We start from the raw sequence: 110,018 nt of genomic DNA, 5'->3' as shown, positions 1-110,018 counted from the left end.
CCCCGCGGTATCCTGCATCGGCCGATAGTATTCGGTTTCGACGCCCATGCGCTTGAGCACGGTGTCGCAGAAATGCCGAGTTGGGCCGTAGATGTTGTCCGAGACCAGGATGTGGTCGCCGCTTTTAACCACGCTCAGGATTGCGCCGGAGCAGGCGGCGGCACCCGAGGGATACCCCATGGCGCGATAGCCGCCTTCCAGTTCGGCCACCGTATTTTCGAAGGCGTAGGTCAGCGGCGTGCCGATGCGACCATAGGAGGTAACCTGCTCGTCACGCGCGCGCGCGGCATAGACATCGGCCAGCGCCTTGAGGTTCGGCTGCAGGATGGTGGAGGCGCGATAGACGGGGATATTGACCGCGCCATGATGGCCGTCGGGATCGCGGCCGAGCGCGGAAAGCTTGGTTTCGTCTTTCATGTCGGAACTCCAGTCTGGACCCCGACTATCGCAAAGGCCGGCGCGGCTGGAAAGCCGCACCGGCCCGGATATGGACTGAGAAATCCTGATGTCTCGATTTAAAAACCGGCGAGCACCAGTTTGCCGCGGGTGCGACCGCTTTCCACCATGCCGTGAGCCTTGCGCAGGGTGGCTGCATTGATCGGGCCCAGGACCTCGGCCAGCGTGGTGCGCAGCGTGCCGGCATCGACCAGGCGGGAGACCTCGGCCAGCAGCTCATGCTGCGCCACGATGTCGGGTGTCTGGAACATCGAACGCGTGAACATGAACTCCCAGTGCACGCTGACGCTCTTGCGTTTGAACACCGAGATATCCAGTCCCTTGGGATCGTCGATCAGGCCGAATTTACCCTGCGGCGCGATCATCTCGGCGAAGGCGGCGACATGCTGCATCGTCTCGGTGGTCGAGAAGATGTAGTCGATGCCGCTGCCGAAGCCCGCGGCCTTCACCTGCTCTGGCATCGGTTTGCCATGGTCGATCACGTGATGCGCGCCGAGTTCCTTCACCCAGTTCTGGGTTTCCGGTCGCGAGGCGGTGGCCAGCACGGTCAGGCCTGTGAGCTGGCGGGCCAGCTGCACAGCGATCGAACCGACGCCACCAGCGCCGCCCAGAATGAGCAGGCTTTTGCCTTCGCCTTTGCGGATGCCGAAGCGGTCGAACAGCATCTCCCAGGCGGTGATGGCGGTCAGCGGCAGGGCGGCGGCGGCGGGGAAGTCGAGCGAGGTCGGTTTGGGCCCGACGATGCGTTCGTCGACGAGATGGAATTCCGCATTGGTGCCGCTGCGGGTCAGGTCGCCGGCATAGAAGACGGCATCGCCCGGCTTGAACAGCTTTGCCTCGGGACCGACGGCTTCCACCACGCCGGCGGCATCGAAGCCCAGCACGCGGGCGGCGCCTTCGGCCGGCGCCATGTTCCGCCGCACCTTGGTGTCGACCGGGTTCACCGATACCGCCAGCACTTTCACCAGCAGGTCGCGGCCAGCCGGCTGGGGCTTGTCGAGGGAGATATCGAGCAGGGCTTCGGCGTGGTCGGCGGGGTGAGAGGCCTTGTAGGCGACGGCTTTCATGATGGACTCCGGAAGAGGGTAAAGGCGGACAGGATGAACTATGGCGCAGTCTTATTCATATGAGAAATTGATAGTTGCTATTTTTATCATTCGTTTTAATTATTGATCCATGCGCTATCCCGATCTCGATCTCGATGCCCTGCGATCCTTCGTGGCGATTGCCGAAGCCGGCGGCTTCACGGCGGCCGGGGACCTGCTGGGCCGCAGCCAGGCCGCCATGTCGATCAAGATCAAGAAGCTGGAGGAGTCACTGGGCCGCCGGGTGTTTGAACGCACGAGCCGCTCGCTCAGCCTCACGCGCGACGGCGAGGTGCTGCTGGATTACGCCCGCCGCCTGCTGGAACTCAACGACGAGACCGTGCGCCACTTCGCCGAACCCAATGCAGCCGGTGAAATCCGCCTCGGCGTGGTCGAGTATTTCGTGCCGAACCACCTGCCCGAGGTGCTGAGCCGCTTCGCCCGCGTCTATCCGCGCATCCATATCGACGTGAAGGTCGGCATGAGCAGCAGCGTGATAGATGCGCTGGACAGCGGTCAGCTCGATATGGTGATCGCCAAGCGCGACGAGGGCGAGACGCGTGGCCGCGTCATGTGGCGCGAGAACCTGCAATGGGTCTGCGCGCCGCAGTTTCCGCTGGACCTTTCCGCACCATTGCCGTTCTGCGCGCTGCCGCCGCCCTGCATTTTCCGCAGCCGTGGGCTGGAAGCGCTCAAAGCCGCCGGTCATGCCTGGCGTGTGGTCTATACCAGCGAAAGCGGCATGGGCGTTCTCGCAGCCGCGCGCGCCGGCCTGGGGATCGCCGTGATGGGCGAGGGCAGTCTCACGCCCGAGTTGCGCCGCCTGCAACCGGAAGACGGTTTCCCGGCGCTGGGCAGCGTCGAGCATGCGGTGTTTGGCGAGGGCGGCAGCCAGCGCGAACTCAAGGCCGCTCTGGTCGGCTTCATCGAAGATAGCCTGCGGGCCTTGGCGGGGACCCGTCAGGCGGCCTAACCTGTCTCATCGTTTTTCCGATGAGAGTGCCCCATGACCCGCGCTGCAGCTATCAAGGCCGCCACTGCCTATCTGGACGAGGGCGGCTTCGCCGCCGATCTCGCCCGTCGCGTCGCCATCCCGACCGAAAGCCAGAACCCGGATCGCGCCAGCGCGCTCGGCGACTATGTTGAGAAGGAGATGCGCGCCAGTCTCGAGGCGCTCGGCTTTGAATGCAGCGTACATCCCAATCCCTCGCCGAAGGGCGGGCCATTCCTGGTGGCGATCCGCCGCGAGGCGGGCGCGACCAAGACGCTGTTCTCCTACGGCCATGGCGATGTGATCCGCGGCCAGGAAGCGCAATGGCGTGACGGCCTCAATCCCTGGGTGCTCAAACAGGAAGGCGAGCGGCTGTATGGCCGCGGCACGGCGGATAACAAGGGCCAGCACACGGTCAACATCGCGGCCATGGCGGCGGTGCTGAAGGCGCGTGGTGGCAAGCTCGGCTTCAATGTCGTCCTGCTGATCGAGACCGGCGAGGAAGTCGGTTCGCCCGGCCTCGATGCATTTTGCAAATCCCAGAAAGACGCCTGGAAGGCCAATCTGTTTCTGGCGTCCGATGGTCCGCGCCTGTCGCCGGAACGGCCGACGCTCTATTGCGGGGCGCGCGGCGCGCTGAACTTCGACCTCACCATTGACCTGCGCAAGGGCGCGCATCATTCGGGCAACTGGGGCGGTCTGCTCGCGGATCCCGGTATTATCCTGGCGCATGCCATTGCGAGTATCGCCAGCCCGACCGGCCAGATCCGCATTCCTGAATGGGTGCCGAGCGAATTGCCGGCCAATGTGAAACGCGCGCTGGCCGATTGCGAAGTCAGCGGCGGCAATGATGGCCCGCAGATCGACACCTGGTGGGGCGAGCCGGGCCTGACGCCGGCCGAGCGCGTCTATGGCTGGTGCAGCTTCGACGTGCTGGCCTTCAAGACCGGCAACCCGGAATTCCCCGTCAACGCCATTCCGGGCACGGCATCCGCGCATTGCCAGATTCGCTTTGTCGTCGGGCCGGATTCCTCGCAGTTCCTGCCGGCGCTGCGCCGTCATCTGGACCGGCACGGTTTTCCGCAGGTGCAGGTGGCGCAGGCGCGCGCCGAGATATTCCAGGCGACGCGCCTCGATCCCGACCATCCCTATGTGAATTTCGCGCTGGCTTCGGTGGAGAAGACCATGGGCAAGCGCCCGGCGCTGCTGCCCAACCTGGGCGGCTCGCTGCCCAACGAAGTCTTCGCCGAGACGCTGGGCCTGCCCACCGTGTGGATGCCGCACTCCTATGCAGCCTGCTCGCAGCATGCGCCCAACGAGCACATCCTGCTGCCCGTGATGCGGGAAGGGCTGCAGATGATGGCCGGCCTGTTGTGGGATCTGGGCGAGGCGGATGCCGCCGTTCTGCCGTCGTAACGCGTGATTCTGGAGTCCGCGCTCAGCCTTGGCGGCCTGTTCGCCTGGTCGCTGCTGGCTGCCACGCTGGTGCCGCTGTCTTCGGAGGCAGCCTTGGCGGCGGCGCATGCCGCCGCCGTCGCACCACCCTTAGTTTTGTTTGTCGTTGCGACAAGCGGGAATGTGCTGGGTGCCCTGATCAATTGGTCACTGGGTGTGTGGTGCCTGCGCTTTAAGCACAAACGCTGGTTTCCGATCAGCCCTGTGCAGTTGCAAAAGGCCCAGGCCCGGTTCCAGCGCTGGGGTGGTATAACCCTGCTTTTCTCATGGATTCCAGTGGTCGGCGATCCACTCACCTTCGCCGCTGGAGCCCTGCGATACCCTCTGGCCCGATTTTTGATAGCAGTCACTGTTGGAAAGGCAGCCCGTTACGCCATGGTTCTGTGGATAACGGATGTTGCCTTGCCGGTTTTTTTGGCGTCATGATGATCGGGACTTGGCGCTGAGTAAACCGCAGTGCCCTCGTCGTAAAACAGGGAAAAGGCTAACTTCAATGACACTTCTGAAATCGATCACGGCTGCGGCCGTTCTGGCGTTCGTCGCGCAGGGAGCGCAGGCGGGTGCCACTTTTGACGCCGTCAAGGCCAAGGGCTTCGTGCAATGCGGCATGAACGGCAGCGTCGGCGGCTTCGGCGCGCCGGACGCCAAGGGCGAAATGAAAGGCATCGACGTCGACCTCTGCAAGGCGGTTGCCGCCGCGATGTTTGGCGATGCCACCAAGGTGAAGTTCACTCCGCTGACCGCGCAGCAGCGCTTCACCGCCCTGCAGTCGGGCGAAGTCGACCTGCTCTCGCGCAACACCACGCAGACCCTGTCGCGCGATGCCTCGCTGGGCCTGATCGGCGCCGGCGTGAACTACTACGACGGCCAGGGCTTCATCGTGACGAAGAAGCTGGGCGTCAAGAGCGCCAAGGAACTGAATGGCGCCACCGTCTGCGTGCAGCCGGGCACCACCACCGAACTGAACCTGGCCGATTACTTCCGCGCCAACCGCATCACCTTCAAGCCGGTTGTGATCGAGAAGCTGGACGAAGTGGTTGCCGCCTATTCGGCCGGCCGCTGCGACTCCTACACCACGGATATCTCGGGCCTTGCCTCCACCCGTGCGACCCAGCTGCCGAACCCGGATGACCATATCATCCTGCCGGAAGTCATCTCCAAGGAGCCGCTCGGCCCGCTGGTCCGTCAGGGCGACGACACCTGGCTGGTCATGGTCCGCTGGACTCTCAATGCGATGATCGAGGCCGAGGAATATGGCATCACGTCGGCGAATGTCGATGAGATGCTGAAGAGCGACAACCCGAACATCAAGCGCATCCTCGGCGTCACCGCCGGCGGCGGCAAGGCGCTCGGCGTTGACGAGAAGTGGGCCTACAACATCATCAAGCAGGTTGGTAACTATGGTGAAAGCTTCGAGCGCAATGTCGGCAAGGGCAGCGCGCTGAAGCTCGACCGTGGCGTGAATGAACAGTGGACCAAGGGTGGCCTGCTGTACGCCTGGCCGATCCGCTAAGGGTTCAGGGGCGGGCGGAGTCGCGGGCAGTGCGCCCGGGATTCCGTCCGTCCCCTGCATAATATGTGATCTTCTACAGACGGTACGGCGAGCCGCCCTGTGGATAACTGTGGTTATGTTGCCGGTTTTTGGGGCGTCATGATATTTAGGCAGGGTGTCCGGACCCCCCATAAACGCTCTGGCCACAGGCAGTACCTAGTCAAAACGAGAAGGACTAACCCAATGAAACTTTTGCAAACAGCCGTCGCCGCGGCTGCCCTGATGTTCATCGCGCAGGGTGCCCAGGCGGGCGCCAGCTTTGACGCGGTGAAGGCCAAGGGCTTCGTGCAGTGCGGTGTCCATACCGGCCTGGGCGGTTTCTCCGCGCCTGACGCGCAGGGCAACTGGAAGGGCCTTGATGTCGACATGTGCAAGGCGGTTGCCGCCGCGATGTTCGGCGACGCCACCAAGGTGAAGTACACCCCCGTCACCACCCAGCAGCGCTTCACCGCCCTGCAGTCGGGTGAAATCGACCTGCTCGCGCGCAACACGACGCAGACCCTGAGCCGCGACGGCTCGCTGGGCCTGATCGGCGCCGGCATCAACTATTATGACGGCCAGGGCTTCATCGTGACGAAGAAGCTGGGCGTCAAGAGCGCCAAGGAACTGAACGGCGCCACCGTCTGCGTGCAGCCGGGCACCACCACTGAACTGAACCTGGCCGACTACTTCCGCGCCAACAAGATCACGTTCAAGCCGGTTGTGATCGAGAAGCTGGACGAGCTGGTGGGGGCCTATTCCTCTGGCCGTTGCGACGCCTTCACCACCGACAAGTCGCAGCTCGCCGCGATCCGCTCGACGCAGCTGCCGAACGGCGATGACCACGTCATCCTGCCCGAGACGATCTCCAAGGAGCCGCTTGGCCCGATGGTGCGTCAGGGCGACGATGCCTGGCTGGTCGTCGTGCGCTGGGCGCTGAATGCGATGATCGAGGCCGAGGAATACGGCATCACCTCGAAGAATGTCGACGAGATGCTGAAGAGCGACAACCCGAACATCAAGCGTATCCTCGGTGTGACTCCGGGTGCCGGCAAGGCGCTGGGCGTCGACGAGAAGTGGGCCTACAACATCATCAAGCAGGTAGGCAATTACGGCGAAAGCTTCGAGCGGAACGTGGGCAAGGAAAGCCCGCTGAAGCTCGATCGCGGCGTGAACGAGCAGTGGTCGAAGGGCGGCGCTTTGTACGCCTGGCCGATCCGTTAAGTCCGTGATGACGACCGGCGGCGAAACAGGGCGCCGCCGGTCACTCATCCCGGGTTGTGTTTTACAAGTCTAGCCATGGGGGGCACATGGCCAATGGTAAGCTAACCGGCGCGCAAGCCGCGCCGAAACGTCGACTGAGCTGGAACGATCCCGACGTCCGCTCCGTCGTTTATCAGGTGGTGGCGATCGGTCTGGTCGTCGCCGTCGGCTGGTTCCTGATTTCGAACACGCTGCACAACCTGGCGGTTCGCAATATCTCCACCGGCTTCCATTTCCTCCAGCGCGAGGCGGGTTTCGCCATCGGCGAATCGCCGATTGCCTACGGGCCGGAAAACACCTATGCCCGCGCCATCCTGGTCGGCCTGCTGAACACCCTGCGCATCGCGGTGGTCGGCATCATCCTGGCCACCATCATCGGCACCGTCATCGGCATTGCGCGCCTGTCGAAAAACTGGCTGATCGCCAAGCTCTCGATGATCTATGTCGAGGTGATCCGCAACGTGCCGCTGCTGCTGCAGCTGTTCTTCTGGTACGCGATCATCACGGAATCGATGCCCGGGCCGCGCGACTCGCTCAAGCCGATGCCCGGCGTCTTCATCTCCAACCGCGGCATCAAGATTCCGTCGCCGACCGACCATGTCGCCTTCGACCTGGCGGCCGGCGGCTTCTTCCTGGCGCTGATCCTGATCGGCGTCGTGGTGCATTTCGCCAAGAAGCGGCAGGACGCCACCGGCAAGGCCTTCCCGGTCTACCGCACCGCCATTGCCATGCTGATCGGCCTGCCGTTCCTGGGCTGGCTGTTCGGCGGTGCGCCGATGGAACTGGATGTGCCCAGGCTGCAGGGCTTCAACTTTGTTGGCGGCTCGACGCTGACTCCGGAATTCGCGGCCCTGTTGTTCGGCCTCGTGCTTTACACCGCCGGCTTCATCGCCGAGGTGGTGCGCGCCGGCATCCAGGCGGTGAATTACGGCCAGTGGGAGGCGGCGGGGGCACTGGGCCTGAGCCGCAGCCAGACGCTGCGGCTGATCGTGCTGCCGCAGTCGCTGCGCGTGATCATTCCGCCGATGACCAGCCAGTATCTGAATCTGACCAAGAACAGCTCGCTGGCTGTGGCGATCGGCTATCCCGATATCGTCTCAGTCGCCAACACGACGCTGAACCAGACCGGTCAGGCCATTGAAGGCATCATGATCATCATGGCCGTCTATCTCAGCATCAGCCTGTCGATCTCGGTCTTCATGAACTGGTACAACAAACACATAGCGCTGGTGGAGCGGTAAGATGAGCACAGCTTCCGAAACCATGGCGCCGCCGACCAGCACCACCGGGCCGATTGCCTGGATACGCGACCGGCTGTTCTCCTCGCCGCTGAACGCGATCCTGACTGTTCTGGCGGCGACGATCCTGATCTTCTCCTTGCCGCCCTTCGTCGAATGGGCGCTGATCAAGGCGAGCTTCACGGCCTCCACCTCGCAGGAATGCCGCGCCGGCGGCGGTGCCTGCTGGGCCTTCATCGGGCAGAAATACCGCCTGATGCTGTTCGGCCTGTATCCCTATGACGAGCAGTGGCGGCCGCTGATCGCCGCCATCATGCTGATCTGCATGATCGTCATGAGCTGCATGCAGCGCTTCTGGAATAAGAGCCTGCTGTACATCTGGATCGGTGGCCTCGTTTCCGTTGCCGTCCTGATGTGGGGCGGCATCCTGGGTCTGCGCTATGTCGAGGACACGCTTTGGGGCGGCCTGCCGCTGACCCTGATCCTGTCAACCTTCGGCATCGCCATCGCATTCCCCTTCGGCCTGATGCTGGCGCTTGGGCGTCGGTCCAAGATGCCGGCGATCAAGACCATCTGCGTGCTCTACATCGAACTGATCCGCGGCGTGCCGCTGATCTCGATGCTGTTCATGTCCTCGGTCATGCTGCCGCTGTTCCTGCCTGAGGGCTTCAGCATCGACAAGCTGCTGCGGGCTCAGATCGCCATCATCCTGTTCGCCGCCGCCTATCTGGCGGAGGTGGTGCGCGGCGGCCTGCAGGCGATCCCCAAGGGTCAGTATGAAGGGGCGGACTCGCTGGGTCTCAGCTTCTATCAGAAGTCCCGCCTTATCATCTTGCCGCAGGCGCTCAAGATCGTGATCCCGCCGCTGGTCAGCCTGTTTATCGCGGTATTCAAGGACACCTCGCTGGTGGTGATCATCGGCATCTATGACCTGATGCAGTCGACCAAGGTGTCGCTCACCGATCCCGCCTGGCGCGGCTTCTCGATCGAGGCCTACATCTTCGTCTCTCTCATCTATTTCGTCTTTTGCTACTCGATGTCCAAGTACAGCCGGAAGCTCGAAGAGCGCCTGGCCACTGGACACAAGCGCTGAAGGAACCGTTGAACATGGCTGCTCCCGTTATCGAACTGCAGAGCGTCAACAAGTGGTATGGCGAATTCCACGTGTTGCGGAACATCAACCTGAACGTCAAGAAGGGCGAGCGTATCGTCATCTGCGGGCCGTCCGGCTCCGGCAAGTCGACGATGATCCGCTGCATCAATCGCCTGGAAGAGCATCAGAAGGGCCATATCATCGTCGATGGTACCGAGCTGACCAATGACCTGAAGAACATCGACGCCATCCGCCGCGAAGTGGGCATGGTGTTCCAGCACTTCAATCTCTTCCCGCATCTCACCGTGCTTGAGAACCTGACGCTCGGCCCGATCTGGGTGTTGCGCCAGCCTAAGGCGGAAGCGGAAGCCACGGCGATGAAGTATCTCAGCCGCGTGCGCATCCCCGAACAGGCCGGTAAGTATCCGGGGCAGCTCTCCGGTGGCCAGCAGCAGCGCGTCGCCATCGCGCGCTCGCTCTGCATGAACCCCAAGATCATGCTGTTCGATGAGCCGACCTCGGCGCTCGATCCGGAAATGGTCAAGGAAGTGCTCGACGTCATGGTCGGCCTGGCCCAGGACGGCGGCATGACCATGCTCTGCGTGACCCATGAGATGGGTTTCGCGCGCAAGGTGGCCGATCGCGTCATCTTCATGGATCGTGGCGAGATCATCGAGCAGAACACGCCTGATGAATTCTTCTCCAATCCGCAGAACGAACGCACCAAGCTGTTCCTCAGTCAGATCCTGCATTGAGCGCTGGGACGTAACTGTCCCGTTTACATGAACAGGGCAGAGCGGTGTCGACGTAAGCGCGGCCCATACCCGTCTTTGACATTCGGGTGATGGCGCCGCGCTTCGTTATTTGGATCGCTGGAACCCGTGATAGGCTTCTCTCCATAATAAAAAGGGAGGAGCATCATGCGTCGTATTGCCCTTGGTCTGCTTGCCGCTCTGGCCGCCATTATCGCGGGCCCCACCATCGCCCAACTACCCACCACTCAGTTGCCCGCTGTCGATCCCGTCGATCAGTATCGCCTGATCGGCCCGTCCGGCCGCAGCGACAACCGCTGCATCGGTCAGACCGATACGCCGGTCTGCGCCGTTGAGACTCTGCTGGCCTGCTTTGCCCGCCGCGATACGGATCTGTGCCGCAAGGTCTGGTCGTTCGGTCCGGTCGGCCTGGGCTTCGAGGGCACCGAGCATCTCGGCTACTGGTGGAGCTACCGCATTACTGGCATAGAAACGCCGGGCCGGGATGAAGCCGTTATCGCCGTCGCCGGCCGCAACTGCGGCTTCCAGATGGAGCAGCCCGACTGCTTCACCACGCCGGCGCCGCCCACGCGCTATCACCTGCGCCGCACCGACGGCCAGTGGAAGGTGTTGGACTGGCAGTCGCAACCGGGCGACCCGACACCGCTGCAGCGATAGACGGAACTGCCGTTTACCACGATCCGTTATACTCTGGCCTGCCTGACCGCATCCCAGAGGACATGATGAACCGCCTGTTTGATATCCTGCGCCATATGTCGGCGGGCTGGCGCCTGCTGATCTGCCTGTGCATCGGGGCCGGCATCTTCCTCTGGCCGTTCCAGCCCGACGACCCGATGGTGCATGCCGGCGCGGCCTGGGTGGCCGGGGTGGTGCTGTTCCTCGGCTGGACCGCCTATGCGGTCAGCTGCATCTCGATCGCCCAGTTGCGCAAACGGGCGCGCGAACTCGACGACAATGCCTGGGTCATCTCCCTGCTGGTGATCATCGCCGCCGCCATCAGTCTGGCGGCGCTGGGCCTGATCATCGCGGGCAAGGATTCGGCGCAGGGGCTGATCCTGGCGCTGCGGCTGGGTTTCGGCGGCGCCAGCATGATCTGCGCCTGGTTGCTGATCCATACCGTGTTGGCGCTGCACTATGCGCATCTCTATTACGGCGATATCGAAGGCGATGGGAAAAGGGAAGACCGCAAGGGGTTGGATTTTCCCGGCAAGGGCGATCCGGACTACTGGGACTTCTTCTATTATTCCTTCGTCATCGGCATGACCTGCCAGGTCTCCGATGTGTCGATCTCGTCCCGGGGGATGCGGCGGCTGACGCTGGTGCACAGCATCGTGTCGTTCTTTTTCAACACCACGGTGATCGCGCTCACCGTCAACCTGATCGCAAGCAACTAAAGCGGCAGCCAATTATAAAAGCGGCAGGGCGTACCGCATCCCGATGGCGACCAGCATGCCGATCAGGATGGCGGTCATCGACTTGCGCAGCACCAGCATGACGACGATGGCGGTGGCGAGGCCGGCCCACATCGCCGGATCGCCACGCATGGCGGCCGCCGTGACGATGGCGACCAGCACGCCGCCGGCCATATGGCGCAGGAAACGCTCCAGCCGGGGTGAGATGGTGACGTAACTCATCATCCAGAAGCCGCCGACGCGGGTCAGCAGCGTGGCCAGCGCCATGCCGGCGATGGCGATGACGGCGGCGGTGTTGAAGGTCAGGAATTCAGTCATTGCGGCCGCTCCACAAACCGGCAAGGCCGGCGCAGGCGCCGCCGATCAGGATGTACCAGTTGCCCGGCAGCCAGAGCAGGGCGGCGACGGTGCCGGCCACGGCGGCGAGCCAGGGCAGGATGTCGCTGCGCCCACGATAGAGTCCGATCACTGATGTGGCGAAGACGCCGGCGATCAGGACGTCGAGACCCCAGCGTTTTACATCCAGGCCGCCGGAGCCGACGAAAGCTCCCAGCGCCGTGCCACTGACCCAGACCGGCCATTGCATGATCACGGTGCCGAGCAGGATGCCGAGATCGCGGCGACCGTTCATCATCGCCTGCAGCGTGATGGCCCAGCCGGCATCGGTCATGCCGGCCGAGACCGGCAGCACCCAGTGGCGCGGCAGGTTGGCGATATAGGGCTGCATCGCCGCGCCCATCACGATATGGCGCGCATTGACCAGGAAGCTGGTCAGCACGATGGCCAGCACGGGCAGCGGCGAGGCGCTCCACAGGCTCAGCACGGCGAACTGCGCGCTGCCGGCAAAGGTGGCGATGCTCATCAGGGTGGCTTCGCCCGGCGACATGGTTACGCCCAGCGCCGCTGCGCCGAAGGCGATGCCGAAGGGCAGGGCGCTGATGCTGTAGGGCGCGGTCAGCTTCATGCCGTACCACACGCCCGCGCGCGTGAAAGTGCCGCCAGCGGAAGCAGCGGCGGAATCGGAAGGCTGGATGGTCATGCGGCGAAAACTAGGAGTTGGCGCACGGGCAGTCAACCGGTATGATGGTTATATGGCGAAGACGCTGCCGATCCTCGAACTCAGTCTGCATGGCGGTCATCCGGTCCTGGATTACGTCAATACCGTGGACTGGCGCGACCGGCCGGAGAGCGAGGGCGGATCAGTGGATACGCTGACGTCCTATGACGCGCTGCTGGCCTGGTGCCGGCGTTGCGGCATCATCGGCACGGCCACCGAAACCGAGCTGGAGCGTCAGGCCGCCGCCGCACCAGCGCGTGCGACAGCGGTGCTGACCGAAGCCGTCGCGCTGCGCGAGGCGCTGCATGGTCTCGCCAAGGGTACGCGGCTGGGCAAGGCACCGCGTCCGGCCGATCTCGATATCCTCAACAAATGCCTGCTGCGCTATCCCGAAGGCCGCAGTATTGCGCCATCGGGGCAGCGTTTTGTGTGGAAATCGCATGGCGACGGCATTGCGCTCGGTTCACCGCTCGGTGCGATTGCGCGACTGGCGGCCGAGCTGCTGGTGACGGTGGAGCCGGCCAGCATCCGCTGCTGCGCGGGGCCGGGCTGTGGCTGGCTGTTCCACGACAGCAGCCCGAACAAGCGCCGTCGCTGGTGCTCGATGGAAAGCTGTGGCAACCGCGCCAAGGCACGCCGCCACTACGAGCGGGTCAAAACAACTCATTAGAGATGAATCCGGAACTTTGCCCCTGAGCTTTCATTTGGAATCATTCCAATTGAAGTGACCAGCAGCAGAGGTGGATCATGGCCAAGGCCCCGACTAAAACCGCGCCGGCAAAGGCAGCGGCTGTGAAGACCGTTGCCGGCAAGGGCGGCGAGACGCATCAGCAGGCGAGCGCCGCCGACGGCCGCGACCGGCTGACCACCAATCAGGGCACGGCGATTGCCGATAACCAGAATTCCCTGAAGATCGGCGCCCGCGGTCCGACGCTGCTGGAAGACTTCATCCTGCGCGAGAAGATCACGCATTTCGATCACGAGCGAATTCCTGAACGCATCGTGCATGCGCGCGGTTCGGGGGCGCATGGCTATTTCCAGGTCTACAAGGACCAGAGCGCCATCACCAAGGCGGCCTTCCTGAGCAATCCGCGCGAGAAGACCAAGGTTTTCGTGCGCTTCTCCACCGTGGCCGGCGGCGCGGGCTCACCGGATACGGTACGCGATGTGCGCGGCTTTGCCGTGAAGTTCTATACCTCCGAAGGCAACTTCGATCTGGTCGGAAACAACATTCCAGTTTTCTTCATCCAGGATGCGATGAAGTTCCCCGATCTGGTGCATTCGGTGAAGATGGAGCCCGACCGCGCCTTTCCGCAGGCGGCCTCGGCGCATGACACCTTCTGGGATTTCGTTTCACTGATGCCGGAAAGCACCCATATGCTGATGTGGGCGATGTCGGATCGTGGTATTCCGCGCAGCTACCGCATGATGGAAGGATTCGGCGTCCATACCTTCCGCTTCATCAATGCCAAGGGCAAATCCACCTTCGTGAAATTCCACTGGCGGCCGACCATCGGCGCGGCCTCGCTGATCTGGGATGAAGCCGTGAAGCTGGCCGGTGCGGATTACGACTTCCATCGCCGCGACTTGTGGAATGCCATCGATACCGGCGACTTCCCGGAATTCGAGTTGGGCATCCAGGCCTTTGACGAGAAGACCGCCGATGCGCTCGGCTTCGATGTGCTGGATCCGACCAAGCTGATCCCCGAAGAAATGATCCCGGTGCAAATGATCGGCAAACTGGTGCTGGACCGCAACCCGGACAACTTCTTCGCCGAAACCGAGCAGGTCGCCTTCCATCCGGGCCATGTCGTGCCCGGCATCGACTTCAGCAACGATCCGCTGCTGCAGGGGCGGCTCTTCTCGTATCTCGACACCCAGCTCAGCCGTCTCGGCGGCCCGAACTTCCACGAGCTGCCGATCAACCGGCCGGTCTGCCCGATGCGCAACTTCCAGCGCGACGGCATTCATCGCATGGACGTGCCCAAGGGCCGCGTCGCCTATGAGCCGAACAGCCTCGCGCCGGACAGCCCGCGCGAGCATCCGACTGCTGGATTTTCGTCCTTCCCCGAAAGCGTGAGCGACGACAAGCTGCGCGCCCGTCCGGAAAGCTTCGCTGACCATTACAGCCATGCCCGGCTGTTCTGGCTGTCGATGACCAAGCCCGAGCAGACCCATATCGTCAGCGCCTTTGCCTTCGAGCTGGCCAAGGTCGAGACCATCGCCATCCGCCGCCGCATGTTGGGTCGGCTGAAGCTGGTCCATGACGACCTGTGCAATGGCGTCGAGGCGGCGCTGGGCATGGAAGGGCAGGCCGAGACGCTGACGCCCGCGGTGCCGGCCAAGACCATGAAGCCCTCCAAGGCGCTCAGCCTGATCGCCAAGGCGCCGCCGACCATCAAAGGCCGCAAGATCGGCGTGCTGCTCAGCGATGGTGGCGATGCCGCCTTGCTGGCCGCCGTGCGGAAGGCGGCGCAGGCCGAGAGCGCGGTGGTCGAGATCGTGGCGCCCAAGATCGGCGGTGCCAAGCTCAGTGATGGCAGCAAGGTCCCGGCCAACCACACCATTTCGGGTGGGCCGTCGGTGCTGTTCGATGCCGTGGTCCTGCTGCTGTCTGCCGATGGCGTGAAGACGCTGGTGCGCGAGGCCGGCGCGGTGGCCTGGGTGCATGACGCCTTCAGCCATCTGAAGGTCATCGGCCATGTCGCGGCGGCGAAGCCGCTGATGGACAAGGCCGGCGTCGAGCCCGATGACGGCATCGTGGCGCTGGACGGCAAGGGTGGCACCAAGGCCTTTGTCGCCGCGGCCAGCCAGCATCGCATCTGGGCGCGCGAGCCGAAGCTGCGCTCGCCGGGCTGATCACCGGCGCGGGTCGAACAGCGCTTCGCGCGTCTGGTACGGCCGGAAGCCGGTCTTCTGGTACAGCGGCAATGCGGCCGGGTGGTCGAGGTTGCAGGTGTTCACCATCAGCCGCTGCGTGCCGTAGGAGAATGCCTGCCGCACGCCGGCGCGCAGCAGCCATGGCCCCAGGCCGCGCCCGAAGAATTCGGGCGCCAGGCCGAAATAGGCGATGTTGATCGGCTTGCGCGGATCGCTACCCTCGTCGCGGCGGTCGAGTTCGATATAACCGGCCGGCACGCCGCCGACATAGGGCACCCAGATCTCCACCAGCGGATCGGTAATGATCTGACCGAGCGCCAGATCGCTCAGGCGATGGCGGTCGAGCCAGTGCCAGGCGCGGCCGACGGTGTCATAGAGATAGCGGTAGAAGCCGACTGTGGGCTTTTCCAGCCGCAGCAGCGCCAGCTTGGGTACCAGCGGCGGGCGGTCGCTGCCCTCAGGCAGGTTCCGCAGCATTTCGAGATAGACGACGGTGACGTTGTAACGCCCATCATCCAGCAGCATGGCCGGCGGCAGCCGGAAGATCGCCGGCGCAACCGTATTCTGATCGGTATGGCGGGCTTCGGCCATGGCGCCCCGTTCAGGCCTTGTTGAGTTCCGCCGGCAGGTCGGCGCGGCCGCCCCATTCGGTCCAGGAACCATCATAGACGGCATTCTGGCGATGGCCCAGCAGATGCAGGCCCAGCATCAGGATGCAGGCCGACACGCCCGAGCCGCAGGTGGTGGTGGTCGGCTTGGCCAGGTCGACGCCGGCCTTGGTGAAGATGTCCTTCAGCGCATCGGCCGGCTGGAACAGGCCGGTCTTGGGATCGGTCATCAGTGACGAGGGCACGTTCAGCGAACCCGGGATATGGCCGCCGCGCAGGCCGACGCGCGGTTCTGGCTCGGTGCCTTCAAAGCGTCCCTTGCTGCGGGCATCCACCACCTGTTCGCGCGGGTTGGTCATGTTGGTGCGCATCTGGTCGACATCGCGCACGAGGAGGTCATTGCGGCGCGCGGTGAAATGCCGTTCACGCGGCATCGGCGGCAGGTCCTCCACCGGGCGGCCTTCCGCTTTCCATTTCTTGAAGCCGCCGTTCAGGACGGCGACATCGGTATGGCCGAAGACACGGAACATCCACCATGCGCGCGGGGCGGAGAGATGATTGTCAGAGCCGTCATAGACCACGATGCGGTTGCCGTCGCCGATGCCAAGCCGCCGCATGCGCGAGGCGAACTTCTCTGCGCTGGGCAGCATATGGGGCAGCGGCACGTCGGTGTCGGCGATCTCGTCAATGTCGAAGAACACCGCGCCGGGGATATGGGCATCGGCATATTCGGCCTTGCCGTTGCGGCTCATGGTCGGCAGGTACCAGGAGGCGTCGACGATGCGTAAATCAGGCGCTCGCAGATGCTCGGCCAGCCATTCGGTCGATACCAGCGCGTCCGGATTGACGTAGTTCATTGTGCAACTCCCTGATTGCGGTCTTCAGGCCGTGAATTCGATATTCACCCGGCGGTTCTGCCGGCCCTTGTTCTCGACCTTGCGCACCACCACCGGCCCGATCTCGCCGGTCTGCTTCACATGGGTGCCGCCGCAGGCCTGCAGGTCGAGCGGGCGGTCGACGCCCACCACCTCGATCAGGCGCACCCGACCCAGACCCATCGGCGGCTTCACCGCCATGGTCTTCACCAGGTCGGGGCTGGACAGCAGCTCCTCGTCGGTGATCCAGCGCGAGGTCACGGCATGGTCGGCGGTGATCAGTTCGTTCAGCTTCGCCGTCAGCGTGTCCTTGTCGGGAATGCTGTCGGCCATGTCGAAATCCAGCCGGCCCTTGCCGTCGCCGACCTGGCCGCCGGTCACAGGAAACGGCACCAGCGCCGACAGCAGATGCAGGCAGGTATGCATGCGCATCAGGCGATGACGGCGCGCCCAATCGAGTTCCAGCTTGCCCTTGGCGCCGACTTTGAGCGCCGCGGTGCCGCCGGCCGGCACATGGATGATGCCATCGGGGCCGTCGCCCTTGCGGGTGTCGGCGATGGCGACGATCTCGCCGCCCTCCAGCACAAAACGCCCGACATCGCCGGGCTGGCCGCCGCCAAGCGGATAGAAGATCGTGCGGTTGGTCTGGAAGCCGCGCTCGTCGATGGCGGTGATCACCGCATCGCAAGTCGTCAGATAGGCATCGTCGCGGAACAGGAAGTCGGTCATGCGATCAGGCCATCCAGGCGGGAACCGGCAGGTTCTTGCTGCGCAGGAATTCCGGATTGAACATCTTGCTCTGGTAGCGCGCACCGCCGTCGCAGAGCACGGTGACGATCGTGTGGCCCGGGCCCATCTTCTTGGCCAGCCGTATAGCGGCGGCGACGTTGATGCCGCTCGAGCCGCCCAGCACCAGGCCTTCATGCTGCACCAGGTCGAACACCACGGGCAGGGCTTCCTCGTCGGTGATCTGGAAGGCGTCGTCGGGCGTGATGCCTTCCAGGTTGGCGGTGATGCGGCCCTGGCCGATGCCCTCGGTGATCGAGCTGCCCTCGGCCTTCAGTTCGCCGTGCTTGTAATAGTGATAGAGCGCGGCGCCCATCGGATCGGCCAGCGCGACCTGCACCTTCGGATTGCGTTCCTTCAGCGCCATCAGCACGCCGGCAAAGGTGCCGCCAGACCCGACCGCGCAGGTGAAGCCATCCACCTTGCCGTCAGTCTGGTCCCAGATTTCCGGGCCGGTCGTGCGGTAATGCGCTTCGCGGTTGGCGACATTGTCGAACTGCTGCGCCCAGATCGCGCCGTTGGGTTCGGTCTTCGCCAGCTCCTCGGCCAAGCGGCCGGAATATTTCACGTAGTTATTCGGATCCTTGTAAGGCACGGCGGGCACCAGACGCAGGTCAGCGCCGCACAAGCGCAGGAAGTCCTTCTTCTCCTGGCTCTGGGTGTCCGGCATCACGATCACCGACTTGAACCCCATGGCATTGGCCACCAGCGCCAGGCCGATGCCGGTGTTGCCGGCGGTGCCTTCGACAATGGTGCCGCCGGGCTTCAACGCGCCGCGCTTGATCGCGTCCTGCACGATGAAGAGCGCAGCCCGGTCTTTCACCGAACCGCCGGGATTCATGAATTCGGCCTTGCCGTAGATGTTGCAGCCGGTGAGTTCGGAGGCTGCCTTCAGGCGGATGAGGGGCGTCTTGCCGATGCTGTCGATGAAGTCTTTACGGATGTCCATGCCGGGCTCGGTCTGTTGGGGTTGGGGCTGATATAGCGCCTCCCGAAGCCCATCCTATACCGAGGGGGGGTTAGGGTCGCAACCCGCGGGGATCGGCCCATTTTTTCCGCAACTGCTCACGGTATACCCCCAGCCACAGCAAGCCGATGGCGGCCGGCGAATTGGGGATTTTTCCAGCTTCCCACTGTGCGAAAGCCTCGGTGAAGGGCAGGGCGAAAACCCGGATATCCTCATGCTCGTCGTCCAGCCCATGCAGGCCGCCGGCCTTGGCGGCGTCGACCCGGGCGCAGAACATGTGGAACCGCTCACAACAGAAGCCCGGCGTCGAATAGGTCATGCCGATCGGCAGCAGTTCGCCGATGGCTTCCAGGCCGCTTTCCTCCTTCAGCTCGCGCCGGCCGACATCCTCGATGGTTTCGCCATCCTCGATCAGGCCGGCGACAACCTCGATCATCCAGGCGCGATCACCGTTGAACAGGGCAGATGCGCGGAACTGTTCGATCAGCACCACTTCATCACGCACAGGGTCATAGGGCATCACGCAGACGGCGTCGCCGCGATAGACGACTTCCCGGTCGATGCTCAGCGTGCCGCCGTCGAACCGGCCATGGTTGAGCCATAGTTTGTCGACCTTGAGATGGCCGCGGAAGATTGCTTCCTGCCGCACCAGCTCCACAGGCATCGGCTGGTGGCTGACATCTACCGACTTGCGCATGGCATGGGTCCCTGATGATGGAGGCTGCGGAGGAAATCGGTTTTCTGGTGGCGCTGCCATGTCGACAGCCGCCAGTCGGTCCGCGAGGCGGGCAGGGCGCCGCGTGCCGGCAGGAAGACCAGCGCGAGCTGGCTGCCGGCGGTATCGGACGGCGCAGGGCCTGGACCGGCCGGCACAGAGGCGTGATGCACGCGGGCGTGATGCACGGGCAGTTGGCGGGTCAGGTATTCTGGCCCCTCGTAGCTGGCCAGGCGGGCGGCATCCTGGGGCCGGGCCGCCTGGAACAGCAGGCCGTCGACCACGCCGCCGGGGGCCCGGATCAACACGGGGTAGCTGCGGCCCAGGGCCTGCTTGCGCCGGTAGCCATGGAGGCGGGCGGGCTGCAACTGGCGCGGGCTGGGCCTATAGCCGAGAATCAGGCTCTGCACGTCCGGGTCGCACAGGGTGCCATAAAAGAAATACTTCATCGGGGGCTGGCTTGACCTGTCTGGGGAATGATCCACATTGCGGTGACCTGCGTATATTAACCGTGTAGTTGAGAGAGCGGAAATCCTCAAAGACCATGACTGTGACCAACCTGAGCCCGACCCAAGAGACTCGCCTGCCGGAACATCATATTCCGGCCGAGTTGCTGCTGGATTACGCCAGCGGCAATTTGGCGGAATCGTGGTCGCTGGCGGTCGCCTGTCATCTGACATTCTGTCCCCATTGCCGCCGCGAGCTTGCCACGGCCGAACGGGCAGCCGGCAGCATGCTGGAGGCCACCCCTGCGGAAACCGTCAGCACCGCCGGGTTCGAGGCCATTGCGGGCCGTCTGGGCGAGCAGGACAAGGCTAAGACCAAGACGACCAAGGCTCCGGTCGAAGGCGTGCGCATGGACGGCATCCCGTCGCCGCTGAAATCCTATCTGGAGGCCGATTTCGACAACCTGCCCTGGCGCTGGAGCGGCACGGGATTCCAGTCTTATGCGCTGCCCTTGCCCAAGGTCGATGGCGGTATGATCAGCCTGCTCAAGATTGCCCCCGGCGCTGGCCTGCCCATGCATACTCATCGCGGCGACGAGCTGACGCTGGTGCTGAGCGGCGGCTTCACCGATGAAATTGGTGCCTTCCGCAAGGGCGATCTGGAAGTTGCCGACGGCAGTGTCGAGCATCGTCCTGTTGCCATGCTGGATCAGCCCTGCATCTGCCTGGTCGTGACCAATGCGTCCCTGGACTTCCGGGGTCCGCTCGGCTGGTTTTTCAATCAGTGGGCAAAGCTCTCGGCCTAGTCGCGGTTGCCTCCGCTCTGGCTCTCGTTTCTGGCGGGGCCGTGGCGGGGGAAACCGAAATCCGTGATTTCGAAGTCTGGCGCAATGGCGAGACCATTGGCCATCACCGTGTCACCATCGATCGGGACGAGGACCGGACCCGCGTCGCCGTCGATATACGGCTGCGCGTCACCTTCGGGCCGTTGACGGTGTATCGCTACATGCATGAGGCCGAGGAAATCTGGCAGGGCGACCGCCTGGTCAGCCTGGTCTCCACCACCGATAACGATGGCACCGCCGAACATCTGCGCGCTGAAACACAGGGCGAGGGCCTGGCTGTCGCGGGCTCGGGCTTCGCCGGCCACCTGCCGGCCGAGGCGATACCCACCAGTTACTGGCGCAGTGACTTCACACGCCGCAGCCCGATCATCAACAGTCAGAACGGCCGTGTGCTGGCGCTGACTGTCGAGCCGCAGAGGCTTGAGATGGCTTCTGCCAGCGGCGCGGATGTGCCAGCCTGGCGCTATCACCTGTATGGCGATATCGATCTGACGCTATGGTATGATCACGCCGGCCAATGGGTGAAAGCCGCCTTTCCTGCGAAAGACGGCTCTCTGATCGAATACCGGTTGCGGTGATCGACGGTCAGCTTTTGGTGAAGCCGTACTGCATCACGTCGATGGTGCCGGCGTTGAAGCCACCCTCGCAATAAGCCAGGTAATAGCGCCACATGCGGCGGAAGCGCTCATCAAAACCGAGCAACCGGCTTTCCAGCGCGCGGATCTGCGGCCAGGCGGCCTCGAAGCGGCGATGCCAGTCGTTCAGCGTGCGCGCATAGTCGCGGCCGAAGCTGAAGGAGTCGGCGATCTGCAGTCCGGCCGCATTGGCCTGGGAGGCGACCATCTCGGGCGAAAGCAGCATGCCGCCGGGGAAGATATGCGCCTGGATGAAATCCATCGTGCCGCGATAATCGTCGAAATACTTGTTGTCGATCACGATGGCCTGAATGCCGGCGCGGCCCTGCGGCAGCAGGCGGTCACGCAGCTGGCTGAAATAGGTCGGCCAGTATTTCTCGCCCACCGCCTCGATCATCTCGATGGATGCAATGGCGTCATACTGCCCGGTCAGGTCGCGGTAGTCGCGCAGCTCGATGTTGACCAGATCGCTTAAGCCTTCGCGCTGGACGCGGGCCTGTGCGTAATCGTGCTGTTCGCGGCTGATGGTGACGGCATGCACCTTGGCGCCGAACTCGCGCGCCGCGACGCAGGCGAAACCGCCCCAGCCGCAGCCGATCTCCAGCACGCGCTGGCCGTGCTGCAGGCGCAGTGTCTCGCCGGCCAGCCGGCGGTACTTGTTGAACTGGGCTTCCTCCAGGCTTTCGTCGCCACGATGCCACAGCGCCGAGGAATAGGTCATCGAGCGGTCGAGCCAGTGGCCGTAGAAGTCGTTGCCCAGGTCATAGTGATAAGCGATGTTGCGCTTGCTGCCGCGCTTGCTGTTGGCGGCGAAGGCAAAGCCGATGCGGCGCAGCAGCCGCAGCCATGGCTTGCCCATCAGGGTGGAATCGAGGCCGCTGTTGAGGCAGGCCCATTCGGTCAGCGCGGCGAGATCGTCGCAATCGTAATCGCCGTCGATATAGGCCTGGCCGACGGCGAGGTTGCCGCCGAGCAGCAGCCGTTTGGCCACCCGCTGGTGATTGACATGCAGCGTGGCGACAGGGCCCGGCTCGGTGCCGTGGGCCTGCAGGGCGCGGCCGTCGGGCAGGGTGATGGTGATGCTGCCATGGCTGATGCGCGCCGACAGTGACAGCATCAGCCGCATCCAGCGGGTCAGGCCAGGCAGGCGCAGCACATCCTGCGGCGAGCGGACAACCAGCGGTTCGGCTGAAGCGGACGAAGTTGCGCGGGGATGCGCAAGACGGGCATGGACGGCTTCTGCGGCGACTTCCATCGCGGCCTCGGCGGCTTCACCCAGGGTCGTCTTGCGATCGATATAAGCTTCAGTCATCCAAAATGCTCCGTCACACTTCGTCGTGTTTGGGTCGGCCGGCCGAGACAGGATCGCGCGGCGGCGCCGTCCAGCGGAAGAAGGCTGCACCCTTGCGCCAAAGCTGCAGGGCCTCCCAGTGGATACCGGCAACGATTTTTACGGTCATCAGCGGATGACGGATGAAGGCTTTCAACAGACTGTGATCGGACAGCGCTTCATGGCGGCCGCTCTGGGTGGCGATCAGCTGTAGTGCGCCGCTGGCGGCATGCTGATGGATCGCGATGCCGATTTTTTCGCCAGGTGGCAGCAGGCGGAAACGGTATTCGCCACTCAATGGCAGGAAGGGCGAGACATGGAAGCGCTTGGCCACGCTGTGCTCGAGAGGGGCACTGTTCTGCTGCGCCGGAATCTCGATCAGGTAGGTGTGCTGGTCGCCGAAAGTGTTCTTCACTTCATAGAGCACGGCGCGCAGGCGGTCGGCCGCGTCGTAGCAGAAGAAGACGCTGAGCGGATTGAAGACATGACCGAAGAAGCGCGGAAAGCAGAAGATGCGGATGCGGGCTGCAGCCTCGCTCAGGTCCTCGCGCGCCAGCGCCGCTTCCACCCAGGGCCGTAGCGGCGAGCCGTCGCGCGGGCCGTGGTCGCGGTCATGGAAGCCGAGCAGGCCAAAGCTGTTGTAGCTGAGCAGGCGCGACCGCGCGGCGATCTGCGGTAGCCGGTCGATATCCAGCAGCAGCGAGAAGACGCGATAGTTGAACTTGTGCCGGAACGGCAGCAGTCGTTCGTGCATCACTCGGCAGCGGTACAGGCTGGCATCGGGCAGGGAAAGCATTGCTGTCATGCTCAGCCCGCCGCCGCCAGATCGGATAACGGCGCCGGCGCCGCGAAAGGATCGGCGATACCAAGGCCTGCGGCAACGTTCAGCCCGGCGGTGAAGCCATCTTCATGGAAACCGTATTTGCACCAGGCACCGCAGAACCACAGCCGGTCGCGGCCCTGGATCTCGCCCAGGCGCTTCTGCGCATTGACCGCACGCTGGTCGAACAGCGGATGCTCGTAGTGGAATTCGGCGAACACCTTGTCCTTCGCCGGCTCCTGCAGCGGATTGAGCGTGACAAACAGCGGATGGCGTTCGTCGATCGATTGCAGCCGGTTCATCCAGTAGGTGAGGCCGACACGGCGCTGCAGGTCACGGCGCGGCTCGGTCAGGTAGTTCCAGCTCGACCACACGCTTTTGCGCACCGGCATCAGGGCGGGATCGCGATGCAGCACCGCGCGGTTGGGCTGGAAGCGGAAGCAGGACAGGATGTCGCGTTCGGTGGCGGTTGCCTGGTCGCCGAGCAGGCGCAGAGCCTGGTCGCCATGGCAGGCCATCACCACCTTGTCGAAACTCTGGCTGACGCCATTGACGATCACTGTGGCGCTGTCGGCCGTGCGGCGCACCGCCTGCACGGGCGTGTTCAGATGCAGCGTGAAGAGGCGGTCGGCCAGCAGGCGGCGCACATATTCGCGGCTGCCGCCCTGCACGGTGTACCATTGCGGCCGGTCGTTGACGCTGAGCAGGCCATGGTTCTTGAAGAAGCGTGCAAAGGTCTCGGCCGGGAAATCCATCATGCCGGCTAAAGGCGTCGACCAGATCGCCGCGCCCATCGGCAGCAGGTAATCCAGCATGAAGCCGTCGCCATAGCGGCCGATGCCCAGATAGTCGCCCAGCGACAGGTTGGCCATGCGGCCCTTGGCCAGATCGGTGATGGCCGAGGCATTGAAGCGCAGGATGTCGCGCCACATGCGGTGGAAGCTGGGCCGCAGCAGGTTGCGCTTCTGTGCGAACAGCGTTGCGATGCTGCTGCCGCTCCATTCGAGCTGGCCGGGATCCTGCGCATCGCCCACCGTGACGGCGAAGGACATCTCGCTCTTGATCGAGGGCACCTTGAGATGCTCGAACAGCCGCGTCAGGTTGGGGTAGTTCCAGTCATTGAAGACGATGAAGCCGGTATCAACCGCAATGGCGGTGCCGTCATAATCGACGACCGCCGTGTTGCTGTGGCCGCCGGGATAGGCGTTGGCTTCAAAGACGGTGACATCATGCTGGCGGGACAGCGCCCAGGCCGTGCCCAATCCGGAAATCCCTGCGCCGATGACGGCGATGCGTTGCCGCCGTTCGTTGTCGGTCCGACTCATTCAGCCCCCGCTGCCTCTTGAATATCATTGCGTAAAGCGGCGAAGCCCGCCAGTGCTGCTTTACGGGCCTCGTTGTGGTCGACCAGCGGCTCGGGATAGTCGCGCCCGAGTCTCAGGCCGGCGGCCGCCATCACTTTCTCGGGCGCCATCCAGGGCTGATGGATGTATTTGTCGGGCAGGGCTGCGATCTCGGGCACCCAGCGCCGCACATACTGGCCCTGGCTGTCGAACTTTTCACCCTGAAGGGTGGGGTTGAAGATGCGGAAATAGGGCGCGGCATCGGCGCCCGAACCGGCGACCCACTGCCAACTGGCCGAATTGTTGGCCAGGTCAGCATCGACCAGCGTGTCCCAGAACCAGGCCGCGCCGCGACGCCAGTCCTGCCGCAGATGCTTCACCAGGAAGGAGGCCGTGATCATGCGGACGCGATTATGCATCCAGCCGGTGTGCCAGAGCTCGCGCATGCCGGCATCGACAATGGGGTAGCCGGTGCGGCCTTCCTGCCAGGCGGCGAGCAGGCCGTTGCGATTGTCCCAGGGAAAGGCCTCGAACTCCTCGCGGAAGCTGCGGCCGGGCAGATCGGGGAAATGGAACAGCAGGTGATGCGAGAATTCGCGCCAGCCCAGTTCAGCCAGAAATTTCTCGGCGTTGCGCCCGATGCCGAAGCCGCCCTTGGCGCTCAGGTGATGGATCGCATGCCAAATCTGGCGCGGACCGATCTCGCCGAAATGCAGATACGGTGACAGGCCCGAGGTCAGTGCGCGATCGGGGCGGTCGCGGCCCTCGGCATAGCCCTGCAGCGATCCGTCGAGGAAGTCTTTCAGCTTCTCGGCGGCGGCATCTTCGCCCGGCACCCAGTGATCGCGCAGGCCATGCGCCCAGTCCGGCGTGCGCGGCAACAGCTTCCAGTCCTCGAGCGCATCGCTGTCGGGCGCCGGCAGGCAGCGTTCGACCGCGGCCGGCGCGCGCTGCGGCGGTTCAGGATCGGGCAGGTAGCGGCAGGCGCGCCAGAAAGGCGAGAAGACCTTGAACCAGCCGCCGGCCTGGGTCTTCACGGTCCAGGGCTCGAACAGCAGCGCGGCATTATGCGTCTCGACCGCGACGCCGTGATTCTTCAGTGTGGCCTTGACCGATGTGTCGCGCGCAATCGCCCCCGGTTCATAGCAGCGGTTCCAGTGCACGCTGCCGGCGCCGGTTTCGCGCGCCAGCGCATGCAGGATGGCATGCGGGTCGCCGCGCCGCAGCACCAGCCGGATGCCGTAGCGCTTGTCCAGCGCCGCGCCGAGCTTGTCCAGGCTGTGATGCAGCCACCAGCGGCTGGCGCCGCCGGGCGCCCAGGCCGTGGTGGCGGTGTCGAGGATATAGAGCGCGATGACCGGGCGCCCGCCTGCGGCAGCCTGCGCAAAGGCCGGATTGTCATGCAGGCGCAGGTCCTGGCGGAACCACACGATTGCCGGGGAGAGGGAAGAGGAAGACGCTGACATGCCCTGCCGTATCTGCTGTGCGCCGCAGCATGAAATCGCTGCGGTGTTCGCTTTTTGATACGCAGGGCCGGAAGGGGCGGATCACCGTTCTGCCGGCTCCATTGTGGTTCGCCATGGTCCGGTGACCGGCGTCACCACGTTCCCGTGAGCAGGCCCCTGAGAGGGGCTTTACCGGCCGCTGTTGCCGTCGGTATCGCGCTCGAGCAGGCGCAGCGCCAGCGAGGCGGCCTGGGTACGGTTGAACACCTGCATTTTGGTGAAGATCTGGCGCAGATGCGCCTTCACGGTCACCTCCTGCACGCCGAGCCGGATGGCGATGGCCTTGTTAGAGTCGCCCTGGCTGACCCATTTCAGCACCTCGCGTTCGCGGTCGGTCAGCGCGGCCAGGCGCGGATCGGCTTCCGACGTCGCCAGCGGGCGCGGCGGCGCATCGTCGCCGGCATCCAGCTCCTGCCGCAGGCTGCGCAGCAGCTCGCGGTCGTCGGCGCCGTTGCGGGCGCGCTCGGCCAGGTTGGCGAACTTGGCGGCGGCGATATAGCTGGGCAGGAATTCCTCATACAACCGCAGCGCCTTCACCACGGTGAGGATCATGCTCTGCTGCGTGATCTCGGTCTTTTCCTTGTAGTCGTTGATGCCGTGGTTCGACACCACGGTCAGCGGCGGCGCCTGGCCTGGCTGGCCGGTGCGGATCACGATCTGCGTCGACTTGTTGTTAAGGTCGGTACGGATGAAATCGACCAGCGCCAGACCGGCATGCTCGGTCTCCATCACCACGTCCAGCAACACCAGCGCGATATCGGGATTGTCGCGCATCACGTCGCGCGCCTCGGTGGCCGAGAAGGCGCTGAGGAAATTCAGGCTGCGCTTGCGGTAATTGAAATTGCGCAACAGCAGCTTGGTCAGGGAATGGACATCGGGCTCGTCGTCGACGATCAGCACTTTCCAGTGCCGCGCGCTGCCGGGCGGACGGGTGTCGTCGCGCCGCTCAGACTTCTCATCGACAAAGTGAAGCGAGGGTTCCAAAGCCACTACCTTTCGTGGAGTCTCATTCTAGCGAATCGCCGCATAAAAGATACGCCGCGCCAGTAAGACCTTCTGGGTAACCTTGGGTGGAGAATTGGTTCAGCCGGGGGCCAATTGGTTTAAACCCGGCGGGGCCGCAGCAGGGTATCGCCAGGCTGCAGCAGGCGGCCGTCGGCGGCGCGCAGCTCCAGGTTCCGCACGCGGGTGCCGGTCTCGCGGTCGACCAGTTCGACTGGGCAATTGCCATCGGGAAACTGGTAGGTCTCGCCCCATTCCCGCATGGCCACCAGCACGGGAAACAGGGCACGGCCCTTGTCGGTCAGCCCATAGTCGTTCCAGGCACTGCCGTCCGCAGCCGGTGCAGTCTGCAGGATGCCCTGGGCCACCAGGCCGCGCAGGCGGGTGGTGAGGATGTTTTTGGCCAGACCCAGGCTTTTCTGGAAATCCCCGAACCGGCGCGGACCACCCAAGGCATCGCGCACGATCAGCAGCGACCACCAGTCGCCCACCACGTCGAGGGTGCGGGCGATGGGGCAATCGGCGTCTTGCAGGCTGGTGCGGCGCATGGCGGCTCCTTATGGCGGCGCGGACGGGAGGCTTTGTGAGGGCCGTCACCGGGGCGACCTGTATAGTGGTTGCATTATAGGACTAGTGGGCTTATCCATCAAGTGCGGTTTCATTATTAAACCATTCAGACCTGGAGAAGACCATGAGGCTCAAGAACAAGACGGCGCTGATCACCGGCGGCAACAGCGGCATCGGCCTGGCCACGGCCAAGGCCTTCATCGCCGAAGGCGCGCGGGTCGCCATCACCGGGCGCAACAAGGCCACGCTGGATGCCGCGCTGAAGGAACTCGGCGGCATCAATGGTGAAGGGCGGGCCATCGCCATCCAGGCCGATGCCACTGATATTGCCGCGACCGAAAAGGCCGTGGGCGAGGTGGCAAAGGCTTTCGGCAAGATCGATATCGTCTTCGCCAATGCGGGCATCCCGGGCAGCACCCCGCTGGGCAGCAGCAAGCTGGAAGCCTTCGAGCAGATCCTGCGCACCAACATCACCGGCGTATTCTTCACTGTGCAGGCCGCCGCGCCGCATCTGAGCAACGGTGCCTCGGTCATCCTGAATGGTTCGGTGATGTCGCAGTTGGGCTCGCCCGGTTCCTCGGCCTATGCCGCCAGCAAGGCCGGCGTGCGCGGCATGTCGCGCGTGCTGGCCTCTGAACTGGCGCCGCGCGGCATCCGTGTGAATGTGGTGTCGCCCGGTGCGACCCGCACGCCGATATGGAACGGCGCGGCGCCCACGCCCGAAGCCATGACCCAACTCGACAAGCGCCTGAGCGGCATGATCCCGCTCGGCCGCCTGGGCGAGGCAGACGAGATCGCGAAGACCGTGCTGTTCCTGGCCTCCGACGAGGCGTCGAATGTCAACGGCGCCGAGATCTTTGTCGATGGCGGCACCAATGGCTCACCGGTCGGTGGGCCGGTCTTCCGCGGCTGATATGGACTGAAAAATACGAGGGGCCGCCACGGAAGCATGGCGGCCCCTTTGTTGAGTCCAGGCCTACTGCAGGCGCGCGGTCAGGATCTTGAAGCCGGCATAGCCAAAGGCCAGCGCGAACACGCTCTCGAACCAGCGGCGCAGGCGCAGATAGACGCGCACCGCCGGCGCGCTGGAGAACAGTATTGCATAACCGTGGAAGACCAGGGTGCTCTGCACCGCCACGGCGGCGATGATGGCGAGCAGCGTCAGCGGCGAGGCCTGCGCCGGCACGCCCACGGCATAGAGCGAGCCGAAGAACAGAATTGCCTTCGGGTTGGTCAGGTGCAGCGCCAGCCCGCTGCCATAGGCGCGCTTGAGCGAGGTGTAGGTCGCGCCCCTGATGGCGGCATCGCCAGGCTTCAATGCCGAGCGCGCCGACTTGAAGGCCAGGAAGATCAGGTAGCCGGCGCCGAAATAGCGCATCACTTCAAAGACCCAGGCATTGGCCAGCATCACGGCGCCCAGGCCGAAGGCGGCGGCCGTCGACCACATCAGCGAACCGGTGCTGACGCCTGACGCCATGGCAAAGGCATAGCGCCGGCCCGAGGTCATCGCCGTGCCGGCGATGTTGAGCGTGGCAGGGCCAGGGCTGCCGGTGGCGAGCAGTGCCGCGAGCAGGATGAGGGGGAGATTGATATCGTCGATCATGGCGCAATGCTTGCCGGATATTTGGCGTCAGGCAAGCGCGGACATGTATCGCTACAATTTCAGCGCTGGGTATACTGTGCAGGATTCCGGACTCACCCGCACAGGTTCTCATGAACTCCAGTCACCAGATTGCATCCGGCCGTGCCATGCTGGCAGCAGAGACCGCAGGTCGCGGCGATCCCGTCGTCTTCCTGCACGCCAATGTCTGCGACCGGCGCATGTGGCGCGCCCAACTGGACAGCTTGAGTGCCAGTCACATGGCGATTGCCTATGACCGGCGCGGTTTCGGCGAGACCCGCGCGGAACCGGAAGATTTTTCCGCCATCGACGACCTGATGGCGGTGATCGCAGCCACGGCGAAGGGCGCGCCGGTGATCCTGGTCGGCTGCTCACAGGGCGGACGCATCGCGGTCGACGCCACGCTGCGACATCCGTCAGCGGTGCGCGGTCTCGCTCTCATTTCCCCTACCGTGACCGGCGCACCCGATCCGGTGCTGTCGCCAGCGATCAAAGACATGATGGCGCGGCAGAAGCAGGCCGAAGCGTCCGGCGATCTCGATGCGGTGAACGCGATCAAGGCGCATCTCTGGCTCGATGGCCCGCTGCAACCGGAAGGCCGCGTCACCGGCGCGGCGCGGCAGTTGTTTCTCGACATGAACGGCATTGCGCTGCGTGCCAGCCCGGTCGGCACCGACAGCGATCTGCCGCCCGATGCTTTCCGGCGTCTGGGCGAGATTGCCGTGCCGTCGCTGGTGATCTGCGGCGACATGGACTTCCCGCATATCCAGGAGCGCTGCCATCACGTGGCGGCGCTGATGCCGAAGGCCGCGCATCATGCGCTGAGCGGCGGTGCCCATGTGCCGAGTCTGGACAGGCCGGCCGAGGTCACGCGGCTGCTGACGGATTTCATCGCGCGCTGCTGACGGCGCAGATATCGTTACATTGCGAGAGCGATGCGCCGTGCTTTCTTTCGCTGCACGGCGCGTCCCACGCGTTCGCCGGCGATACGGACCAGACGGCGGAAGGTGGGACATTCCAGATGGCTGGGCGCGCTGCATTGTGCCGCGTGTCTCAGGCCGTCGCGCATTGCCATCATGCGCCGGATCGTCAGGTCGAGGTCATCCGCTTTCGCCGCCAGTTTGTCGCGGCGGATGCGCAGCCGGCCATCAGGCGCGAACATGGCGACGATTTCATCCAGGCTGAAACCGGCCGTACGGCCGAGCGCGATGAGTGAGAGCCGCTCCAGCACATCTGGATCGAACAGCCGGCGCAGCCCGCGCCGCCCGATGGAAACGATCAGGCCTTTTTCTTCATAGAAGCGCAGCGTCGAGGCGGGCAGGCCGGCACGCGCGGCCACTTCGGCAATATCGAGGACTTTCATGCTTGACCTCAAGTGAACTTGAATTTGTAGGGTAGGGCCAGTTCCCAACTGAAACAAGCGAGGTTAAGTCATGAATGAGATTGTTTTGCGTACCATCCTGGTTGGCGTCGGAGCGACGCTGGCGATGGATGTCTGGGCCGTTCTGCTGAAGCGCGTCTATGGCGTTACCGGGCTGGATTACCGTCTGCTCGGCCGCTGGCTGGGCCATCTGGCCAAAGGCCGCGTTGCGCATGACGGGATCGGTCGCGCCTCACCGGTGCCGGCCGAGGCCGCGCTCGGCTGGATCGCGCATTACGCTATCGGGATCGTGTTTGCCAGCGGACTCGTCGCCATCTGGGGCGACGGCTGGCTGCAGGCGCCCACGATGACGCCGGCGCTATTGACCGGCCTTGCCACCATCATCGCGCCATTCCTGATCCTGCAACCGGCATTCGGTCTCGGGATTGCTGCGTCACGCACACCCAGCCCGGGCACGGCACGTCTGCGCAGCCTGGTCACGCATCTGGTGTTCGGCACCGGCCTCTATCTTGCGGCCCGTGCGGTCGCGGCGTTCTGATTGCATCACGGAGACAGCAACAATGATTCCCGCAAGATTTGCACCCGTCGTATTCGGCTTTGTTCTTTCGGCCCTGATGTCTTTCATTGTCTCGGGGATCGCCACTCTCCGCACGGCCGGGCCGGTTGAGGGTTTTGCCGGACTCTGGATTGGCGCATGGCTGCCGTCATGGCTTGTCGCATTCCCGGTCGTACTGGTGGTTGCGCCGATGGCGCGCCGGGTCGTGCAGCGTCTGGTCAGGGCCTGACCAGCGGAGAGGGACGGGCGCGCGCTAGGCGCGTCCGGTCGCCGCTACGATGCAGCGGGTGATGAAGGACTACGATGTCTGGAGAATGGCTCCGAGGGAGGGATTCGAACCCCCGACCGGGCGGTTAACAGCCGCCTGCTCTACCACTGAGCTACCTCGGATCAGTGCGGGGCGGAACCTACCCACCCAGGCCCCGCGCCGCAAGCCCCCAAGATGACAACCGGTTCAAAAATTTCGTGGCAGTGCCGATGCCCCGTCAAACCTGCTTTTCCCCTTGCGCGCCAGATGCTAAGCGGGAGGAGAGGGAGCCGCAAAACATGAAAATGACCAAGGCCGAACTGGAAGCCTTTCTCGACAGTGAATTCCCGCAGATGCGGCCGATGCGGATCCGAATCGAACACTGGGATGGCCAGACGATCCGCGTTGCCATGCCGATCGGCGAGCAGCATCTGCGCCCGGGCAACACGGTCTCCGGCCCCACCATGATGACGATGGCCGATGTCGCCGCCTATCTGCTGATCCTGGGCCTGATCGGGCCGGTGGCGCTGGCCGTCACCACCAACCTCAACATCAATTTCCTGCGCAAGCCGGGCCTGGGCGACCTGAGCGCCGAAGCCAGCATGCTCAAGCTGGGCAAGACCCTGGCGATCACCGAGATCAGCCTGACCTCGGCCGGGGTGGATGGCCCGGTGGCCCACTCGGTGCTGACCTACGCGATTCCGCCGGCGCGTTGATACGTTCGGCCCCAGGTTTGGTCCCGGGCTTGATATGAGGCAGGGCGTTCCTATATTGTTCCCTGCGGTTGTGGCAGGCGCCGGCTAAACCCGCGGAACCAGAAACGAAGCAAAACGAAGGCTTGCGAAGCATCGTGAAGCCCGGCGAAGGCGCGGGAAGCGCCGCGACGGCGGGCGAGCGCCAGCGATGCGGAAACAGCGGGTTTGGCGAAGGCTGGAAGGGGTCGGAAACGCTGGTTCAGCGGGGCAGTGTGGCCAAGTGATTGGATAATCGTGTAAGTCTTTGATTTATCTATATAGGCATGTAGGTATTATAATACCGCTGCGTAAATACATGATTTCGCGTGCTGATCCCGTTTGACAGTGCGCCAAAAATCCTCATAGTGCGCCCCGATCCGTCCGCCGGCCTGTCCGTCGGGCAACTCTACCCGTTAGGAACCGTGATGAAGACCTTCACTGCCAAAGAGTCCGAAGTGGACAAGAAGTGGCTGCTGATTGACGCGGACGGCCTGGTGCTGGGGCGGCTTGCCTCCCTGATCGCCATGCGTCTGCGCGGCAAGCACAAAGCGATTTTCACCCCGAACTGCGACACCGGTGACAACATCATCGTCATCAATGCGGAGAAGGTGCGCGTCACCGGCCGCAAGGAATCGCAGAAGGTGTTCTACTGGCACACCGGTCATCCGGGCGGCATCAAGGGCCGCACCATCGGCGAGGGCCTCAACGGCCGCTTCCCCGAGCGCGTGATCCTGAAGGCCGTTGAGCGCATGCTGCCGAAGGAGAGCCCGCTGGCTCGCCGTCAGCTCGGCAAGCTCAAGGTCTACAAGGGCACGGCCCATCCGCATGAGGCGCAGCAGCCGGTCAAGTTGGACGTCGCCGCGCTCAATCCGAAGAACAAGAGGAACGACTAATCATGGCTGAGTCCCGCACACTCGCCGATCTGAGCCTGGGCAACGCGCAGGCCGCCGTCGCCAGCAAGGCCGTCGTTGAAGAACGCAAGGTTGACAAGCTGGGCCGCGCTTATGCGACCGGCAAGCGCAAGAACGCCATCGCGCGCGTCTGGCTGAAGCCCGGCTCGGGCAAGTTCACCGTGAACGGCAAGGAGAGCAACGATTACTTCGCTCGTCCCGTGCTGCGCATGCTGCTCGCCCAGCCGCTGGTCGTCACCAACCGCACCGGTCAGTTCGACATCATGGCCACCGTGGTCGGCGGCGGTCTGTCCGGCCAGGCCGGCGCGCTGCGTCACGGCATCTCCAAGGCACTGACCTACTTCGAGCCGACACTGCGTCCGGCGCTGAAGGCTCAGGGCTTCCTGACCCGCGACAGCCGCGTCGTCGAGCGTAAGAAGTACGGCAAGCCGAAGGCCCGCCGCAGCTTCCAGTTCTCGAAGCGTTAATCGATCCGCTGCCCAGGCAGCGATACGACGAGGGCCGGAGCATTGCTCCGGCCCTTTTCTTTTGCCCGCTGTGTTGCGTTTCGTTTGCATTTGAATGTCGCGGCGTCCCGCATACACATCTGCGTGTCACCCATGAGAGTTATGGTGGTCGCCGCGACAACCTGCACACTATGCGGCCGAGACAGGAGCCCACTGCAATGAGTCCTGAAAGCGCCTTTGTGCTTGTCGTCCCGGCCATGCTGGTGCTGCTGGCCGTCGGTGCGCTCGCCGGATATATCGAGACTGCGGTCTATCAGCTCGCCGCCTCCGATCTGTCGAACGAAGCCATCGGCAATGCCCAGCTCGAAAGCAATTTTTCCAGGAGCCGCATGGAATTCGCGCGCCTGCGCGACGAGCGCGCGCGCCTGGAAGAGGAGCTGAGCCAGATGCAGAAGGAGCGCGCCAGCCTCGCCGACCAGGAGCGCCAGCTCGCCGACCGCACCAAGAATTTCGTCACCGAGGCGAATTACCCGACGCCGGGGTCGGCGGGCTATTACTTCAAGATCGAGGGCCCGGCTTCCGAAATGCCGTTCGCTGGCATCGCCTCACAGGCGACCGCGCTGGGTGGCAAGCGGCGGGTGCGCCTGATCGTCTGGGGCATGGCCCTGGCCGAGGCACAGAGCATGGCGCTGAACTGGGCCGGTAATGACGGCAAGATCATCCTGACCCGGGAATTCGCCGGCAAGCTGTTCTGGCATGAAGCCTGACCATGAATGACATCCTCACCATACTGGCGGCGGTGATCGCGCTGCTGCTGACCGGGCTGGCAGCGGTGATCGCCATCGACCGCGCCCGCATGGGGTTGCGCCGGGCCGAAAGCGAAAAGCTTGGCCGCCGGCAGCGCCAGCAGGAACTGACCCGTCGCCTGGAGCAGCTCGAAAGCGCCATCGCGGAGCAGAAGAGCGCGATCACCAATGTGGAGCGCGACCTGAACAAGGCGAGGCAGGAGAACGACGCCCTGCGCCAGCAGCTCGACAGCACCCAGCATGTGTTCAGCTACACCATCGTGCCGCTGGAAAGCCGCGACATGTATGCCCGCGTCTTCCGCTTCACCGCGCGGCATCCGGGTCTTGGCGGCGATGCGCGCGAACCCGACCCGGTGGCGCAGTGGGATCAGGGCCGGCTCTATGCCGTCGCCGCGTCGAACCTGACCGAGGCGCGCTCCACCGTCGATCGGCTGCTGCCGCGTCACCGGGGCTTCACTGTGGTTAACGCGGGCGAGGCTGCGGCCGAAAGCGAGCGCGAGCAGGTCTGAAGCGGCAGATTGCCTGCGATTCGGGCAGGTTCGCGGTCTTGCGCGGCGAACATTTCGTTGATTTGCCACTGGCTTTGCCTGACATTTGCCTGAGGGAAACTGTCAGAAAGCCGCCGGCATGGACGCCGTCGATATCGTTGCCGCCCTGCTGCCGTCGCTCGGGATGTTCTTCGCCGTTTCACTCGGCGCGAACACGCTGGAGCGCTATGTGCAGAACTATGCGCGCGGCCGGTTCGAACTTGACCGCATCGCCGGCGAGGTGGAGCAGGGCCGCGGCCGCATTTCCGAGATCCGTCTGGAATACGACCGCCTGCTGGAAGAAAAGGCCGAGGTCGAGCTGCGCCTGTCGGAAAAGCAGACGGCCTATGGCGACATGATGGCGCGCGAAGTCGAGTTCACCGACCAGCGCTACATGATGGTCTACGAGATCGGCATCCCCAGGCCGCGCCAGACCGGCTGGTATGTCAAGCTGATCGGCCCCGAGATGCACGAGATGTTCAGCGGCCCGGGTTCGCTGGTGTCGCCGTTCCCCGGCCGCCGCGCCGCCCGCCTGATCGTCTGGGGCATCGATACCGAGGATGCAGTGCGCCTGCGCACCAAGAAGTCCTTCGGCGCGCTGTCCGAGGTGCTGGTGATCCGTCCCTTCAGCGGCAAGCTGAGGCTCGGCGATGTTTGACACCTCGGTCAACCAGTTCATCGGCATCCTGGCCGCGGGCGCCAATATCGCGATCGCGGTCGCCATCATCCTGCTGCTGGGCGAGCGCAGTCATGCGGCCTGGACGCGGGTACGCCTGCGCGCGGAAGAGCTGCAGATGCTGAAGGAAGAGGTGGCGCGCAACATCGAGGAGAGCGAGCGCGTCGTCCAGAACCTGCAGGAAGAGATCGCCACGGTGAAGAACCAGGTGGTGCGCGCCGAGCAGGATATCGAAGGCCTGATGCAGCGGCATCGCGAGACTGACCTGCCGGTCGGCTATACCGCCACGCCGCTCGATGTGGTCGACCGCCGCTACCGCACCTGGCGCGTCGTGGTGCGCAATGCCGATCTGGGCGCCGATGCCGGGTCGTTCAGTCATCCGGCCCATCGCTGGATCGAAGGGCGCTTCTACGAGGTGCCGGCGCCGAACATGGATTACGCGGTGTCGACCATGCAGGCCCGTTTCCTGGCGCGCGACGGCTTCACCGTCGAGCCAGCGCCATTCCGCCAGCCGCTCGTGACCATCGAAGCCGCCGAAGTGGCTTTTTGACGCCTGGCCTTTTGACGCCCGGCTCCTGACGCCTGTCTGGCGTCCGCTTCCGACTTTCCCTACCATGGTGGCGAGCGTCCGAGAGAGGCGCCGCCTGGAGGAATGCCATGACCCGACTGCCCAGCTTCGTTCTTGCCGCCATTCTTCTTGCCGGCGCGCTGCCTGCCACGGCCCAGCAGGATTACCCCAATCGCACCATCCGCTTCGTCGTGCCGTTTGCGCCGGGCGGCTCGTCCGACATCATCTCGCGCTCGGTCGCCAGCCAACTGTCGGTCACGCTGGGCCAGCAGGTCTATGTCGAAAACAAGGGCGGTGGCGGAGGCAACATCGCCATGGAGGAGGTGAAGCGCGCGGCCCCGGATGGCTACACCCTGATCCTTGGTCATATCGGCACGCTGGCGGTCAACCCGGCGATGTATGGCGCCAAGCTGCCCTACGATCCGGTGAAGGATTTCCAGCCGATCTCGCTGCTGGCCGTGGTGCCGAATGTGATCGCGGTGAATCCCAATGTGCCGATCAAGACGTTGGCCGAATTCGTGAAGGCCGCGAAGGACAAGCCGGGCAAGATGAACTACGGCTCGGCCGGCAACGGCAGTGCCGGGCATCTCGCCATGGAATATTTCAAGCTGCAGACCGGCGTCGATCTCGTGCATATCCCGTATCGCGGCACCGGCCCGATGCTGGCCGATCTGCTGGGCGGCCAGCTGGAAGCCACCTTCAACGGCATTCCGCCGATCATCAGCCAGATCAAGGCCGGCAAGCTGCGGCCGCTCGCGGTTGGGTCTGCAGTGCGAGTACCCGCATTACCAGACGTGCCGACGATCGCCGAAAGCGGCTATCCGGGTTTCGAGACCTCGCAGTGGTACGGCCTGATGGCGCCGGCCGGCACGCCGCGCCCGATCATCGACAAGCTGCAGAAGGAAGTGGCCAAGGCGCTGGCCACCGATGAAGCGAAAAAGCGTATCAGCGACGATGGCGGCGTGGTCGCCGGTGGCACGCCGGAACAGTTCGCCACGCTGATCGCCAAGGAGAAGGAGCGCTGGACCAAGGTAGTGGTGAGCGCGAAGATCCAGCCGGACTGAGCCTAGCGGTTCAGCTCGCGCATGCCGCGCTCCAGGCCTTCGAGCGTCAGCGGGAACATGCGGTTGGTCATCAGCTGCCGCACCACCTGCACCGAGGGCGTGAAGTCCCAGTACTTCTCCTGCACCGGGTTGAGCCAGATCGCCTTCGGATAGGTGTCGAGTAGGCGCTGCAGCCACACCGCGCCGGCTTCCTCGTTCCAGTGCTCGACGCTGCCGCCGGGCTGTACGATCTCGTAGGGGCTCATCGTCGCGTCGCCGACGAAGATGATTTTATAGTCATGCTGGTAGGTGCGCAGCACCTCATGGGTCGGCAGGAATTCGCTGTGGCGGCGGCGGTTGTCCTTCCACAGCTTCTCGTAGACGCAATTATGGAAGTAGAAGAACTCCATATGCTTGAACTCGGCGCGCGCGGCCGAGAACAGCTCTTCCGTCACCCGGATATGGTCGTCCATCGAGCCGCCGATATCGAACAGCAGCAGCACCTTCACCTTGTTGTGGCGCTCGGGCACCAGCTTGATGTCGAGATAGCCGGCATTGGCCGCCGTCGACTTGATGGTGTCGGGCAGGTCGAGTTCCATCTCTGCGCCTTCGCGGGCGAACTTGCGCAGGCGGCGCATGGCGACCTTGATGTTGCGGGTACCTAATTCGACGCTGTCGTCGAGGTTCTTGTATTCGCGCTTGTCCCAGACCTTCACGGCGCGACGGTTGCGCGACTTGTCCTGGCCAATCCGCACGCCTTCGGGATTGTAGCCATAAGCGCCGAAGGGGGAGGTGCCGGCGGTGCCGATCCACTTGTTGCCGCCCTGGTGGCGGCCCTGCTGTTCCTCGAGACGCTTTTTCAGCGTCTCCATCAGCTTGTCCCAGCCGCCCAAGGCCTCGATCTGAGCTTTCTCTTCCTCGGTCAGCACCTTTTCGGCAAGACGCCGCAGCCATTCTTCCGGAATCTCGGCCGTGACTTCGCTGCCGGCATTGCCGGCCCCGACAAAGGACAGCCCGTTGAAGCACTGGCCGAAAACGCGGTCGAACTTGTCGAGATTGCGCTCGTCCTTCACCAGCGCGGTGCGCGCCAGGTAGTAGAAGTCCTCGACCTTGTATTCCGGTACGCCCTTGTCCATCGCCTCGATCAGGGTCAGGTATTCCCGCAACGAGGCGGGCACCTTGGCCTTGCGTAGTTCGAGGAAGAAGTTGATGAACATCGGGCGTCTCCCTGATGCTTATCCGCGGTCGCGCCGCGCCAGGAAGGCCAGGCGCTCGAACAGATGCACGTCCTGCTCGTTCTTCAGCAGCGCGCCGGCCAGCGGCGGAATCAGCTTGCCCTGTTCCTTGGTGCGCAGTGCATCGGCCGGCAGGTCCTCGGCCATCAGCAGCTTGAGCCAGTCGAGCAGTTCGGAGGTGGAGGGCTTCTTTTTCAGGCCCGGTGTCTCGCGGATGTCGTAGAAGACGTTGAGCGCGTCGCGCACCAGGTTCTTCTGCACGCTCGGGTAATGCACCTCGATGATCTCTTCCATGGTCTCGCGCTCGGGGAAGCGGATGTAGTGGAAGAAGCAGCGGCGCAGGAAAGCGTCGGGCAGTTCTTTTTCGTTGTTCGAGGTGATGATCATGATCGGGCGCACGACGGCCTTCACCGTCTCGCCGGTCTCGTAGACGAAGAACTCCATGCGATCCAGCTCAAGCAGCAGGTCGTTGGGGAATTCGATATCGGCTTTGTCGATCTCGTCGATCAGCAGCACGGGACGCTGCGGCGCCGTGAAGGCCTCCCACAACTTGCCCTTCTTGATGTAGTTGCGGATGTCCTTCACGCGCTCGTCGCCGAGCTGGCTGTCGCGCAGACGCGATACGGCGTCGTATTCGTACAGGCCCTGCTGCGCCTTGGTGGTCGACTTCACATGCCAGGTGAGGAGGGGGGCCTTCAGCGCCTTGGCGATCTCGATGGCCAGCACGGTCTTGCCGGTGCCCGGCTCACCTTTCACCAACAAAGGCCGCTCAAGCGTGATGGCGGCATTCACGGCCACCTTGAGATCGTTGGTGGCGACGTAAGACTCTGTACCGGTGAACTTCATTGCGACGTTTCCCACGGGCTTATCGATAGCGATGGAAGACGCTAGGTCGCAGGTCGCCGCCGCGCAAGGCGTGACGTTACGTCAACTGCAGGGAGAGGCCGGGAGGGCCTAGTTGGTGGTCTTGTAGTTGACGCAGATCTTGGTCTTCTCGACCTGGTCCACGGTGTCGCCGGTATTGCCGCAGACACCGGCGGCGGCTTCCTGCGCATTCACGCAGAACAGCGAGCAGTCCTGGCAGACGCCGAACTCGACCGTTTGATGGCGGGTCTGCAGGTCGTGCAGCAGGCGGGTCAGGCCCTTGACCATTTCCGCGCCCAGTTCATCGGCGATCTCAGTGCTGGCGCGCTCCAGCGTCTGCATCGGGTCATTGCCCAGCATGGTCTGGCCGGCTTCGGTCAGGCAGAGCTCGACCTGGCGGCGGTCGTCGGTCTTCTTGCAGCGGGTGATCAGCCCCTTGCTTTCCAGCGAGATCAGGGTCTGGGAGACGGTCCCCTTGGTGGCGCCGAGGTATTCGGCCAGTGCGGTGGGGGAGCGGGAATATTTGTTGGCCTGGGCCAGGAAGCGCAGCGCTTCCCATTGGGCGGGGTTCAGGCTATTGGCGAACTGGAGCTCGCGGGTGAGGCGCCCCAAACGGTCGAGCAATACGATAACCCGTTGAGCCAGCGCGGCTTTTCCGGTTCCGACTGCGCCATTGCCGGCCTCTTCGGGACCGGCACGGAGATGCGTGGTGATAGGCATCACAGTTTTGTTTCGACTCGCTATTACAAGCTTGCTGGGGAACAGGGCGAGGCGTATCGTGTTTTGGTATCGACCCGATACCAATAGCCATTCGCCCGGCAGCCAGCACCAGCAACCTAGTGCAGGACCCGGTGAAAGTCGATGGAGGACATACAAATGGCCATCGCATCAGCCCCCCGGACCCTGGACGGCGCCGACCGGCGCTATCTGTCCACCGTCATGACCAAGGCGCTCCTGAGCGAGGAAGAGGAACTCGACCTCGCCCGCCGCTGGCGCAACGATGGCGACCAGCGCGCCATGCAGAAGCTGGTTACGGCTTACCTGCGCCTGGTTGTCGCGACCTCGACCCGTTTCCGCAATTACGGCCTGCCGATGCCCGACCTGATCCAGGAAGGCAACATCGGCCTGATGCTGGCCGTGAACCGCTTCGACCCCGAGCGCGGCGTGCGGTTCTCGACCTATGCCGCCTGGTGGATCCGCTCGTCGATCCAGGAATACGTGCTGCGTAACTGGTCGATCGTGCGCTCGGGCACTTCGGCCGGCCAGAAGGCGCTGTTCTTCAACCTGCGCTGGCTGCGCGCCAAGCTGGAGCGGGCGGGCGGCAGCATGAGCCAGCTCGACAACGCCTCGCGTGATGAAATCGCCAAGGCGCTGAAGGTGTCGGCCAAGGACGTCACGCATATGGCGGAACGCCTGTCCGCACGCGATCACTCGCTAAATGAGACCGTGGGCGGCGAGGAGGGCGGCGACGCCTTCCAGGATTTCCTGGTTGATCCGGGTCCGACGCCCGAGGAGATCGTGACCACCAAGATGGACGGCGGCCAGCGTCATGTCTGGCTGACGGAATCGCTGAAAGAGCTGAATCCGCGTGAACAACTGATCATCGTCGAGCGCATGCTCAAGGATGATAAGGCGACGCTGGAAGAGCTCGGCGGCCGTCTTGGCGTCACCAAGGAGCGTGTGCGCCAGATCGAAACCAAGGCCTTCCGCAAGCTGCAGAGCGCAGTCCAGCGCAAGGCCAAGCAGGCCGGCGAAAAGATCGTCGGCAAGCTTGAGGATTTGAGTAATCTCATTCCGGCCTGAGCTTACCCCTAAATTCGCCCACCCCCTGCTTGACATCGGGGTGGGCGACGGGTAAACCGCCGCCTGCCGCGGGGGTGTAGCTCAGTTGGTTAGAGCGCCGGCCTGTCACGCCGGAGGTCGCGGGTTCAAGTCCCGTCACTCTCGCCATTCCCCGCCGGCACCCTTTCTCCCTAAATTCGACCATTCGACACCCTGGCAGGCATCCTGCCGGCCTATTGCCGTATGCGGATCGATTCGGCCAGCCCGTACCGCAGGTGGCTCTGCGAGCGATTCTCAGAAAGCCGAAAATCGTTTTTTAGCCGGCAACTTGCGGGGTTTTTCCCTCACGGAGGCGTGTTGCGGCGCGACACGGAACCGGCTAGAACAGCCACGAACTCGGGCGGGGTGGGACCGGTCCGGGAAGTCACTGTTTTCGGAGGGGAATGACCGTGGACGCCCTGCTGCGGGAATATCTGCCGATCCTGCTTTTTCTAGGCCTCGCCATCGTGCTGGCCGTGGTTCTGGCCCTGCTACCCTTCGTGGCCGCCAAACGCGCGCCTGACCCCGAGAAGAATTCCACCTACGAATGCGGCTTCGAGCCCTTCGGTGACTCGCGCAAGCAGTTCGACGTGCGCTTCTATCTGGTCGCCATCCTGTTCATCATCTTCGACCTTGAAGTGGCCTTCCTGTTCCCCTGGGCGATCAGCCTGGGCGAGATCGGCGTGTACGGCTTCTGGTCGATGATGGCCTTCCTGGGCGTGCTGACCATCGGCTTTGTTTACGAGTGGAAGAAGGGGGCTCTGGAATGGGAGTGAGCAACACCATGCAGGCAACCCCCAAGACGAGCACGGCGGTTCAGACCGGCGCGTCGCAGGACGAATTCTTCAAGGACATTTCCGACGAGCTGGCCGACAAGGGCGTCGTCATTTCCTCGCTCGACAAGCTCGCCAACTGGGCCCGCACCGGTTCGCTCTGGCCGATGACCTTTGGCCTGGCCTGCTGCGGCGTCGAGATGATCCATGCCTACATGGCGCGTTACGATCTTGATCGTTTCGGCTCCATGCCGCGCGCTTCGCCCCGCCAGTCCGACGTGATGATCGTCGCCGGCACGCTCACCAACAAGATGGCCCCCGCGCTGCGCAAGCTCTACGACCAGATGGCCGAGCCGCGCTATGTCATCTCGATGGGCAGCTGCGCCAACGGCGGAGGCTATTATCACTATTCCTATTCGGTGGTGCGCGGCTGCGACCGCATCGTGCCCGTCGACGTCTATGTGCCGGGCTGCCCGCCGACCGCGGAAGCGCTGATCTACGGTCTGCTGCAGTTGCAGAAGAAGATCATCCGCACCGGCACCATCGCCCGCTGAAGAGAGCCCCATGACCGACAGCAACGCTCTTCGCGATCTGGGTGACCATGTCGCCGCCCGTCTGTCCGGCGCCGTGCTGGATAGCGCGATCGCTCATGGCGAGCTGACCATCCGGGTGCCGGCCGAGCGCATCGTGGAGGTGATCACCTTCCTGCGCGATGACGCCCAGTGCCAGTTCTCCGAGCTGGTCGACATCACCGGCCTGGACTGGCCCGAGCGCGCGAAGCGCTTCGATGTCGTGTACCATCTGCTGAGCATGGTGAAGAACCTGCGCATCCGCTTGAAGGTGCAGACCGACGAAGAGACGCCGGTGCCGTCCATCGTCAGCGTTTACTCGGCGGCCAACTGGTTCGAGCGCGAGACCTGGGACATGTACGGCGTGATGTTCTCCGGCCATCCGGACCTGCGCCGCATCCTGTCGGACTATGGTTTCGAAGGTCATCCGCTGCGCAAGGATTTTCCGCTCACCGGGTATATCGAAGTCCGTTACGACGAGGCGCAGAAGCGCGTGGTCTACGAGCCCGTGCAGCTCACGCAGGAATTCCGCCGCTTCGATTTCATGAGCCCGTGGGAAGGCGCGCAATACGTGCTGCCGGGCGATGAGAAGGCGGCGGGCGAGGGGCAGAAGTAAGATGGCCGAAGTCACGATCGCCAACTACATGGTCAATTTCGGGCCGCAGCATCCCGCGGCCCATGGCGTGCTGCGCCTGGTGATGGAGCTCGATGGCGAGATCGTCGAGCGCTGCGATCCGCATATCGGCCTGCTGCATCGCGGCACCGAGAAGCTGATCGAGCACAAGACCTATCTGCAGGCTGTGCCGTATTTCGATCGCCTCGATTACGTCGCGCCGATGAACCAGGAGCATGCCTTCGCACTGGCGGTCGAGCGTCTGCTCGGCCTGGAAGTGCCGGCGCGCGGCCAGGCGGTGCGCGTGCTGTTCGCCGAGATCGGCCGCCTGCTCAATCATCTGCTGAACGTGACCACTCACGCTCTCGACTGCGGCGCAATGACGCCGGCGCTCTGGGGTTTCGAAGAGCGCGAGAAGCTGATGGAATTCTACGAGGGCGTTTCCGGCGCCCGCATGCATGCGGCCTATTTCCGTCCCGGCGGCGTGCACCAGGATCTGCCCAAGGGCATGGACGAGGCCATCGTCAATTACCTGCCGCGCATGCTGAAGGTGATCCAGGATATCGAAGGCCTGCTGACCGAGAACCGCATCTATCGCCAGCGCAACGTCGATATCGGCGTGATCAGCGCCAAGGATGCGCTGGACTGGAGCTTCTCGGGCGTCATGCTGCGTGGCTCGGGCGTCGCCTGGGATCTGCGCAAGGCGCAGCCCTATGACGGTTACGAGAAGTACGACTTCGATCTTCCCGTCGGTAAGAACGGCGACTGTTTCGACCGCTATCTCTGCCGCATCGAAGAGATGCGCCAGAGCGCGCGCATCATCGAGCAGGTCATCGCCACCATGCCGACCGGGCCGATCGCGTCCGACGACCGCAAGGTCGTGCCGCCCAAGCGCGGCGAGATGAAGCGCTCGATGGAAGCGCTGATCCACCACTTCAAGCTTTACACCGAGGGCTATCACGTGCCCGAGGGCGAGACCTATGCCGCCGTTGAAGCCCCCAAGGGCGAATTCGGCGTTTATCTGGTATCCGACGGCTCGAACAAGCCGTATCGCTGCCGCATCCGCGCTCCGGGCTTCCCGCATCTGCAGGCCACCGACTTCATGTCGAAGGGCTACATGCTGGCCGACGCGGTCTCCATCGTCGGCAACATGGATGTCGTGTTCGGAGAGATCGACCGATGAGTGGCGTTCATATCGCACCGCCTGAACTGCAGCCGGCCAGTTTCGCCTTCACGGCGGAGAGCATGGAACTGGCCAAGATGCATATCGCCAAGTATCCAGCCGGTCGCCAGCAGAGCGCCGTGATGCCGCTGCTGGATATCGCGCAGCGCCAGCATGACAACTGGGTGCCGCAGGCCGCGATCAAGTATATCGCCGAGCTGCTGGGCATGCCGTCCATTCGTGTGCTGGAAGTCGCCAGCTTCTACACGATGTACAACCTCGCGCCGGTGGGCAGGCATTTCGTGCAGGTCTGCACGACCACGCCCTGCTGGCTCGCCGGTTCCGACAAGGTGCTGAGCGCCTGCAAGAAGCATCTGGGCCTCAATCCGGGCGAAACCTCGGCCGATGGCCAGTTCACCGTGATCGAAGTCGAATGCCTGGGCGCCTGCGTGAACGCGCCGATGCTGCAATACAACGACGACTTCTTCGAGGACCTCAACGAAGAATCGACCGGCAAGATTCTGGAGGCGCTGAAGCGCGGCGAAAAGCCCAAGCCCGGCCCGCAGAACGGTCGGCTGTCGTCCGAGCCGCTGGGCGGCGCCACGACTCTCACCACTTTCAATCCCGCGGCCCAGGGATCATCCCCGGCCGGCGGGAATGACGACTGAGGCGGAGCCAGACCATGCTTCAGGATAAAGACCGCATCTTCACCAATCTCTACGGCCAGCAGTCGTGGCGGCTTGAAGCCGCGCGCAAGCGTGGCGACTGGGACAACACCAAGGCCATCCTCGACAAGGGCCAGGACTGGATCATCGACGAGATGAAGAAGTCCGGTCTGCGCGGTCGCGGCGGCGCCGGTTTTCCGACCGGCATGAAGTGGTCCTTCATGCCCAAGCAGTCCGATGGTCGTCCGTCGTATCTCGTCGTCAATGCCGACGAGGGCGAGCCGGGCACCTGCAAGGACCGCGACATGATGCGCCACGATCCGCACAAGCTGATTGAGGGCTGCCTGGTCGCCGGCTTCGCCATGCGCGCGGTCGCTGCCTATATCTATATCCGCGGTGAGTTCTATCGCGAGGCCGAGAACCTGCAGGGCGCCATAGACGAGGCCTATGCGGCCGGTCTGATCGGCAAGAATGCCTGCGGGTCGGGTTTTGACTTCGATGTCTTCGTGCATCGCGGTGCCGGCGCTTATATCTGCGGTGAAGAGACCGCGCTGATCGAAAGCCTGGAAGGCAAGAAGGGCCAGCCGCGCCTGAAGCCGCCGTTCCCGGCCAACATGGGTGTCTGGGGCTGCCCCACCACCGTGAATAACGTCGAGAGCATCGCGGTCGCGCCGACCATCCTGCGCCGCGGCGGCGACTGGTTCGCCGGCATCGGCCGCCCGAACAACACCGGCACCAAGGTCTTCTGCATTTCGGGCCATGTGAACAAGCCGTGCAATGTCGAAGAAGAGATGGGCATCCCGCTGAAGGAGCTCATCGAGAAGCATGCCGGCGGCGTGCGTGGCGGCTGGGACAACCTGCTGGCCATTATCCCGGGCGGCTCCTCCGTGCCGCTGCTGCCCAAGGCGATCTGCGACGACGTGCTGATGGATTTCGATAGCCTGCGCGCCCAGCGTTCGGGCCTCGGCACCGCGGCCGTCATCGTCATGGACAAGTCGACCGACGTGGTGCGTGCGATTGCACGCCTGTCCAAGTTCTACAAGCATGAATCCTGCGGCCAGTGCACGCCGTGCCGTGAAGGCACCGGCTGGATGTGGCGCGTGATGGAGCGGCTGGTTCAGGGTCGCGCCGAGCGGCGCGAGATCGACATGCTGCTGGAAGTCACCACGCAGGTGGAGGGCCACACGATCTGCGCACTCGGCGATGCCGCCGCGTGGCCGATCCAGGGCCTGATACGGCATTTCCGTGGCGAGATCGAACGCCGCATCGACGCGTATCATTCGGGCTCGCCGGTTCTGCCGGCGGCGGCCGAGTAGGCGGGGAACACGCAATGCCCACGTTGACCATCGACGGCATCCAGGTAACGGTCGAGCCCGGCACCACCGTGCTGCAGGCCTGCGAGCTTGCCGGCAAGGAAATCCCGCGCTTCTGCTATCACGAGCGTCTGACCATCGCCGGCAATTGCCGCATGTGCCTGGTCGAGCAGGAGAAGGCGCCGAAGCCGATCGCGTCCTGCGCGATGCCGGCCGCCGACAACATGGTGATCAAGACCGACACCCCGCTGGTCAAAAAGGCCCGCGAAGGCGTGATGGAATTCCTGCTGATCAATCATCCGCTCGATTGCCCGATCTGCGACCAGGGCGGCGAGTGCGACCTGCAGGATCAGTCGCTGGGGTACGGCAAGGGCAGCTCGCGTTACGACGAGAACAAGCGCGCCGTCAAAGACAAGTATATGGGTCCGCTGGTCGAGACTGTTATGACCCGCTGCATCCATTGCACCCGTTGCGTGCGCTTCGCCACTGAAGTGGGCGGCGTGCCGGAGCTGGGCGCGATCGGCCGCGGCGAGGACATGCAGATCACCACCTATCTGGAACAGGCGATGACGTCGGAGCTGTCCGGCAATGTCATCGATCTCTGCCCGGTCGGTGCGCTGACCTCCAAGCCTTATGCCTTCACCGCGCGCTCGTGGGAGCTGCGCAAGACCGAAAGCATCGATGCGATGGACGCCGTCGGCGCCAATATCCGCGTTGATGTGCGCGGTCGCGAAGTGATGCGCGTGTTGCCGCGCGTGAATGAGGACGTGAACGAGGAATGGCTCTCCGACAAGAGCCGCTTCGCCTATGACGGCCTGAAAGCCCGTCGTCTGGACCGTCCCTATGTGCGCAAGAATGGCAAGCTGCAGGAAGCAACCTGGCCCGAAGCCTTCGCGGCCGTTGCGGCCGGCATGAAAGGCCTTCAGGGCAGCCAGATCGCCGCCATCGCCGGCGACATCGCCTGCGCCGAAAGCATGACCGCCCTGAAGGACCTGATGGGCAAGTTCGGTTCGCCGAACCTCGACTGCCGCCAGGATGGCGCGAAGATCGATCCTTCGACACGCGCCGGCTACATCTTCAACAGCGGCATTGCCGGCATTGAAGAAGCCGACGCGATCCTGATCGTGGGCGCCAATCCGCGCCGCGAAGCCGCGCTGATCAATGCGCGCATCCGCAAGCGTTACCTCACCGGCAAGGTGAAGATCGCGCTGATCGGCAGTGACCAGCCGCAACTGACCTACAAGTACGACTATCTTGGCGCCGGCGCCGCCACGCTGAAGGACATCGCCGAAGGCAAGCATGCTTTCGCCGAAGTCCTGAAGGGCGCGCAGAAGCCGATGATCATTCTTGGCCAGGGCGCCATCGCCCGCGCTGACGGCGCTGCCGTGCTGGCGCTGGCCAAGCAGGTCGCCGACACCGCCGGCCTGGTCAAGGATGGCTGGAACGGCTTCAACATGCTGCATACCGTCGCAGCCCGCGTCGGCGCGCTCGATCTCGGCTTCGTGCCGGGGCAGGGCGGCAAGGACGTCGCCGGCATTCTGGCTGGTGCGCAGTCGGGCGAGATCAAGGCCGTCTACCTGCTGGGTGCCGACGAGATCGACACCGCCAAGCTTGGTTCGGCCTTCGTGATCTATCAGGGCAGCCATGGCGATGCCGGCGCGCGCCGCGCCGACGTGATCCTGCCGGGCTCGGCCTATGTCGAGAAGGACGCCACCTGGGTGAACACCGAGGGCCGCGTTCAGCTCGGCCGTCGCGCTGCCGCGCCTCCGGGCGATGCCCGCGAGGACTGGGCCATCATCCGCGCGCTGTCCGAGCATGTCGGCCACAAGCTGAGCTATGACAATCTCGGCATGCTGCGTCGTCGCATGCTGGAGATCGCGCCGCATTTCTCGGCCGTCGACAAGCTGACCAAAGCTGCCTGGGGCGCCTTCGGCACCGCCGGCAGCGTCACCGACGCGCCGTTTGTGTCGGCGGTTGCCGATTTCTATCTGACCAATCCGATTGCCCGCGCCTCGGCCACCATGGCCGAATGCTCTGCCATCGCGCGCGGCGTCACCATGCCGAAGACGGGTACCCATGACTGAGTCTCTCTGGCAAACGCTCTGGACTGGCTACGTCTTCCCGGGCGGGCTGATCCTTGTCCATATCCTGATGCTGACGGTGCCGCTGCTGATCGCGGTGGCCTACCTGACGCTGATGGAGCGCAAGGTGCTGGCGGCGATGTCGCTGCGCATGGGCCCCAACGTGGTCGGCCCCTTCGGCCTGCTGCAGCCGTTCGCCGATGCGGCCAAGCTGATCTTCAAGGAAACCATCATCCCCTCGGGCGCGAACAAGTTCCTGTTCATCGCCGCGCCCTGCATCACCTTCATCCTGGCGCTGATCGCCTGGGCGGTGATTCCGGTAGGTGAGGGCCTGGTGATCGCCAACATCAATGTTGGCGTGCTGTACCTCTTTGCCATCTCGTCGCTCGGCGTCTACGGCATCATCATCGCCGGCTGGTCGTCGAACTCACGCTACGCCTTCCTCGGTGCGTTGCGTTCCTCGGCGCAGATGGTGTCCTACGAAGTCTCGATGGGCTTCGTGATCATCACGGTACTGCTCTGCGTCGGCTCACTGAACCTCAGCGCCATCGTGCAGGCGCAGAAGACGGTGTGGTTCGCCATCCCGCTCTTCCCGATGTTCATCGTCTTCTTCATTTCGGCGCTGGCCGAGACCAACCGCCATCCCTTCGATCTGCCGGAAGCGGAAGCCGAGCTCGTCGCCGGTTACCAGGTCGAATATTCCTCGATGGCCTTCGCGCTGTTCTTCCTTGGCGAATACGCCAACATGATCCTGATGTCGGGCATGACGACGATTCTGTTCCTGGGCGGCTGGCTGCCTCCGATGGACATTGCGCCGCTCAACTGGATCCCGGGCATCGTCTGGTTCTGCCTCAAGATATTCGTGCTGCTGTTCGTGTTCATCTGGGTGCGCGCCACCGTGCCGCGCTACCGCTACGACCAGCTGATGCGTCTGGGCTGGAAAGTCTTCCTGCCGTTCTCGCTGTTCTGGGTGGTGGCCACCGCGGGCGTTCTTCTCGCCTTCGACCTGCTGCCGAAAGGGGTCTAGGCCATGGCTTTGCTCGATCGCGGTGCCCGCACCATCTTCCTCTGGGAAGTGGTCAAAGGCCTCGGGCTGACCTTCAGCTACATGTTCAAGCCGCGCGCCACAGTGAACTACCCTTATGAAAAGGGTCCGCTCAGCCCGCGTTTCCGCGGCGAACATGCGCTGCGCCGCTACGCCAACGGCGAAGAGCGCTGCATCGCCTGCAAGCTCTGCGAAGCGATCTGCCCGGCGCAGGCCATCACCATCGAGGCCGAGCCGCGAGATGACGGCTCGCGCCGCACCACGCGTTACGACATCGACATGACGAAGTGCATCTACTGTGGTTTCTGCCAGGAAGCCTGCCCGGTCGATGCCATCGTCGAAGGCCCGAACTTCGAGTTCGCCACCGAAAGCCGCGAGGAGCTGTTCTACGACAAGGACAAGCTGCTGGCGAATGGCGAACGCTGGGAATACGAGATTTCGCGGAACATCGCCGCGGACGCGCCGTACCGTTGAGCGCGCCGCAGGCGGGGGAGTAGAGCATGATTATCCAGGCCTTGGCCTTCTATCTGTTCGCGGCGATCACCGTGGCCTCCGGCTTCATGGTGATCTCGGCGCGCAATCCGGTGCACAGCGTGCTCTTCCTGATCCTGGCCTTCTTCAATGCGGCCGGTTTGTTCGTGCTGATGGGTGCAGAATTCCTCGGCATGATCCTGGTGATCGTCTATGTCGGCGCGGTCGCCGTGCTGTTCCTGTTCGTCGTGATGATGCTCGACATCAATTTCGTCGAGCTGCGCCAGGGCTTCCTGCAGTATCTGCCCATCGGCGGCCTCATTGGTGCCATCCTGCTGATCGAACTGGCGCTGGTGCTGGGCGGCTGGGTGCTGACCCCGGCGGCGCTGTCGGGTGGCACTGATCCGATCCCGGCGATGGACAAGGTCACCAACACCCATGCGCTGGGCGCGGTGCTCTACACGAAATACATCTACCTGTTCCAGGGTGCGGGCCTGATCCTGCTGGTCGCCATGATCGGCGCGATCGTGCTGACGCTGCGCACCCGTCCGGGTGTGCGCCGCCAGAGCATCAACACGCAGGTCAATCGCCTGCGCGAGGATGCGGTGGAGATCAAGAAGGTCGAGACGGGCCAAGGCATCAAGAGCGGGGGCATCTGATCATGACCATCGGTCTCGGACACTATCTGACGGTCGCCGCCATCCTGTTCACGCTCGGGATCATCGGCATCTTCCTGAACCGCAAGAACGTCATCGTCATCCTGATGTCGGTCGAGCTCATGCTGCTCGCCGTCAATCTGAACCTGGTGGCGTTCTCGACCCATCTGAATGACCTGGTCGGTCAGGTCTTCGCGCTGTTCGTGCTGACCGTGGCTGCCGGCGAGGCCGCCATCGGCCTGGCGATCCTGGTGGTCTACTTCCGCAACCGCGGCACCATCGCGGTTGAAGACATCAATATGATGAAGGGCTGAGACGACGATGACGATGTACCATCTGATCGTTTTCCTGCCGCTTCTGGCCGCCTTCGTCGCCGGCCTGTTCGGCCGCCGCATCGGCGACAACGCCGCCATGGCCGTCACCTGCGTGTCGGTGATCATTTCCGCCATCCTGTCCTGGGTTGCCTTCTACATGGTCATCCATGGTGGCCAGGTCGTCACCATCAAGGTGCTCGACTGGATCGATTCCGGCAGCTTCAGCGTCGACTGGGCGCTCAAGATCGACCAGCTCACGGCTGTCATGCTGGTGGTGGTCAACACCGTGTCGGCCGTCGTGCATGTCTATTCCGTCGGCTACATGAGCCACGACGAGCATCGCCCGCGCTTCTTCGCCTACCTGTCGCTGTTCACCTTCGCCATGCTCATGCTGATCACGGCGGACAACTTCGTGCAGCTCTACATGGGCTGGGAAGGCGTGGGTCTGGCCTCGTATCTGCTGATCGGCTTCTGGTTCAAGAAGCCCTCGGCCAACGCCGCCTCGATCAAGGCCTTCGTGGTCAACCGCGTCGGCGACTTCGGCTTTGCGCTCGGCATCATGGCGCTGTTCCTCGCCACCAACGCCGTCACTTTCGATGCCGTCTTTGCCGCGGCCCCCGCGCTGGCCGGTAAGACCTTCCATTTCCTGTGGAAGGACTGGGACATCCTGACCGTTGCCACCTTCCTGCTGTTCCTCGGCGCCATGGGCAAGTCGGCCCAGCTCGGCCTGCACACCTGGCTGCCCGACGCGATGGAAGGCCCGACCCCGGTGTCGGCGCTCATCCATGCCGCGACCATGGTCACCGCCGGTGTATTCATGGTCGCCCGCTGCTCACCGCTGTTCGAATACGCCCCCGACACGCTGGCCTTCGTCACCGTGATCGGCGCCTCGACGGCCTTCTTCGCCGCCACGGTCGGCCTGGCGCAGAACGACATCAAGCGCGTGATCGCCTACTCGACCTGCTCGCAGCTCGGCTACATGTTCTTTGCCTTGGGCGTCTCGGCCTATCCGGCCGCGATCTTCCATCTCTTCACCCACGCCTTCTTCAAGGCGTTGCTGTTCCTGGGCGCGGGCTCGGTGATCCACGCCGTCGACGGCGAGCAGGACATGCGCCACATGGGCGGCCTGTGGAAGCATATCAAGATCACTTACGCGATGATGTGGATCGGCAGCCTGGCGCTGGCCGGCTTCCCGATCTTCGCCGGCTACTATTCCAAGGACATGATCCTCGAAGTGGCTTACGCCGCCGGCGGGGTAGGGCAGTACGCCTACATCATGGGCATGGCCGCCGCGATCCTGACGGCCTTCTATTCCTGGCGCCTGATCTTCATGACCTTCCACGGCAAGCCACGCGCCGACCATCACGTGATGGAACATGTGCATGAAAGCCCGATGATCATGCTGGTGCCGCTGTTCGTGCTGGCCTTTGGCGCGGTCTTCGCCGGCATCGCCTTCCATGACGGCTTCATCGGCCACCACTGGAAGGAATTTTGGGGCAGCTCGATCCTGATCCTGGACAACCACAAGGCCATGGAAGAGGCGCATCACGTGCCCTTCCTGGTCAAGGTCGGCCCGATCATTGTCGGCGTCATCGGCATCTTCATCGCCTGGATCGCCTATGTCCGCGACACCACGCTGCCGCATCGCGCCGCTGCGCAGCAGCCGATGCTGTATCAGTTCCTGCTCAACAAGTGGTATTTCGACGAGCTGTACGATCGCGTCTTCGTGCGCCCGACCTTCTGGCTCGGTCGCCTGCTGTGGAAGGGCGGCGACGGCAAGATCATCGACGGTTTCGGCCCCGACGGCTTCGCCTCCACGGTCATCCGCCTGGCCAAGCGCGCCAGCGTGCTGCAGACCGGCTACGTCTACCACTATGCCTTTGCCATGCTGATCGGCGTCGCGGCGCTGGTCACCTACTTCTTCAGTTCGATGGGGCACTAAGTCATGTCCAGCATGCCCTTGCTTTCGATCGTCACCTTCCTGCCGCTGATCGGCGCGGCCTTCATCTTCCTGGTCCGTGGCCCGGAAGAGCTCGTCGCCCGCAACGCGCGTTCGGTCGCCCTGTGGACCACCGCGATCACCTTCCTGGTGTCGCTGCTGATCTGGTTCAACTTCGATAACAGCACGGCCAATTTCCAGTTCGTCGAGAAGGCGGCCTGGGTTGGCGCCGGCATCAACTACCACATGGGCGTCGACGGCATTTCCATGCTGTTTGTCATCCTGACCACTTTCCTGATGCCTTTCTGCATCCTGGCCTCCTGGGAAGCCATCGAGCACCGCGTCAAGGAATACATGATCGCCTTCCTGGTCATGGAAACCCTGATGATCGGCGTGTTCTGCGCCCTCGACCTGGTGCTGTTCTACCTGCTGTTCGAAGCCGGCCTGATCCCGATGTTCCTGATCATTGGCATCTGGGGTGGTAAGCGCCGCATCTATGCCAGCTTCAAGTTCTTCCTCTATACGCTGCTCGGCTCGGTGCTGCTGCTGCTGGCGCTGCTGTACATGTACTTCACCGCCGGCACGACTGACATCCCGAGCCTGATGAAGACCGGGCTGTTCTCGGCGCAGGCGCAGACCTGGCTCTGGCTCGCCTTCTTCGCGTCCTTTGCCGTGAAGATGCCGATGTGGCCGGTGCATACCTGGCTGCCCGATGCCCACGTCGAGGCGCCCACCGCCGGTTCGGTCATCCTGGCCGCCGTGCTGCTGAAGATGGGCGGCTACGGCTTCCTGCGCTTCTCGCTGCCGATGTTCCCGATCGCCTCGGAATACTTCGCGCCCTTCGTCTTCACGCTTTCGGTCATCGCCATCGTCTATGCCTCGGTGGTGGCGTTGGTGCAGGAAGACATGAAGAAGCTGATCGCCTATTCGTCGGTCGCCCATATGGGCTTCGTGACCATGGGCATCTTCGCGCTGAACACCCAGGGCATCGAAGGCGCGATCTTCCAGATGCTCAGCCATGGCATCATCTCGGGTGCGCTGTTCCTCTGCGTCGGCGTCGTCTATGACCGCCTGCATACCCGCGAGATCGCCCGTTACGGCGGCCTGGCCAATAACATGCCGAAATACGCCGTGGTCTTCATGCTGTTCACCATGGCCAATGTCGGCCTGCCGGGCACTGGTGGTTTCGTCGGCGAACTGCTGACGCTGGTCGGCGCCTTCCAGGCGAATACCTGGGTGGCCCTCATCGCCACCTCGGGCGTGATCTTCGCCGCCGCCTATGCGCTGTACCTGTACCGCCGCATTGCCTTCGGTGAACTGACCAAGGACGACCTCAAGGCCATGACCGACATGACCCCGCGCGAGATCGCGATCTTCGCACCACTGGTGATCATGACGCTGTGGATGGGCGTTTATCCCGCGCCGTTCTTCGATGTGATGGCTGTGTCGGTCAAGCACCTGCTTGACCAGCACCAGACCGCCATGGCCGCCGCCAAGGCGCTGGCCACCGCTGCCCGTTAGGAGTGAACCCGTGACCGCTGCCACCATGCCGCTTCTGGCGCCGGCCTATCCGGAACTCTTCCTCGCCATCGCTTCGATGGCCATGCTGATGCTCGGCGTCTTCCGGGGTGACGGGTCCAGCCGTCTGGTCTCCTGGCTCAGCGTCGCCGTGCTGCTGGTCACCATCCTGCTGGTCGTCATGCAGCCGGCCGCCACTGCGGTCACCTTCGGCGGCATGTTCATCTCCGATGCCTTCGGCCGCTTTGCAAAGGTCCTGATCCTGCTCGGTTCGGCCTTCGCCATCATCCTGTCGCTGGGGTATGTGCGCAGCGAGAAGATGGAACGCTTCGAGTATCCCGTGTTGATCCTGCTGGCCAGCACCGGCATGCTGATGATGGTTTCGGCCAATGACCTGATCGCGCTGTATCTCGGCCTCGAGCTGCAGTCGCTGTCGCTGTATGTCCTTGCCGCCTTCAAGCGCGATTCCACCCGCGCCACTGAAGCGGGCCTGAAGTATTTCGTGCTGGGTGCGCTGTCGTCGGGCATGCTGCTGTACGGCGCCTCGATGATCTACGGCTTTGCCGGCTCGACCAACTTCGCGCTCATCGCCAAGGCACTGGCTGGCAGCCACCAGGGCTCGATCGGCCTGGTGGTCGGCATCGTCTTCCTGTCGGCGGGCCTGGCCTTCAAGGTCTCGGCCGTGCCCTTCCATATGTGGACGCCCGACGTCTACGAGGGCGCGCCGACCCCGGTGACGGCCTTCTTTGCCGTCGCCCCCAAGGTCGCTGCCATGGCGCTGTTCGTGCGCGCCATCCTGACGCCGTTCAGCGCCATCGCCCATGACTGGCAGCAGATCATCATCGTCATTGCCGTGCTCAGCATGCTGCTGGGCGCCTTTGCCGCCATCACCCAGACCAACATCAAGCGCCTGATGGCCTATTCCTCCATCGGCCATGTCGGTTATGCCCTGATCGGCCTGGCGGCCGGTACGGAAGAGGGCGTGCGCGGCATCCTGATTTACCTGGCCATCTACCTGGCCATGAATGTCGGCACCTTCGCCATCATCCTGTCCATGCGCCGCGACGGCCAGATGGTCGAGGGCGTCAGCGACCTGGCCGGCCTGGCCAAGACCCATCCGGGCATGGCGCTGCTGCTGGCTGCCTTCATGTTCTCGCTGGCGGGCGTGCCGCCGCTGGCCGGCTTCTTCGGCAAGTTCTACGTCTTCATGGCTGCGATCAACGCCAAGCTCTATGTGCTCTCGGTGATCGGTGTGCTCAGCTCCGTCGTGGGCGCCTATTACTACCTGCGCATCGTCAAGCTGATGTATTTCGATGAAGCAAGCGCGCCGCTGGCCAAGCCGGTCGGTCGCGAGCTGGGTGTGGTGATGACCGTGACCGGTCTCTTCACGATCCTGTTCTTCGTCATCCCGGCGCCGATGCTCAACCTCGCCGGCGCGGCTGCGAAGTCGCTGTTCCCCTGATCAGTCTCCCGAAGGCCCGGACTCCCTCATGAAGTGGGATCTCCGGGCCTTCGATACCCTCGACAGCACCAACGAGGAAATCCGCCGCCAGGCCGAAGCCGGCGCAGGCGAGGGTCTTGCCGTAATGGCGCGACAGCAAACCGCCGGCCGTGGCCGCCGGGGCCGGGCCTGGACCTCGACCGAGGGCAATCTGTTCCTGTCCCTGCTGCTGCGTCCCCAGCTAAGCGGAAAGGGGGCGACACCGGCCCAGGCCGCGACACTGTCCTTCCTCACCTGTGTGGCCGTGGCCGATGCGGTCGAGATCGCCATGCCGGGCCTGCCGCTGGCCACCAAATGGCCGAATGACGTGTTGGTCGGCGGCGCCAAGGTGGCCGGCATCCTGCTGGAATCCCGCACCACGCCCGAGGCCGCGCTCGACTGGGTTGCGGTCGGCATCGGCGTGAACCTGAAGCACCATCCCGACGGCACGGCCTATCCGGTCACCGATCTGGGGCAGCATGGCATCGACGTTACGCCCGCGGTCTTCGCTGAATGGCTGCTGGCGCGCTACGGCTACTGGTATGGCCGCTGGCAGGCAGAGGGCTTCGCGCCGGTGCGCGCTGCCTGGCTGGCCCGGGCGCAGGGCCTGGGCAAGCCGGTGGTCGTGCGATTACCGGATGCGGAGCTGCACGGGCGATTTGCCGCGCTGGACGACAGCGGGGCGCTTTTACTGGAATTGCCTGACGGCCGCATGCAGACTGTGACCGCCGGCGACGTCTTTCCGGCCGCCTGAGACCAAGAGGGACGCATGCTGCTCGCCATCAATGCGAACAACACCAACGTCAAGTTCGGCGTCATCGACGGCGATCGTATCGTCGGCGAGTGGCGTCAGCACACTTCGGCCATGCGTACGGCGGACGAGCATGCTGTCTGGCTGCTGCAGCTCATGCAGATCGAGGGCATCGATCCGAAGACCGTCACTGGCGCGATCATCGCCAGCGTGGTGCCGCAGGCCACGTTCAACCTGCGCCGGCTCTGCACTCGGTATTTCAACACCGAGCCGCTGGTGCTGGGCGAACCCAATGTAAAATACGGCATCGAGATCAAGGGGCAGGGTGCTGGTGCCGACCGCATCTGCAACACGGTCGGCGCCCATGTGCTGTTCCCCAAGACGGCGATGATCGTGGTCGATTTCGGCACCGCGACCACCTTCGACGTGGTCGACGAAGAGGGCAGCTATTGCGGCGGCGTCATCGCGCCGGGCATCAACCTGTCCATTGAGGCGCTGGTTAGCGCCACCGCTCTGCTGCCCAGGATCGTGGTCGAGAAACCCAAGACGGTGATCGGCGTCAATACCGTGGCCTGCATGCATTCGGGCGTGTTCTGGGGCTACGTCGGCTTGATCGACGGTATCGTCGCCCGTATCCGCGAAGAATTCGGCCGCCCGATGAAGGTGATTTCCACCGGCGGCCTGGCCCCGGTCTTCGACGGCTCGACCAATGTGATCGAGCAGATCGTGCCCGATATCACCGTGCGCGGCCTGATCGAGATTTACCGCCGCAGTATGCAGTAAGCATTGAAAGTTGGAATGTCAGAACGCCTGGATAAGGACAGCCTGTATTTTCTCCCTCTCGGGGGCGTCAATGAAATTGGCATGAACCTGAACCTGTATGGTTACGGGGATCAGTGGCTGATGGTCGATCTTGGCACCAGTTTCGCTGACGACAACATGCCAGGCGTCGACATGGTGGTGCCGGATGTGGCCTGGATCGCCGACCGCGCCGAGCAATTGCTCGGTATCGTGGTCACCCATGCCCATGAGGATCACCTCGGCGCCATAAGCCATGTCTGGGACGATCTGAAATGCCCGATCTGGGCCACCGGCTTCGCCGCCTCGGTGCTGCGGCGCAAGCTGGCCGAGAAGGGCATGGAAGATGAGGTCCCGGTTCATATCTACCAGCCGGGTGACCTGATCGAGCTGGGGCCGTTCAGGATCCGCTCGATGAACATCACCCATTCGACGCCCGAGAGCCAGGCTCTGGCCATCGAGACGCCGCGTGGCACTGTCCTGCATACCGGTGACTGGAAGCTCGATCCGCGCCCCATGCTGGGGCCGCAGACCGAAATCGAGGCGTTGCGCGGTTATGGCGATCGTGGCGTGCTGGCGCTGGTCTGTGACAGCACCAATGTGTTCAGCCGTGGCACGTCCGGATCGGAAGGCGAGGTGCATGACAGCCTGATTCCGCTGTTGCGCGACAAGCCCGGGCGGATCGCCGTCACGACGTTTTCGTCCAACCTGGCGCGGCTGGAGACCCTGTTCACGGTCGCCAACGAACTGGGGCGGCATATCTGCCTGATCGGCCGCTCACTGCACCGCTTTCTGGCTGCCGCCCAGGAGAACAACTACCTCAAGCACATTCCCAATCTGGTCGATGAGCGCGAGGCCGGCTTCCTGCCGCGCGACAAGATCATGTATATCTGCACTGGCTGCCAGGGCGAGCCGCGCGGCGCCATGGCGCGCATCGCCTTCGGCAGCCATCCGCATGTCGTGCTGTCGCCGCATGACACCGTGGTCTTTTCGTCCAAGATCATCCCGGGCAACGAGCGCACGCTGTTCAAGCTGCATAACGAGCTGGTCAATCGCGGCATCGAGGTGATCACCGAGAAGGATGCCTTCGTCCATGTTTCCGGCCATCCCTCGCGCGACGAGCTGGCCGAGATGTATGCCCTCGCCCGGCCGCAGATTGCGGTGCCGGTACATGGCGAGCCGCGCCACCTGGTCGAGCATGCACGCTTCGCCCAGAGCCTGCAGGTGCCGCATGGCATCGTGCCGCGCAACGGCGACCTGATCCGCCTGGCACCCGGCGAACCCGATGTGGTGGAGCAGGTGCCTGCAGGGCGTCTGGCCATCGATGGCGACGAGCTGATCCCGTTGCAGGGCGGCACCCTGCAGGCGCGTCGCAAGCTGGCCTTCAACGGCGTCGCCTCGGTCAGCCTGGTGGTCGACAAGCGTGGCGCTCTGAAGACGCCGCCACAGGTCAGCCTGGCCGGCGTGGTGAATTTCGAAGTCGATGAGATCGAGGACGAGATCGCCGAGGAGATCGGTGAGGCGATCGACCGGATCGCGCCCGGCACCGCCCGGGACGATAGCGCCCTGGAGCAGGCCGCCCTGAAGGCGCTGCGCGGCTATATCCGGGAGTTGACCGGGCGCAAGCCGGTCATCCACGTCCATATTCTGCGCCTGGAAAAATAGCCTGCCGTAGGGAAAACCGCGTCGCCTGCGTCATTGCAGCATCTTGTCGGACGGGCTTTCCGGCCTCATATTGCATTGCAGAAAAGACCAGCAGGAAACCCGCTCATGATCGGCCGCCTCAACCACGTTGCCATTGCCGTGCCCGACCTCGCCGCCGCCGCCGCGACCTATGCCAATACGCTGGGCGCCAAGGTGTCGGCGCCGCTGGCCCAGCCCGACCACGGCGTCACCGTCGTCTTCGTTGAGCTGCCCAACACCAAGATCGAACTGCTGCATCCGCTGGGCGAGGGGTCGACCATCGCCAAGTTCCTGGCCAACAATCCCTCAGGCGGCATGCATCATGTCTGCTACGAGGTGGAAGACATCATCGCGGCGCGCGACAAGCTGAAAGAGCAGGGCGCGCGCGTGCTGGGCGACGGCGAGCCGAAGATCGGCGCGCATGGCAAACCCGTGCTGTTCCTGCACCCCAAGGATTTCGCCGGCACGCTGGTGGAAATCGAGCAGATCTGAGTTTTGGGCGGGTAGAGCGTCATGAGCTGGTACAACAACGGCATCGCCTTCGTGATCATCTACATGGTCACGCTGTTCTGCGTGCTGCCGATCGGCGTGAAGACCGCTGCTGAAGCCGGCGAGACAATGGTGGATGGGCAGGCCGATTCCGCGCCGACCAATCCGCGGCTCGGCTTCAAGTTCCTGCTGACCTTCGGGATCAGCTGGGTGATCTTCGGGATCTATTACGTGATCGGCTATTTCGATCTACTGGATGCCGGCACCCTGTTCGGTCGCGGCAGCTGATCAGCCCGTTTTAAGGTCAAAATTACTACTTAAGCGGGAATTTCGGAGGCGAGAGGCCGGCTGGTCATTGCCATGGCTCACAAAAAGAAAAGGAGCAAGGACATGCCTCGCTCCGTACCCCGTCTCGCACGGGTAAGTTTAAGCCTCCCCAGACTTGGGCCGCCTGTTACCAAGCGGTTGCGTAATTTATATACCGACTGATCAAACCATTGTCATCCAAAAAGTTATAGGTCTCTAACAAAATGGTAATAATGCCGCGCGAGGGTTGTGGGATGTGTCGGATTTCGACTGTCGTCATACTGACTGCCCTTACGGCAACCCTGCCGGGAACCGTCTTTGCCCAGCAGGGAGGGGCGCAAAAGCCCGCCGACTCGCGTTCTGCGCCAGTTGTCGTGGCCCTCGATGCCAAGGACTGCCGCCGAATTCTGGCCCAGCGCGGCATGGTGGTCCAGCACACCCCCGATCCTGGCGTCACCTATCAGCCCGGCCGCGATGTCGACAGCAAGGGCCGCCCGATTGCGCCGGCGGACCTGCCCAGTAGCACGCCGGGCTATTTCGAGGGGCCGATCGAGTTGCCTGTCGTCATCCCGCTGGAAGCGCTGCCTGGCGCGCAGCGGCCCGGCATCGGCAAGTCGGAACTGCCTGTGGGCCGGGTCACCATCGACACGCTGACCGGCAAGACCGCGCTGAACGGCCGGCCCATCGACCCGCCGGCCGAGGACGCCATTGCGGTCGCCTGCCGCGACTATCTCGCCCAGAAGCCGAGCCAGCCTCCGCTGCGCCGCTAGTCATTGCTAGTGGGGGAGCAGGGCCTTAAAAACGCCCCATTATCCCGCCATTCCCAATGCGACTGTTAAGGTTGTCCCGCCGATGCGTCTCAGCACCTACTTCCTGCCTGTCCTCAAGGAAAACCCGAGCGAAGCCCAGATCGTCAGCCACCGGCTGATGCTGCGCGCTGGCATGATCCGCCAGACCGCTGCCGGCATCTACACCTGGCTGCCGCTGGGCCATCGCGTGCTGAAGAAGATCGAGCAGATCGTGCGCGAGGAGCAGGACAATGCCGGCGCCCAGGAACTGCTCATGCCGACCATCCAGTCGGCCGAGCTGTGGCAGAAGAGCGGCCGCTACGAGGATTACGGCAAGGAGATGCTGCGCATCACCGACCGCCACGAGCGCCCGATGCTCTACGGCCCGACCAATGAAGAGATGCTGACCGATATCGTCGGCGGCGAGCTGAAGAGTTACCGCGACCTGCCGAAGATCCTCTATCACATCCAGTGGAAATTCCGCGACGAGGTGCGGCCGCGCTTTGGCGTCATGCGCGGCCGAGAGTTCCTGATGAAGGATGCCTATTCCTTCGATCTCGACCAGGCCGGCGCGCGCCGCGCCTATAACCGCATGTTCGTCGCCTACCTGCGCACCTATGCGCGCATGGGCCTGAAGGCGATCCCGATGCAGGCCGATACCGGCCCGATCGGCGGTGACCTCAGCCATGAATTCATCGTCCTGGCCGAGACCGGCGAGAGCGGCGTCTTCTGCGACAAGGCGCTGATCGACCGCAATGTGCTGGGCGAGGGCGTGGACTACAACAGCGACCTGCAGCCGATCGTCGACAGCTGGACGGCGCCCTATGCCGCCACCGAGGAAAAGCATGACGCCGGGCGCTTCGAGGCACTGCCCAAGGAGCGCCAGGTGGCCGCGCGCGGCATCGAAGTGGGCCATATCTTCTATTTCGGCACCAAGTATTCCAAGCCGATGGGCGCCGTGGTGCAAGGCCCTGGCGGTGAACCCATCACTTTGGAAATGGGCTCCTACGGCATCGGCGTGTCGCGCCTGGCCGGCGCCATCATCGAGGCGAGCCATGATGACAACGGCATCATCTGGCCGTTCGCGGTCGCGCCCTTCCATGTCGGCCTGATCAACCTCAAGGTCGGCGACGCCGATTGCGACAAGGCCTCGGAAGAACTCTACGCCAAGCTGAAGGCGGCCGGCTTCGACGTGCTATACGACGACCGGGACGAACGCGCCGGCGCCAAGTTCGCCACCATGGACCTGATCGGCCTGCCGTATCAGGTCACCATCGGTCCGCGCGGCGTCAAGGCAGGCACGGTGGAAGTGAAGAACCGCGCGACGGCCGAGAAGGAAGAGATCACCGTGGATGCAGTGTTGAACAAGCTGGCCGCCGTGCGCCAAAGTCAGCCTTAAGCTGGCCCAGCCTTAATCCCCAGAGCAGGATACCGGATGCCGTTCTTCTCGCGTTTTGAATGGATGCTGGCGCTGCGCTATCTGCGAGCCCGACGTCAGGAAGGCTTCATCTCGGTGATCGCCGTGTTCAGCTTCCTCGGCATCATGCTGGGCGTGGCGACGCTGATCATCGTCATGAGCGTGATGAACGGCTTCCGCGCCGAGTTGGTCGGCCGCATCCTCGGCCTCAACGGCCATCTGACCATCCAATCCGATTCCGCCCCAATCATCCGTGACTTCCAGTTCGTCACCGACGCAGTCAGCCAGATGCCCGGCGTGGTGATGGCCAACCCGATGATCGAGGGCCAGGTGATGGCCACCACCGATCGCGGCGCTTCGGGCGTCATGGTGCGCGGCATCCGCCCGGAAGACCTGATGAAGGAAAGCGCCATCGCGAAGGGCATCCGCGAGGGCAATATTCGCGACTTCAAGGGTGACGATGCCGCCGTGATCGGCCACCGGCTGGCCCGCAAGCTGGGCCTGCGGGTGGGCGACGAGATCACGCTGATTTCTCCGCAGAGCAACGCTACGCCCTTCGGCAGCGTGCCGCGCCTGGTGCGCTACCAGGTTGCCGCCGTCTTCGATGTCGGCATGTTCGAATACGACAGCGCCTTCGTCTATCTGCCCTTCGAGACCGCGCAGACCTATTTCCGCCTGCAGAATGCCGCCAGCGGCGTCGAGGTGCGGCTCGCCGATCCCGATCAGGCCCGGGCTTTCGGCCGGCAGGTGCTGCAACGGCTCGGTCCGCAATACCGCATCTACGACTGGCAACAGGCCAATGCCCAGTTCGTCAGTGCATTACAAGTCGAACGCAACGTGATGTTCCTGATCCTGACGCTGATCATCGTGGTGGCGGCCTTCAACATCATCTCCAGCATGATCATGCTGGTGAAGGACAAGGGCAGGGATATCGCCATCCTGCGCACCATGGGCACCTCGCGCGGCACCATCATGCGGGTCTTTGTCATCGCCGGCGCCAGCATCGGCGTGCTGGGCACTGCCAGCGGTTTCTCGCTCGGCCTGGCCTTCGCGCTGAATATCGAGCATATCCGCCAGTTCCTGCAGACACTGACCGGCTGGCAGCTTTTCCCGGCAGAGATTTATTTCCTGTCGCAACTGCCGGCCAAGGTCGACAGCACCGAGGTCGTCTATGTCGTGGTCATGGGCCTGGTGCTGACCCTGCTGGCGACGCTCTATCCGAGCTGGCGTGCCGCCCGCCTCGATCCGGTGGAGGCGCTGCGCTATGAGTGAGGCCGTCCTTCAGTTGGAGAATATCCAGCGCAGCTTCCATCAGGGCAGTGCCGAAGTCGCGGTGCTGCGCGGCGTCGATCTGGCCGTGAAACGCGGCGAGATCGTGGCGCTGCTGGGCCCGTCGGGCTCGGGCAAGTCGACCTTGCTGCATATCGCCGGCCTGCTGGAACAGCCCTCGTCAGGCCGCATCGTCATCGGCGGGCAGGACTGCAGCGCGATGAGCGAAGTGGAGCGCACGCTCACGCGCCGCCACCGTATCGGCTTCGTCTACCAGTATCATCATCTGCTGCCGGAATTCTCGGCGCTGGAAAACGCCGCCATGCCGTTGCGTGTGCGCGGGCAGGGCGCTGGCGAGGCGAAGAAGACCGCTGGCGACCTGCTGCAGCATCTGGGCCTTGGCCATCGACTGGATCATCGCCCGGCGCGGCTCTCGGGCGGCGAGCAGCAGCGCGTGGCGATCGCCCGCGCCGTGGTCGGCAAGCCCGACCTGCTGCTGGCTGACGAACCGACTGGTAACCTAGACGAGAAGACGGCCGAGGTGGTATTTGGCGAACTGACCGGTCTGGTGCGCAACACCGGCATCGGCGCGCTGATCGCCACTCATAATCTGGAGCTGGCCCAGCGCATGGACCGCGTGGTCACCCTCCATGAGGGGCTGTTGAAAGCAGCCTGACAGGCAATGAGTTCTGATCGCCCCGTATCCGATGCCGGTTTCGGCGAAGCCGGTTACCAAGATGACCTGGCGCTGCGGATCAGCGGCGACAGCACGGCGCGCGCCTTCGCCTTCAGCCTGCTGATCCTCGCCTTCAATATCTGGGACCGTTTCGTCGATGCCGATCATGCCGGCCAGGCCCTGGTTTGGCGCATCGGCACGGCGCTGGCGATCATCCTGGTGCATGGCGTCTGGGTGGCGGCGCGCAGGAAGACCTATGCGCTGTATCGCGGCCTGGTGCTGATCCATACCATCACGGTGCCCTTCGGCATGGCTGGTGCGGTGGCCTGTCTGGACAATGGCCTGCTCTACGGCCTGTCGAATTTTGTTTTCATCTATCTCTGGATCCCCAGCGTGCTGCCTGGCCGGCGCGACGCCATGCTGGGCGGCATTCTGGCGGCACTCTCCATCCTGGTCGTCGTGCTGGCGCAAGGCTACGGCGGTATCCTGGTCGGCAATATCGTCATGCTGGCGCTGCTCGGCATCGTGCTGTCGATCAGCACGGCAACCAAGTTCGAGGCCGCGCTGCGCCGCGCCTGGAGCCACGAGCAGGCGGCGGCGCTGGAAGCCCGCACCGACAGCCTGACCGGCATGGTCAACCGCCGGCGCTTTTCGGAGGCCGCGGCGGCCGAATGGGGCCGCAGCATCCGTTATGGCCGCCCGGCCAGCCTGATCCTGTTCGATCTCGACCGCTTCAAGCAGATCAATGACGAGCATGGCCATGTGGCGGGCGACCTGGTGCTGCAGCGGGTGGCCGAGGTCTGCCAGTTCGAGATTCGCGACATCGACCTGCTCGCCCGCATTGGCGGCGAGGAGTTTGCCGTGCTGCTGCCCGAGACCGGCGCCGAGGCCGCGCTCGGCCTGGCCGAACGGCTGCGCCGCTGCATCGAGCGGCTGGAGGTGCTGACGCCGAAGGGCACCCTGCGCCTGACCGCCAGCTTTGGCGTTGCGCCGCTGACGGTGGAAGGCCATGACTGGACCGAAGCGCTCGACCTGGCCGACGGCGCGCTCTACCGCGCCAAGGAAAACGGCCGCAACCGGGTGGAAACGGCCGTTCTGCCGTAACCTATCGGCGCCGCCGCGCCTTCCACTGTTCCTTCGTCTGGCCCCAGGCAACGATGTCCTTGTTGAACGGCTCCGGCAGTCGCGTATCGCGCAGGATGGTCGAGCCCAGCCGTTTGGCCACGGCCTGCGAATTGGTGTTTTCCGGCACGATGGTATGGATCACCTCGGTCCAGTCGAGCGTATCGAAAGCCCAGTCTATGGCGGCCGTCGCGCCCTCGGTGGCGTAGCCCTTGCCCCAGACATCGCGGATCAACCCCCAGCCGACCTCGGTACCGGGCCAGTCATGCGGCTGCCAGGGGCCGAGGCGGCCGACCCAGCGACCGGTCGTTTTCTCGATCACCGAGAACATGGAAAAGCCGTTGATCGTCCAGGAGCCGTTCATGATGCAGAGCGAACGCCAGACCAGCGCCGGCGGCATCACGCCACCCAGATGGCGCATGGCTTCCTCATCGGTGGCCCAGTTGCACCAGGCGTCGAAATCTTCCTTCTGCGGCATGCGCAGGATCAGGCGGTCGGTTTCAAGACGGACAGTCATCGGTTTCCCCAGGGGCTCTGCTTGGCCCGCATCCCAGTGGAAGAGGCCCGTCCGGTCAAGCCGATGAAATGACACCGATACAATAAAAGGGGAGGGCAATAAAAAAGGGGCCGGATCGCTCCGGCCCCTCATGTCGCGGTGATGACCGCTGCGGTCAGAAGCCGCCAGTTTAGAAGTCGACCGCGGCCGACAGCAGGAAGGTACGCGGTGCGCCCAGCGACAGGCTTTCGAAGCCGCGGTTGGTCGAGGCCCAGTAGTTGCTGTCGAACAGGTTCTCGATATTCGCGCGCAGCACCAGCGGCGTGTTGCTGATGGCCGTGCGGTACCGCGCGCCGATATCGAAGCGGGTCCAGGACGGGATGCTCATCGTGTTCGCCGCATCGTAATACTGCGAACTGGTATAGATCATGCGGCCGCTGAAGGTCAGGTTGCGGTCGAAGAAGGTATCCCATTCCGCGCCGAGGTTGAGTTGGGTCTCCGGCACGCCCTGCGCATCCTTGCCGTTGTTGGCGCTATTGAGCGTCCTGGTCTGCTGGCCATCGATCAGGGTGAGGCCGCCCAGCACACGCAGGCCGTCGGTCACCGTGCCGAAGGTGTTCAGCTCGACGCCCCGGTTGCGCTGCTCGCCATCGGCGCTGAACAGCGTACCGCCGCTACCGCCGACCGCATTGGGCTTGGTGATCTGGAACACGCTCAGCGTGGTGGCGAAGCGGCCATGATCCATCTTCACGCCGGCTTCGTACTGCTCGGTCTCATAGGGCGCGAGCCGCTGGAAAGCGTTGGAGGCAGTCGAGGGCGCCTGCTGGCCTGGCGTCAGGCCCTGCATGAAGTTGCCGTAGAGCGAGACATTCTCCCAGGGCTTGACCACCAGGCCGGCGGCTGGCGATAGCTTGCTTTCGTCATAGGACGTGCTGCGGGTGACGAAGGCGGTGGCCAGGTTGGTCTGCTCGATGCGCTGGTTACGCACGCCGAGGGTCAGCTGCACCTTGTCTTCGAGGAAGGACAGCGTGTCGGCGACACCGACCGAGGTGAGCAGGCTGTCATTCAGCTTCGGCGCACTGGTGGTGAAGCCGGCATGACTCGGCTCGGGGACATTGGCGGGATTGTAGATGTTGGATGCGTTAAGTGGGCCAAAGAACCGCGAGAAGTTGCCATCTTCCAGCCGGGTGGCATTGCCGGTCACAGCCAGCTCGTGCTTGACCGGACCGGTATCGAAGGTGCTGCGCACACCGGTCTCGCCGGCCAGCGTGTTGTATTCGGCCACGATGAAGCTGCCATCGAAACCGCCGTTGTTGCCGAAGTTTCCGGCATTGGTCAGGCTGATCGACTGGCCAAAGGTGATGTTGCGTGAGCGCCGGCCGCCCAGTGTCGCGTAGCCGGTCAGGTAGTCCGTGAAGTCGACCTCGGCGCGGGCCATGCCGAACAGGTCTTTGGTCTCGGCGAAGTTCCACGGCGCCAGGAAGCTCTTGCTGGCATCCGGTGCGTCGGGAATCTGGGTGCCGCTGGCGGTGATGAAGGCCAGCGGACGGGTGGTGCGCTGCTGCTGGTAGCCACCGTCGAGCGCGATGCGGATGCGCTCGCCGCGGAAATCCAGTCCCAGTGCGCCGAGGCCGAATTCCTGCTCCTGGCCATCGACAGGGGTATCGCCGTCACGCAGCACGCCGTTGAAGCGCAGGCCGTACTGCTTGCGATCGCCAGCGCGGCGGCCGATGTCCACATGGGTGCCGAAGGTGGCATCCGACATGTAATTGAAGGTCAGGCGGGTGAGGTCGGCATCCTCGGCGCGCTTGGGCACCACATTGATGGTGCCGCCGACGGTGCCGCTCGGATTGATGCCGCCCAGCATGGTGCTGGGGCCGCGCAGCAGCTCGACGCGCTCGGCCATCTCGGTGCTGGTGACCTGGCGCGGCAGGATGCCGAACAGGCCATTATAGGCGATGTCGTCATTCGAAGCCTGGAAACCGCGGATCATGAACTGGGTGTCGTAGGATCCGCGCGAGGTGGTGACGCGCACCGACGGATCGTTGTCGAACACATCGGCCAGCGTACGGGCCTGGGTGTCCTGGATGGTCTTGGCCGTATAGCTGGTGGTGTTGAGTGGAGTGTTCATGAAGTCGCGGTTGCCCAGCAGGCCGACCTGTCCACCGCGCGCCACCTGGTTGCCGGAATATTCGGCCGGCAGGTTGCCGATCATCGCTGTGGAGGCGGGCGCAGCCTGGCCCTGCACCGTCACGGGCGGCAGCAGGGTGGCGTCGCCGCTCCTGGGCGCTTCAACCACGGTCACGGTGTTGTCGGCGGCGAAGCGGTATATCAGCCCGGTACCGGTCAGCAGGCGCTGCAGCGCCTGTTCGGCGCTCATCTGGCCGTTGATGGCCGTGCTCTGGCGGCCGGCCAGCAGGTCGCTGCTCACCAGCAGGCGCAGGCCCGAAGCTTCGCCGAAGGTGGTGAGTGCCGCGCCCAGCGGGCCGGCGGGAATGTTGTAGCTGCGGATGGCCTGCGCCTGCGCAAGCTGCGTGGTGTCCTGTGCAAGAGCGGGAAGGGTGGTCAGGGTGGTGGTGGCCAACAGAAGCACGGCCAGATGACGACGCATTACGGTAATCCCCCAGGGAAGCAGGAAGTCTTACAGGGGAAGACGACGCAGCCTCCGGACACGACAGCGGTATTTTATAAAAATGCGTTCAGTGCGGATCGGCCGGCCGGATCACGGCCAGCCAGGGCAGGCGGGTGACACGCACCGGCAGGATGGCGGCGACGGCCTCGACCAGCGCCTCGCCGTCGCCGGTTTCGAACACGCCGGTCACCGGCAGGGCGCGCAGGCGCGCATCGCTGATCAGGATCAGGCCGGGGCGATAGCGCTGCATCTCGGCCACCACATCGCCCAGCGGCTTGTTGTCGAAGACCAGGCGGCCGCGTTGCCAGGCGGTCATGCCGCGCAGATCGGTGGCCGGGCCGGTCACTCCCAGGCCGCGCGATCCGTATTGCAGGCTGTGGCCGCTCTGCACCTCGCGGCTGGCCGCGCCTTGTGTCACCCGCACGGCATGTTCGGTCACCAGCACCTGCACATCGCTGCCCTGGCGCCGCACGTCGAAGGCGGTGCCGAGCGCACGGATGCGGCCATCTGCGGCCAGCACCTCGAAGGGCCGCACCGTGTCAGGCGCGACGGCGACATGCAGCGCGCCATGATGCAGTGTCAGACGGCGGTGATCGGCGGTGATGTCGATGTCGACGCTGGTGATGGCATCGAGCAGCAGCTGTGACCCATCGGCGAGCGCGATGCGGCGCTGTTCGCCGCTGCCGGTTCTGGCATCGGCGAGCCAGCCCTGTGGCGTGCTGAGACCGGCCAGGGTTGCGAGGCAGCCGGCGACCAGCAGCGCGATCATGGTGGTGCGGGTGCGCTTCGGCCGGCGCAACGCCGGGCCGACGCTTTCCCATAAGGCCTCAGCGCGGCGCGCGGCTGCCTGGCGTTCCAGCGATGCCGAGCGCCAGTGTTCGTACGCAACCCAGTCCTTGTCGCCTGCCGTGCCGTCATGCAGGCGCACCAGCCATTCCAGCGCCGCCTCGCTCAACGGGTCGAGCGGCGCGTCTGGATCGGCGGCGGCAGTGAAAGAGGCGGCAGTGGGGCTGGTCATATCAGGTAAGACGACGCGGTCGGGGCAAACCGCACAGGAAAAATTATGTCAGGCGACGGATGCAGTGGCGGAGCGCGCGCATGATGTATTTGGTCACCATGCTGCTGGAGACATCGAGCCGGGCCGCGATCTCGGCATGACCCAGGCCGTCGAGGCGATTCAGCAGCAGGGCGCGGCGGCAGTTCTCGGGCAGCTCGGAGAGGGCCGTGCGCAGGCGCTCGAGCTGCTGGCGGCCTTCCAGATGACGGTCGGCGGTCGGCGCGGGATCGACCAGATAGTCGGCGACCTGCTCCAGCCCGAGATGATCGCCGCGGCGGCGTTCCAGCCGGCGCAGGTCGATCAGCAGATTGCGCAGGATGCGCCAGAGGAAGAAGCGGGGCTGCTCGATGCCGAGGCTGCCGCCCGGCTGGCTGGCGTAGCGGACGAAGGCGTCCTGCACCAGGTCGGCGGCGCGGTCGCGGTCGCGCAGCTCGCGATAGGCAAAGCGCCGCAGCTCGACGCTATGCTCGCGGAACAGGGTATCCAGATCGGCGGCCATCGCGGGCCACCTTAGTTATTTTGCGATTAATTCGCAATAGCGCCAGGGGCAATATGCCTCAGCTGCGCCAGCGCAGCACCGTATCCTTCACCGCGTTGACGAAGGCGCGGCCCTCGTCGCGAGCGCGCTGGTATTCGTTCTTGAGCTGGTAGTACCAGCGTGCCTGGGTATCCGTGTCGCGGATCAGCATCAGCGTCGGGTCGTATTTCAGGCCGCGCTGCTGGCGGATCAGGATGTCGCGATCCTGGCCCAGGAAATGCCCCATCAGATACAGGGCGATGGGCTTGAGCAGGCCGAGCCAGGGCATGGTCCAGAAGAACAGGTTGGTCACTTCGGTGCGGCTGTCGTCGATGGGCGTGACGGCGGTGAAGTTCCAGACGCTGTTGGCGCCGATCCTGATATGCTCGACGCGCACGCCCGGCAGGCGGAAGCTGATCTCGGTTTCTGGCGCCGCGCCGAGGATGCGATAGGCCAGCGTGATCGCAGGCTTATGCCGTTTCATCACGAATCCATAAGGACTTGGGCCAAATTCCTTAGCCTTTGTCTTAAGTTTGATCGGGCCGGTGCGCCAGTACCATGAGCGATGGATGAAGGGGACATGGGCGGGGTCCATCAGGCCGACAACGGCATGGTCCATCGAGCAGGGGAATTCCATCGCCTTGTGCAGGGTCGGCATGGCGCCGGCCGGCAGGTCGGGCAGGGTCGGCGGCGCCTCGTCGGGTTCGGCGATCTTGTCGGCCATCCAGATCCAGACCAGGCCGTTCTGCTCCCGCACGGGATAGCGCTTCACCTTGATCTTGTTGATATCGAAGTCCTGGCCCTCGACCAGCGAGGGAATATGGGTGCATTGGCCGGACGCGCCGAACTTCCAGCCGTGATAGGGGCATTGGACATCCTGGCCGTCGAAGCTGCCTTCGGAGAGCGGCACGCCGCGATGCGGGCAGATGTCGCGCAGCGCGAAGACCTCGCCGGCTTTGGTCCGTCCGAACAGAATTGGCTGGTTTAGCAGCAGCTTGGCCTCGGTGGCACCGGGCTTCAGCCGGCTGCCGTCGAGAGCGAAGTACCAGATGTCCTTGAGCAGAAACATGGGGTCGGTCATGGAACGGGAGTCGCCTGCGCCGGAAAGATCATTCCCTAGCAGGTCGCGGCTTGAACGGCCAGTCGTTCGCACTATGTTCTAATAGTGGTATCGGTCCCCGGCCCAAACCCGGGGAAGGCGAAACGAAGCCAAACGAAGCATGGCGAAGCTCCGGCGATGCACAGGGGAATCGGTGCTTATCCCGAAGCCAAGCTATAGATAGGATTTCCGGTTCGTTCGCCTGTATCTGGGATTCGTCCGCGTGTGTTCCTCAAGTTGCGCCACAGGATACCCACTTATCCACAAGATATTGGGAATCAACACAATTTCGCCATACTCTCTTTGGGATTCGGATGGCATGCGTTCTGGTTTCAGGGGACTAGGTCGCGTATCGTAGAGCAGGAACGGGAATCGAAAATCGTCATATGAGCCACGCCGACTTCGTCCATCTCCGGGTCCATACCCCCTATTCGCTGACCGAAGGCGCGATGCGCCTGCCCAAGCTGGCCGAGCTCTGCGTGAAATACGCCATGCCGGCGGTGGCGATCACCGACACCAACAACCTGTTCGGGGCGCTCGAATTCTCCAAGGAGATGGCCGGCAAGGGCATCCAGCCCATCATCGGCTGCCAGCTCAGCCTAGGCAGGGCCGACCAGCAGCAGGGCGGCTTCGGCAAGCAGACCCGCAAGCCCGACCCCGACCGCATCGTCCTGCTGGCCCAGACCGAAGCTGGCTATTCCAACCTGATGAAGCTGTCGACCAAGGCCTACCTGGAGACCCCGCCGGGCGAGGTGGCCCAGATCCAGTGGGCCGACCTGGAACAGTTCAACGAAGGCCTGCTCTGCCTGACCGGCGGCCCGCAGGGCCCGATCGTGCGGCTGCTCAACGAGGGCCAGACCGACGCCGCGCGTCAGCAGCTCGAGCATTTCAACCGTATCTTCCCGGGTCGGCTCTATGTCGAGATCCAGCGGCATGGCTGGGCGCTGGAAGCCAAGACCGAACCGGCGCTGCTCGATCTGGCCTATGCGCTCGACATTCCGCTGGTCGCCACCAACGACTGCTACTTCCCCGACGAGGACATGTACGAGGCGCATGACGCGCTGCTCTGCATCGCCGAAGGCTCTTATGTCGGCGAGCAGAACCGCCGCCGGGTGACGCCGGAGCATCGCTTCAAGTCCGCGAAAGAGATGCGTGCGCTGTTCGCCGACCTCCCCGAGGCCATCGACAACACGCTGGTGATCGCCAAGCGCTGCGCCGTGAAGGCGAACGAGCGGCAGCCGATCCTGCCCAGTTTCGGCGATGGCACGGGGGAGAGCGAACCCGACATGCTGCGCCGCATGGCGCGCGAAGGCCTCGAGCTGCGCCTGCAACAGGTCGGCGTCACCGATCCTGAAAAGGCCAAGGTCTATTACGACCGTCTCGATTTCGAATGCGAGACGATCATTGGCATGAAATTCCCCGGCTACTTCCTGATCGTGGCTGACTTCATCCAGTGGGCCAAGCGCAACGGCGTCGCCGTCGGCCCGGGCCGCGGTTCCGGCGCCGGCTCGGTGGTCGCCTGGGCGCTCACCATCACCGACCTCGATCCGTTGCGATTTGGCCTGCTGTTCGAACGCTTCCTCAATCCGGAACGCGTATCGATGCCCGACTTCGATATCGACTTCTGCCAGGAACGCCGCGAAAAGGTGATCGACTACGTCCAGCAGAAATACGGCTCGGCGAACGTCGCCCAGATCATCACCTTCGGCAAGCTGCAGGCGCGCGCGGCGCTGCGCGACGTTGGTCGTGTCCTGCAGTTGCCGCTCGGTCAGGTCGATCGCATCTGCAAGCTGGTGCCCAACAACCCGGCCAATCCGGTGACCCTGGCGCAGGCGATCAAGGAAGAGGTGCGGCTCCGCGAGGAACGCGATGCCGATGAAGGCGTGGCGCGTATGATCGAGGTGGCGCTGAAACTGGAGGGCCTGTTCCGCAACGCCTCGACCCATGCCGCCGGCGTGGTGATCGGCGACCGCCCGCTGGTCGAGCTGGTGCCGCTCTACCGCGATCCGCATGCCTCGATGCCGGCGACGCAGTTCTCGATGAAATACGCCGAGGCTGCCGGCCTGGTGAAGTTCGACTTCCTCGGCCTGAAGACACTGGACGTGCTGGAGAAGGCGGTCGACCTGATCCGCGCGCATGGCACCGAGATCGACCTGGCCACCATTCCGCTGTCAGACCAGCCGACCTTCGATCTGCTCGGGCGCGGCGATGCGGTCGGCGTGTTCCAGTTTGAAGGCAGCGGCATGCGCGACATGTTGCGCAACATGAAGCCCGACGCCTTCGAGGATCTCATCGCGCTGGTGGCGTTGTATCGCCCGGGCCCGATGGAAAACATCCCGAGCTACATTGCGCGTAAGCACGGCAAGGAAAAGCCCGACTACCTGCACGACTGGCTGAAGCCGGTGCTGGAGGAAACCTACGGCGTCATCATCTATCAGGAACAGGTGATGGAAATCGCCAAGGTCCTGGCCGGCTATTCGCTCGGCGATGCCGATCTTCTGCGCCGTGCCATGGGCAAGAAGATTAAGGCCGAGATGGATGCGCAGAAGGACCGCTTCGTCAGTGGCGCCAAGGAAAAAGGCGTCGATCCCGAGCGCGCGGCCTTCATCTTCGAGCTGGTGGAAAAGTTCGCAGGCTACGGCTTCAATAAGAGCCATGCGGCCGCCTATGCGCTAGTCGCCTGGCATACTGCCTATCTGAAGGCCAACTTCCCGGTCGAGTTCATCGCTGGTTCGATGACGCTCGATATTTCCAACACCGACAAGCTGAATGTTTTCCGGCAGGAATGCGCGCGCCAGAGCATCGCGCTGCTGCCACCCGACATCAACAAGTCCGATGTCGAGTTCTCGGTCGAATACGACAAGCACGAAAAGGGCGCGATCCGCTACGCGCTCTCGGCCGTGCGTAATGTCGGCGCCGCGCCGATGGCCGTCATTGTGGCCGAGCGCAAGAAGAATGGGCCTTTCACGTCGCTGTTCGATCTGGCCGCCCGCGTCGACCCCACGGCGCTGAACAAGCGCATGCTGGAAAACCTGGCCAAGGCCGGCGCCTTCGACACGCTGGAAAAGAACCGCGCGAAGGTGCTGGCCGGTCTGGAGACGCTGGTCCGTTACGCCCAGAGCAAGGCCGAGGAGCGCGCCTCTAGTCAGGTCAGCCTGTTTGGCGGCGGTGGCAAGACGGAAGAGCGCCTGCCCAAGATGCCGGAGGGCCCGCATTGGAGCCCGATGGAGCAATTGGCCAAGGAGTTCGAGGCCATCGGCTTCTATCTCTCGGCCCATCCGCTCGATGCCTATCAGGCGACGCTCAACCGCGTGGGCGTGAAGCGCTACACCGATATGCTCAAGCAGCTCCACAGCAGCGACCAGTTGTTCAAGATCGCCGGCACGGTGATTTCGAAGCAGGAACGCACCTCGCAGAAAAGCGGCAACCGCTTTGCCTTCGTGCAGTGTTCCGATGCCTCGGGCATGTACGAGGTGATGCTGTTCTCCGAAGTGCTGGCCAAGTATCGCGACCTGCTCGAGCCGGGCACCAACGTGGTCTGGCGCATGTCGGCCAAGCTGGATGGCGAACAGCCCAAGCTGAACGGGCAGGGCATCGAGAAGCTGGACGATGTGGCGGCGCGCGCCGCCGCCGGTATCAAGATCATGGTCGACAACGCCCAGCCGATTGCCCAGATCAAGGAGCTGCTGGATAAGACCGCGCGCGGCAAGGGCCAGGTCCTGCTCGGTCTGCATCTGCCGGAACAGGGCCTGCCCAGCGGGCTGGAAGCCGACATCAAGCTGCCCGCCGCCTATGCCATCACGCCGACCGTACGACACCAGATCCGCGTGCTGCCCGGCGTGGTCGAGGTCTACGACATCTGATTTTTGTTTCCGGAGTGCACCATGTCCGCAGCCGAGCCGCAGACGATCCATCGCAAGGATTACCGCAAGCCTGATTACAGCATAGGCACAGTCGATCTGGAATTCGATCTGCAGCCCGAGGCCACGATTGTCAAATCGACGCTGACCTTGCGGGCCGAGAATATTGGCGCGCCGCTGCGGCTGGATGGCGAAGACCTGGAGCTGCTGTCCATCGCCATCGACGGCAAGCCGCTGGACAAGGCTGCCTATAATGTCGATGCCGAAAGCCTGACCATTTTTATTCCGCCGGCCAGCTTCAGGCTGGAGATCGTCACCAGGGTCAACCCGAAGGGCAACACGCAGCTTTCGGGTCTGTATCAGTCCAGCGGTAACTACTGCACGCAATGCGAGGCCGAAGGCTTCCGCCGTATCACCTATTTCCTCGACCGTCCCGATGTGATGGCGGTCTATCGCACCACCATCCGCGCCGATAAAAAGGCCTGCCCGGTGCTGCTGTCGAACGGCAATCTGGTGGAAGAGGGCGCGCTGCCTGATGGCCGACATTTCGCCGTTTGGCAGGATCCGTTCCCCAAGCCCTGCTATCTCTTTGCGCTGGTCGCCGGCGATCTGGCTGTGAATGAAGACAGCTTCGTCACCCAGTCCGGCCGCAAGGTGGCGCTGCGCATTTTTGTCGAGCATGGCAAGGAAGGCCGGACGGCCTACGCCATGGACGCACTCAAGCGCTCTATGCGCTGGGATGAGACCCGCTTCGGGCTGGAATACGATCTCGACCTGTTCAACATCGTGGCCGTCAGCGACTTCAACATGGGCGCAATGGAGAACAAGAGCCTGAATGTCTTCAACGACAAGTACATTCTAGCCGATCCGGACAGCGCCACCGATTTCGATTATGCCGGCATCGAGGCCGTGGTCGCCCATGAGTATTTCCACAACTGGACCGGCAACCGCATCACCTGCCGCGACTGGTTCCAGTTGAGCCTGAAGGAGGGCCTGACCGTCTTCCGTGACCAGGAATTCTCCTCCGACATGCGCGCCCGTCCGGTGCTGCGCATCCAGGAGGTGCGCAACCTGCGCGCCCGCCAGTTCCAGGAGGATGCCGGCCCGATGGCGCATCCGATCCGGCCCGACAGCTACATCGCCATCGACAATTTCTACACGGCGACGGTCTATGAGAAGGGCGCGGAAGTCATCCGCATGATCCATACCCTGCTGGGCGAAGAGGGCTTTCAGAAGGGCATGAAGCTCTATGTCGAGCGCCATGATGGCGAGGCCGCGACCTGCGACCAGTTCGTCGATGCCATGGCCGATGCCACGGGCGTCGATCTGGCGCAGTTCCGCCTGTGGTACAGCCAGGCCGGCACGCCGGAGCTGAAGGTCGAGGGCCGCTACGATGCCAAGGCTGGCGCCTATGAGCTGACGGTGGTGCAGACACTGGCCCCGACGCCGGGGCAGGAGACCAAGCTGCCGATGCATATCCCGGTCAAGGTCGGCCTGCTGGATGCGCAAGGGCAGGGCATTCCGCTGACGCTGGACGGCGAGGATAGGTCTGCCGGTACCAGCCGCGTGCTGTCGCTGACCAAGCCCAAGCAGACCTTCCGCTTCACCGGCGTACCTGAGCCGAAGGCGCTGTCCTTCAACCGCGGCTTCTCGGCGCCGGTCAATATTGTCTCGAATCAAAGTGGCGCCGAGCGCGCCTTCCTGATGGCGCATGACGAGGATGCCTTCGCGCGCTGGGAGGCCGGCCAGCAATATGCCACCGACCTGCTGCTGCAGCGCGTGGCCAAACCGAACCAGGCCTTCGATCCGGCCTTCATCGATGCAATCGGCCTGATCCTGAAGGACGACAAACTCGAAAAGGCCTTCATCGCCGAGGCTATCGCGCTGCCGTCGGAAGATTATATCGCCGACCGCATGACGGTGGTGGATGTGGAGGGCGTGCATGCGGCGCGCCGCAGCCTGCGCCGCCAGATCGCCGAGACCTTCCGGCCGCTGCTGACCGATCTCTACAAGGCCAACGCCGTTGCCGGGCCCTACAGCCCTGATGCCGGTCCGGCCGGGCAGCGTGCGCTGAAGAATGCGGCTCTGTCCTATCTCTCGGAACTGGCCGATCAGGATGCCGGCCTGCGGCAGACCATCTTCGATCAGTATGCCAAGGCCGACAACATGACCGATCGCATGGCGGCGTTGCGCCTGCTGATCGACATTCCGGGTGAAGAACGACAGAAAGCGCTCGACGATTTCTACAAACGCGCCGATGGCGATGCGCTGGTGATCGACAAGTGGCTCGCCCTGCAGGCGATATCGTCGCTGCCCGACACGCTGAAGATCGTGCAGGGCCTGCTCGGCCATCCGGCGTTTTCGATGCAGAAGCCCAACAAGGTGCGCGCGCTGATCGGCAGCTTCACCGCCAATGCCCTGCGCTATCATGCGGCCGATGGGTCAGGCTATGCCTTCCATGCCGACCGCATCCTGGAGCTGGAGCCGATCAATCCGCAGGTGGCGGCGCGTTTGCTGGCGCCGCTCGGTCGCTGGAAGCGCTTCGATGCCGCACGGCAAGCCAAGATGAAGGCGCAGCTCGAGCGCGTGCTGGCTAAACCAAAACTCTCGCGCGACGTCTACGAGATCGCGTCGAAGTCGCTGGTCTAGGGGGCAGGAGCGTAGGCGCGCAGGAAGGCGGTGACGGCGCTGTCGACGCGGCGCTGGATTTCGGCGGTGGGCATTTCACCGTCGATGCGCAGGGTGCGCCGCATGCTGCGATGGCCCATCAGCATGCCGAAGAACTGCTCGGCGGCCAGCACCGGGTCTTCCACCGCCAGATGCCCGGCTTCGGTCTCGCGGTCGAGATAGGCCGACAGCCGTGCCAGGCCACGGCCCGGACCGTTTGCGTAGAAGGTGGGACCGAGGGTTGGGAAGCTGGCGGCCGAGCCGATCAGCAGGCGCTGGAACTGCACCGCGCGGTCGGACAGGATCTTGGTCAGGAAGCTGTTGCCCAGCGCGCTCAGCACCTCATAGGGCGTGGCTTCCGGCGAGAGTTCGGCCAGCGCCGCGGTGATCTGACCCGAGCTCTCCTGCACGATGGCGGCGAACAGCTCGTCCTTCGAGGCGAACATGTTGTAGATGGTCTGCCGCGACACGCCGGCCTGGGCGGCGATCGCTTCCAGCCCGATGCCATAGCCATGCTCGAAGAACATGTCGCGCGCGGTCTCCAGAATCGCCGTGCGCTTGGCCGGGTCGACGGGCCGGCCACGCTTGATGGGAGCCTGCTTGTTCAATGCGCCTCTCCCGGGGCGGGGGCCTGTTTCGGTTTCTGCGCCAGGATGACAGCGCAGGCGGCGGCGGCGAACAGGATGCTCAGCAGGGTAAAGGTGTCGATGAAGCTCATGATGTAGGCCTGGCCCTGCACCTTGTTGCCCAGCATCTTCATCGCCAGCGCGGTCTGGTCGGCTGCCGTGCGGTCGCCGAACATGTTGGCGATGCTGTCGATATACTGCTGCACCTCGATGCGGCCAGGGTTGATGAAGTCGGTCATGCGGTTCCAGTGGAAATTGGTCCGCTCGGTCATCAGGGTGTTGATACCGGCCAGGCCAAACGCGCCACCCAAGTTGCGCGTCAGGTTGTAAAGCCCGCTGGCATTCTTCAGGTCCTGCGGCGGCAGGGTGCCCAGCGCGATCACGTTGATGGGCACGATGCAGAACATCAGGGCGGCACCGCGCATGATCTGCGGCAGCAGCAGCTCGTCGAACTGCCAGTCGCCGGTCAGGCCGGTCAGCGTCCAGGTAGAGGCGGCCAGCAGGGCGAAGCCGAAGGCCAGCACCGGGCGCGGATCGGCCTTGCGGGCCAGCGTGCCGGCAATGGGCGCGGTGAGGAACTGCGCCAGGCCGGTGATGAACATGATCTCGCCGATCTGCAGGCTGTTCAGTCCGCGCACCCGGCCAAGATACAGCGGCATCAGGTAGACGAGGCCGTAGAGGCCGACGCCGATGGTCAGGCTGAACAGGCAGCCGGTGGCGAAGTTGCGATTGCGGAAGGCCTTCAGGTCGACGATGGGATTGCGGTAGGTGAAGCTGCGCCAGAAGAACAGCACCGCGCCGATGCCGCAGGCCAGTGCCAGCCAGCGCATGGTCTCGTCGTTGAACCAGTCCTTGCGTGTGCCTTCTTCCAGCACGTATTCCAGGCTGCCGAGGAACACCGCCAGCGAGCCGAGACCGATATAGTCAAAGCCCTTGAACAGCGAATAGTCCGGCTTGTCGATATCCATGAAGGTCCAGACCAGCAGGCTGACGATGACGCCGGGCACGATGTTGATCAGGAACAGCCAGTGCCAGGAGAATAGCTGGGTCAGGTAGCCGCCCAGCGTCGGCCCGATGGTGGGCGCAAGCGTGGCGACCAGGCCGATGATCACGGTGGCACCGGCCATCTTGTTACGCGGGAAGATCAGGTAGGTGCTGGCAAACACCGTCGGGATCATGGCGCCGCCGAGGAATCCCTGCAGCGCGCGCAGCACGATCATGGTTTCCAGGTTGGTGGCCATGGCGCAGCCCATGCTGGCGATGGTGAAGCTGAGCGCCGAGGCGGTGAACAGCACGCGCGTCGACAGCAGGCGCGAGAGGTAGCCGCTGAACGGGATCATGATCACTTCGGCGATCAGGTAGCTGGTCTGCACCCAGCTGATCTCGTCGGCCGAAGCCGAGAGGCCTGCCTGGATTTCGCTCAGCGAGGACGAGACGATCTGGATGTCCAGGATCGCCATGAACATGCCCAGCACCATGGCGAAGTAGCCGATCATCCGGCCCTTCGGCAGTGCCCCGGCGGCAGCCGGTGGCGGACCCATGGTGGCAGCGGCGGCGGACATGACGCGGCTCAGTTCTTGGCGGCGACGGTGCGGGGCTGGTCGCCGGTGGTGCGCAGGTCGACATCGACCACCACCGACATGCCGGGCACCAGCAGCGGCTGGGCCGAGGCCTTGTCGAGCACCAGCTTGACCGGCACGCGCTGTACGATCTTGGTGAAGTTGCCAGTCGCGTTGTCTGGCGGCAGCAGGCTGAACTTGGCGCCGGACGCCGGCGCGAAGCTGTCGATGCGGGCCGGCAGCACCTGGTCGGGGAAGGCATCGACATGCAGCATGGCGGCCTGACCCGGCTTCATGGACTTCAACTGCGTTTCCTTGAAGTTGGCGACGACATAGACGGCATCGGTCGGCACGATCACCATGATCTGGGTACCGGGCTTCACATACTGGCCGGTCTGGCCGGTGCGATTGCCGATCACGCCATCGACCGGCGCGCGGATCACGGTGTTTTCCAGATCAAGCTTCGCGGCGGCAAGGTCGGCTTCGGCCTGGGCGATCTGCGCTTTGGCCTGGGCGTAGTTGGCGCGCAGCACGGCGATCTGGTTCTGCTCAAGCTCGCGGGCGGCATCGGCGCGGTCGACGGCGGCGCGCGCCTTGCGCTGGTCGGCCTGGGCCAGCTCCAGCTTCTGGTTCGAGACATAGTTGCCGGCGGCGAGCTGGCGGTAGCGCTTGAGGTCTTCTTCGGTGCGCGACTGGTCGGCCTTGGTGCTGCGCAGCTGGGCGGCGGCTTCGGCGATGGCGGCCTGCTGGCTGCCGATCTGCTTTTCGACGACGTCCAACGCGGCGCGGCGCGCCTGCACGGCGGCTTCGGCCTGCGCCACCTTGGCGCGGTAGTCGCTGGCATCGATCTCGAACAGCACGGTGCCGGCCTTGATCTGCTGATTGTCGTTCACCGCCATCGATGTGATGTAGCCGGTCACCTTGGGCGCGACGACGGTGATGTCGGCGCCGATATAGGCGTTGTCGGTGCTCTCGATGAAGCGGCTGTAGCTCCACCAGTGCCAGGCGCCATAGGCGCCACCGGCGAGGGCCACGAGGGCGAGGAGGGAGAGGATGCGTTTCTTCTTGGTCATCGGAGGATTCCAGCGAGGAGGACGTCTTGGAATGACTTTTAGGATTACTGGACGGGACTGTCTATAAATTAGGTGATAACACCCGGTGACGGAGGTCACAGGCCGGCTCATCTCATGACAGCGCAAGCTCCGGATAGAGCCAGGAGGGCGAAAACGGCTACCTCAGAGGGGCAGCCCGGAGGCCAGCATGTCCCATAATAAGTCTTTGTATTACTTGTCATTATCCAATCTGGCCGCCAACGGTGCCGAACAGTTCGCCCTGGCGGCCATCCCGCTGATGGCGGCCATGGTGCTGGGGGCCACGGCCGAGACCATGGGCGCGCTGAGCGCCGCCCAGACCCTGCCGTATCTGCTGCTGTCGCTATTCGCCGGGCTCTGGGCTGACCGGGTGTCGCGCAGTCGTCTGATGGCCGGATCGGAGGCCGCGCGGGCCCTACTGCTGGCCCTGCTGCCGCTGGTCGCCATGGCCGGCTGGCTGAACATGACCGCGCTGGCGATCTTCGGCTTCGCGCTGTCGGCGGCCACGGTGGTGTTCAATGTCGGGCTGCAGGCGTATCTGCCGGGCATCGTGGCGCGCGAGATGCTGCCGACAGCCAATACGAAGATCGAGTTCACGCGCGCCACCGCGATCTTCCTCGGGCCGGGACTGGCCGGTGCGGTCGCTGCCTGGACCTCGCCGGTGACCGCGCTGGCATTCTCGGCCATCACCTCGGCGCTCACGGCCGGCGTGCTGCTCAGCCTGCCGCGCGACAAGGCACCGACCACCGCGCGGCCGCCGATGCGCGAGGCGCTGGCGGAAGGGCTGACTCTGGTCTGGCGGCATCCGCTGCTGCGCGCCATTGCCGGCTGTGCCATGGCCTGGAACTTCAGCTGGTTCGTGCTGATGGCTGTCTTCGTGCTGTTCGCCATGAACGAGATCGGTCTCGGCCCGGCCGAGATCGGCATCGCGCTGGGTGCGCAGGGCTTGGGCATGCTGCTGGCGGCGATCGCCATGCCGGTGATTCATGCGCGCCTGCGTCTGGGGCACATGATCCTGCTCGGGCCGGCGATGTCGGTCTTCGCTGCACTGTTCATCGGCACGGCGACGATCTTCCCCGAGCGTGACACAGCCTTCATGCTGCTTTGCGCCGGCTATTTCACGTTCGGCTTCGGCCCGATGCTGTGGACCATCGGCCAGACCAGCCTGCGGCAAGCGATCGTGCCGCTGCGGCTGATCGGCCGCGTCAGCGCGATCCAGCAGGTGGCGACGCTGGGTATGCGGCCGCTCGGCGCCCTGGCCGGCGGTTTCGTCGGCGGGCAATATGGGCTGACGGCGGCGATCTGGCTGGCGGTGGCCGGCTACGGGGTGCAGTTGCTGGTCATCCTGCTGTCGCAGATGCCGGCGCTGAAGGAATTGCCGCCATCGATGGACGACGAGGAAAGCGCCGTCGCTATTCCGGCATCTTGAAGCCGATCACGCCGCGCAGATCAGCGCCTTCCAGATCGGCGCCGCGCAGATCGGCATTGGTGAGATCGGCATCGAGGAAGGAACAGCCGCGCAGGTTGGCGCTGCGCAGATCGGCCAGAGTCAGGATCGAGCGGTTGAAGCTCGCACCCTCAAGGTCGGCGCCCTGGAACTTTGCCTGTGTCAGGTTGCATTCCTGCAGGCTTGCGGCCTGACGGCGGTTCATCGCGCCGGCAATGCTGATCGGCGACAGCTTGGCGCCACGGAAATCGGCATTGGTCATGATGGCGCGGTCGAATTTCGCGCCCTGCAGATTGCTGGTGGCGAAGTTGGCATTCAGCATCATCGCGCCGCGCAGGTCGGACAGCACGAAGCGTGATCCGGAGAAATCGGTGTTGCGCAGGATGGCGTAAGAGAAATCGCCGGCCGAGAAGTTGATGTTGTTCAGCTTCAGGTCGGAGAGGTCATAGCGGCTGAAATCCACCCGCATACCCTGCTTGCCCAGAGTCTCGATCCAGGTGAGATGCTCTTTGACGATGAATTGCAGCGAGCGATCGAGACTGTCCAGGCTCTTGGGCATGATCGCCTTGGTGACGTCAGCGTCACGCAGGTCGACCGGGCGGAAATAGGCAGCCGTCAGATCGGCGCCGTCGAAGTTGGTTTCGTTCAGCACCGCGCCGGCCAGCACCGAACCATGCAGCACGCAATGCGACAGATTGGAGCCGGTGAGATCCGCGCCGGTGAACAGGCAGCCAGAGAGGTTCGAGCCTGACAGATCCGCGCCGTTCAGTTTGGCGTTGGAGAAATTGCAGTTACTCAGATCCGTGTTGCGGCCGACCACCTTGCCGAGCTTGGCGGAGGTGAGGTTGGCACCGGCCATCTTGGCGTTGTCAATGGAAGTGGCGCGCTTCAGCACCGCGATAAGGTTGCCGTCGTCATCGGGCCGCAGCAGCACGCCGTCACGGATGTCGGCGTTGGTGAGGTTGGTGCCTTCGAGATTGGCGTTGCGCAGGTTCACGCCGCGCAGGTCGGCCTTGGTCAGGTCGGCGCGACGGAAGTCGGCGCCCTGCAGGTCGGCAGCGAAGAAGGAGGAGCCAACCAGGATGGCGTGGCTGAAATCGGCATAATTCATCTTGCTGCCGACGAAATCGGCCGAGGTCAGTTCCTTGCCGCTGAAATCAACCCGCGATGCATCGCGGAAATGCATGACCATGCGTTTGCCGCCCCGAACCCCACGCACGTAGTTGGCGTGGTTCTCGAACAGCTCGTCGACTTCGTACTGGGCAATGACCTTGACGGGATTGTTCATTCAGCAGGTTCTTTTTCGGCCTTCACGGTCAACCTAGCACAGGGTCAGGACAAGTTCACGCCAGTTGCACCCGAGAAGTCGGCACCAGCCACATCGGCGTCACGCAGGTCGGCACCGGTCAGATCGGCGCCGCGCAGGTTGGCCCCTTTCAGGTTGGCGTCGCGCAGGTCGCAGTGCATCAGAATGGCGCGGGTCATGTTGGCGCCTTCCAGGTCGCAAGCGCTTAGGTTGGACTGGCTCAGATTGGCATTTTCCAGATTGGCATGCCAGCGCTTGGCATGCAGGGAGGAGATGGCCATGGGTGAGAGCCGGGCGCCCCGGAAATTGGTGCCGATCAGATTCGCGCCGGCGAGTTTCACACCGCGCAGATCCGCATCGGTGAACTTGGTATTCAGCAGCATGGCGTCGGTGAAATCGCACATGGTTAAAACCGCGCCGGTGAAATCGGCTTCCACCAGGGTCGACTGCACGAACAGGGCAGCGGACAGGTCAATCTGCCCGAGTTTCGCCCCGGACATGTCGATGCGGCTGAAGTCGGCGCGGCGGCCCTTGGCCCCCAGGCTGTCGGCCCAAGCCAGGTGTTCGCGCAGGATGATCTGCAGCGGCTTGTCCAGATCGCTGATCGCCTTGGGCAGCATGGCGCCACTCAGACGAGCATCCTTCATTTCCGTGTGGCGGAAGAAGGCGCCGGCCAGATCGGCGCCATCGAATTTCGTGCCGTTCAGCATGGCACCGGCCAGCACCGCGCCGGACAGGGCGCAGCCGCTCATGTTGGTATTGGTCAGGTCAGCGCCGACAAAGATTGCGCCGCGAAGATCAGAATTCGACAGGTCGGCATCGACCAGCTTGGCATTGGCGAGGTTGGCATGGCTCAGGTCGGCCTGCTGGCTCATGATGCGGCCCAGCTTGGCGCCTACCAGCTTGGAATGGGTCATCTGCGCCCGCTCGGTGACCGCGCCACCCACGGCAATCGGCACCAGATTGCCGTCCTCGTCGGGTTTCAGCAGCCGGCCGTCCCGCAGATCGGCATTGGTCAGATCGGCGAATTCCATGTTGGCGCCGCGCAGGATGGCGCCGCGCAGGTCGGACCGGGTCAGGTCGGAGGAGGCGAGGTCGGCGCTTTCCATGTTGGCGCCATAGAAGTTCGCCCCGATCAGCTTGGCGAACTTGAATACGGTGCCCCTGAACCGGCCGCCGACCATGTTGCATTCCCGCAGGTCGCGGTTGGCCATGTTGAGGCCAGAGGCGTCACGAAACTGCAGGTTGAGCCGGATACCCCCGCGCATGCCCTTGGCAAAACGCTCCTGGCTTGCCAGCAGAGGGTCTAGGTCTTTTTGCTGGATCACAGGCTCTTCAGACATGGGCGCATATGACCATGACACCTATGCAGGCGCCAGTATCTGTTTGTCAGTAAACGGAAAAATCTTTGGCGGATGCTCCGGGGCGCAAAGCCCGGGTGGGCCGCCCCTAGGGGGGCCGGACGGGGCGGCGTTCCTGCTTGCGTTCCCGGTCCGAACCGGTTACAAGGCGCGCACTCAAACCCACACGCAGGCTTGCGCGGTTATCGGGGAGACATCCCGATACAGCGTTCCGGTGTCCGAGTTCCACACGAGGAGCAAAGGACGTGCCTGCGGCGGCCCAACCGGAGAAGGACATAGGATGACCCTGCCGACCTTTACCATGCGTCAGCTCATTGAAGCTGGCGTGCACTTCGGACACCAGACTCATCGCTGGAACCCGAAGATGAAGTCGTATCTCTTCGGAGATCGCAACAACATTCACATCATCGATCTGCAGCAGAGCGTTCCGCTGCTGCATCGCGCCCTGCAGGCCGTGCGTGACACGGTTGCCGGTGGCGGCCGCGTGCTGTTCGTCGGCACCAAGCGTCAGGCCTCGGAAGCGATCGCGGAAGCTGCCGCCAAGTGCGGTCAGTACTACGTGAACCATCGCTGGCTCGGCGGCATGCTGACCAACTGGAAGACCATCTCCCAGTCGATCAAGCGCCTGAAGGACCTCGAAGAGCTGCTAGGTTCGGGCGAGCAGGGCACTGCTGGCCTGACCAAGAAGGAAGTCCTGAACCTGACCCGCGAGCGCGAGAAGCTTGATCGCGCGCTGGGCGGCATCAAGGACATGGGCGGCATCCCGAGCGTCATGATCGTCATCGACACGGTCAAGGAAGACATCGCCATCGCCGAAGCCCGCACCCTGGGCATCCCGGTCGTCGCGATCCTCGACTCCAACTCGGATCCGCAGGGCATCACCTATCCGGTGCCGGGCAATGATGACGCGCTGCGCGCCATCAACCTGTACTGCGATCTGTTCTCGCTCGCCGTGCTGAGCGGCGTGGAAGACCAGATTTCCTCCAGCGGTGCCGATCTCGGCGCTGCCGAGGAAGCCCCGGTCCTGGCCGCCGTCGAAGGCGAAGCCGCGGCCCAGCCCCAGGCCTAAGACGCCTGTAACTGTTCCGGTCGCGGCGCCTCTGTCGTTTTTCGACGGGGCGCCGCAGCCGTTTCCGTGACCCGACCGTTCAATACGGTTCAATGACATTGGAGAAGATTCATGGCTGAGATTACTGCGGCCCTGGTGAAGGACCTGCGCGAGAAGACCGGCGCGGGCATGATGGATTGCAAGAAGGCGCTGGGCGAGACGAACGGCGACCTGGACGCCGCCATCGACTGGCTGCGCAAGAAGGGCCTGTCGGCCGCCTCCAAGAAGGCGGGCCGCGTGGCCGCCGAAGGCCTGGTCGCGGTTGCCGTGAAGGACAACAGCGGCGCCATCGTCGAAGTGAACTCGGAAACCGACTTCGTCGGTCGCAATCCGCAGTTCCAGGCGCTGGCCAGCGGCGTTGCCACCGTGGCGCTGAGCGCGGGCGACGATGTCGCCAAGATCGAAGCAGCCGCCTTCCCGGGCAGCAGCCGCAATGTGAAGGACGAAGTGACTCATGCCATCGCCACCATCGGCGAGAACATGACGCTGCGTCGCGCCAAGAAGCTGACCGTCGACGGCGGCGTGGTCGTGTCCTACGTGCATAGCGCGCTGGCCGATGGCCTGGGCAAGCTGGGCGTTCTGGTTGCGCTGAAGTCGACCGGCAAGCGTGAGGTGGTCGAGCAGATCGGCAAGCAGGTGGCCATGCATATCGCGGCCGCCAACCCGCAGTCGCTGAGCCCCAAGGACCTCGACCAGAGCCTGGTCGAGCGCGAGCGTCAGGTGCTGACCGACCAGGCTGCCGCCTCGGGCAAGCCGGCCGACATCATCGCCAAGATGGTCGAAGGCCGTATCCGCAAGTTCTATCAGGAAGTCGTCCTGCTCGAGCAGACCTTCGTGATCGACGGCGAGACCCCGGTGGGCAAGGCGGTCGAGAAGGCCGGCAAGGATGCCGGCGCGCCGATCGAGATCACCGGTTTCGTCCGCTTCCAGCTGGGCGAAGGTATCGAGAAGAAGGCGGACGATTTCGCCGCCGAAGTGGCCAAGATGGCGGGCTGATCGCCCGTCCGGATTGCAATTCCAGTGTCAGGGGGGCGAAAGCCCCCCTTTCCGTGTCTGGCCGGCCGCCTCCGCAGGGCGGTGACAAGTGAGGGTAGGCCGGCCGCGCGGGGCCGGGACCGCTGCCATGGGATTGGCGGGCATGGTATAAAACCGCCACAGAATCGCCGCGCTTTTCCGTCATCCCTTGGCCTGCCACAGCGCCGGGAACGCCCTTTCGAGGACCTCATGAGCTTCAAATACCGCCGTGTCCTGCTGAAATGCTCGGGCGAGGCCCTGATGGGTCCGACCCCTTATGGCATCGATTTCGAGACGGTCGACCGCATCACCGCCGAGATCAAGGCGGTGCACGCGCTGGGCGGCGAGGTCTGCCTGGTGATCGGCGGCGGCAACATCTTCCGCGGCGTCTCCGGCGCCACGCAAGGCATGCAGCGCGCCTCGGCCGACTATATGGGCATGCTGGCCACCGTCATTAACGGCCTGGCCGTGCAGCATGCGCTGGAATCGCATGGCGTGCCGAGCCGCGTGATGTCGGCCATCCGCATGGACACGGTCTGCGAGCCCTATATCCGTCGCCGCGCCATCCGCCATCTGGAGAAGGGCCGCGTGGTCATCTTCGCCGCTGGCACCGGCAACCCGTTCTTCACCACCGACACCGCCGCCGCGCTGCGCGCCGCCGAAATGGGCTGCGATGCGCTGCTGAAGGGCACGCAGGTGGATGGCGTCTACAGCGCCGATCCGAAAAAGGACAAGACAGCGAAACGGTATGAGACGCTGACCTATATGGATGTGCTGCAGCAGGACCTGAAGGTGATGGATGCGTCCGCCATCAGTCTGGCGCGGGAAAACCGGATTCCGATCCTGGTGTTCTCCTTGCACGAGGCAGGCGGCTTCGCCAAAGTGCTGACCGGCACCGGCCGCTGTACCGTGATCGAAGGCGAGTAGGTCGGGCGTATCTCTTAAATATTTGGTATTATTTAGAAAAAAGACGGGAGCAGGCAGGTGGCCGAACCGGATATCGACGACATTGAACGACGCATGGCCAAGGCCATTGATGTCTTGAAGCACGAATACACCGGCCTGCGCACCGGGCGCGCCAGTATCAGCATGCTCGATCCTGTTCGCGTCGACGTCTATGGCAGCTCGATGCCGATCAATCAGGTCGGCACCGTCAGCGTGCCCGAGCCCCGCATGATCAGCGTGCAGGTCTGGGACAAGAGCAACGTGAAGGCGGTGGAGAAGGCGATCACCACCAGCGGCCTCGGCCTCAATCCGCAGGCTGACGGCACGCTGATCCGCATCCCCATCCCGGAACTGAACGAGCAGCGCCGCAAGGAACTGACCAAGGTCGCCGGTCAGTATGCCGAGCAGGCCAAGGTGGCGGTGCGCGGCGTGCGTCGCGACGGCATGGATAACCTGAAGAAGTCGGAGAAGGACGGCGACCTCGGCGAGGACGACGTCAAGATGTATCAGGACGAGATCCAGAAGCTGACCGACGACTCCACCAAGAAGATCGACGATCTGCTCGCCCAGAAGACCAAGGAGATCCTGCAGGTCTAGCATGTCGCAGCCCGTTGCATCGCAGGCGCTTGCGCCGCTTCCGCCTCGCCATATTGCCATCATCATGGATGGCAACGGGCGCTGGGCGAAGGCGCGTGGCCTGCCGCGCAACCTGGGGCATCGACAGGGTGTCGACACCGTGCGCGAGGTGGTGCGTGGTTGCCGCGATCTCGGGATCGAATACCTGACGCTCTACGCCTTTTCGTCGGAAAACTGGAAGCGGCCGGAAAGCGAAGTCGCCGGCCTGATGGACCTGCTGCGGCTGTTCATCCGCCGCGAGCTGGATGATCTGGCGCGCAATGGCGTTTGCATCCGCATGATCGGCGACCGCAGCAAGCTGGCCCCCGACATCGTGTCGCTGATCGCGGAATCCGAGGCCAAGACCCGCGACAACCGCAAGCTGACGCTGACGATCGCGCTGAGTTACGGCAGCCAGGCCGAGATCGTCGAGGCCTGCCGGCGCCTTGCGGAAGAGGTGGCCGCTGGCCGTTTGAAGCCGCAGGATATCACGGCCGACACACTGGCCGGCAGCCTGCAGACGGCGGGCATTCCCGATCCCGACCTGATCATCCGCACCAGTGGCGAGCAGCGCCTGTCGAATTTCCTGCTGTGGCAGTCGGCCTACAGCGAGCTGATCTTCGTCGACAAGCTCTGGCCCGATTTCTCGGTGCAGGATCTCGCCGCGGCTGTTGAGAACTTCCAGCAGCGCGAGCGGCGCTACGGCGCCAGCGAGTGAACTTCCGGTCCGCATGACCTCTGTCGCACTCAGTAGTCTTCAGCTTCGCGTGCTCTCGGCCATCGTGCTGCTGCCGGTTGCGGTTGCAGCCGTCTGGTTTGGCGGCATCGCCTTCATCGCGCTGGTGGTGCTGGCCGGCGTGCTGATGCTGTGGGAATGGCTGCGCTTTCCCAAGCAGGCTGAGGCTTCAGCGGGATGGACGCGTGGACCGCTGTGGATCGTGCTGGGACTGGTTTATGTGATTCCGCCCTGTGCCGCCCTGATCTGGCTGCGCGAGCTGCCCGAGCATGGTCGTCATGTCGTCTTCTGGCTGTTCTGCGCCGTGTGGTCGACCGATACCGGGGCGTATTTCGCCGGCCGCACCATCGGCGGCCCGAAGCTGATCCCGCGCATCTCGCCGAACAAGACCTGGGCCGGTCTGCTGGGCGGCATGGTTGCCGCCGCGATTGTCGGCGGACTGGTTGCTGCCATCGATCCGACATTGCCGGCGCTGTCGCTGGCCGCCCTGGCCGGCGTCGTGGCCGTCGTTTCGCAGGCCGGCGACTTCACGGAGTCCGCCATCAAGCGCTATTTCGGCGCGAAGGATTCCAGCCATCTCATTCCCGGCCATGGCGGCGTGCTCGACCGGCTGGATGGCCTGCTGTTCGCCGCACCGTTTGTGGCGGCCTGCATTCTGCTGTCGCGAGGGGCGCTATGGGGATGACGGAAACCGCCGTGCGTCGCGTCACCATTCTCGGTTCGACCGGGTCTGTCGGCCGCTCGACCATCGACCTGGTGGTGCGCGAGCCGGACCGCTTTCCTGTCGAGGCGCTGACTGCGCAAAGCAACGTCGCGCTGTTGGCCGAGCAAGCCATGCTGGTGAAGGCCAGGCTAGCGGTGATCGGCGACGAGAGCCTGCTGGCCGAACTGCGCCAGCGTCTTGCCGGCACCGGTATCGAGACGGCGGCCGGGGCGGCCGCCATCATCGACGCGGCATCGCGGCCGGCGGAATGGGTGATGGCGGCAATCGTTGGCGCCGCCGGCCTGGAGCCGACCCTGGCGGCCGTGCGGCGTGGTGCGCTGGTCGCGCTGGCCAACAAGGAAAGCCTGGTCTGCGCCGGCGCGCTGGTAATGCGCGAGGCGGCCCTGCATGGCGCCACCATCCTGCCGGTCGATTCCGAGCATAACGCGATCTTTCAGGTTTTTGATTTTGACGCTCCTGACAGCATCGACCGGGTGATCCTGACGGCTTCGGGCGGCCCGTTCCGCACCCTGAACCTCAGCGAGATGCGTGAGGTGACGCCGGCCCAGGCCATTGCCCATCCGGTCTGGAGCATGGGCGCCAAGATTTCGGTCGATTCAGCCACCTTGATGAACAAGGGGCTGGAGATGATCGAGGCTAGTTTCCTGTTCCCGGTGCCGGAAAGCCGCATCGAAGTACTGATCCACCCCCAGTCAGTGATCCACAGCCTGGTTTCCTATGTCGACGGTTCGGTGCTGGCCCAGCTCGGTACCCCCGACATGCGGACCCCCATCTCGGTGGCGCTTGCATGGCCGGGCCGCATGCCTACACCGGCAACCCGGCTGGACCTGGCCGCGATCGCCAAACTGACCTTTGAAGTACCTGATTTTGCTAGATTTCCTGCCCTTAACCTGGCACGGCAAGCCTTGCAAACAGGGGGCGCTGCGCCTACTATCCTGAATGCGGCCAATGAAGTGGCCGTCGATGCCTTTCTGAACGGCCGGATCGGGTTTCTCGACATCACGCGGATCGTCGAACAGACCCTGTCCCGCGTACCCAGCGGTCCTCTGATGGATCTGCCGGCGGTGCGCGAGGCGGATGGTGCGGCGAGGCGCTACGCGGCGCATCTGATCGACCCGACGGATGACGACCGGGTCGTGCGGGTGCAAACGAGAGGACGGGGCCTGCGCTAAAGCGCGGCTTGTTGAGGTGCCATGGACTTCATTGCCAGTTTTGCCGGATACGTCATTCCGTTTGTCGTCGTCCTCACCATCATCGTGTTCGTACATGAACTCGGCCACTATTCGGTTGCGCGCCGCTGTGGCGTGAAGGTCGAGGTCTTCTCGATCGGCTTCGGCCCCGAGTTGTTCGGCTGGTTCGACAGGCATGGCACCCGCTGGAAGATCAGCGCCATACCGCTGGGCGGCTATGTGAAGTTCTTCGGCGATGCCGATGCGACTTCAAGCGCCGACAACACCGCTGTTGCCGCGATGTCGGAAGCCGACAAGAAGGTTTCCTTCCATCACAAGACGCTGGGCCAGCGCGCCGCCATCGTTTTCGCGGGCCCGGCGATCAATTTCATCTTTGCCATCCTGGTTTATGCCGCGCTGTTCAGCCTGGTGGGCCAACCCTTCACACCGCCGGTTGTCGGTGATGTGGTGCAGGGCAGTGCAGCCGAAAGCGCCGGCCTGCGGTCGGGCGACCGGATCCTCAGCGCCGATGGTGGCAGTATTCAGCGCTTCGAGGAGTTGCGCTCCTATGTGGCGCTGCGCGCCGAGACCCCGATTGCCCTCCGTGTGCTGCGCGAGGGCGCCGAGATCGGCCTGACCGTGGTGCCGCAGCGCGTCGACGTGGCTGACGGGGCAGGCGGCACACAGAAACTGGGCCAGATCGGCATCCGCACCGCCGGCATCGATTTCGTTCGCCATGACCCGGCGACCGCCGTGGTTCAGGCCGTGCGCGAGACCTGGCAGGTGGTGGCCAATACCTTCACCTATCTGGGCCGCATCATTAACGGCAAGGAATCCGGTGACCAGCTCAGTGGCCCGCTCGGCATCGCCAAGATGTCGGGCGATGTGGCCAAGTCGAGCTGGCTCGGCCTGGTCTCCCTGATGGCCACTCTGTCGGTCGCCATTGGCCTGATTAACCTTTTCCCGGTGCCCATGCTGGATGGCGGCCATTTGCTGTTCTACGGCATCGAGGCGCTGCGCGGCCGCCCGTTGGGCGAGCGGGCCCAGGAATACGGCTTCCGCATCGGCTTTGCCCTGGTCATGTCCCTGTTCGTGTTCGCTACGTGGAACGACTTGAACCGCCTGCCAATTTTCAATTTCCTCACTGGGCTTTTCTCGTGAATCCGGCTAAGTGAGGGGCGGTCTCAAGACGATGGGGATTGTGGCGGGGATGTTCCGAAGCGACGTGTTGTCCGTGCTGTGCCGGCTGTTTGTGCTGCCGGTGCTGGCCTTGTTGCTCGCCAGCCTGCTGGTCGTTGACCCCGTCCAGGCCCAGACCGGCCCTCAGATCCGCGACGTCGTGATCGAGGGCAACCAGCGTATCGAAATTTCGACCATCCAGAACTACCTGACCCTGCAGCCGGGTACGATCTATTCCGCCGCCGAAGCCGACAAGTCGCTTAAAGCCCTGTTCGCCACCGGGCTGTTCGCCGACGTCAACCTGCGCCTGCAGGGCAGCAGTGTGATCGTCCGCGTGACCGAAAACCCGGTGATCAACCGCATCCTGTTCGAAGGCAATCGGCGCGTTCAGGCCGACCAGCTGCGCGGCGAACTGCAACTCAAGCCGCGTCAGGTCTATACTCGTGCCAAGGTGCAGGCCGATACCCAGCGCCTGCAGCAGATCTATCGCCGCACCGGCCGCTTCGCCGCGACCGTCGAGCCGAAGGTCATCCAGCTCGAGCAGAACCGCGTCGATCTGGTGTTCGAGATCACCGAAGGCCCGCTGACCGGCGTCAGCCGCATCCGCTTCATTGGCAACAAGCGCTTCAGCGATTCCCGTCTGCGCGAAGAAATCCAGACCAAGGAAAGCGCCTGGTGGCGTTTCCTGAGTTCTGACGACAGCTATGATCCCGATCGCGTCACCTTCGACCGAGAGAAACTGCGTAAGTTCTATCTCAGCAAGGGTTATGCCGACTTCGCGGTGAATAACGCCGTCGCCGAGCTGCTGCCCAATCGCGAGAAGTTCGTGATCACCTTCACACTGGAAGAGGGCGAGCGCTACAAGTTCGGCGCGATGGATGTGGTCAGCGACATCAAGGGCGTTGATGGCGCGCAGTTGAAGTCGTTCATCGAGACCAAGACTGGCGACATCTACAACGCCGACCTGGTCGAGAAGACTGTTCAGGCGATGACGACCGAACTTGGCCGTTTCGGCTATGCATTCGTCGATGTGCGCCCGGACGTCAAGAAGGATCGCGAGAAGCGCATCATCGACGTGACCTATCGCATCGGCGAGAGTCCGCGCGTCTTTGTCGAGCGCATCGACATCGTCGGTAACGTGCGTACGCTGGACAAGGTGATCCGTCGCGAGTTTCGCCTAGTGGAAGGCGACGCCTTCAACTCGGCCAAGCTGCGCCGCACCCGTACGCGCCTGCGCGGCCTGAACTTCTTCGACAAGGCCGAGATTACCGAGAACAAGGGCAGTGCGCCCGATAAGGTGGTGCTGACCGCCGAGGTGACTGAAAAGTCCACCGGTGAGCTTTCGCTGGGTATCGGTTACTCGACGACGGAAAGCGTGTTGGGCGACATCACGATCCGCGAGCGCAACCTGCTCGGTCGCGGTCAGGACCTGCGCCTGGGCTTCAGCCTCTCGACCCGTCGTCAGCAGCTCGACCTCGGCTTCACCGAGCCGTATTTCCTTGATCGCGAACTGGCTGCCGGCGTCGATGCGCTGCGTCGCCGCACCGATCTGGAACGTCGCAGCGGCATCGACCAGACCACGACCTCGCTGACTCCGCGCCTGTCGTTCCCGATTACGGAAAATCTGTCGCAGTTGGTCTATTATCGTATCCGCCAGGATGAAATCGATAACGTGAATGCGAACACGTCACGCTTCATCAAGGCGCAGGAAGGCAAGTTCCTGACCTCGGCGGTCGGCCATACGCTGACTTATGATCGCCGCGATGACCGCATCGAACCGACGACCGGCTATGTGCTGCGCCTGTCGCAGGAAGTCGCTGGTCTGGGCGGCACCGAGCACTATTTCAAGAATGTCGGTACCGCCACCAAGTATTTCGCCGTGACAGACGAAACGGTGTTTAGCCTTGCCGCCGAGGCCGGCATGATTAATGGTCTGAGCGACGACATCCGCCTGGCGAACCGCTTCTTTATCGGTGGCGACACCTTCCGTGGCTTCGAAAATGGCGGTATTGGCCCCCGCGACCGCACCACGGGGGATGCCTTGGGTGGCGAGCGCTATTACAAGGGTGAGGCAAATCTGATATTCCCCATTGGATTGCCCAACGAATTCGGCATCAAGGGCCGGCTCTTTACCGAGGCCGGCACGTTGTGGAAGACCTCCGATGTCGGGCCTGAAGTGTTGGATGAGAAGAGCATCCGCGTTTCGGTCGGCACCGGCGTTCAGTGGAAATCGCCGCTGGGCCTGATCCAGGTTGATCTGGGCTTCCCGATCGTGAAGGAAGACTTCGACGAAAAGGAACTGATCCGCATCAACTTCGGGTCCAGGTTCTAACAGCTCTGTTTAGCAAGGTTTGATGGTTATGACTTCGATGTTCAAATCCGCTTTTGTCGCGTTGGCGCTGGCTGCTGCCGTGCTGCCGGGCGTCGCCATGGCCCAGGCTGCTGGCGGTGGCGGTGGCAAGGTTCCGCCGGCGATCATCGCTGTGATCGATAGCCAGCGGGTCACCCGGGACGCCGCCGCCCTGAAGGGCGCGCGTCAGCAGCTGGAACAGTATCGCTTCAACTTCCAGTCCGAGATTGCCAAGGAAGAAGAGAAGCTGCGCGCCGAGGAGCAGGAGATTGCCCGTCAGCGTTCGGTGCTTTCGCCTGAAGCCTTCGAGCAGAAGCGTCAGGCCTTCCAGGGGAAGGTCGTCGACCTTCAGAAGCGCATTCAGGAGCGGTCGCAGTCACTGGAGAAGATGCTGAACGGCGTGCGCGAGCAAGTCACGGTTCAGGTCGTGGAAATCCTCAAGGCCCTCGCGACCGAGCGCGGATTCAACATGGTGCTCGATCGTGCTCAGGTGCAGATCTATATCGGCGACAGCATCGACATCACGCCGGAAGTGCTCAAGCGCCTCGACCAGCGTCTGCCGTCCGTCAAAGTGAATCTTCCCACCGGGAAATAAGGCATGGCTGATCCGCGCTTCTTCGAGCGGGCCGGCCCCTTCACTCTGGGCGATCTGGCAACCCGTTGCGGGGCCAGGCTGGCCGATCCGTCCCAGGCAGGGCGATCGGTGGAAGATGTCGCGCCGCTTGATCAGGCCGGGCCAGCGCATCTGGCGTTTCTCGACAATACCAAATACGCCGATGCCTTCTCGGCCACCAAGGCCGGGGCCTGTATCGTCCACGAGAAGCATGCGGCACTGGCGCCGGCCGGCACGGCGTTGCTGATTTCGGCCCGGCCGTATCACACCTATGCCCGCGCGGCGCAGATTTTCTATCCGCCTGCCAAACCGCCGGCCGGTATTCATCCGGCCGCAGCCGTTGATTCCGCCGCCCGGCTGGGCGCTGGCGTGAGCATCGCGGCTTGTGCGGTGATCGAGGCGGGCGCTGAGATCGGTGCTGAAGCCGTGATCGGCCCAGGCACCGTGATCGGCCGGAATGTGAAAGTGGGGCAGGGCAGCCGCATCGGCGCCAATGTTACGCTGAGCCATTGCATAATCGGTGACCGGGTCACCCTGCATCCGGGTATCCGTATCGGACAGGACGGCTTTGGTTTTGCGCCCGATCCCAGCGGCCATATTAAGGTGCCGCAGCTCGGTCGCGTTCTGATCGGTGACGATTGCGAGATCGGGGCCAACAGCACCATCGACCGTGGCGCGGGTCCCGATACCGTGATCGGCCCGGGTTGTTGGATTGATAATCTGGTGCAGATCGGGCACAACGTGGTGCTGGGGCGCGGCTGTATTATTGTGGCACAGGCGGGTGTTGCCGGGTCCACCCAGTTGGGTGATTTTGTCGTGTTAGCGGCCCAGAGCGGCATCGCCGGCCATCTGAAGATCGGCACCGGCGCGCGCATCGGGGCGAAGTCGGGGGTCATGACCGATATCCCGGCCGGCGAAAGCTACTTCGGCATTCCCGCGACCAAGGTAAAAGAATATTTCCGTCAGATCGCCACCATGCGGCGTCTGGCGCAGAAGAAAGGCCAGCAGGATGAGTGAGACCGAGACCGGTATCGATGTAGCGTCAATCGACGTGCTGCGGATCATGGAAATGATCCCGCATCGGTATCCGATGCTGCTGATCGACCGTGTGGTGGACTTGAAGGTCGGTAAGAGCGCGATCGGCATCAAGAACGTCACCATCAACGAGCCGCAGTTCACCGGTCACTTTCCCAGCCAGCCGGTCATGCCGGGCGTGATGATCGTCGAGGCGATGGCGCAGACGGCGGCCGTGGTGGTTGTGCACAGCTTGGGCAAGGAAGCCGAAGGCAAGCTTGTGTATTTCATGACTATCGACGAAGCCCGCTTCCGCAAGCCGGTCACGCCGGGCGACCAGATGCATATCCATGTCTCTGCCCTCAAGCAGCGCGGCCCGGTGTGGAAATTCGAAGGTAAGGCCATGGTCGATGGCAAGCTGGCGGCCGAGGCGATCTTCTCGGCCATGATCCTCGACAAGAAATAATCAGATGTCGAAGATTCATCCCACAGCCGTCGTTGAGGACGGGGCAAAGCTTGGCGCCGATGTGAAGCTCGGTCCTTACAGCATCGTTGGTGCGCAGGCTGAACTGGGCGATGGCGTTGAGCTGTTGAGCCATGCCGTCGTTGCCGGCATCACCTCGGTCGGCGCCGGCACGAAAATCTTTCCTTTCGCCTCGGTTGGGCATCAGCCGCAGGACCTGAAGTATCACGGCGAGCCGTCGCGCCTGGTGATCGGCAAGAATAACGTGATCCGTGAAGGCGTCACGATGAATACCGGTACCGAAGGTGGCGGTATGCTGACCAGCGTCGGCGACAACTGCCTGTTTATGACCGGCGCGCATGTTGCCCATGATTGCCATGTCGGCAACAATGTCGTGATGGCCAACAACGCCACGCTGGCAGGCCATATCGACGTGGGTGACTTCGCCTTCGTCGGCGGCCTGGCAGCGATCCACCAGTTCTGCCGGATCGGGCCGCATGCCATGATCGGCGGCATGAGCGGCGTCGAGCAGGATGTGATCCCCTATGGCATGGTCATCGGCAACCGCGCCCATCTGACCGGCCTCAACCTGGTCGGCCTGAAGCGCCGCGGCTTCGAGCGCGATGATATTTCCAAGCTGCGCGAGGCCTATGACCTGCTGTTCGCCAAGGGTGACACACTGAGCCAGCGCCTGAACGACGTTGCCGCACAGTTCGCTGACGCCAAGCTGGTGCAGGAACTGGTCGAGTTCATCCGTAACGCTTCCAAGCGTGGCGTTTGCCAGCCGCAGGCGGATGGCGCCGGCGCTGCCTAAACTTGGTCTTATCGCTGGCGGCGGCCAGATTCCGTCGCTGATCCGCGATCTTTGCCGCGAGCAGGGACGTCCGCTGTTTGTCGTGGCGCTGAACGGTTTCTGCGAACCGGCGACGGTGGCTGACACAGAGCATGCCTGGTTCGACTTGCCGCAAGTGGGCGGGCTTTTGAAGGCCCTGAAGACGGCCGGCGTCGAAGAGGTCTGTCTCTGTGGCTCAGTCGCCAAACCCGATTTCAAATCACTCAAGCCCGATCTGAAGGGCGCGCTGCTGTTGCCCCGCTTCCTGAAGGCAGCTCTGGTTGGTGATGACGCCATCCTGCGTGTGGTGGTCGATATCTTCGAACAGGAAGGCTTCCGCGCCATTGGTGTCGACAGCCTGATGCAGGGTCTGCTGGTGCAAGCGCAGTCCTATAGCGCGGCCGCACCCACGGTGGCGCAGCGGGATGACATTGAAGCAGCCTTGCGTGCCGCCCGCGATCTTGGCGCGGCCGACAAGGGCCAGGCTGCGGTGGTCGCCGGCGGCCGGGTTGTCGGTCTGGAGGATGATTCCGGCACCGATGCGCTGCTGCGCCGCATGGCGGCCGAGCCGGCGGCGCGCGGCGGCGTGCTGGCCAAATGCGTCAAGCCGCAGCAGGATCGCCGCGTGGACTTGCCCACGGTGGGCGTGACGACGGTGGAGAACGCAGCCGCTGCGGGGCTGAGCGGCATCGTGATCGAGGCCGGCGCTGCTCTGATGGTGGATGCGCCGGCGACGGCGCGGGCTGCAGATCGTCTGGGACTCTTTGTCATCGGGGTGCGTCATGACGGCTGAGCGCAGGCTGCGGGTCGCGCTGCTGGCCGGCGAGCCTTCGGGCGATGTGCTGGGCGCCAGCCTGATGCGGGCGTTGCGCAGCGAGACCGGCGGGCGCGTCGAGTTCATCGGCACTGGCGGCGCGCAGATGGAGGCCGAGGGCCTGCACAGCCTGTTCCCGATTGCCGACATGGCCATCATGGGTGTGGTCGAGCTGCTGCCGAAGGCGCGTTTCCTGCTGAAGCGCATCGACCAGGCTGCAAAGTTCGTGCTGGCGGAATCTCCCGATGTGGTCGTCACCATTGACAGTCCCGGCTATACCCGTCGCGTGATGCAGCGGGTGCCTGGTCGCAACTTCCCCATCGTGCATTATGTGGCGCCGACGGTCTGGGCCTGGCGGCCGGGCCGGGCCCGCCGCCTGGCGCGGTTATGCGATCATCTGCTGGCGCTTCTTCCGTTCGAGCCGCCATATTTCGATGTTGTCGGCCTGCCCACCACCTTCGTCGGCCACCCCGCCGTCGAGACCATTGCCGCGGCGCGCAGAACAGAAGCCGAGGCGACCGTGGCGGGCAGGGGCTTCCGCCAGCGTCATGGCATTGCCGCCACTGCGCGCCTGTTCGCGCTGATGCCGGGCAGCCGCCGGGGCGAGGTGACAAAGCTGCTGCCGGTCTTCGCCGAGGCGCTGTCCCGGCTGAAGGCGCAGGGGCAGGACCTGCATCTGCTGATCCCGACTGTGGAAACAGTTTCCGAGATGGTGAAGGCCGCCGTGTCGTCGCTGCCATTCCCGGCGACAGTGCTCGATACCGCACCGGAGCGGTATGCCGCCATGCTGGAAGCTGAGGCCGCTCTGGCCGCCTCCGGCACTGCGACGCTGGAGTTGGGGCTGGCCGGCACGCCGACGGTGCTAGCCTACAGGGTCAATCCGATCAGCGCGGCGATCATGCGGCGTTTCATCACCATTCCCTATGTCGGCCTGGTCAACATCCTGCAGCAGCACGAGATCATGCCGGAATTTCTGCAGGAAAATTGCACGCCTGAGAAGATCGCCGCTGCATTGCACCAGTTGTTGACCGATCCTGCCGTGCGCCAGCGCCAGATCGATGGCTGCGCGGCTGTAGCGACGCAGCTGGGCGCTGATGATCCGGTGCCGCCAGCCCATCGTGCCGCCCGCACGGTGCTGGCCGTGGCGGCAAAGCGGTTGCCAGGACCGGCCTGATCTCGCATATCATACCACGCCCAGACCCGGAGGATTGCCCCATGAACGAGACCGCCCCGATCGCCAAGCCTGCAGGCCAGGCCGGTTCCTTCCAGATGCTGCACACCATGCTGCGCGTGCTGGATCTCGAGAAGTCGCTCGACTTCTATGTCAACAAACTGGGTATGACCCTGCTGCGGAAGACCGATTATCCGACTGGTGAATTCACCCTGGCCTTTGTCGGCTATGGCGACGAGAAGGCCAACACCGTGATCGAGCTGACCCATAACTGGGGGCAGAAGGAGCCGTACACGATTGGCACCGGCTTCGGCCATCTGGCGTTGGGCGTTCCCGATATCTACGGGGTCTGCAAGGTACTGGAAGAAGCCGGTGTGAAGATTCCGCGCCCACCGGGCCCAATGAAGCATGGCGGCAGCGTAATCGCCTTCATTGAAGACCCGGACGGCTACAAGATCGAGTTGATTGAACGCAAGCCCGCATAAGAAAAGGCCCGGTCTGAGACCGGGCCTTTTTACTATCCGTCTGTATCAGGGCGTGACGGTTACGGTTGCCTTCATCTTGGGATGAATCCGACACTGGATGATATAGTCGCCGGCTTCCTTGAAGGCGACGGATGTTTCCGAATTCGGCGCCTGCAGGCCAATGTCGAAGATGCCCCCCTTGCTGGGTGAGTAGACATTATGCCCGAAGGGGTCCTGGTTGCGGAATGTTACCTGTCCGCCGACCGGGACCTTGACCGAGCCCGGCTTGAAAGCAATGCCCTGCTGCAGAATCGTCACGCCTGTCTGTGCTTCCGACCAGGCGGAATACAGCATAATGACGATGGCCAGCAGAACGCTGCCGATGAAAACCGCAATACCGTCACGCAGCATGATGACCGCTTACATGCGCGGGGTCAGGACCGCGATATCGATAATGGCAGCCTTGCCATTGCCAATCGCGCCGACCTTCTTGGCTTTGCCCGTGCCGACATCCAGGCTGTAGAGCGTACCGCTGGCAACGGCAAAGCCCATATAGCCACCCTTTGAATCGGTATAGATGTCGATGCCCTCGACAATAGTGCCGGCCGGAATGCCCGTGGTACCCACGGTGCGCAGGACGCCATCGTTCGGCGGATCCTGCACGATGTAGGTGCCATTCATGCTGTCGATTTCAAACAGCTGGGTCTGGGTCGCACCAACGAAGGAGTTGATATAGGCGCCGGCATACACGCCCATCGGCTTGCCCGCACCGGCGTCGCCTGCCCGATAGGCGAGCTTGCCGTCCACCACGGTTTGACCGGTGTCGACATTGACACGCAGGCTCTGACCGGTCGACGAGATCACGCGCATGCGGTCGGCCTGGGGGTTGAAGTCGACAATCACATGGTCGACGGCTTCGATGGTCGTCGACAGCTTCGCCTTGCGGGTGGCGGCGCCGGTCGCGGTATCGACCGTGTAGATCGTGCTGTCGGTGGTGAGGGCATAGAGCTTGCCGTCAGCCGGGCGCACGTCGATGCCAAGGACCTTGCCCTCGATACCCGTGATGGCGACGGACTTGATCTTGCCCGGAGCCTTATCGCTGAACAGAACGATTTCGTTATGGTTGCTGAGGCCAGCCAGATCCAGCGCGAGCGCCGGGCCGGCAAGGGCGGTGAGGGCGACGGCAGACGTCATCGCGGCAACGGTCTTAAAACGCATAAAATCCTCCTGTTGAGACAGCGGAATGGCTATCGCCAAGAGTGGTAGGCCGAACCAGGGGCAGGTCAAGGCCGGAAAAGGCCGATAACCTTGTTGTTATTGAAGCTTAATATTGAACATGGCTGCAATCTTCTGCTGCAGCTGGGCGGAGGAGAAGGGCTTGATGACATAGGCGTCGACCCTGTTGTTGCGGGCTTGGATCACGAATTCCTCATTCGCATTTCCAGTCAGCATCAGGAAAGGCATGTTCTCCCAGGTCTTGCGGACATGTTTTAGCAGGTCCAGGCCGGTGACATGGGGCATGTTCCAGTCGGAAATGATCAGGTCGTAGCGGACTTCCGTTTCGCCCAGCAGGTCGATGGCCGCGCGGCCGTCCTTGACCACGGTCAGGTTGTTAATACCCAGCTGGCGCAGGACCGAGGCAGCCAGTCGCTGGGCGAATATGTCGTCCTCGACCAGCAGGACGCGCAGTGCCCCAACTCCGGGGATTTTGTTATCCAGCAGCATTCTTCAATTCCGTGGCCGGTGACGAGGCCAGTCCGTTTTTCCACTGTTGCAGCCAGGCAATGCCCGACCCCAAGGATTGTTTCAGGGCCTCAGTATAATACTTCACGCCCGCCACGTCGCCCGCGAGACCGGCTTTTTCCAGTTCCAGGGCTTCCCGGTTCACGGTCATCAGCCCGAGGCTGGCAGATGAACTTTTCAGGCTGTGGGCCAGTTCCGCCATCTTGCGGCAATCGCCATCCTGGTCGAAGGCCGCCAGGTCTTGCGTCATCTCGCCCGCAAGGCCGATGAAGGTGTCGACCAGATCGGCGACCGTTTCGGCATCCAGATCGTCGACCAGCAGCTGAAGAACTTGTGCGTCGAATGCTCCAGCAGCGGCCCCTCCATATGGCGAGGGTTCGGGAACGGCTGGCATCGGTGCACCGACAAAACCCATGACCCGTCGGATGGCCTGATCCAGTGCGGCAGGCACGATCGGCTTGCCGACATAATCGTTCATGCCGGCGACCAGGCAGCGCTGTACACCGTCAGTGCTCAGCGAGGCCGTCACGGCGATAATGCGGGTGTCGCGCCAGGGCTCGGGCAATTTGCGAATTTCCTGGGCGGCCGTGATACCGTCCATCTCCGGCATATGAACGTCCATCAGGATCAGATCGAAGGGCGGCGTGGCCTGGCTGGCGGCTTCCACGGCGAGCTTGCCGTTGGTGGCAAAGGCCACCTGATGCTTCTGCTCCATCAGGATGCCGGCTGCGACCTTGCGGTTCACCGGATTGTCCTCGGCCACCAGGATGCGCAGCGAGGGCAGAGGCGTATCAACGGCATCTTTCTTCACTGCCAGCGGTTCCTGGCCGGCCACCAGCGGCAGTCGGAACCAGAAAGTGCTGCCCTGACCGAGCTCGCTGTCGACGCCGATGGTGCCGCCCATGGCTTCGACCAGCCGCTTGCAGATGGCCAGCCCCAGTCCAGTGCCGCCGAAGCGGCGGGTGATCGAGGAATCGGCCTGCACGAAGCTGCCAAACAGCTTGCTCAGACTTTCCTTGCTCATGCCGATTCCGGTATCGCGGATTTCAAAGCGCAAGCCGGCGGCATTGCCGTTTGAATCCGGTTCGGGACGGACAACGACCTCCACCCCTCCGGATTCAGTGAACTTGATGGCATTGCCAATCAGGTTAAGCACAACCTGGCGCAGGCGGTTGGGATCGCCGACCAGATAGGCAGGCAGGCCGGGGGCCACCGATGCGGTCAGCGTCAGGCCTTTTTCCTCGGCGCGGTTCTTCATCAGCATCAGGGATGCGCTGATCACGCGGGTCAGATCGTAGTCGATTTCCTCGACGTCGACGCGGCCCGCCTCCAGCTTGGAGAAGTCGAGGATGTCGTTCAGGATGACCAGCAATGCCTCGGCGGAATCCAGGACGGTGCCGGCGAGATTGCGCTGATCGGCGTTCAGCGGCGTTTTGACCAGCAGGCGCGTCAGGCCGAGAACGCCATTCATCGGTGTGCGGATCTCGTGGCTCATCATGGCCAGGAATTCCGACTTGGCCTTGGTCGCTGCTTCGGCATGTTCGCGAGCGATCTGCAGGTCTTCCATGGCCTGACGGAACACCCTGAGCGCCGAGCCCATCTGTCCGATCTCGTCGCGCCGCTTGGTCCTCGGCACCTTGACGCTCATGTCGCCGCCAGCAAGCCGGAACATGGTCTGCGTCATCGTGTTCAGCGGCGACACGATATTGCGGGTGAGCAGGATAGAGACAATAAGGATCACGGCCGCCAGGGCGATGATCATCGCCATGGTGCGGTCGCGGGTGTCCTGAATCGTGGCCTCGGCCCGCATGCGGAAGACAAAGCCGTCTTCGGCAGCGATCTGGGTCAGGATTTCCAGGTTTTCAGAAATAGCGGCCGCAATGGTTTCACGCGTGCGGCTGTATTCTCGCCGCGCTGGGGTTTCTGCGGGTTCGGCCAGACCATTGAGGGCGGACTGCAGCCAGATTTCGTTCAGGCTGCGAATCTTGTCGCCATAGCTGCGAATGGCGGGGTTCAGGCCGCGCTCCTCGGCAATGCCGAGATCGGCGAGGAATTCATCGTTTTTGGTCCGGATATCCTCGGCTCGCTGGGCGCCATTGGCCATATCGGGATCCGTCAGGATTTCCCGGGCGATCAGCTCCTCGGTCGCAAAGCCGGTCTGCGCCAGGCGGGCATAGTTGATGGTCATCAGCGGCTGGTCGTACATCCGTACCACCAGATCGCCGACGGCCTGCACCGCCCAGAAGGTCGCCAGACCCAGACCCGCCGCCGTCAGGACGGAGATCGCGAAGGCGGCGGCCAGTTTGAGGCGCACGGTAATGCGCATGCGGAAATTCACCCTGCCTTTTGGAGGGGAACTATCGGATTTTTATGAGCTTACGGCCAGCATTTCCGGCGACGCCAAAGGCCGGAAAAGGAAAGGGCCGCCCGAAAAGGCGGCCCTGTAACTCGATTGTGTGAGGTCAGAAGCGGCTGACCATCCAGGCGGCGGCCGTGACCGCCGTTGCCAGCCAGATCCAGAACTGTGGCCGGCGCAGCAGGAAGCGGGGGGCGATCCGGTTATCGTTCGACGCCATCGGCATATTCAGAAAGCCGGGGCGAAGCCAGCCGTAGCCAGTCGCCTGCGTTCCCGAGGGCGGTTTCCCGCCATGCCGTTCAGCCTGTTTTCCCATCGGCCCGCCTCCCAGTCGGTGCCGTCAATCCACGCCAATAAGACGCGGATTACTTACGCTTGTCGAGCGGAATATACGGACGCTTGGTGGCGCCGGTGTAGAGCTGACGCGGGCGGCCGATCTTCTGGGCCGGATCCTCGATCATCTCGTTCCACTGGGAAATCCAGCCGACGGTGCGGGCCAGCGCGAACAGCGCCGTGAACATCGCGGTCGGGAAACCCATGGCGCGCAGGATGATGCCCGAATAGAAGTCGACGTTCGGGTACAGCTTCTTGGAGACGAAGTAATCGTCTTCCAGCGCAATACGCTCGAGCTCCATCGCCATCTTCAGCAGCGGCTCATCCTTCACACCCAGTTCGTCCAGCACCTCGTAGCAGGTCTGGCGCATCACCTTGGCGCGCGGATCGTAGTTCTTGTAAACGCGATGGCCGAAGCCCATCAGGCGGAAGCCCGAGTTCTTGTCCTTGGCCTTCTTGACCGCTTCGCCGACCTTGTCGGGCGAGCCGATCTCTTCCAGCATCTTCAGCACGGCCTCGTTGGCGCCGCCGTGAGCGGGACCCCAGAGGCAGGCGATGCCGGCGGCGATGCAGGCAAACGGGTTGGCGCCCGACGAACCGGCCAGACGCACGGTCGAGGTCGAGGCATTCTGCTCATGATCGGCATGCAGAATGAAGATACGATCCATGGCGCGCGCCAGGACCGGGCTCATCTTGTAGGGTTCGGCCGGCACACCGAAGGTCATCTGCAGGAAGTTTTCCGCATAGCCCAGGTCGTTGCGCGGATACATGAACGGCTGGCCGATCGAATACTTGAAGGCCATCGCGGCGATCGTCGGCATCTTCGCGATCAGGCGATGCTGTGCGATCATGCGCTGCTTCGGATCATCGTAATCGGTCTGGTCGTGATAGAAGGCGGAGAGGGCGCCGACGACGCCGCACATCACGGCCATCGGATGCGCATCGCGCCGGAAGCCGCGGAACAGGAAGTGGATCTGTTCATGCAGCATGGTGTGGTTGGTGATCGAGGTTTCGAACGACTTGCGCTGTTCGCCGTTCGGCAGTTCGCCGTTCAGCAGCAGGTAGCAGGTTTCCAGGAAGGTCGAATGCTCGGCCAGCTCGGCGATGTCGTAGCCGCGATACAGCAGCACGCCTTCGTCGCCATCGATATAGGTGATCTTGCTCTCGGTGCTCGCCGTGGAGGTGAAGCCCGGGTCGTAGGTGAAATGGCCGGTCTCAGCATACAGCTTGCGGATGTCGATGACCGAGGGGCCCACCGAGCCGTCCAGCATGGGGAGTTCGATGGTCTTTCCGGTATTCGGATCGTTAAGCGTGACGGGCTTGCTGCCGGCGGCCATAGGTGGGTACCCCCAGGTTAGAGACTGCGTATCTGATTGTGTTGCCAACAATTATAGGGGGGCAGGCATGTCAGAGGAAAGTGTTCCGTGACTCGCAAAATACCCGACCTTGGATGAATAAAATTCGTATAGCGCCGCAACTTACAACGATGTCGCTCCGGATTTCGCGCGGCCGGTCGGCATGCTAGGCGTTGACGGAATGAACCCCGACAATGCCCGGAGGCATGGCCCATGATCGACGAAGCCGCTCTCGACACACTGTTCCGCACGGCCCGCACGCATAATGGCTGGCTCGACAGGCCGGTGACGGACCAGCAACTGCAGCAGATCTACGACCTGATGAAGTGGGGGCCGACCAGCGCCAACTGTTCGCCGGCCCGTATCGTCTTTGTGCGTAGCAAGGCGGCCAAGGAGCGTCTCGGGCCGGCCATGAGCGCCGGCAACCTGGAGAAGACCATGGCGGCTCCGGTCACCGCGATCATCGGCTATGATCTGAAGTTCTACGACCAACTGCCCAAACTCTTCCCACATAACCCCGAGGCCCGGGGCTGGTTCGCCCATGACGCGAAGGCGGCCGAGGTTGCTGCTTTCCGTAACGGAAGCCTGCAGGGGGCCTATTTCATGATGGCGGCAAGGGCGGTCGGCCTGGATTGCGGCCCGATGTCCGGATTCGACAATGCCAAGGTGGACGAGGCCTTTTTCCCAGGTGGGCAGGTGCGGTCTAACTTCCTCTGTAACCTCGGTTATGGCGATTCCCGGGCTCTGTTTCCGCGGAGTCCTCGCCTTAGCTTCGGCGAGGCCTGTAAAGTTCTTTGAATGTTCTCATTTTCGATGGCCGGCCGGAGCCTACTTCTGGCCAGAAATCCCGCTGTTTATGCCCATTCGTACAGATGCGAAAAAAGTTCATGCAGACAATGGCAAACGCGCTTGACCGGGTAGGGTGCGGCCAGTATGTTCCGGCCCGCGAGTCGACCCGGTAGTAGGGAATTTCCCTAGACACAGGTTGGCGAACAGCCCGGTTTCCGTAGCGCTCACGTTGAGGCTTGGCTTACGCAAGAGATAATGACCCCTCTCCGCTGCCGATGGGCAGTCAGTGATGGGTCTGGAGTGGAGTGCGAGGCGGATTGCCGGGCCGAAAGGCCGACGGTGGTTCGCCTTGAGTTGTTTTTTTATGTGTTGAACCAAAACTTGGCGGAGTTTCAACTCGTATGCCGACTATTAACCAGCTGATCCGCAAGCCGCGCTCGCCGAAGCCGGTCCGTGACAAGGTCCCCGCGCTGCAGGAATGCCCGCAGCGTCGTGGCGTTTGCACTCGCGTCTACACCACGACCCCGAAGAAGCCGAACTCGGCGCTTCGTAAGGTCGCCCGCGTGCGTCTGACCAACGGCTTCGAGGTCAGCAGTTACATTCCTGGCGAAGGCCATAACCTGCAGGAACACTCGGTCGTCATGATCCGCGGCGGTCGCGTCAAGGATCTGCCGGGCGTTCGTTATCACATCGTCCGCGGCGTGCTCGATACTCAGGGCGTCAAGGACCGCAAGCAGCGCCGTTCGAAGTACGGCGCGAAGCGTCCGAAGTAAGGAGAGAGATCCATGTCGCGTCGCCACGCTGCTGAGAAGCGCGAGATTCTGCCGGATCCGAAGTTCGGTGATCTCGTCCTGACCAAGTTCATGAACATGCTGATGTACGACGGCAAGAAGTCTGCCGCCGAAGCCATCATCTACGGCGCTCTGGACCGGATCAAGGCGAAGTCCGGCAACGACCCGGTCAAGATGTTCCACGATGCGCTGAACAACGTGCGTCCGGCCATCGAAGTCCGTTCGCGTCGTGTCGGTGGCGCCACCTACCAGGTGCCGGTCGAAGTGCGTCATGACCGCGGCCAGGCCCTGGCGATCCGTTGGCTGATCTCGGCGGCCCGCAGCCGCGGCGAGAACACCATGATCGATCGTTTGTCGGGCGAGCTGCTCGATGCCGCCAACAACCGTGGCGGTTCGGTCAAGAAGCGCGAAGACACCCATCGCATGGCGGAGGCCAACAAGGCCTTCTCCCACTACCGCTGGTAAGAAGCGGCTTAAGAGTTCTCGGAGATCGTCATGCCTCGCACTACTCCCTACGAGCGCTACCGTAACATCGGCATCATGGCCCACATTGATGCCGGTAAGACCACGACCACGGAGCGCGTGCTGTACTATACCGGCCGTTCGCACAAGATCGGCGAAGTCCATGATGGCGCTGCCACGATGGACTGGATGGAGCAGGAGCAGGAGCGCGGCATCACGATCACGTCGGCCGCTACGACCTGCTTCTGGAACGATCATCGCATCAACATCATCGACACCCCCGGCCACGTCGACTTCACCATTGAAGTCGAGCGTTCGCTGCGTGTGCTCGACGGTGCGGTTTGCCTGTTCGACGGCGTTGCCGGCGTCGAGCCGCAGTCGGAGACCGTGTGGCGTCAGGCCGACAAGTACGGCGTGCCGCGCATGTGCTTCGTCAACAAGCTCGACCGCATGGGTGCGAACTTCTTCCGTTGCGTCGACATGATTGTCGATCGTCTGGGCGCCACTCCGCTGGTGCTCACGCTGCCGATCGGCGCGGAAGCCGATTTCAAGGGCATCGTCGACCTGGTCCGCAACCGCGCGATCATCTGGAAGGACGAGAGCCTGGGCGCCGAGTTCTTCTATGACGAGATTCCGGCCGATCTGAAGGAGCAGGCTGCCGAGTGGCGCCAGAAGATGATCGAGACCGCGCTCGAGATGGATGACGCTGCGCTGGAAGCTTATCTCGAGGGCAAGGAGCCCGACGAGAAGACGCTGACCGCCTGCATCCGCAAGGGTACCATCGCCTCGAAGTTCGTGCCCGTGCTCTGCGGCTCGGCCTTCAAGAACAAGGGTGTGCAGCCGCTGCTCGACGCCGTCATCGACTACCTGCCGTCGCCGGTCGACGTCGCGGGCGTCGAAGGCCTGAAGCCCGAGAGCGATGACAAGCTGGTTCGCAAGACCTCGGACGATGAGCCGTTCTCGGGTCTCGCTTTCAAGATCATGAACGATCCCTTCGTCGGTTCGCTCACCTTCGTGCGCATCTACTCGGGCGTTCTGGAAGCCGGTTCGGGCGTCCTGAACACCGTGAAGGATAACCGCGAGCGTATCGGCCGCATGCTGCAGATGCATGCGAACACCCGTGAAGAAATCAAGGAAGCCCGTGCTGGTGACATCGTCGCGCTGGCCGGCCTGAAGAACACCACCACGGGTGACACGCTCTGCGATCCGAACCATCCGATCATTCTCGAGCGCATGGAATTCCCCGAGCCGGTTATCGAGGTCGCGGTTGAGCCGAAGACCAAGAACGACCAGGAGAAGATGGGCCTGGCGCTCAATCGTCTCGCTGCCGAGGATCCGTCCTTCCGCGTGTCGGTTGACCATGAGAGTGGCCAGACCGTCATCAAGGGCATGGGCGAACTGCATCTCGAAATCCTCGTCGACCGCATGCGTCGCGAGTTCAAGGTCGAAGCCAACGTCGGCGCGCCGCAGGTGGCGTACCGCGAGGCCCTGACCAAGAAGGCCGAGATCGACTACACCCATAAGAAGCAGTCGGGCGGTTCGGGCCAGTTCGCCCGCGTCAAGCTGCGCTTCGAGCCGCTGGAGCCTGGTCAGGGCGTGCAGTTCGAAAATGACGTGGTCGGCGGCAACGTGCCGAAGGAATACGTCCCGGCTGTTGAAAAGGGCATCCGCCAGATCGCCGCTTCGGGCGTGCTGGCCGGCTTCCCGGTCATCGACTTCAAGGTGACGCTGTATGACGGCGCCTACCATGATGTTGACTCTTCGGCGCTCGCCTTCGAAATCGCTGCTCGCGCGGCTTTCCGCGAAGTTGCTCCGAAGGCCGGTGCCAAGCTGCTTGAGCCGATCATGCGCGTCGAAGTCGTCGCGCCGGAAGACTTTGTCGGCGACGTGATGGGCGACCTGTCGTCCCGCCGCGGTCAGCTGACCGGCACCGAGCCGCGCGGCAACGCGCAGGTCATCAATGCGATGGTGCCGCTGGCCAACATGTTTGGTTACGTCAATAACCTGCGCTCGATGACTCAGGGTCGCGCGCAGTACACCATGACTTTCGATCACTACGCCCAGGTGCCGCAGAACGTGTCGGACGAGGTGCTGGCCAAGATGGCCGGCTAATCCGAAGCACACGAACGCGCATCTACATAGACACACATCCGATCTAGCGGAGAAGTAAAATGGCCAAGGCAAAGTTTGAGCGTACCAAGCCGCACTGCAACATTGGGACCATTGGTCACGTTGACCATGGCAAGAC

111 protein-coding genes and 2 tRNA genes (1 of these 113 running past the window's edge) are annotated in these 110,018 nt (G+C 63.6%); 75 read left to right on the top strand and 38 right to left on the bottom strand.

Going from position 1 to position 110,018, the window contains the following annotated elements:
- On the bottom strand, nucleotides 1-417 hold the 5' end (the start) of the coding sequence (gene metC, locus AC1RRT_RS20280) for a cystathionine beta-lyase (protein ID WP_493015797.1). The gene continues 768 nt to the left of window position 1, outside the view; only the first 417 of its 1,185 coding nucleotides appear in the window; it begins with the start codon at nucleotides 415-417; the stop codon falls past the left edge of the window.
- Between the two features lie 98 nt (nucleotides 418-515).
- Nucleotides 516-1,523: a zinc-binding alcohol dehydrogenase family protein gene (locus AC1RRT_RS20275; protein WP_493015796.1), complete on the bottom strand. Its 1,008-nt coding sequence runs from the start codon at nucleotides 1,521-1,523 to the stop codon at nucleotides 516-518.
- Between the two features lie 109 nt (nucleotides 1,524-1,632).
- Between AC1RRT_RS20275 and AC1RRT_RS20270 the strand changes: the two genes are divergently transcribed.
- The 10 genes from AC1RRT_RS20270 (at nucleotide 1,633) to AC1RRT_RS20225 (ending at nucleotide 11,279) form a co-directional block, all read left to right on the top strand.
- Nucleotides 1,633-2,514 (top strand): LysR substrate-binding domain-containing protein, encoded by an 882-nt coding sequence (locus AC1RRT_RS20270; RefSeq protein WP_493015795.1) that lies wholly within the window; start codon nucleotides 1,633-1,635, stop codon nucleotides 2,512-2,514.
- Nucleotides 2,515-2,547: 33 nt separating this feature from the next.
- A complete protein-coding gene (locus AC1RRT_RS20265) occupies nucleotides 2,548-3,948 on the top strand; it encodes a M20 family metallopeptidase (protein ID WP_493015794.1) in 1,401 nt (466 codons plus the stop codon).
- Between the two features lie 3 nt (nucleotides 3,949-3,951).
- A complete protein-coding gene (locus tag AC1RRT_RS20260; protein ID WP_493015793.1) occupies nucleotides 3,952-4,413 on the top strand; it encodes a YqaA family protein in 462 nt (153 codons plus the stop codon).
- Between the two features lie 67 nt (nucleotides 4,414-4,480).
- Nucleotides 4,481-5,500 carry an amino acid ABC transporter substrate-binding protein gene (locus AC1RRT_RS20255; protein WP_493015792.1) on the top strand — a complete coding sequence of 340 codons (1,020 nt, stop codon included), beginning with the start codon at nucleotides 4,481-4,483 and terminating at the stop codon, nucleotides 5,498-5,500.
- Between the two features lie 222 nt (nucleotides 5,501-5,722).
- Nucleotides 5,723-6,742 (top strand): amino acid ABC transporter substrate-binding protein, encoded by a 1,020-nt coding sequence (locus AC1RRT_RS20250; RefSeq protein ID WP_493015791.1) that lies wholly within the window; start codon nucleotides 5,723-5,725, stop codon nucleotides 6,740-6,742.
- Nucleotides 6,743-6,828: 86 nt separating this feature from the next.
- Complete coding sequence (locus tag AC1RRT_RS20245; protein ID WP_493015790.1) at nucleotides 6,829-8,022, top strand: amino acid ABC transporter permease; 1,194 nt, start codon at nucleotides 6,829-6,831, stop codon at nucleotides 8,020-8,022.
- Between the two features lies 1 nt (nucleotide 8,023).
- A complete protein-coding gene (locus AC1RRT_RS20240; protein ID WP_493015789.1) occupies nucleotides 8,024-9,112 on the top strand; it encodes an amino acid ABC transporter permease in 1,089 nt (362 codons plus the stop codon).
- Nucleotides 9,113-9,126: 14 nt separating this feature from the next.
- A complete protein-coding gene (locus AC1RRT_RS20235; protein ID WP_493015788.1) occupies nucleotides 9,127-9,867 on the top strand; it encodes an amino acid ABC transporter ATP-binding protein in 741 nt (246 codons plus the stop codon).
- Nucleotides 9,868-10,032: 165 nt separating this feature from the next.
- On the top strand, nucleotides 10,033-10,542 hold the full coding sequence (locus AC1RRT_RS20230; protein ID WP_493015787.1) for a hypothetical protein: 510 nt from the start codon (nucleotides 10,033-10,035) through the stop codon (nucleotides 10,540-10,542).
- 65 nt (nucleotides 10,543-10,607) lie between these two features.
- Complete coding sequence (locus tag AC1RRT_RS20225; protein WP_493015786.1) at nucleotides 10,608-11,279, top strand: DUF1345 domain-containing protein; 672 nt, start codon at nucleotides 10,608-10,610, stop codon at nucleotides 11,277-11,279.
- A gap of 12 nt (nucleotides 11,280-11,291) precedes the next feature.
- On the opposite strand, the gene AC1RRT_RS20220 is transcribed toward AC1RRT_RS20225, so the two are convergent.
- Nucleotides 11,292-11,615: an AzlD family protein gene (locus AC1RRT_RS20220; RefSeq protein ID WP_493015785.1), complete on the bottom strand. Its 324-nt coding sequence runs from the start codon at nucleotides 11,613-11,615 to the stop codon at nucleotides 11,292-11,294.
- On the bottom strand, nucleotides 11,608-12,336 hold the full coding sequence (locus AC1RRT_RS20215) for an AzlC family ABC transporter permease (RefSeq protein ID WP_493015784.1): 729 nt from the start codon (nucleotides 12,334-12,336) through the stop codon (nucleotides 11,608-11,610). Before AC1RRT_RS20215 ends, AC1RRT_RS20220 begins: the two co-directional genes overlap by 8 nt.
- Nucleotides 12,337-12,388: 52 nt before the next feature.
- On the opposite strand from AC1RRT_RS20215, the gene AC1RRT_RS20210 reads away from it, so the two are divergent.
- Nucleotides 12,389-13,024, top strand: a complete 636-nt coding sequence (locus tag AC1RRT_RS20210; protein WP_493015783.1) for a CGNR zinc finger domain-containing protein — start codon at nucleotides 12,389-12,391, stop codon at nucleotides 13,022-13,024.
- A 77-nt stretch (nucleotides 13,025-13,101) separates the two neighbouring features.
- Nucleotides 13,102-15,213 (top strand): catalase, encoded by a 2,112-nt coding sequence (locus AC1RRT_RS20205; protein WP_493015782.1) that lies wholly within the window; start codon nucleotides 13,102-13,104, stop codon nucleotides 15,211-15,213.
- On the opposite strand, the gene AC1RRT_RS20200 is transcribed toward AC1RRT_RS20205, so the two are convergent.
- The 6 genes from AC1RRT_RS20200 to AC1RRT_RS20175 all read right to left on the bottom strand — a co-directional run bounded on the left by AC1RRT_RS20200 (nucleotide 15,214) and on the right by AC1RRT_RS20175 (nucleotide 19,634).
- Complete coding sequence (locus AC1RRT_RS20200) at nucleotides 15,214-15,825, bottom strand: GNAT family N-acetyltransferase (protein ID WP_493015781.1); 612 nt, start codon at nucleotides 15,823-15,825, stop codon at nucleotides 15,214-15,216.
- 10 nt (nucleotides 15,826-15,835) lie between these two features.
- Complete coding sequence (sseA, locus tag AC1RRT_RS20195; protein WP_493015780.1) at nucleotides 15,836-16,699, bottom strand: 3-mercaptopyruvate sulfurtransferase; 864 nt, start codon at nucleotides 16,697-16,699, stop codon at nucleotides 15,836-15,838.
- 24 nt (nucleotides 16,700-16,723) lie between these two features.
- A complete protein-coding gene (locus tag AC1RRT_RS20190; protein WP_493015779.1) occupies nucleotides 16,724-17,446 on the bottom strand; it encodes an alanyl-tRNA editing protein in 723 nt (240 codons plus the stop codon).
- A 4-nt stretch (nucleotides 17,447-17,450) separates the two neighbouring features.
- Nucleotides 17,451-18,452, bottom strand: a complete 1,002-nt coding sequence (locus tag AC1RRT_RS20185) for a cysteine synthase A (RefSeq protein ID WP_493015778.1) — start codon at nucleotides 18,450-18,452, stop codon at nucleotides 17,451-17,453.
- A 70-nt stretch (nucleotides 18,453-18,522) separates the two neighbouring features.
- Nucleotides 18,523-19,167: an NUDIX domain-containing protein gene (locus tag AC1RRT_RS20180; protein WP_493015777.1), complete on the bottom strand. Its 645-nt coding sequence runs from the start codon at nucleotides 19,165-19,167 to the stop codon at nucleotides 18,523-18,525.
- The gene (locus AC1RRT_RS20175) at nucleotides 19,152-19,634 is read right to left on the bottom strand and encodes a gamma-glutamylcyclotransferase family protein (RefSeq protein WP_493015776.1); all 483 of its coding nucleotides are present in this window, start codon (nucleotides 19,632-19,634) and stop codon (nucleotides 19,152-19,154) included. Before AC1RRT_RS20175 ends, AC1RRT_RS20180 begins: the two co-directional genes overlap by 16 nt.
- A 95-nt stretch (nucleotides 19,635-19,729) precedes the next feature.
- Here AC1RRT_RS20175 and AC1RRT_RS20170 point away from each other — a divergent pair, with 95 nt between their 5' ends.
- Together AC1RRT_RS20170 and AC1RRT_RS20165 are read left to right on the top strand one after the other, a co-directional pair.
- A complete protein-coding gene (locus AC1RRT_RS20170) occupies nucleotides 19,730-20,437 on the top strand; it encodes a ChrR family anti-sigma-E factor (RefSeq protein ID WP_493015775.1) in 708 nt (235 codons plus the stop codon).
- A gap of 41 nt (nucleotides 20,438-20,478) precedes the next feature.
- Nucleotides 20,479-21,054 carry a DUF6134 family protein gene (locus AC1RRT_RS20165; RefSeq protein ID WP_493015774.1) on the top strand — a complete coding sequence of 192 codons (576 nt, stop codon included), beginning with the start codon at nucleotides 20,479-20,481 and terminating at the stop codon, nucleotides 21,052-21,054.
- 7 nt (nucleotides 21,055-21,061) lie between these two features.
- Here AC1RRT_RS20165 and AC1RRT_RS20160 read toward each other — a convergent pair whose 3' ends face one another.
- The 6 genes from AC1RRT_RS20160 to AC1RRT_RS20135 all read right to left on the bottom strand — a co-directional run bounded on the left by AC1RRT_RS20160 (nucleotide 21,062) and on the right by AC1RRT_RS20135 (nucleotide 27,659).
- Nucleotides 21,062-22,423 (bottom strand): class I SAM-dependent methyltransferase, encoded by a 1,362-nt coding sequence (locus AC1RRT_RS20160; RefSeq protein ID WP_493015773.1) that lies wholly within the window; start codon nucleotides 22,421-22,423, stop codon nucleotides 21,062-21,064.
- A 13-nt stretch (nucleotides 22,424-22,436) separates the two neighbouring features.
- Nucleotides 22,437-23,246, bottom strand: a complete 810-nt coding sequence (locus tag AC1RRT_RS20155; RefSeq protein WP_493015772.1) for a DUF1365 domain-containing protein — start codon at nucleotides 23,244-23,246, stop codon at nucleotides 22,437-22,439.
- A 2-nt stretch (nucleotides 23,247-23,248) separates the two neighbouring features.
- Complete coding sequence (locus AC1RRT_RS20150) at nucleotides 23,249-24,586, bottom strand: NAD(P)/FAD-dependent oxidoreductase (RefSeq protein ID WP_493015771.1); 1,338 nt, start codon at nucleotides 24,584-24,586, stop codon at nucleotides 23,249-23,251.
- Nucleotides 24,583-26,070: a cryptochrome/photolyase family protein gene (locus AC1RRT_RS20145; protein WP_493015770.1), complete on the bottom strand. Its 1,488-nt coding sequence runs from the start codon at nucleotides 26,068-26,070 to the stop codon at nucleotides 24,583-24,585. Before AC1RRT_RS20145 ends, AC1RRT_RS20150 begins: the two co-directional genes overlap by 4 nt.
- A gap of 168 nt (nucleotides 26,071-26,238) precedes the next feature.
- The gene (locus AC1RRT_RS20140) at nucleotides 26,239-27,099 is read right to left on the bottom strand and encodes a LuxR family transcriptional regulator (protein ID WP_493015769.1); all 861 of its coding nucleotides are present in this window, start codon (nucleotides 27,097-27,099) and stop codon (nucleotides 26,239-26,241) included.
- Between the two features lie 113 nt (nucleotides 27,100-27,212).
- Nucleotides 27,213-27,659 (bottom strand): winged helix-turn-helix transcriptional regulator, encoded by a 447-nt coding sequence (locus tag AC1RRT_RS20135; protein ID WP_493015768.1) that lies wholly within the window; start codon nucleotides 27,657-27,659, stop codon nucleotides 27,213-27,215.
- A 143-nt stretch (nucleotides 27,660-27,802) separates the two neighbouring features.
- On the opposite strand from AC1RRT_RS20135, the gene AC1RRT_RS20130 reads away from it, so the two are divergent.
- The gene (locus tag AC1RRT_RS20130) at nucleotides 27,803-28,591 is read left to right on the top strand and encodes an SDR family oxidoreductase (RefSeq protein ID WP_493015767.1); all 789 of its coding nucleotides are present in this window, start codon (nucleotides 27,803-27,805) and stop codon (nucleotides 28,589-28,591) included.
- Nucleotides 28,592-28,654: 63 nt separating this feature from the next.
- Here AC1RRT_RS20130 and AC1RRT_RS20125 read toward each other — a convergent pair whose 3' ends face one another.
- The gene (locus AC1RRT_RS20125) at nucleotides 28,655-29,281 is read right to left on the bottom strand and encodes a LysE family translocator (RefSeq protein WP_493015766.1); all 627 of its coding nucleotides are present in this window, start codon (nucleotides 29,279-29,281) and stop codon (nucleotides 28,655-28,657) included.
- Nucleotides 29,282-29,391: 110 nt separating this feature from the next.
- On the opposite strand from AC1RRT_RS20125, the gene AC1RRT_RS20120 reads away from it, so the two are divergent.
- Nucleotides 29,392-30,204, top strand: coding sequence for an alpha/beta fold hydrolase (locus AC1RRT_RS20120; protein WP_493015765.1), 813 nt, complete (start codon nucleotides 29,392-29,394; stop codon nucleotides 30,202-30,204).
- A 14-nt stretch (nucleotides 30,205-30,218) separates the two neighbouring features.
- On the opposite strand, the gene AC1RRT_RS20115 is transcribed toward AC1RRT_RS20120, so the two are convergent.
- On the bottom strand, nucleotides 30,219-30,662 hold the full coding sequence (locus AC1RRT_RS20115; protein WP_493015764.1) for a helix-turn-helix domain-containing protein: 444 nt from the start codon (nucleotides 30,660-30,662) through the stop codon (nucleotides 30,219-30,221).
- A gap of 70 nt (nucleotides 30,663-30,732) precedes the next feature.
- Between AC1RRT_RS20115 and AC1RRT_RS20110 the strand changes: the two genes are divergently transcribed.
- A complete protein-coding gene (locus AC1RRT_RS20110; protein ID WP_493015763.1) occupies nucleotides 30,733-31,218 on the top strand; it encodes a DUF2938 domain-containing protein in 486 nt (161 codons plus the stop codon).
- Between the two features lie 22 nt (nucleotides 31,219-31,240).
- Complete coding sequence (locus AC1RRT_RS20105; RefSeq protein WP_493015762.1) at nucleotides 31,241-31,465, top strand: DUF2798 domain-containing protein; 225 nt, start codon at nucleotides 31,241-31,243, stop codon at nucleotides 31,463-31,465.
- 86 nt (nucleotides 31,466-31,551) lie between these two features.
- On the opposite strand, the gene AC1RRT_RS20100 is transcribed toward AC1RRT_RS20105, so the two are convergent.
- Nucleotides 31,552-31,626: transfer RNA gene (locus tag AC1RRT_RS20100), tRNA-Asn, on the bottom strand.
- A gap of 156 nt (nucleotides 31,627-31,782) precedes the next feature.
- On the opposite strand from AC1RRT_RS20100, the gene AC1RRT_RS20095 reads away from it, so the two are divergent.
- The 8 genes from AC1RRT_RS20095 (at nucleotide 31,783) to AC1RRT_RS20060 (ending at nucleotide 37,215) form a co-directional block, all read left to right on the top strand.
- A complete protein-coding gene (locus tag AC1RRT_RS20095; protein ID WP_493015761.1) occupies nucleotides 31,783-32,199 on the top strand; it encodes a PaaI family thioesterase in 417 nt (138 codons plus the stop codon).
- Between the two features lie 443 nt (nucleotides 32,200-32,642).
- A complete protein-coding gene (gene rplM, locus AC1RRT_RS20090) occupies nucleotides 32,643-33,110 on the top strand; it encodes a 50S ribosomal protein L13 (RefSeq protein ID WP_492981243.1) in 468 nt (155 codons plus the stop codon).
- Nucleotides 33,111-33,112: 2 nt separating this feature from the next.
- Nucleotides 33,113-33,595 (top strand): 30S ribosomal protein S9, encoded by a 483-nt coding sequence (rpsI, locus tag AC1RRT_RS20085; RefSeq protein ID WP_493015760.1) that lies wholly within the window; start codon nucleotides 33,113-33,115, stop codon nucleotides 33,593-33,595.
- Nucleotides 33,596-33,792: 197 nt separating this feature from the next.
- Nucleotides 33,793-34,341, top strand: coding sequence for a beclin/Apg6 coiled-coil domain-containing protein (locus AC1RRT_RS20080; protein WP_493015759.1), 549 nt, complete (start codon nucleotides 33,793-33,795; stop codon nucleotides 34,339-34,341).
- Between the two features lie 2 nt (nucleotides 34,342-34,343).
- Nucleotides 34,344-34,889 (top strand): hypothetical protein, encoded by a 546-nt coding sequence (locus AC1RRT_RS20075; RefSeq protein ID WP_493015758.1) that lies wholly within the window; start codon nucleotides 34,344-34,346, stop codon nucleotides 34,887-34,889.
- Between the two features lie 118 nt (nucleotides 34,890-35,007).
- Entirely contained in the window at nucleotides 35,008-35,565 is a 558-nt protein-coding gene (locus AC1RRT_RS20070; protein ID WP_493015757.1) for a hypothetical protein, read from the top strand.
- Nucleotides 35,558-36,133: a hypothetical protein gene (locus tag AC1RRT_RS20065; RefSeq protein ID WP_493015756.1), complete on the top strand. Its 576-nt coding sequence runs from the start codon at nucleotides 35,558-35,560 to the stop codon at nucleotides 36,131-36,133. The genes AC1RRT_RS20070 and AC1RRT_RS20065 overlap by 8 nt, the downstream gene beginning before the upstream one ends.
- 107 nt (nucleotides 36,134-36,240) lie before the next feature.
- Nucleotides 36,241-37,215: a Bug family tripartite tricarboxylate transporter substrate binding protein gene (locus AC1RRT_RS20060; protein ID WP_493015755.1), complete on the top strand. Its 975-nt coding sequence runs from the start codon at nucleotides 36,241-36,243 to the stop codon at nucleotides 37,213-37,215.
- Nucleotides 37,216-37,217: 2 nt separating this feature from the next.
- On the opposite strand, the gene AC1RRT_RS20055 is transcribed toward AC1RRT_RS20060, so the two are convergent.
- From AC1RRT_RS20055 to AC1RRT_RS20045, 3 genes are all read right to left on the bottom strand, one after another.
- Entirely contained in the window at nucleotides 37,218-38,411 is a 1,194-nt protein-coding gene (locus AC1RRT_RS20055; protein ID WP_493015754.1) for a vWA domain-containing protein, read from the bottom strand.
- A gap of 18 nt (nucleotides 38,412-38,429) precedes the next feature.
- Nucleotides 38,430-39,275, bottom strand: coding sequence for an AAA family ATPase (locus AC1RRT_RS20050; RefSeq protein WP_493015753.1), 846 nt, complete (start codon nucleotides 39,273-39,275; stop codon nucleotides 38,430-38,432).
- Nucleotides 39,276-39,383: 108 nt separating this feature from the next.
- Nucleotides 39,384-40,013, bottom strand: a complete 630-nt coding sequence (locus AC1RRT_RS20045; RefSeq protein ID WP_493015752.1) for a MarR family winged helix-turn-helix transcriptional regulator — start codon at nucleotides 40,011-40,013, stop codon at nucleotides 39,384-39,386.
- Between the two features lie 156 nt (nucleotides 40,014-40,169).
- On the opposite strand from AC1RRT_RS20045, the gene AC1RRT_RS20040 reads away from it, so the two are divergent.
- From AC1RRT_RS20040 to AC1RRT_RS19915, 26 genes are all read left to right on the top strand, one after another.
- Nucleotides 40,170-41,096 carry an RNA polymerase factor sigma-32 gene (locus AC1RRT_RS20040; protein ID WP_493015751.1) on the top strand — a complete coding sequence of 309 codons (927 nt, stop codon included), beginning with the start codon at nucleotides 40,170-40,172 and terminating at the stop codon, nucleotides 41,094-41,096.
- A gap of 70 nt (nucleotides 41,097-41,166) precedes the next feature.
- Nucleotides 41,167-41,243, top strand: a tRNA-Asp gene (locus tag AC1RRT_RS20035).
- 275 nt (nucleotides 41,244-41,518) lie between these two features.
- On the top strand, nucleotides 41,519-41,890 hold the full coding sequence (locus AC1RRT_RS20030) for an NADH-quinone oxidoreductase subunit A (protein ID WP_493015750.1): 372 nt from the start codon (nucleotides 41,519-41,521) through the stop codon (nucleotides 41,888-41,890).
- Entirely contained in the window at nucleotides 41,881-42,441 is a 561-nt protein-coding gene (locus tag AC1RRT_RS20025) for a NuoB/complex I 20 kDa subunit family protein (protein WP_493015749.1), read from the top strand. The genes AC1RRT_RS20030 and AC1RRT_RS20025 overlap by 10 nt, the downstream gene beginning before the upstream one ends.
- A gap of 10 nt (nucleotides 42,442-42,451) precedes the next feature.
- Nucleotides 42,452-43,072, top strand: a complete 621-nt coding sequence (locus AC1RRT_RS20020) for an NADH-quinone oxidoreductase subunit C (protein WP_493015748.1) — start codon at nucleotides 42,452-42,454, stop codon at nucleotides 43,070-43,072.
- Nucleotide 43,073: 1 nt separating this feature from the next.
- Nucleotides 43,074-44,252 (top strand): NADH-quinone oxidoreductase subunit D, encoded by a 1,179-nt coding sequence (locus AC1RRT_RS20015; RefSeq protein ID WP_493015747.1) that lies wholly within the window; start codon nucleotides 43,074-43,076, stop codon nucleotides 44,250-44,252.
- Nucleotides 44,249-44,899, top strand: a complete 651-nt coding sequence (nuoE, locus tag AC1RRT_RS20010; protein WP_493015746.1) for an NADH-quinone oxidoreductase subunit NuoE — start codon at nucleotides 44,249-44,251, stop codon at nucleotides 44,897-44,899. The genes AC1RRT_RS20015 and nuoE overlap by 4 nt, the downstream gene beginning before the upstream one ends.
- A gap of 14 nt (nucleotides 44,900-44,913) precedes the next feature.
- Complete coding sequence (gene nuoF / locus AC1RRT_RS20005) at nucleotides 44,914-46,212, top strand: NADH-quinone oxidoreductase subunit NuoF (RefSeq protein WP_493015745.1); 1,299 nt, start codon at nucleotides 44,914-44,916, stop codon at nucleotides 46,210-46,212.
- Nucleotides 46,213-46,226: 14 nt separating this feature from the next.
- The gene (gene nuoG, locus AC1RRT_RS20000; RefSeq protein WP_493015744.1) at nucleotides 46,227-48,293 is read left to right on the top strand and encodes an NADH-quinone oxidoreductase subunit NuoG; all 2,067 of its coding nucleotides are present in this window, start codon (nucleotides 46,227-46,229) and stop codon (nucleotides 48,291-48,293) included.
- Nucleotides 48,286-49,317, top strand: a complete 1,032-nt coding sequence (gene nuoH / locus AC1RRT_RS19995; RefSeq protein ID WP_492981261.1) for an NADH-quinone oxidoreductase subunit NuoH — start codon at nucleotides 48,286-48,288, stop codon at nucleotides 49,315-49,317. The genes nuoG and nuoH overlap by 8 nt, the downstream gene beginning before the upstream one ends.
- 3 nt (nucleotides 49,318-49,320) lie before the next feature.
- Entirely contained in the window at nucleotides 49,321-49,809 is a 489-nt protein-coding gene (nuoI, locus tag AC1RRT_RS19990) for an NADH-quinone oxidoreductase subunit NuoI (RefSeq protein ID WP_492981262.1), read from the top strand.
- 26 nt (nucleotides 49,810-49,835) lie between these two features.
- The gene (locus AC1RRT_RS19985; protein WP_493015743.1) at nucleotides 49,836-50,465 is read left to right on the top strand and encodes an NADH-quinone oxidoreductase subunit J; all 630 of its coding nucleotides are present in this window, start codon (nucleotides 49,836-49,838) and stop codon (nucleotides 50,463-50,465) included.
- A 2-nt stretch (nucleotides 50,466-50,467) separates the two neighbouring features.
- A complete protein-coding gene (gene nuoK / locus AC1RRT_RS19980) occupies nucleotides 50,468-50,776 on the top strand; it encodes an NADH-quinone oxidoreductase subunit NuoK (RefSeq protein ID WP_492970703.1) in 309 nt (102 codons plus the stop codon).
- Between the two features lie 13 nt (nucleotides 50,777-50,789).
- Nucleotides 50,790-52,718 carry an NADH-quinone oxidoreductase subunit L gene (nuoL, locus tag AC1RRT_RS19975; RefSeq protein WP_493015844.1) on the top strand — a complete coding sequence of 643 codons (1,929 nt, stop codon included), beginning with the start codon at nucleotides 50,790-50,792 and terminating at the stop codon, nucleotides 52,716-52,718.
- Between the two features lie 3 nt (nucleotides 52,719-52,721).
- A complete protein-coding gene (locus AC1RRT_RS19970; protein WP_493015742.1) occupies nucleotides 52,722-54,236 on the top strand; it encodes an NADH-quinone oxidoreductase subunit M in 1,515 nt (504 codons plus the stop codon).
- 25 nt (nucleotides 54,237-54,261) lie between these two features.
- Nucleotides 54,262-55,695 carry an NADH-quinone oxidoreductase subunit NuoN gene (gene nuoN, locus AC1RRT_RS19965; protein ID WP_493015843.1) on the top strand — a complete coding sequence of 478 codons (1,434 nt, stop codon included), beginning with the start codon at nucleotides 54,262-54,264 and terminating at the stop codon, nucleotides 55,693-55,695.
- A gap of 28 nt (nucleotides 55,696-55,723) precedes the next feature.
- Nucleotides 55,724-56,467, top strand: coding sequence for a biotin--[acetyl-CoA-carboxylase] ligase (locus AC1RRT_RS19960; protein WP_493015741.1), 744 nt, complete (start codon nucleotides 55,724-55,726; stop codon nucleotides 56,465-56,467).
- Nucleotides 56,468-56,482: 15 nt separating this feature from the next.
- Nucleotides 56,483-57,247, top strand: coding sequence for a type III pantothenate kinase (locus AC1RRT_RS19955; RefSeq protein WP_493015740.1), 765 nt, complete (start codon nucleotides 56,483-56,485; stop codon nucleotides 57,245-57,247).
- A gap of 81 nt (nucleotides 57,248-57,328) precedes the next feature.
- Nucleotides 57,329-58,927, top strand: a complete 1,599-nt coding sequence (locus tag AC1RRT_RS19950) for a ribonuclease J (protein WP_493015739.1) — start codon at nucleotides 57,329-57,331, stop codon at nucleotides 58,925-58,927.
- Between the two features lie 105 nt (nucleotides 58,928-59,032).
- Nucleotides 59,033-59,437, top strand: a complete 405-nt coding sequence (gene mce, locus AC1RRT_RS19945; protein WP_493015738.1) for a methylmalonyl-CoA epimerase — start codon at nucleotides 59,033-59,035, stop codon at nucleotides 59,435-59,437.
- 21 nt (nucleotides 59,438-59,458) lie between these two features.
- Entirely contained in the window at nucleotides 59,459-59,722 is a 264-nt protein-coding gene (locus tag AC1RRT_RS19940) for a DUF1467 family protein (RefSeq protein ID WP_493015737.1), read from the top strand.
- 392 nt (nucleotides 59,723-60,114) lie between these two features.
- On the top strand, nucleotides 60,115-60,510 hold the full coding sequence (locus AC1RRT_RS19935) for a hypothetical protein (protein WP_493015736.1): 396 nt from the start codon (nucleotides 60,115-60,117) through the stop codon (nucleotides 60,508-60,510).
- Nucleotides 60,511-60,592: 82 nt separating this feature from the next.
- Entirely contained in the window at nucleotides 60,593-61,927 is a 1,335-nt protein-coding gene (proS, locus tag AC1RRT_RS19930; RefSeq protein WP_493015735.1) for a proline--tRNA ligase, read from the top strand.
- 36 nt (nucleotides 61,928-61,963) lie between these two features.
- Complete coding sequence (locus AC1RRT_RS19925) at nucleotides 61,964-63,217, top strand: lipoprotein-releasing ABC transporter permease subunit (protein WP_493015734.1); 1,254 nt, start codon at nucleotides 61,964-61,966, stop codon at nucleotides 63,215-63,217.
- Entirely contained in the window at nucleotides 63,210-63,890 is a 681-nt protein-coding gene (locus tag AC1RRT_RS19920) for an ABC transporter ATP-binding protein (RefSeq protein WP_493015733.1), read from the top strand. Before AC1RRT_RS19925 ends, AC1RRT_RS19920 begins: the two co-directional genes overlap by 8 nt.
- A 6-nt stretch (nucleotides 63,891-63,896) precedes the next feature.
- Nucleotides 63,897-64,994 carry a GGDEF domain-containing protein gene (locus AC1RRT_RS19915; protein WP_493015732.1) on the top strand — a complete coding sequence of 366 codons (1,098 nt, stop codon included), beginning with the start codon at nucleotides 63,897-63,899 and terminating at the stop codon, nucleotides 64,992-64,994.
- Nucleotide 64,995: 1 nt separating this feature from the next.
- On the opposite strand, the gene AC1RRT_RS19910 is transcribed toward AC1RRT_RS19915, so the two are convergent.
- The 5 genes from AC1RRT_RS19910 to AC1RRT_RS19890 all read right to left on the bottom strand — a co-directional run bounded on the left by AC1RRT_RS19910 (nucleotide 64,996) and on the right by AC1RRT_RS19890 (nucleotide 70,795).
- Nucleotides 64,996-65,529 carry a GNAT family N-acetyltransferase gene (locus AC1RRT_RS19910; RefSeq protein WP_493015731.1) on the bottom strand — a complete coding sequence of 178 codons (534 nt, stop codon included), beginning with the start codon at nucleotides 65,527-65,529 and terminating at the stop codon, nucleotides 64,996-64,998.
- A 169-nt stretch (nucleotides 65,530-65,698) separates the two neighbouring features.
- Nucleotides 65,699-68,119, bottom strand: coding sequence for a TonB-dependent siderophore receptor (locus AC1RRT_RS19905; RefSeq protein WP_493015730.1), 2,421 nt, complete (start codon nucleotides 68,117-68,119; stop codon nucleotides 65,699-65,701).
- A gap of 88 nt (nucleotides 68,120-68,207) precedes the next feature.
- On the bottom strand, nucleotides 68,208-69,158 hold the full coding sequence (locus AC1RRT_RS19900) for a FecR family protein (protein WP_493015729.1): 951 nt from the start codon (nucleotides 69,156-69,158) through the stop codon (nucleotides 68,208-68,210).
- A gap of 43 nt (nucleotides 69,159-69,201) precedes the next feature.
- Nucleotides 69,202-69,696 carry an RNA polymerase sigma factor gene (locus tag AC1RRT_RS19895; protein ID WP_493015728.1) on the bottom strand — a complete coding sequence of 165 codons (495 nt, stop codon included), beginning with the start codon at nucleotides 69,694-69,696 and terminating at the stop codon, nucleotides 69,202-69,204.
- Between the two features lie 58 nt (nucleotides 69,697-69,754).
- Complete coding sequence (locus AC1RRT_RS19890) at nucleotides 69,755-70,795, bottom strand: Rieske 2Fe-2S domain-containing protein (protein ID WP_493015727.1); 1,041 nt, start codon at nucleotides 70,793-70,795, stop codon at nucleotides 69,755-69,757.
- Nucleotides 70,796-71,199: 404 nt separating this feature from the next.
- Here AC1RRT_RS19890 and dnaE point away from each other — a divergent pair, with 404 nt between their 5' ends.
- Together dnaE and pepN are read left to right on the top strand one after the other, a co-directional pair.
- Nucleotides 71,200-74,676 (top strand): DNA polymerase III subunit alpha, encoded by a 3,477-nt coding sequence (gene dnaE / locus AC1RRT_RS19885; RefSeq protein WP_493015726.1) that lies wholly within the window; start codon nucleotides 71,200-71,202, stop codon nucleotides 74,674-74,676.
- A gap of 21 nt (nucleotides 74,677-74,697) precedes the next feature.
- Nucleotides 74,698-77,322, top strand: a complete 2,625-nt coding sequence (gene pepN / locus AC1RRT_RS19880; RefSeq protein ID WP_493015725.1) for an aminopeptidase N — start codon at nucleotides 74,698-74,700, stop codon at nucleotides 77,320-77,322.
- Here the strand turns inward: pepN and AC1RRT_RS19875 are convergent.
- Genes AC1RRT_RS19875 through AC1RRT_RS19865 form a run of 3 tightly spaced genes read right to left on the bottom strand, consistent with a single transcriptional unit; the run spans nucleotide 77,319 to nucleotide 80,598 of the window.
- Complete coding sequence (locus tag AC1RRT_RS19875) at nucleotides 77,319-77,948, bottom strand: TetR/AcrR family transcriptional regulator (protein WP_493015724.1); 630 nt, start codon at nucleotides 77,946-77,948, stop codon at nucleotides 77,319-77,321. The two genes, pepN and AC1RRT_RS19875, sit on opposite strands and share 4 nt — an antisense overlap.
- Nucleotides 77,945-79,528 carry a DHA2 family efflux MFS transporter permease subunit gene (locus AC1RRT_RS19870; RefSeq protein ID WP_493015723.1) on the bottom strand — a complete coding sequence of 528 codons (1,584 nt, stop codon included), beginning with the start codon at nucleotides 79,526-79,528 and terminating at the stop codon, nucleotides 77,945-77,947. The genes AC1RRT_RS19875 and AC1RRT_RS19870 overlap by 4 nt, the downstream gene beginning before the upstream one ends.
- A gap of 8 nt (nucleotides 79,529-79,536) precedes the next feature.
- On the bottom strand, nucleotides 79,537-80,598 hold the full coding sequence (locus tag AC1RRT_RS19865; protein WP_493015722.1) for an HlyD family secretion protein: 1,062 nt from the start codon (nucleotides 80,596-80,598) through the stop codon (nucleotides 79,537-79,539).
- Nucleotides 80,599-80,785: 187 nt separating this feature from the next.
- Here AC1RRT_RS19865 and AC1RRT_RS19860 point away from each other — a divergent pair, with 187 nt between their 5' ends.
- Nucleotides 80,786-82,045: an MFS transporter gene (locus tag AC1RRT_RS19860; protein ID WP_493015721.1), complete on the top strand. Its 1,260-nt coding sequence runs from the start codon at nucleotides 80,786-80,788 to the stop codon at nucleotides 82,043-82,045.
- Here AC1RRT_RS19860 and AC1RRT_RS19855 read toward each other — a convergent pair.
- Complete coding sequence (locus tag AC1RRT_RS19855) at nucleotides 82,029-83,351, bottom strand: pentapeptide repeat-containing protein (protein WP_493015720.1); 1,323 nt, start codon at nucleotides 83,349-83,351, stop codon at nucleotides 82,029-82,031. The two genes, AC1RRT_RS19860 and AC1RRT_RS19855, sit on opposite strands and share 17 nt — an antisense overlap.
- A gap of 44 nt (nucleotides 83,352-83,395) precedes the next feature.
- The gene (locus AC1RRT_RS19850) at nucleotides 83,396-84,637 is read right to left on the bottom strand and encodes a pentapeptide repeat-containing protein (protein ID WP_493015719.1); all 1,242 of its coding nucleotides are present in this window, start codon (nucleotides 84,635-84,637) and stop codon (nucleotides 83,396-83,398) included.
- Between the two features lie 373 nt (nucleotides 84,638-85,010).
- Here AC1RRT_RS19850 and rpsB point away from each other — a divergent pair, with 373 nt between their 5' ends.
- The 16 genes from rpsB to gloA all read left to right on the top strand — a co-directional run bounded on the left by rpsB (nucleotide 85,011) and on the right by gloA (nucleotide 99,962).
- On the top strand, nucleotides 85,011-85,799 hold the full coding sequence (rpsB, locus tag AC1RRT_RS19845; protein WP_493015718.1) for a 30S ribosomal protein S2: 789 nt from the start codon (nucleotides 85,011-85,013) through the stop codon (nucleotides 85,797-85,799).
- A 111-nt stretch (nucleotides 85,800-85,910) separates the two neighbouring features.
- On the top strand, nucleotides 85,911-86,834 hold the full coding sequence (gene tsf, locus AC1RRT_RS19840) for a translation elongation factor Ts (RefSeq protein WP_493015717.1): 924 nt from the start codon (nucleotides 85,911-85,913) through the stop codon (nucleotides 86,832-86,834).
- Between the two features lie 228 nt (nucleotides 86,835-87,062).
- The gene (gene pyrH / locus AC1RRT_RS19835) at nucleotides 87,063-87,779 is read left to right on the top strand and encodes a UMP kinase (protein WP_493015716.1); all 717 of its coding nucleotides are present in this window, start codon (nucleotides 87,063-87,065) and stop codon (nucleotides 87,777-87,779) included.
- A 93-nt stretch (nucleotides 87,780-87,872) separates the two neighbouring features.
- A complete protein-coding gene (gene frr, locus AC1RRT_RS19830; protein ID WP_493015842.1) occupies nucleotides 87,873-88,394 on the top strand; it encodes a ribosome recycling factor in 522 nt (173 codons plus the stop codon).
- A gap of 1 nt (nucleotide 88,395) precedes the next feature.
- On the top strand, nucleotides 88,396-89,130 hold the full coding sequence (locus AC1RRT_RS19825) for an isoprenyl transferase (RefSeq protein WP_493015715.1): 735 nt from the start codon (nucleotides 88,396-88,398) through the stop codon (nucleotides 89,128-89,130).
- Nucleotides 89,131-89,143: 13 nt separating this feature from the next.
- On the top strand, nucleotides 89,144-89,833 hold the full coding sequence (locus tag AC1RRT_RS19820) for a phosphatidate cytidylyltransferase (RefSeq protein ID WP_493015714.1): 690 nt from the start codon (nucleotides 89,144-89,146) through the stop codon (nucleotides 89,831-89,833).
- Complete coding sequence (locus AC1RRT_RS19815; protein ID WP_493015713.1) at nucleotides 89,824-91,044, top strand: 1-deoxy-D-xylulose-5-phosphate reductoisomerase; 1,221 nt, start codon at nucleotides 89,824-89,826, stop codon at nucleotides 91,042-91,044. The genes AC1RRT_RS19820 and AC1RRT_RS19815 overlap by 10 nt, the downstream gene beginning before the upstream one ends.
- 21 nt (nucleotides 91,045-91,065) lie before the next feature.
- Nucleotides 91,066-92,202, top strand: a complete 1,137-nt coding sequence (rseP, locus tag AC1RRT_RS19810) for an RIP metalloprotease RseP (RefSeq protein ID WP_493015712.1) — start codon at nucleotides 91,066-91,068, stop codon at nucleotides 92,200-92,202.
- A 49-nt stretch (nucleotides 92,203-92,251) separates the two neighbouring features.
- Nucleotides 92,252-94,552 carry an outer membrane protein assembly factor BamA gene (bamA, locus tag AC1RRT_RS19805; RefSeq protein ID WP_493015711.1) on the top strand — a complete coding sequence of 767 codons (2,301 nt, stop codon included), beginning with the start codon at nucleotides 92,252-92,254 and terminating at the stop codon, nucleotides 94,550-94,552.
- Nucleotides 94,553-94,574: 22 nt separating this feature from the next.
- Nucleotides 94,575-95,165, top strand: a complete 591-nt coding sequence (locus tag AC1RRT_RS19800; RefSeq protein ID WP_493015710.1) for an OmpH/Skp family outer membrane protein — start codon at nucleotides 94,575-94,577, stop codon at nucleotides 95,163-95,165.
- 3 nt (nucleotides 95,166-95,168) lie between these two features.
- Nucleotides 95,169-96,200 carry a UDP-3-O-(3-hydroxymyristoyl)glucosamine N-acyltransferase gene (gene lpxD, locus AC1RRT_RS19795; RefSeq protein ID WP_493015709.1) on the top strand — a complete coding sequence of 344 codons (1,032 nt, stop codon included), beginning with the start codon at nucleotides 95,169-95,171 and terminating at the stop codon, nucleotides 96,198-96,200.
- Nucleotides 96,193-96,663: a 3-hydroxyacyl-ACP dehydratase FabZ gene (fabZ, locus tag AC1RRT_RS19790; RefSeq protein WP_493015707.1), complete on the top strand. Its 471-nt coding sequence runs from the start codon at nucleotides 96,193-96,195 to the stop codon at nucleotides 96,661-96,663. The genes lpxD and fabZ overlap by 8 nt, the downstream gene beginning before the upstream one ends.
- 4 nt (nucleotides 96,664-96,667) lie before the next feature.
- Entirely contained in the window at nucleotides 96,668-97,474 is an 807-nt protein-coding gene (gene lpxA / locus AC1RRT_RS19785; RefSeq protein ID WP_493015705.1) for an acyl-ACP--UDP-N-acetylglucosamine O-acyltransferase, read from the top strand.
- Complete coding sequence (locus AC1RRT_RS19780) at nucleotides 97,455-98,285, top strand: LpxI family protein (protein WP_493015703.1); 831 nt, start codon at nucleotides 97,455-97,457, stop codon at nucleotides 98,283-98,285. The genes lpxA and AC1RRT_RS19780 overlap by 20 nt, the downstream gene beginning before the upstream one ends.
- Nucleotides 98,275-99,480 carry a lipid-A-disaccharide synthase gene (gene lpxB, locus AC1RRT_RS19775; RefSeq protein WP_493015701.1) on the top strand — a complete coding sequence of 402 codons (1,206 nt, stop codon included), beginning with the start codon at nucleotides 98,275-98,277 and terminating at the stop codon, nucleotides 99,478-99,480. The genes AC1RRT_RS19780 and lpxB overlap by 11 nt, the downstream gene beginning before the upstream one ends.
- Before the next feature lie 41 nt (nucleotides 99,481-99,521).
- A complete protein-coding gene (gloA, locus tag AC1RRT_RS19770; protein WP_493015699.1) occupies nucleotides 99,522-99,962 on the top strand; it encodes a lactoylglutathione lyase in 441 nt (146 codons plus the stop codon).
- A 45-nt stretch (nucleotides 99,963-100,007) separates the two neighbouring features.
- Here gloA and AC1RRT_RS19765 read toward each other — a convergent pair whose 3' ends face one another.
- From AC1RRT_RS19765 to gltA, 6 genes are all read right to left on the bottom strand, one after another.
- Entirely contained in the window at nucleotides 100,008-100,352 is a 345-nt protein-coding gene (locus tag AC1RRT_RS19765) for a cupredoxin domain-containing protein (protein WP_493015697.1), read from the bottom strand.
- Nucleotides 100,353-100,361: 9 nt separating this feature from the next.
- Nucleotides 100,362-101,159, bottom strand: a complete 798-nt coding sequence (locus AC1RRT_RS19760; protein WP_493015695.1) for a DUF4394 domain-containing protein — start codon at nucleotides 101,157-101,159, stop codon at nucleotides 100,362-100,364.
- A 96-nt stretch (nucleotides 101,160-101,255) separates the two neighbouring features.
- Nucleotides 101,256-101,666: a response regulator gene (locus tag AC1RRT_RS19755; protein ID WP_493015693.1), complete on the bottom strand. Its 411-nt coding sequence runs from the start codon at nucleotides 101,664-101,666 to the stop codon at nucleotides 101,256-101,258.
- Nucleotides 101,653-104,010, bottom strand: coding sequence for an ATP-binding protein (locus AC1RRT_RS19750; protein ID WP_493015691.1), 2,358 nt, complete (start codon nucleotides 104,008-104,010; stop codon nucleotides 101,653-101,655). The genes AC1RRT_RS19755 and AC1RRT_RS19750 overlap by 14 nt, the downstream gene beginning before the upstream one ends.
- Before the next feature lie 136 nt (nucleotides 104,011-104,146).
- A complete protein-coding gene (locus AC1RRT_RS19745) occupies nucleotides 104,147-104,356 on the bottom strand; it encodes a hypothetical protein (protein WP_493015689.1) in 210 nt (69 codons plus the stop codon).
- Between the two features lie 49 nt (nucleotides 104,357-104,405).
- On the bottom strand, nucleotides 104,406-105,710 hold the full coding sequence (gltA, locus tag AC1RRT_RS19740) for a citrate synthase (protein ID WP_493015687.1): 1,305 nt from the start codon (nucleotides 105,708-105,710) through the stop codon (nucleotides 104,406-104,408).
- Nucleotides 105,711-105,941: 231 nt separating this feature from the next.
- Here gltA and AC1RRT_RS19735 point away from each other — a divergent pair, with 231 nt between their 5' ends.
- The 4 genes from AC1RRT_RS19735 to fusA all read left to right on the top strand — a co-directional run bounded on the left by AC1RRT_RS19735 (nucleotide 105,942) and on the right by fusA (nucleotide 109,882).
- Complete coding sequence (locus AC1RRT_RS19735) at nucleotides 105,942-106,526, top strand: malonic semialdehyde reductase (protein WP_493015685.1); 585 nt, start codon at nucleotides 105,942-105,944, stop codon at nucleotides 106,524-106,526.
- A gap of 392 nt (nucleotides 106,527-106,918) precedes the next feature.
- Nucleotides 106,919-107,290 carry a 30S ribosomal protein S12 gene (rpsL, locus tag AC1RRT_RS19730; RefSeq protein ID WP_492970747.1) on the top strand — a complete coding sequence of 124 codons (372 nt, stop codon included), beginning with the start codon at nucleotides 106,919-106,921 and terminating at the stop codon, nucleotides 107,288-107,290.
- Nucleotides 107,291-107,302: 12 nt separating this feature from the next.
- Nucleotides 107,303-107,773: a 30S ribosomal protein S7 gene (gene rpsG, locus AC1RRT_RS19725; RefSeq protein WP_492981314.1), complete on the top strand. Its 471-nt coding sequence runs from the start codon at nucleotides 107,303-107,305 to the stop codon at nucleotides 107,771-107,773.
- A 30-nt stretch (nucleotides 107,774-107,803) separates the two neighbouring features.
- A complete protein-coding gene (gene fusA, locus AC1RRT_RS19720; protein WP_493015683.1) occupies nucleotides 107,804-109,882 on the top strand; it encodes an elongation factor G in 2,079 nt (692 codons plus the stop codon).
- Nucleotides 109,883-110,018 lie beyond the last annotated feature (136 nt).

The sequence above is a fragment of the Ferrovibrio sp. GW821-FHT12B10 genome (genome assembly GCF_058807515.1).
The sequence above is the reverse complement of the archived record's forward strand: the minus strand, read 5'-3'. Positions and strand labels throughout refer to the sequence as shown.

Excerpts from the sequence above, each read along its gene's own strand:
- AC1RRT_RS20275 (WP_493015796.1), bottom strand. The coding sequence starts at position 1,523 with ATGAAAGCCGTCGCCTACAAGGCCTCTCACCCCGCCGACCACGCCGAA.
- AC1RRT_RS20270 (WP_493015795.1), top strand. The coding sequence starts at position 1,633 with ATGCGCTATCCCGATCTCGATCTCGATGCCCTGCGATCCTTCGTGGCG.
- AC1RRT_RS20265 (WP_493015794.1), top strand. The coding sequence starts at position 2,548 with ATGACCCGCGCTGCAGCTATCAAGGCCGCCACTGCCTATCTGGACGAG.
- AC1RRT_RS20255 (WP_493015792.1), top strand. The coding sequence starts at position 4,481 with ATGACACTTCTGAAATCGATCACGGCTGCGGCCGTTCTGGCGTTCGTC.
- AC1RRT_RS20250 (WP_493015791.1), top strand. The coding sequence starts at position 5,723 with ATGAAACTTTTGCAAACAGCCGTCGCCGCGGCTGCCCTGATGTTCATC.
- AC1RRT_RS20245 (WP_493015790.1), top strand. The coding sequence starts at position 6,829 with ATGGCCAATGGTAAGCTAACCGGCGCGCAAGCCGCGCCGAAACGTCGA.
- AC1RRT_RS20240 (WP_493015789.1), top strand. The coding sequence starts at position 8,024 with ATGAGCACAGCTTCCGAAACCATGGCGCCGCCGACCAGCACCACCGGG.
- AC1RRT_RS20235 (WP_493015788.1), top strand. The coding sequence starts at position 9,127 with ATGGCTGCTCCCGTTATCGAACTGCAGAGCGTCAACAAGTGGTATGGC.
- AC1RRT_RS20230 (WP_493015787.1), top strand. The coding sequence starts at position 10,033 with ATGCGTCGTATTGCCCTTGGTCTGCTTGCCGCTCTGGCCGCCATTATC.
- AC1RRT_RS20225 (WP_493015786.1), top strand. The coding sequence starts at position 10,608 with ATGAACCGCCTGTTTGATATCCTGCGCCATATGTCGGCGGGCTGGCGC.
- AC1RRT_RS20220 (WP_493015785.1), bottom strand. The coding sequence starts at position 11,615 with ATGACTGAATTCCTGACCTTCAACACCGCCGCCGTCATCGCCATCGCC.
- AC1RRT_RS20215 (WP_493015784.1), bottom strand. The coding sequence starts at position 12,336 with ATGACCATCCAGCCTTCCGATTCCGCCGCTGCTTCCGCTGGCGGCACT.
- AC1RRT_RS20210 (WP_493015783.1), top strand. The coding sequence starts at position 12,389 with ATGGCGAAGACGCTGCCGATCCTCGAACTCAGTCTGCATGGCGGTCAT.
- AC1RRT_RS20205 (WP_493015782.1), top strand. The coding sequence starts at position 13,102 with ATGGCCAAGGCCCCGACTAAAACCGCGCCGGCAAAGGCAGCGGCTGTG.
- AC1RRT_RS20200 (WP_493015781.1), bottom strand. The coding sequence starts at position 15,825 with ATGGCCGAAGCCCGCCATACCGATCAGAATACGGTTGCGCCGGCGATC.
- sseA (WP_493015780.1), bottom strand. The coding sequence starts at position 16,699 with ATGAACTACGTCAATCCGGACGCGCTGGTATCGACCGAATGGCTGGCC.
- AC1RRT_RS20190 (WP_493015779.1), bottom strand. The coding sequence starts at position 17,446 with ATGACCGACTTCCTGTTCCGCGACGATGCCTATCTGACGACTTGCGAT.
- AC1RRT_RS20185 (WP_493015778.1), bottom strand. The coding sequence starts at position 18,452 with ATGGACATCCGTAAAGACTTCATCGACAGCATCGGCAAGACGCCCCTC.
- AC1RRT_RS20180 (WP_493015777.1), bottom strand. The coding sequence starts at position 19,167 with ATGCGCAAGTCGGTAGATGTCAGCCACCAGCCGATGCCTGTGGAGCTG.
- AC1RRT_RS20175 (WP_493015776.1), bottom strand. The coding sequence starts at position 19,634 with ATGAAGTATTTCTTTTATGGCACCCTGTGCGACCCGGACGTGCAGAGC.
- AC1RRT_RS20170 (WP_493015775.1), top strand. The coding sequence starts at position 19,730 with ATGACTGTGACCAACCTGAGCCCGACCCAAGAGACTCGCCTGCCGGAA.
- AC1RRT_RS20160 (WP_493015773.1), bottom strand. The coding sequence starts at position 22,423 with ATGACTGAAGCTTATATCGATCGCAAGACGACCCTGGGTGAAGCCGCC.
- AC1RRT_RS20155 (WP_493015772.1), bottom strand. The coding sequence starts at position 23,246 with ATGACAGCAATGCTTTCCCTGCCCGATGCCAGCCTGTACCGCTGCCGA.
- AC1RRT_RS20150 (WP_493015771.1), bottom strand. The coding sequence starts at position 24,586 with ATGAGTCGGACCGACAACGAACGGCGGCAACGCATCGCCGTCATCGGC.
- AC1RRT_RS20145 (WP_493015770.1), bottom strand. The coding sequence starts at position 26,070 with ATGTCAGCGTCTTCCTCTTCCCTCTCCCCGGCAATCGTGTGGTTCCGC.
- AC1RRT_RS20135 (WP_493015768.1), bottom strand. The coding sequence starts at position 27,659 with ATGCGCCGCACCAGCCTGCAAGACGCCGATTGCCCCATCGCCCGCACC.
- AC1RRT_RS20130 (WP_493015767.1), top strand. The coding sequence starts at position 27,803 with ATGAGGCTCAAGAACAAGACGGCGCTGATCACCGGCGGCAACAGCGGC.
- AC1RRT_RS20125 (WP_493015766.1), bottom strand. The coding sequence starts at position 29,281 with ATGATCGACGATATCAATCTCCCCCTCATCCTGCTCGCGGCACTGCTC.
- AC1RRT_RS20120 (WP_493015765.1), top strand. The coding sequence starts at position 29,392 with ATGAACTCCAGTCACCAGATTGCATCCGGCCGTGCCATGCTGGCAGCA.
- AC1RRT_RS20115 (WP_493015764.1), bottom strand. The coding sequence starts at position 30,662 with ATGAAAGTCCTCGATATTGCCGAAGTGGCCGCGCGTGCCGGCCTGCCC.
- AC1RRT_RS20110 (WP_493015763.1), top strand. The coding sequence starts at position 30,733 with ATGAATGAGATTGTTTTGCGTACCATCCTGGTTGGCGTCGGAGCGACG.
- AC1RRT_RS20105 (WP_493015762.1), top strand. The coding sequence starts at position 31,241 with ATGATTCCCGCAAGATTTGCACCCGTCGTATTCGGCTTTGTTCTTTCG.
- AC1RRT_RS20095 (WP_493015761.1), top strand. The coding sequence starts at position 31,783 with ATGAAAATGACCAAGGCCGAACTGGAAGCCTTTCTCGACAGTGAATTC.
- rplM (WP_492981243.1), top strand. The coding sequence starts at position 32,643 with ATGAAGACCTTCACTGCCAAAGAGTCCGAAGTGGACAAGAAGTGGCTG.
- rpsI (WP_493015760.1), top strand. The coding sequence starts at position 33,113 with ATGGCTGAGTCCCGCACACTCGCCGATCTGAGCCTGGGCAACGCGCAG.
- AC1RRT_RS20080 (WP_493015759.1), top strand. The coding sequence starts at position 33,793 with ATGAGTCCTGAAAGCGCCTTTGTGCTTGTCGTCCCGGCCATGCTGGTG.
- AC1RRT_RS20075 (WP_493015758.1), top strand. The coding sequence starts at position 34,344 with ATGAATGACATCCTCACCATACTGGCGGCGGTGATCGCGCTGCTGCTG.
- AC1RRT_RS20070 (WP_493015757.1), top strand. The coding sequence starts at position 35,008 with ATGGACGCCGTCGATATCGTTGCCGCCCTGCTGCCGTCGCTCGGGATG.
- AC1RRT_RS20065 (WP_493015756.1), top strand. The coding sequence starts at position 35,558 with ATGTTTGACACCTCGGTCAACCAGTTCATCGGCATCCTGGCCGCGGGC.
- AC1RRT_RS20060 (WP_493015755.1), top strand. The coding sequence starts at position 36,241 with ATGACCCGACTGCCCAGCTTCGTTCTTGCCGCCATTCTTCTTGCCGGC.
- AC1RRT_RS20055 (WP_493015754.1), bottom strand. The coding sequence starts at position 38,411 with ATGTTCATCAACTTCTTCCTCGAACTACGCAAGGCCAAGGTGCCCGCC.
- AC1RRT_RS20050 (WP_493015753.1), bottom strand. The coding sequence starts at position 39,275 with ATGAAGTTCACCGGTACAGAGTCTTACGTCGCCACCAACGATCTCAAG.
- AC1RRT_RS20045 (WP_493015752.1), bottom strand. The coding sequence starts at position 40,013 with ATGCCTATCACCACGCATCTCCGTGCCGGTCCCGAAGAGGCCGGCAAT.
- AC1RRT_RS20040 (WP_493015751.1), top strand. The coding sequence starts at position 40,170 with ATGGCCATCGCATCAGCCCCCCGGACCCTGGACGGCGCCGACCGGCGC.
- AC1RRT_RS20030 (WP_493015750.1), top strand. The coding sequence starts at position 41,519 with ATGACCGTGGACGCCCTGCTGCGGGAATATCTGCCGATCCTGCTTTTT.
- AC1RRT_RS20025 (WP_493015749.1), top strand. The coding sequence starts at position 41,881 with ATGGGAGTGAGCAACACCATGCAGGCAACCCCCAAGACGAGCACGGCG.
- AC1RRT_RS20020 (WP_493015748.1), top strand. The coding sequence starts at position 42,452 with ATGACCGACAGCAACGCTCTTCGCGATCTGGGTGACCATGTCGCCGCC.
- AC1RRT_RS20015 (WP_493015747.1), top strand. The coding sequence starts at position 43,074 with ATGGCCGAAGTCACGATCGCCAACTACATGGTCAATTTCGGGCCGCAG.
- nuoE (WP_493015746.1), top strand. The coding sequence starts at position 44,249 with ATGAGTGGCGTTCATATCGCACCGCCTGAACTGCAGCCGGCCAGTTTC.
- nuoF (WP_493015745.1), top strand. The coding sequence starts at position 44,914 with ATGCTTCAGGATAAAGACCGCATCTTCACCAATCTCTACGGCCAGCAG.
- nuoG (WP_493015744.1), top strand. The coding sequence starts at position 46,227 with ATGCCCACGTTGACCATCGACGGCATCCAGGTAACGGTCGAGCCCGGC.
- nuoH (WP_492981261.1), top strand. The coding sequence starts at position 48,286 with ATGACTGAGTCTCTCTGGCAAACGCTCTGGACTGGCTACGTCTTCCCG.
- nuoI (WP_492981262.1), top strand. The coding sequence starts at position 49,321 with ATGGCTTTGCTCGATCGCGGTGCCCGCACCATCTTCCTCTGGGAAGTG.
- AC1RRT_RS19985 (WP_493015743.1), top strand. The coding sequence starts at position 49,836 with ATGATTATCCAGGCCTTGGCCTTCTATCTGTTCGCGGCGATCACCGTG.
- nuoK (WP_492970703.1), top strand. The coding sequence starts at position 50,468 with ATGACCATCGGTCTCGGACACTATCTGACGGTCGCCGCCATCCTGTTC.
- nuoL (WP_493015844.1), top strand. The coding sequence starts at position 50,790 with ATGTACCATCTGATCGTTTTCCTGCCGCTTCTGGCCGCCTTCGTCGCC.
- AC1RRT_RS19970 (WP_493015742.1), top strand. The coding sequence starts at position 52,722 with ATGTCCAGCATGCCCTTGCTTTCGATCGTCACCTTCCTGCCGCTGATC.
- nuoN (WP_493015843.1), top strand. The coding sequence starts at position 54,262 with ATGCCGCTTCTGGCGCCGGCCTATCCGGAACTCTTCCTCGCCATCGCT.
- AC1RRT_RS19960 (WP_493015741.1), top strand. The coding sequence starts at position 55,724 with ATGAAGTGGGATCTCCGGGCCTTCGATACCCTCGACAGCACCAACGAG.
- AC1RRT_RS19955 (WP_493015740.1), top strand. The coding sequence starts at position 56,483 with ATGCTGCTCGCCATCAATGCGAACAACACCAACGTCAAGTTCGGCGTC.
- AC1RRT_RS19950 (WP_493015739.1), top strand. The coding sequence starts at position 57,329 with ATGAACCTGAACCTGTATGGTTACGGGGATCAGTGGCTGATGGTCGAT.
- mce (WP_493015738.1), top strand. The coding sequence starts at position 59,033 with ATGATCGGCCGCCTCAACCACGTTGCCATTGCCGTGCCCGACCTCGCC.
- AC1RRT_RS19940 (WP_493015737.1), top strand. The coding sequence starts at position 59,459 with ATGAGCTGGTACAACAACGGCATCGCCTTCGTGATCATCTACATGGTC.
- proS (WP_493015735.1), top strand. The coding sequence starts at position 60,593 with ATGCGTCTCAGCACCTACTTCCTGCCTGTCCTCAAGGAAAACCCGAGC.
- AC1RRT_RS19925 (WP_493015734.1), top strand. The coding sequence starts at position 61,964 with ATGCCGTTCTTCTCGCGTTTTGAATGGATGCTGGCGCTGCGCTATCTG.
- AC1RRT_RS19920 (WP_493015733.1), top strand. The coding sequence starts at position 63,210 with ATGAGTGAGGCCGTCCTTCAGTTGGAGAATATCCAGCGCAGCTTCCAT.
- AC1RRT_RS19915 (WP_493015732.1), top strand. The coding sequence starts at position 63,897 with ATGAGTTCTGATCGCCCCGTATCCGATGCCGGTTTCGGCGAAGCCGGT.
- AC1RRT_RS19910 (WP_493015731.1), bottom strand. The coding sequence starts at position 65,529 with ATGACTGTCCGTCTTGAAACCGACCGCCTGATCCTGCGCATGCCGCAG.
- AC1RRT_RS19905 (WP_493015730.1), bottom strand. The coding sequence starts at position 68,119 with ATGCGTCGTCATCTGGCCGTGCTTCTGTTGGCCACCACCACCCTGACC.
- AC1RRT_RS19900 (WP_493015729.1), bottom strand. The coding sequence starts at position 69,158 with ATGACCAGCCCCACTGCCGCCTCTTTCACTGCCGCCGCCGATCCAGAC.
- AC1RRT_RS19895 (WP_493015728.1), bottom strand. The coding sequence starts at position 69,696 with ATGGCCGCCGATCTGGATACCCTGTTCCGCGAGCATAGCGTCGAGCTG.
- AC1RRT_RS19890 (WP_493015727.1), bottom strand. The coding sequence starts at position 70,795 with ATGACCGACCCCATGTTTCTGCTCAAGGACATCTGGTACTTCGCTCTC.
- dnaE (WP_493015726.1), top strand. The coding sequence starts at position 71,200 with ATGAGCCACGCCGACTTCGTCCATCTCCGGGTCCATACCCCCTATTCG.
- pepN (WP_493015725.1), top strand. The coding sequence starts at position 74,698 with ATGTCCGCAGCCGAGCCGCAGACGATCCATCGCAAGGATTACCGCAAG.
- AC1RRT_RS19870 (WP_493015723.1), bottom strand. The coding sequence starts at position 79,528 with ATGTCCGCCGCCGCTGCCACCATGGGTCCGCCACCGGCTGCCGCCGGG.
- AC1RRT_RS19865 (WP_493015722.1), bottom strand. The coding sequence starts at position 80,598 with ATGACCAAGAAGAAACGCATCCTCTCCCTCCTCGCCCTCGTGGCCCTC.
- AC1RRT_RS19860 (WP_493015721.1), top strand. The coding sequence starts at position 80,786 with ATGTCCCATAATAAGTCTTTGTATTACTTGTCATTATCCAATCTGGCC.
- AC1RRT_RS19855 (WP_493015720.1), bottom strand. The coding sequence starts at position 83,351 with ATGAACAATCCCGTCAAGGTCATTGCCCAGTACGAAGTCGACGAGCTG.
- AC1RRT_RS19850 (WP_493015719.1), bottom strand. The coding sequence starts at position 84,637 with ATGCGCGGGGGTATCCGGCTCAACCTGCAGTTTCGTGACGCCTCTGGC.
- rpsB (WP_493015718.1), top strand. The coding sequence starts at position 85,011 with ATGACCCTGCCGACCTTTACCATGCGTCAGCTCATTGAAGCTGGCGTG.
- tsf (WP_493015717.1), top strand. The coding sequence starts at position 85,911 with ATGGCTGAGATTACTGCGGCCCTGGTGAAGGACCTGCGCGAGAAGACC.
- pyrH (WP_493015716.1), top strand. The coding sequence starts at position 87,063 with ATGAGCTTCAAATACCGCCGTGTCCTGCTGAAATGCTCGGGCGAGGCC.
- frr (WP_493015842.1), top strand. The coding sequence starts at position 87,873 with ATGGCCAAGGCCATTGATGTCTTGAAGCACGAATACACCGGCCTGCGC.
- AC1RRT_RS19825 (WP_493015715.1), top strand. The coding sequence starts at position 88,396 with ATGTCGCAGCCCGTTGCATCGCAGGCGCTTGCGCCGCTTCCGCCTCGC.
- AC1RRT_RS19820 (WP_493015714.1), top strand. The coding sequence starts at position 89,144 with ATGACCTCTGTCGCACTCAGTAGTCTTCAGCTTCGCGTGCTCTCGGCC.
- AC1RRT_RS19815 (WP_493015713.1), top strand. The coding sequence starts at position 89,824 with ATGGGGATGACGGAAACCGCCGTGCGTCGCGTCACCATTCTCGGTTCG.
- rseP (WP_493015712.1), top strand. The coding sequence starts at position 91,066 with ATGGACTTCATTGCCAGTTTTGCCGGATACGTCATTCCGTTTGTCGTC.
- bamA (WP_493015711.1), top strand. The coding sequence starts at position 92,252 with ATGTTCCGAAGCGACGTGTTGTCCGTGCTGTGCCGGCTGTTTGTGCTG.
- AC1RRT_RS19800 (WP_493015710.1), top strand. The coding sequence starts at position 94,575 with ATGGTTATGACTTCGATGTTCAAATCCGCTTTTGTCGCGTTGGCGCTG.
- lpxD (WP_493015709.1), top strand. The coding sequence starts at position 95,169 with ATGGCTGATCCGCGCTTCTTCGAGCGGGCCGGCCCCTTCACTCTGGGC.
- fabZ (WP_493015707.1), top strand. The coding sequence starts at position 96,193 with ATGAGTGAGACCGAGACCGGTATCGATGTAGCGTCAATCGACGTGCTG.
- lpxA (WP_493015705.1), top strand. The coding sequence starts at position 96,668 with ATGTCGAAGATTCATCCCACAGCCGTCGTTGAGGACGGGGCAAAGCTT.
- AC1RRT_RS19780 (WP_493015703.1), top strand. The coding sequence starts at position 97,455 with ATGGCGCCGGCGCTGCCTAAACTTGGTCTTATCGCTGGCGGCGGCCAG.
- lpxB (WP_493015701.1), top strand. The coding sequence starts at position 98,275 with ATGACGGCTGAGCGCAGGCTGCGGGTCGCGCTGCTGGCCGGCGAGCCT.
- gloA (WP_493015699.1), top strand. The coding sequence starts at position 99,522 with ATGAACGAGACCGCCCCGATCGCCAAGCCTGCAGGCCAGGCCGGTTCC.
- AC1RRT_RS19765 (WP_493015697.1), bottom strand. The coding sequence starts at position 100,352 with ATGCTGCGTGACGGTATTGCGGTTTTCATCGGCAGCGTTCTGCTGGCC.
- AC1RRT_RS19760 (WP_493015695.1), bottom strand. The coding sequence starts at position 101,159 with ATGCGTTTTAAGACCGTTGCCGCGATGACGTCTGCCGTCGCCCTCACC.
- AC1RRT_RS19755 (WP_493015693.1), bottom strand. The coding sequence starts at position 101,666 with ATGCTGCTGGATAACAAAATCCCCGGAGTTGGGGCACTGCGCGTCCTG.
- AC1RRT_RS19750 (WP_493015691.1), bottom strand. The coding sequence starts at position 104,010 with ATGCGCATTACCGTGCGCCTCAAACTGGCCGCCGCCTTCGCGATCTCC.
- AC1RRT_RS19745 (WP_493015689.1), bottom strand. The coding sequence starts at position 104,356 with ATGGGAAAACAGGCTGAACGGCATGGCGGGAAACCGCCCTCGGGAACG.
- gltA (WP_493015687.1), bottom strand. The coding sequence starts at position 105,710 with ATGGCCGCCGGCAGCAAGCCCGTCACGCTTAACGATCCGAATACCGGA.
- AC1RRT_RS19735 (WP_493015685.1), top strand. The coding sequence starts at position 105,942 with ATGATCGACGAAGCCGCTCTCGACACACTGTTCCGCACGGCCCGCACG.
- rpsL (WP_492970747.1), top strand. The coding sequence starts at position 106,919 with ATGCCGACTATTAACCAGCTGATCCGCAAGCCGCGCTCGCCGAAGCCG.
- rpsG (WP_492981314.1), top strand. The coding sequence starts at position 107,303 with ATGTCGCGTCGCCACGCTGCTGAGAAGCGCGAGATTCTGCCGGATCCG.
- fusA (WP_493015683.1), top strand. The coding sequence starts at position 107,804 with ATGCCTCGCACTACTCCCTACGAGCGCTACCGTAACATCGGCATCATG.